The 112,711-nt window shown below is 63.4% G+C and carries 110 protein-coding genes and 1 tRNA gene (2 of these 111 only partly in view); 58 read left to right on the top strand and 53 right to left on the bottom strand.

Annotated elements, in window-relative coordinates:
- On the bottom strand, window positions 1-500 hold the 5' portion of the coding sequence (cyoA, locus tag OQE56_RS15195; protein ID WP_267225481.1) for a ubiquinol oxidase subunit II. 484 nt of this gene lie to the left of the window's left edge; 500 of the gene's 984 nt are visible here — the first part of the coding sequence; the start codon lies at window positions 498-500; its stop codon lies off the left edge, out of view.
- Window positions 501-589: 89 nt separating this feature from the next.
- Between cyoA and OQE56_RS15190 the strand changes: the two genes are divergently transcribed.
- Window positions 590-1,921 (top strand): MFS transporter, encoded by a 1,332-nt coding sequence (locus OQE56_RS15190; RefSeq protein WP_267225480.1) that lies wholly within the window; start codon window positions 590-592, stop codon window positions 1,919-1,921.
- A gap of 3 nt (window positions 1,922-1,924) precedes the next feature.
- Here OQE56_RS15190 and OQE56_RS15185 read toward each other — a convergent pair whose 3' ends face one another.
- From OQE56_RS15185 to OQE56_RS15175, 3 genes are all read right to left on the bottom strand, one after another.
- The gene (locus tag OQE56_RS15185) at window positions 1,925-4,078 is read right to left on the bottom strand and encodes a sensor domain-containing diguanylate cyclase (RefSeq protein WP_267225479.1); all 2,154 of its coding nucleotides are present in this window, start codon (window positions 4,076-4,078) and stop codon (window positions 1,925-1,927) included.
- A gap of 124 nt (window positions 4,079-4,202) precedes the next feature.
- Window positions 4,203-4,505 carry a DUF1272 domain-containing protein gene (locus OQE56_RS15180; protein WP_267225478.1) on the bottom strand — a complete coding sequence of 101 codons (303 nt, stop codon included), beginning with the start codon at window positions 4,503-4,505 and terminating at the stop codon, window positions 4,203-4,205.
- A gap of 44 nt (window positions 4,506-4,549) precedes the next feature.
- Window positions 4,550-4,942 (bottom strand): rhodanese-like domain-containing protein, encoded by a 393-nt coding sequence (locus tag OQE56_RS15175; RefSeq protein ID WP_267225477.1) that lies wholly within the window; start codon window positions 4,940-4,942, stop codon window positions 4,550-4,552.
- Window positions 4,943-5,021: 79 nt separating this feature from the next.
- On the opposite strand from OQE56_RS15175, the gene ftrA reads away from it, so the two are divergent.
- The 5 genes from ftrA (at window position 5,022) to OQE56_RS15150 (ending at window position 10,382) form a co-directional block, all read left to right on the top strand.
- Window positions 5,022-6,011, top strand: a complete 990-nt coding sequence (gene ftrA / locus OQE56_RS15170; RefSeq protein ID WP_267225476.1) for a transcriptional regulator FtrA — start codon at window positions 5,022-5,024, stop codon at window positions 6,009-6,011.
- Window positions 6,012-6,116: 105 nt separating this feature from the next.
- Window positions 6,117-6,974 (top strand): EamA/RhaT family transporter, encoded by an 858-nt coding sequence (locus tag OQE56_RS15165; protein WP_267225475.1) that lies wholly within the window; start codon window positions 6,117-6,119, stop codon window positions 6,972-6,974.
- A gap of 180 nt (window positions 6,975-7,154) precedes the next feature.
- Window positions 7,155-8,759, top strand: coding sequence for a S10 family peptidase (locus OQE56_RS15160; protein ID WP_267225474.1), 1,605 nt, complete (start codon window positions 7,155-7,157; stop codon window positions 8,757-8,759).
- 95 nt (window positions 8,760-8,854) lie between these two features.
- A complete protein-coding gene (locus OQE56_RS15155) occupies window positions 8,855-9,226 on the top strand; it encodes a nuclear transport factor 2 family protein (protein ID WP_267225473.1) in 372 nt (123 codons plus the stop codon).
- Between the two features lie 307 nt (window positions 9,227-9,533).
- A complete protein-coding gene (locus OQE56_RS15150) occupies window positions 9,534-10,382 on the top strand; it encodes a class I SAM-dependent methyltransferase (RefSeq protein WP_267225472.1) in 849 nt (282 codons plus the stop codon).
- A 144-nt stretch (window positions 10,383-10,526) separates the two neighbouring features.
- Here OQE56_RS15150 and rpoD read toward each other — a convergent pair whose 3' ends face one another.
- Window positions 10,527-12,389 (bottom strand): RNA polymerase sigma factor RpoD, encoded by a 1,863-nt coding sequence (gene rpoD / locus OQE56_RS15145; protein ID WP_267225471.1) that lies wholly within the window; start codon window positions 12,387-12,389, stop codon window positions 10,527-10,529.
- 164 nt (window positions 12,390-12,553) lie between these two features.
- Complete coding sequence (gene dtd, locus OQE56_RS15140; RefSeq protein ID WP_267225470.1) at window positions 12,554-12,994, bottom strand: D-aminoacyl-tRNA deacylase; 441 nt, start codon at window positions 12,992-12,994, stop codon at window positions 12,554-12,556.
- Between the two features lie 136 nt (window positions 12,995-13,130).
- On the opposite strand from dtd, the gene OQE56_RS15135 reads away from it, so the two are divergent.
- Complete coding sequence (locus OQE56_RS15135) at window positions 13,131-14,012, top strand: LpxL/LpxP family acyltransferase (RefSeq protein ID WP_267225469.1); 882 nt, start codon at window positions 13,131-13,133, stop codon at window positions 14,010-14,012.
- A gap of 76 nt (window positions 14,013-14,088) precedes the next feature.
- On the opposite strand, the gene OQE56_RS15130 is transcribed toward OQE56_RS15135, so the two are convergent.
- From OQE56_RS15130 to OQE56_RS15105, 6 genes are all read right to left on the bottom strand, one after another.
- Entirely contained in the window at window positions 14,089-14,412 is a 324-nt protein-coding gene (locus OQE56_RS15130) for a hypothetical protein (protein WP_267225468.1), read from the bottom strand.
- Window positions 14,409-16,115 (bottom strand): ArnT family glycosyltransferase, encoded by a 1,707-nt coding sequence (locus tag OQE56_RS15125; RefSeq protein WP_267225467.1) that lies wholly within the window; start codon window positions 16,113-16,115, stop codon window positions 14,409-14,411. Before OQE56_RS15125 ends, OQE56_RS15130 begins: the two co-directional genes overlap by 4 nt.
- A gap of 89 nt (window positions 16,116-16,204) precedes the next feature.
- A complete protein-coding gene (locus OQE56_RS15120) occupies window positions 16,205-17,254 on the bottom strand; it encodes a CDP-glycerol glycerophosphotransferase family protein (RefSeq protein WP_267225466.1) in 1,050 nt (349 codons plus the stop codon).
- Window positions 17,251-18,066 carry a glycosyltransferase family 2 protein gene (locus tag OQE56_RS15115; protein WP_267225465.1) on the bottom strand — a complete coding sequence of 272 codons (816 nt, stop codon included), beginning with the start codon at window positions 18,064-18,066 and terminating at the stop codon, window positions 17,251-17,253. Before OQE56_RS15115 ends, OQE56_RS15120 begins: the two co-directional genes overlap by 4 nt.
- 58 nt (window positions 18,067-18,124) lie before the next feature.
- Entirely contained in the window at window positions 18,125-19,102 is a 978-nt protein-coding gene (locus OQE56_RS15110) for a glycosyltransferase family protein (protein WP_267225464.1), read from the bottom strand.
- 32 nt (window positions 19,103-19,134) lie between these two features.
- Window positions 19,135-20,409, bottom strand: coding sequence for an O-antigen ligase family protein (locus tag OQE56_RS15105; protein ID WP_267225463.1), 1,275 nt, complete (start codon window positions 20,407-20,409; stop codon window positions 19,135-19,137).
- A gap of 221 nt (window positions 20,410-20,630) precedes the next feature.
- Here OQE56_RS15105 and OQE56_RS15100 point away from each other — a divergent pair, with 221 nt between their 5' ends.
- Window positions 20,631-21,752 carry a glycosyltransferase family 4 protein gene (locus OQE56_RS15100; RefSeq protein ID WP_267225462.1) on the top strand — a complete coding sequence of 374 codons (1,122 nt, stop codon included), beginning with the start codon at window positions 20,631-20,633 and terminating at the stop codon, window positions 21,750-21,752.
- Window positions 21,753-21,804: 52 nt separating this feature from the next.
- Here the strand turns inward: OQE56_RS15100 and OQE56_RS15095 are convergent, their stop codons facing one another.
- The 4 genes from OQE56_RS15095 to def form a co-directional block, all read right to left on the bottom strand.
- The gene (locus tag OQE56_RS15095; protein WP_267225461.1) at window positions 21,805-23,535 is read right to left on the bottom strand and encodes an ArnT family glycosyltransferase; all 1,731 of its coding nucleotides are present in this window, start codon (window positions 23,533-23,535) and stop codon (window positions 21,805-21,807) included.
- 81 nt (window positions 23,536-23,616) lie between these two features.
- Window positions 23,617-24,912, bottom strand: a complete 1,296-nt coding sequence (rsmB, locus tag OQE56_RS15090) for a 16S rRNA (cytosine(967)-C(5))-methyltransferase RsmB (RefSeq protein ID WP_267225460.1) — start codon at window positions 24,910-24,912, stop codon at window positions 23,617-23,619.
- An 89-nt stretch (window positions 24,913-25,001) separates the two neighbouring features.
- Window positions 25,002-25,931, bottom strand: a complete 930-nt coding sequence (fmt, locus tag OQE56_RS15085; protein WP_267225459.1) for a methionyl-tRNA formyltransferase — start codon at window positions 25,929-25,931, stop codon at window positions 25,002-25,004.
- Window positions 25,928-26,437, bottom strand: a complete 510-nt coding sequence (gene def, locus OQE56_RS15080; protein WP_267225458.1) for a peptide deformylase — start codon at window positions 26,435-26,437, stop codon at window positions 25,928-25,930. The genes fmt and def overlap by 4 nt, the downstream gene beginning before the upstream one ends.
- A gap of 189 nt (window positions 26,438-26,626) precedes the next feature.
- On the opposite strand from def, the gene OQE56_RS15075 reads away from it, so the two are divergent.
- The 6 genes from OQE56_RS15075 to purD all read left to right on the top strand — a co-directional run bounded on the left by OQE56_RS15075 (window position 26,627) and on the right by purD (window position 36,010).
- Window positions 26,627-27,754, top strand: a complete 1,128-nt coding sequence (locus tag OQE56_RS15075; RefSeq protein ID WP_267225457.1) for a LysM peptidoglycan-binding domain-containing protein — start codon at window positions 26,627-26,629, stop codon at window positions 27,752-27,754.
- Window positions 27,755-27,835: 81 nt separating this feature from the next.
- Window positions 27,836-28,960, top strand: coding sequence for a DNA-processing protein DprA (dprA, locus tag OQE56_RS15070; protein WP_267225456.1), 1,125 nt, complete (start codon window positions 27,836-27,838; stop codon window positions 28,958-28,960).
- 113 nt (window positions 28,961-29,073) lie between these two features.
- Complete coding sequence (locus OQE56_RS15065; RefSeq protein ID WP_267225455.1) at window positions 29,074-31,581, top strand: DNA topoisomerase I; 2,508 nt, start codon at window positions 29,074-29,076, stop codon at window positions 31,579-31,581.
- Entirely contained in the window at window positions 31,582-32,154 is a 573-nt protein-coding gene (gene tsaC, locus OQE56_RS15060) for an L-threonylcarbamoyladenylate synthase type 1 TsaC (RefSeq protein ID WP_267225454.1), read from the top strand.
- A 191-nt stretch (window positions 32,155-32,345) separates the two neighbouring features.
- Window positions 32,346-33,710 (top strand): AMP-binding protein, encoded by a 1,365-nt coding sequence (locus tag OQE56_RS15055; RefSeq protein WP_323748587.1) that lies wholly within the window; start codon window positions 32,346-32,348, stop codon window positions 33,708-33,710.
- A 1,016-nt stretch (window positions 33,711-34,726) separates the two neighbouring features.
- Window positions 34,727-36,010 (top strand): phosphoribosylamine--glycine ligase, encoded by a 1,284-nt coding sequence (gene purD / locus OQE56_RS15050; RefSeq protein ID WP_267225453.1) that lies wholly within the window; start codon window positions 34,727-34,729, stop codon window positions 36,008-36,010.
- A 94-nt stretch (window positions 36,011-36,104) separates the two neighbouring features.
- On the opposite strand, the gene OQE56_RS15045 is transcribed toward purD, so the two are convergent.
- The 4 genes from OQE56_RS15045 to OQE56_RS15030 form a co-directional block, all read right to left on the bottom strand.
- Window positions 36,105-36,995: a nuclear transport factor 2 family protein gene (locus tag OQE56_RS15045; RefSeq protein WP_267225452.1), complete on the bottom strand. Its 891-nt coding sequence runs from the start codon at window positions 36,993-36,995 to the stop codon at window positions 36,105-36,107.
- Window positions 36,996-37,056: 61 nt separating this feature from the next.
- The gene (locus tag OQE56_RS15040; protein ID WP_267225451.1) at window positions 37,057-37,503 is read right to left on the bottom strand and encodes an SRPBCC family protein; all 447 of its coding nucleotides are present in this window, start codon (window positions 37,501-37,503) and stop codon (window positions 37,057-37,059) included.
- A 77-nt stretch (window positions 37,504-37,580) separates the two neighbouring features.
- A complete protein-coding gene (locus OQE56_RS15035; RefSeq protein ID WP_267225450.1) occupies window positions 37,581-38,228 on the bottom strand; it encodes a dihydrofolate reductase family protein in 648 nt (215 codons plus the stop codon).
- 35 nt (window positions 38,229-38,263) lie between these two features.
- Entirely contained in the window at window positions 38,264-38,746 is a 483-nt protein-coding gene (locus OQE56_RS15030) for a GNAT family N-acetyltransferase (protein ID WP_267225449.1), read from the bottom strand.
- 177 nt (window positions 38,747-38,923) lie between these two features.
- Between OQE56_RS15030 and OQE56_RS15025 the strand changes: the two genes are divergently transcribed.
- On the top strand, window positions 38,924-40,798 hold the full coding sequence (locus OQE56_RS15025; protein WP_267225448.1) for an MFS transporter: 1,875 nt from the start codon (window positions 38,924-38,926) through the stop codon (window positions 40,796-40,798).
- A 35-nt stretch (window positions 40,799-40,833) separates the two neighbouring features.
- Here the strand turns inward: OQE56_RS15025 and OQE56_RS15020 are convergent, their stop codons facing one another.
- From OQE56_RS15020 to OQE56_RS14985, 8 genes are all read right to left on the bottom strand, one after another.
- Window positions 40,834-41,703, bottom strand: a complete 870-nt coding sequence (locus OQE56_RS15020; protein ID WP_267225447.1) for a cobalamin biosynthesis protein — start codon at window positions 41,701-41,703, stop codon at window positions 40,834-40,836.
- A 123-nt stretch (window positions 41,704-41,826) separates the two neighbouring features.
- Window positions 41,827-42,798 (bottom strand): NAD(+) diphosphatase, encoded by a 972-nt coding sequence (gene nudC / locus OQE56_RS15015; protein ID WP_267225446.1) that lies wholly within the window; start codon window positions 42,796-42,798, stop codon window positions 41,827-41,829.
- Between the two features lie 13 nt (window positions 42,799-42,811).
- Window positions 42,812-43,189 (bottom strand): iron-sulfur cluster insertion protein ErpA, encoded by a 378-nt coding sequence (gene erpA, locus OQE56_RS15010; RefSeq protein WP_267225445.1) that lies wholly within the window; start codon window positions 43,187-43,189, stop codon window positions 42,812-42,814.
- Between the two features lie 47 nt (window positions 43,190-43,236).
- Window positions 43,237-43,659 (bottom strand): bactofilin family protein, encoded by a 423-nt coding sequence (locus OQE56_RS15005; RefSeq protein WP_267225444.1) that lies wholly within the window; start codon window positions 43,657-43,659, stop codon window positions 43,237-43,239.
- A complete protein-coding gene (locus OQE56_RS15000; RefSeq protein ID WP_267225443.1) occupies window positions 43,646-44,398 on the bottom strand; it encodes a DUF6776 family protein in 753 nt (250 codons plus the stop codon). Before OQE56_RS15000 ends, OQE56_RS15005 begins: the two co-directional genes overlap by 14 nt.
- A gap of 100 nt (window positions 44,399-44,498) precedes the next feature.
- Window positions 44,499-44,969 carry a bacterioferritin gene (gene bfr / locus OQE56_RS14995; RefSeq protein ID WP_267225442.1) on the bottom strand — a complete coding sequence of 157 codons (471 nt, stop codon included), beginning with the start codon at window positions 44,967-44,969 and terminating at the stop codon, window positions 44,499-44,501.
- Between the two features lie 140 nt (window positions 44,970-45,109).
- The gene (locus OQE56_RS14990; RefSeq protein WP_267225441.1) at window positions 45,110-45,310 is read right to left on the bottom strand and encodes a (2Fe-2S)-binding protein; all 201 of its coding nucleotides are present in this window, start codon (window positions 45,308-45,310) and stop codon (window positions 45,110-45,112) included.
- 77 nt (window positions 45,311-45,387) lie between these two features.
- A complete protein-coding gene (locus tag OQE56_RS14985; protein ID WP_267225440.1) occupies window positions 45,388-45,945 on the bottom strand; it encodes an RNA pyrophosphohydrolase in 558 nt (185 codons plus the stop codon).
- A gap of 172 nt (window positions 45,946-46,117) precedes the next feature.
- On the opposite strand from OQE56_RS14985, the gene OQE56_RS14980 reads away from it, so the two are divergent.
- Window positions 46,118-46,194: transfer RNA gene (locus OQE56_RS14980), tRNA-Met, on the top strand.
- 125 nt (window positions 46,195-46,319) lie between these two features.
- Here OQE56_RS14980 and OQE56_RS14975 read toward each other — a convergent pair.
- Window positions 46,320-48,047: a SulP family inorganic anion transporter gene (locus OQE56_RS14975; RefSeq protein WP_267225439.1), complete on the bottom strand. Its 1,728-nt coding sequence runs from the start codon at window positions 48,045-48,047 to the stop codon at window positions 46,320-46,322.
- 434 nt (window positions 48,048-48,481) lie between these two features.
- Here OQE56_RS14975 and ppk2 point away from each other — a divergent pair, with 434 nt between their 5' ends.
- The 15 genes from ppk2 (at window position 48,482) to glmU (ending at window position 60,430) form a co-directional block, all read left to right on the top strand.
- Window positions 48,482-49,303 carry a polyphosphate kinase 2 gene (gene ppk2 / locus OQE56_RS14970; RefSeq protein ID WP_267225438.1) on the top strand — a complete coding sequence of 274 codons (822 nt, stop codon included), beginning with the start codon at window positions 48,482-48,484 and terminating at the stop codon, window positions 49,301-49,303.
- Between the two features lie 60 nt (window positions 49,304-49,363).
- Window positions 49,364-49,618, top strand: a complete 255-nt coding sequence (locus OQE56_RS14965; protein WP_267225437.1) for a hypothetical protein — start codon at window positions 49,364-49,366, stop codon at window positions 49,616-49,618.
- A 176-nt stretch (window positions 49,619-49,794) separates the two neighbouring features.
- Complete coding sequence (gene queD / locus OQE56_RS14960) at window positions 49,795-50,157, top strand: 6-carboxytetrahydropterin synthase QueD (protein WP_267225436.1); 363 nt, start codon at window positions 49,795-49,797, stop codon at window positions 50,155-50,157.
- Between the two features lie 153 nt (window positions 50,158-50,310).
- Entirely contained in the window at window positions 50,311-50,706 is a 396-nt protein-coding gene (locus OQE56_RS14955; protein WP_267225435.1) for a phasin family protein, read from the top strand.
- Between the two features lie 242 nt (window positions 50,707-50,948).
- Window positions 50,949-51,314: a hypothetical protein gene (locus tag OQE56_RS14950; RefSeq protein ID WP_267225434.1), complete on the top strand. Its 366-nt coding sequence runs from the start codon at window positions 50,949-50,951 to the stop codon at window positions 51,312-51,314.
- A gap of 3 nt (window positions 51,315-51,317) precedes the next feature.
- Entirely contained in the window at window positions 51,318-52,151 is an 834-nt protein-coding gene (gene atpB, locus OQE56_RS14945; protein ID WP_267225433.1) for a F0F1 ATP synthase subunit A, read from the top strand.
- Window positions 52,152-52,227: 76 nt separating this feature from the next.
- The gene (gene atpE, locus OQE56_RS14940; RefSeq protein WP_267225432.1) at window positions 52,228-52,515 is read left to right on the top strand and encodes a F0F1 ATP synthase subunit C; all 288 of its coding nucleotides are present in this window, start codon (window positions 52,228-52,230) and stop codon (window positions 52,513-52,515) included.
- Between the two features lie 83 nt (window positions 52,516-52,598).
- On the top strand, window positions 52,599-53,069 hold the full coding sequence (locus tag OQE56_RS14935; RefSeq protein WP_267225431.1) for a F0F1 ATP synthase subunit B: 471 nt from the start codon (window positions 52,599-52,601) through the stop codon (window positions 53,067-53,069).
- A gap of 3 nt (window positions 53,070-53,072) precedes the next feature.
- On the top strand, window positions 53,073-53,606 hold the full coding sequence (locus OQE56_RS14930) for a F0F1 ATP synthase subunit delta (protein ID WP_267225430.1): 534 nt from the start codon (window positions 53,073-53,075) through the stop codon (window positions 53,604-53,606).
- A 93-nt stretch (window positions 53,607-53,699) separates the two neighbouring features.
- Window positions 53,700-55,250, top strand: coding sequence for a F0F1 ATP synthase subunit alpha (gene atpA, locus OQE56_RS14925; RefSeq protein WP_267225429.1), 1,551 nt, complete (start codon window positions 53,700-53,702; stop codon window positions 55,248-55,250).
- Window positions 55,251-55,341: 91 nt separating this feature from the next.
- Window positions 55,342-56,268: a F0F1 ATP synthase subunit gamma gene (atpG, locus tag OQE56_RS14920; RefSeq protein WP_267225428.1), complete on the top strand. Its 927-nt coding sequence runs from the start codon at window positions 55,342-55,344 to the stop codon at window positions 56,266-56,268.
- A gap of 118 nt (window positions 56,269-56,386) precedes the next feature.
- On the top strand, window positions 56,387-57,799 hold the full coding sequence (gene atpD, locus OQE56_RS14915; protein ID WP_267225427.1) for a F0F1 ATP synthase subunit beta: 1,413 nt from the start codon (window positions 56,387-56,389) through the stop codon (window positions 57,797-57,799).
- Window positions 57,800-57,893: 94 nt separating this feature from the next.
- Window positions 57,894-58,319, top strand: a complete 426-nt coding sequence (locus OQE56_RS14910; RefSeq protein ID WP_267225426.1) for a F0F1 ATP synthase subunit epsilon — start codon at window positions 57,894-57,896, stop codon at window positions 58,317-58,319.
- Between the two features lie 204 nt (window positions 58,320-58,523).
- Window positions 58,524-58,976 (top strand): energy transducer TonB, encoded by a 453-nt coding sequence (locus OQE56_RS14905; protein WP_267225425.1) that lies wholly within the window; start codon window positions 58,524-58,526, stop codon window positions 58,974-58,976.
- An 80-nt stretch (window positions 58,977-59,056) separates the two neighbouring features.
- Window positions 59,057-60,430 carry a bifunctional UDP-N-acetylglucosamine diphosphorylase/glucosamine-1-phosphate N-acetyltransferase GlmU gene (gene glmU / locus OQE56_RS14900; RefSeq protein ID WP_267225424.1) on the top strand — a complete coding sequence of 458 codons (1,374 nt, stop codon included), beginning with the start codon at window positions 59,057-59,059 and terminating at the stop codon, window positions 60,428-60,430.
- A 498-nt stretch (window positions 60,431-60,928) separates the two neighbouring features.
- On the opposite strand, the gene OQE56_RS14895 is transcribed toward glmU, so the two are convergent.
- On the bottom strand, window positions 60,929-61,831 hold the full coding sequence (locus OQE56_RS14895) for a chorismate transformation FkbO/Hyg5 family protein (RefSeq protein ID WP_486599066.1): 903 nt from the start codon (window positions 61,829-61,831) through the stop codon (window positions 60,929-60,931).
- A 173-nt stretch (window positions 61,832-62,004) separates the two neighbouring features.
- Here OQE56_RS14895 and OQE56_RS14890 point away from each other — a divergent pair, with 173 nt between their 5' ends.
- The 8 genes from OQE56_RS14890 (at window position 62,005) to OQE56_RS14855 (ending at window position 68,198) form a co-directional block, all read left to right on the top strand.
- Complete coding sequence (locus tag OQE56_RS14890) at window positions 62,005-62,274, top strand: phosphopantetheine-binding protein (protein ID WP_267225554.1); 270 nt, start codon at window positions 62,005-62,007, stop codon at window positions 62,272-62,274.
- 79 nt (window positions 62,275-62,353) lie between these two features.
- Window positions 62,354-63,076 (top strand): COG4648 family protein, encoded by a 723-nt coding sequence (locus OQE56_RS14885; RefSeq protein WP_267225422.1) that lies wholly within the window; start codon window positions 62,354-62,356, stop codon window positions 63,074-63,076.
- Window positions 63,073-63,372: an ApeI family dehydratase gene (locus OQE56_RS14880; protein ID WP_267225421.1), complete on the top strand. Its 300-nt coding sequence runs from the start codon at window positions 63,073-63,075 to the stop codon at window positions 63,370-63,372. The genes OQE56_RS14885 and OQE56_RS14880 overlap by 4 nt, the downstream gene beginning before the upstream one ends.
- The gene (locus OQE56_RS14875) at window positions 63,369-64,322 is read left to right on the top strand and encodes a lysophospholipid acyltransferase family protein (protein ID WP_267225420.1); all 954 of its coding nucleotides are present in this window, start codon (window positions 63,369-63,371) and stop codon (window positions 64,320-64,322) included. Before OQE56_RS14880 ends, OQE56_RS14875 begins: the two co-directional genes overlap by 4 nt.
- Complete coding sequence (locus OQE56_RS14870; RefSeq protein WP_323748586.1) at window positions 64,246-64,893, top strand: LolA-related protein; 648 nt, start codon at window positions 64,246-64,248, stop codon at window positions 64,891-64,893. Before OQE56_RS14875 ends, OQE56_RS14870 begins: the two co-directional genes overlap by 77 nt.
- Window positions 64,894-64,895: 2 nt before the next feature.
- Window positions 64,896-67,214, top strand: coding sequence for an MMPL family transporter (locus OQE56_RS14865; protein WP_267225418.1), 2,319 nt, complete (start codon window positions 64,896-64,898; stop codon window positions 67,212-67,214).
- Window positions 67,198-67,635, top strand: coding sequence for a hotdog family protein (locus OQE56_RS14860; protein WP_267225417.1), 438 nt, complete (start codon window positions 67,198-67,200; stop codon window positions 67,633-67,635). The genes OQE56_RS14865 and OQE56_RS14860 overlap by 17 nt, the downstream gene beginning before the upstream one ends.
- A gap of 56 nt (window positions 67,636-67,691) precedes the next feature.
- Window positions 67,692-68,198 carry a hypothetical protein gene (locus OQE56_RS14855; RefSeq protein ID WP_267225416.1) on the top strand — a complete coding sequence of 169 codons (507 nt, stop codon included), beginning with the start codon at window positions 67,692-67,694 and terminating at the stop codon, window positions 68,196-68,198.
- 84 nt (window positions 68,199-68,282) lie between these two features.
- On the opposite strand, the gene OQE56_RS14850 is transcribed toward OQE56_RS14855, so the two are convergent.
- Genes OQE56_RS14850 through OQE56_RS14840 form a run of 3 tightly spaced genes read right to left on the bottom strand, consistent with a single transcriptional unit; the run spans window position 68,283 to window position 71,031 of the window.
- On the bottom strand, window positions 68,283-69,041 hold the full coding sequence (locus OQE56_RS14850; RefSeq protein WP_267225415.1) for a glycosyltransferase family 2 protein: 759 nt from the start codon (window positions 69,039-69,041) through the stop codon (window positions 68,283-68,285).
- A complete protein-coding gene (locus OQE56_RS14845) occupies window positions 69,038-69,835 on the bottom strand; it encodes a beta-ketoacyl synthase chain length factor (protein ID WP_267225414.1) in 798 nt (265 codons plus the stop codon). The genes OQE56_RS14850 and OQE56_RS14845 overlap by 4 nt, the downstream gene beginning before the upstream one ends.
- Window positions 69,832-71,031 (bottom strand): beta-ketoacyl-[acyl-carrier-protein] synthase family protein, encoded by a 1,200-nt coding sequence (locus tag OQE56_RS14840; RefSeq protein WP_267225413.1) that lies wholly within the window; start codon window positions 71,029-71,031, stop codon window positions 69,832-69,834. Before OQE56_RS14840 ends, OQE56_RS14845 begins: the two co-directional genes overlap by 4 nt.
- Before the next feature lie 103 nt (window positions 71,032-71,134).
- Here OQE56_RS14840 and OQE56_RS14835 point away from each other — a divergent pair, with 103 nt between their 5' ends.
- Window positions 71,135-71,917: a SanA/YdcF family protein gene (locus OQE56_RS14835; RefSeq protein WP_267225412.1), complete on the top strand. Its 783-nt coding sequence runs from the start codon at window positions 71,135-71,137 to the stop codon at window positions 71,915-71,917.
- A 105-nt stretch (window positions 71,918-72,022) separates the two neighbouring features.
- The gene (gene hemF / locus OQE56_RS14830) at window positions 72,023-72,925 is read left to right on the top strand and encodes an oxygen-dependent coproporphyrinogen oxidase (RefSeq protein WP_267225411.1); all 903 of its coding nucleotides are present in this window, start codon (window positions 72,023-72,025) and stop codon (window positions 72,923-72,925) included.
- Between the two features lie 80 nt (window positions 72,926-73,005).
- On the opposite strand, the gene OQE56_RS14825 is transcribed toward hemF, so the two are convergent.
- Window positions 73,006-73,662, bottom strand: coding sequence for a DUF4097 family beta strand repeat-containing protein (locus OQE56_RS14825; RefSeq protein ID WP_267225410.1), 657 nt, complete (start codon window positions 73,660-73,662; stop codon window positions 73,006-73,008).
- Between the two features lie 147 nt (window positions 73,663-73,809).
- On the opposite strand from OQE56_RS14825, the gene gpmA reads away from it, so the two are divergent.
- Window positions 73,810-74,553 (top strand): 2,3-diphosphoglycerate-dependent phosphoglycerate mutase, encoded by a 744-nt coding sequence (gene gpmA, locus OQE56_RS14820; protein ID WP_267225409.1) that lies wholly within the window; start codon window positions 73,810-73,812, stop codon window positions 74,551-74,553.
- Between the two features lie 114 nt (window positions 74,554-74,667).
- Window positions 74,668-75,189: a CcdC protein domain-containing protein gene (locus tag OQE56_RS14815; protein WP_267225408.1), complete on the top strand. Its 522-nt coding sequence runs from the start codon at window positions 74,668-74,670 to the stop codon at window positions 75,187-75,189.
- Window positions 75,190-75,196: 7 nt separating this feature from the next.
- Here the strand turns inward: OQE56_RS14815 and glnK are convergent, their stop codons facing one another.
- The gene (gene glnK / locus OQE56_RS14810) at window positions 75,197-75,535 is read right to left on the bottom strand and encodes a P-II family nitrogen regulator (protein WP_267225407.1); all 339 of its coding nucleotides are present in this window, start codon (window positions 75,533-75,535) and stop codon (window positions 75,197-75,199) included.
- Between the two features lie 188 nt (window positions 75,536-75,723).
- Here glnK and OQE56_RS14805 point away from each other — a divergent pair, with 188 nt between their 5' ends.
- The 3 genes from OQE56_RS14805 (at window position 75,724) to OQE56_RS14795 (ending at window position 79,709) form a co-directional block, all read left to right on the top strand.
- Window positions 75,724-75,972, top strand: a complete 249-nt coding sequence (locus tag OQE56_RS14805) for an accessory factor UbiK family protein (RefSeq protein ID WP_267225553.1) — start codon at window positions 75,724-75,726, stop codon at window positions 75,970-75,972.
- 162 nt (window positions 75,973-76,134) lie between these two features.
- Window positions 76,135-77,634, top strand: a complete 1,500-nt coding sequence (locus OQE56_RS14800; RefSeq protein WP_267225406.1) for a YifB family Mg chelatase-like AAA ATPase — start codon at window positions 76,135-76,137, stop codon at window positions 77,632-77,634.
- A gap of 287 nt (window positions 77,635-77,921) precedes the next feature.
- Entirely contained in the window at window positions 77,922-79,709 is a 1,788-nt protein-coding gene (locus OQE56_RS14795) for a cation:proton antiporter (RefSeq protein WP_267225405.1), read from the top strand.
- 105 nt (window positions 79,710-79,814) lie between these two features.
- On the opposite strand, the gene aceA is transcribed toward OQE56_RS14795, so the two are convergent.
- Window positions 79,815-81,119 (bottom strand): isocitrate lyase, encoded by a 1,305-nt coding sequence (gene aceA, locus OQE56_RS14790; protein WP_267225404.1) that lies wholly within the window; start codon window positions 81,117-81,119, stop codon window positions 79,815-79,817.
- Window positions 81,120-81,170: 51 nt separating this feature from the next.
- Entirely contained in the window at window positions 81,171-82,766 is a 1,596-nt protein-coding gene (gene aceB / locus OQE56_RS14785) for a malate synthase A (RefSeq protein WP_267225403.1), read from the bottom strand.
- 145 nt (window positions 82,767-82,911) lie between these two features.
- Between aceB and OQE56_RS14780 the strand changes: the two genes are divergently transcribed.
- Window positions 82,912-83,934 (top strand): LysR family transcriptional regulator, encoded by a 1,023-nt coding sequence (locus OQE56_RS14780; RefSeq protein ID WP_425601637.1) that lies wholly within the window; start codon window positions 82,912-82,914, stop codon window positions 83,932-83,934.
- A gap of 21 nt (window positions 83,935-83,955) precedes the next feature.
- Here the strand turns inward: OQE56_RS14780 and OQE56_RS14775 are convergent, their stop codons facing one another.
- The 9 genes from OQE56_RS14775 to OQE56_RS14735 all read right to left on the bottom strand — a co-directional run bounded on the left by OQE56_RS14775 (window position 83,956) and on the right by OQE56_RS14735 (window position 91,454).
- Window positions 83,956-84,591 carry a LysE family translocator gene (locus OQE56_RS14775; RefSeq protein ID WP_267225401.1) on the bottom strand — a complete coding sequence of 212 codons (636 nt, stop codon included), beginning with the start codon at window positions 84,589-84,591 and terminating at the stop codon, window positions 83,956-83,958.
- A 5-nt stretch (window positions 84,592-84,596) separates the two neighbouring features.
- Entirely contained in the window at window positions 84,597-85,193 is a 597-nt protein-coding gene (locus OQE56_RS14770) for a 1-acyl-sn-glycerol-3-phosphate acyltransferase (protein WP_267225400.1), read from the bottom strand.
- The gene (arfB, locus tag OQE56_RS14765; RefSeq protein WP_267225399.1) at window positions 85,190-85,612 is read right to left on the bottom strand and encodes an alternative ribosome rescue aminoacyl-tRNA hydrolase ArfB; all 423 of its coding nucleotides are present in this window, start codon (window positions 85,610-85,612) and stop codon (window positions 85,190-85,192) included. Before arfB ends, OQE56_RS14770 begins: the two co-directional genes overlap by 4 nt.
- Window positions 85,613-85,664: 52 nt before the next feature.
- Complete coding sequence (locus OQE56_RS14760) at window positions 85,665-86,366, bottom strand: pseudouridine synthase (protein WP_267225398.1); 702 nt, start codon at window positions 86,364-86,366, stop codon at window positions 85,665-85,667.
- A gap of 146 nt (window positions 86,367-86,512) precedes the next feature.
- Window positions 86,513-88,129 carry a ubiquinone biosynthesis regulatory protein kinase UbiB gene (gene ubiB, locus OQE56_RS14755; protein ID WP_267225552.1) on the bottom strand — a complete coding sequence of 539 codons (1,617 nt, stop codon included), beginning with the start codon at window positions 88,127-88,129 and terminating at the stop codon, window positions 86,513-86,515.
- 29 nt (window positions 88,130-88,158) lie between these two features.
- Window positions 88,159-88,812 (bottom strand): ubiquinone biosynthesis accessory factor UbiJ, encoded by a 654-nt coding sequence (locus OQE56_RS14750; protein WP_267225397.1) that lies wholly within the window; start codon window positions 88,810-88,812, stop codon window positions 88,159-88,161.
- A 42-nt stretch (window positions 88,813-88,854) separates the two neighbouring features.
- On the bottom strand, window positions 88,855-90,618 hold the full coding sequence (locus OQE56_RS14745; RefSeq protein ID WP_267225396.1) for a tetratricopeptide repeat protein: 1,764 nt from the start codon (window positions 90,616-90,618) through the stop codon (window positions 88,855-88,857).
- A gap of 113 nt (window positions 90,619-90,731) precedes the next feature.
- On the bottom strand, window positions 90,732-91,199 hold the full coding sequence (trmL, locus tag OQE56_RS14740) for a tRNA (uridine(34)/cytosine(34)/5-carboxymethylaminomethyluridine(34)-2'-O)-methyltransferase TrmL (RefSeq protein ID WP_267225395.1): 468 nt from the start codon (window positions 91,197-91,199) through the stop codon (window positions 90,732-90,734).
- Window positions 91,200-91,250: 51 nt separating this feature from the next.
- Window positions 91,251-91,454, bottom strand: coding sequence for a hypothetical protein (locus OQE56_RS14735; RefSeq protein ID WP_267225394.1), 204 nt, complete (start codon window positions 91,452-91,454; stop codon window positions 91,251-91,253).
- 286 nt (window positions 91,455-91,740) lie between these two features.
- Here OQE56_RS14735 and OQE56_RS14730 point away from each other — a divergent pair, with 286 nt between their 5' ends.
- The 7 genes from OQE56_RS14730 (at window position 91,741) to pssA (ending at window position 100,687) form a co-directional block, all read left to right on the top strand.
- Complete coding sequence (locus tag OQE56_RS14730; RefSeq protein WP_267225393.1) at window positions 91,741-94,614, top strand: M16 family metallopeptidase; 2,874 nt, start codon at window positions 91,741-91,743, stop codon at window positions 94,612-94,614.
- A 94-nt stretch (window positions 94,615-94,708) separates the two neighbouring features.
- Window positions 94,709-95,137 carry a DUF4156 domain-containing protein gene (locus OQE56_RS14725; protein ID WP_267225392.1) on the top strand — a complete coding sequence of 143 codons (429 nt, stop codon included), beginning with the start codon at window positions 94,709-94,711 and terminating at the stop codon, window positions 95,135-95,137.
- 165 nt (window positions 95,138-95,302) lie between these two features.
- Window positions 95,303-95,797 (top strand): MarR family transcriptional regulator, encoded by a 495-nt coding sequence (locus OQE56_RS14720; protein WP_267225391.1) that lies wholly within the window; start codon window positions 95,303-95,305, stop codon window positions 95,795-95,797.
- A gap of 3 nt (window positions 95,798-95,800) precedes the next feature.
- Window positions 95,801-97,942 (top strand): FUSC family protein, encoded by a 2,142-nt coding sequence (locus OQE56_RS14715; protein WP_267225390.1) that lies wholly within the window; start codon window positions 95,801-95,803, stop codon window positions 97,940-97,942.
- Window positions 97,932-98,132, top strand: a complete 201-nt coding sequence (locus OQE56_RS14710; protein ID WP_267225389.1) for a DUF1656 domain-containing protein — start codon at window positions 97,932-97,934, stop codon at window positions 98,130-98,132. The genes OQE56_RS14715 and OQE56_RS14710 overlap by 11 nt, the downstream gene beginning before the upstream one ends.
- Window positions 98,133-98,138: 6 nt before the next feature.
- On the top strand, window positions 98,139-99,170 hold the full coding sequence (locus OQE56_RS14705; protein ID WP_267225388.1) for an HlyD family secretion protein: 1,032 nt from the start codon (window positions 98,139-98,141) through the stop codon (window positions 99,168-99,170).
- Window positions 99,171-99,292: 122 nt separating this feature from the next.
- A complete protein-coding gene (pssA, locus tag OQE56_RS14700; RefSeq protein ID WP_267225387.1) occupies window positions 99,293-100,687 on the top strand; it encodes a CDP-diacylglycerol--serine O-phosphatidyltransferase in 1,395 nt (464 codons plus the stop codon).
- 218 nt (window positions 100,688-100,905) lie between these two features.
- Here pssA and OQE56_RS14695 read toward each other — a convergent pair whose 3' ends face one another.
- Together OQE56_RS14695 and OQE56_RS14690 are read right to left on the bottom strand one after the other, a co-directional pair.
- Window positions 100,906-101,502 (bottom strand): GNAT family N-acetyltransferase, encoded by a 597-nt coding sequence (locus tag OQE56_RS14695; protein ID WP_267225386.1) that lies wholly within the window; start codon window positions 101,500-101,502, stop codon window positions 100,906-100,908.
- A gap of 21 nt (window positions 101,503-101,523) precedes the next feature.
- Window positions 101,524-101,730: a YdcH family protein gene (locus OQE56_RS14690; protein ID WP_267225385.1), complete on the bottom strand. Its 207-nt coding sequence runs from the start codon at window positions 101,728-101,730 to the stop codon at window positions 101,524-101,526.
- Window positions 101,731-101,874: 144 nt separating this feature from the next.
- Here OQE56_RS14690 and ttcA point away from each other — a divergent pair, with 144 nt between their 5' ends.
- From ttcA to OQE56_RS14670, 4 genes are all read left to right on the top strand, one after another.
- Complete coding sequence (ttcA, locus tag OQE56_RS14685) at window positions 101,875-102,762, top strand: tRNA 2-thiocytidine(32) synthetase TtcA (protein ID WP_267225384.1); 888 nt, start codon at window positions 101,875-101,877, stop codon at window positions 102,760-102,762.
- A 4-nt stretch (window positions 102,763-102,766) separates the two neighbouring features.
- Window positions 102,767-103,966 carry an amino acid aminotransferase gene (locus tag OQE56_RS14680; protein WP_267225551.1) on the top strand — a complete coding sequence of 400 codons (1,200 nt, stop codon included), beginning with the start codon at window positions 102,767-102,769 and terminating at the stop codon, window positions 103,964-103,966.
- A gap of 147 nt (window positions 103,967-104,113) precedes the next feature.
- Window positions 104,114-105,031 (top strand): recombination-associated protein RdgC, encoded by a 918-nt coding sequence (locus tag OQE56_RS14675; protein WP_267225383.1) that lies wholly within the window; start codon window positions 104,114-104,116, stop codon window positions 105,029-105,031.
- Window positions 105,032-105,168: 137 nt separating this feature from the next.
- Window positions 105,169-105,939 carry a M48 family metallopeptidase gene (locus OQE56_RS14670; RefSeq protein ID WP_267225382.1) on the top strand — a complete coding sequence of 257 codons (771 nt, stop codon included), beginning with the start codon at window positions 105,169-105,171 and terminating at the stop codon, window positions 105,937-105,939.
- 230 nt (window positions 105,940-106,169) lie between these two features.
- Here the strand turns inward: OQE56_RS14670 and OQE56_RS14665 are convergent, their stop codons facing one another.
- The 5 genes from OQE56_RS14665 to OQE56_RS14645 all read right to left on the bottom strand — a co-directional run.
- Complete coding sequence (locus tag OQE56_RS14665; protein WP_267225381.1) at window positions 106,170-107,174, bottom strand: alpha/beta fold hydrolase; 1,005 nt, start codon at window positions 107,172-107,174, stop codon at window positions 106,170-106,172.
- Between the two features lie 74 nt (window positions 107,175-107,248).
- Window positions 107,249-109,102 carry a M1 family metallopeptidase gene (locus OQE56_RS14660; RefSeq protein ID WP_267225380.1) on the bottom strand — a complete coding sequence of 618 codons (1,854 nt, stop codon included), beginning with the start codon at window positions 109,100-109,102 and terminating at the stop codon, window positions 107,249-107,251.
- A gap of 146 nt (window positions 109,103-109,248) precedes the next feature.
- A complete protein-coding gene (locus tag OQE56_RS14655; protein WP_267225379.1) occupies window positions 109,249-109,566 on the bottom strand; it encodes an EF-hand domain-containing protein in 318 nt (105 codons plus the stop codon).
- 122 nt (window positions 109,567-109,688) lie between these two features.
- Window positions 109,689-111,380 carry an acid phosphatase gene (gene acpA, locus OQE56_RS14650; RefSeq protein WP_267225378.1) on the bottom strand — a complete coding sequence of 564 codons (1,692 nt, stop codon included), beginning with the start codon at window positions 111,378-111,380 and terminating at the stop codon, window positions 109,689-109,691.
- A protein-coding gene (locus tag OQE56_RS14645) for a S10 family peptidase (protein ID WP_267225377.1) crosses the window boundary here: on the bottom strand, window positions 111,377-112,711 show its 3' portion. 219 nt of this gene lie beyond the right edge of the window; 1,335 of the gene's 1,554 nt are visible here — the last part of the coding sequence; its start codon lies beyond the right edge, outside the window; the stop codon is at window positions 111,377-111,379. The genes acpA and OQE56_RS14645 overlap by 4 nt, the downstream gene beginning before the upstream one ends.

Below are 112,711 nucleotides of genomic sequence, written 5' to 3'. Positions count from 1 at the left end.
ATCTTGAAGCGAATGGGGCGATCCACCGGCGCGGCCATTTCGTTCACGGTGGCAATGCCCTGCTCGGGGTATATGAACAACCATTTCCAGTCGAGCGCCACGACGTTGACCGTCAGCGGTTTTGCTTCAGCGGGTACCGGGCGGCCGGCAGCAAGGCGATCGAGTGGGCGATACGGGTCGAGCTTGTGCGTACTTACCCAGGTGATGGCGCCGAGTGCGATGATGATCAGCAGCGGAGCAGACCAGATCAGCAGCTCCAGCACGGTGGAATGATCCCACTCGGGATCGTAAGTGGCTTTCTTGTTGGATGCGCGGTAATGCCAGGCGAACAACAGTGTCAGCGCGATCACCGGAACGATGATGAGCAGCATGAGCACAGTGGACGTAATGATGAGGTTGCGCTGCTGCAGCGCAAGGTCGCCCGAGGGCGACATGAGCACAGTCTGGCAGCCCGCAAGCAAGCCGGTGGCCGTGATGAGCAGTCCGCGGAAACCCTTCATAGACGTGTCCGACGACGCTTTTAGTGGTGGAAAACGGTACGCCGTTCGGTGCGCGGCTGGAACATCCTCCCTCTTTCCGAGTAACGACTATGTCAAGCACGTTCCCTGAGCGGGGTGGCGCGGCGGGTCCGACGCCGGAGCAACTGATCCGGATGCAGGCCCATGCGAAAGTGGCGCCGGGCGAGATTGCCGTTGGCGTCATCGTCGGGCGCATGTCGGAATACTTCGACTTTTTCGTGTTCGGTATTTCTTGCGTGCTGGTGTTTCCGTCGGTGGTGTTTCCGTTCGCCAGCCTGCTGGATGGCATTCTTTACGCTTTCACGGTCTTTTCACTGGCCTTCATCGCGCGGCCGTTCGGCACCGCGCTGTTCATGAGCTTTCAGCGCCGCTGGAGTCGCGGCACCAAGCTCACCATTGCACTATTCCTGCTGGGCACTGCCACCGCGGGCATGGCTTTTCTGCCGAGTTACCAGGTTGCCGGAACCTGGTCGATCGGGTTGCTCGTGCTGTTTCGCATCCTGCAAGGCATCGCCTTCGGTGGTTCGTGGGATGGCCTGCCTTCGCTGCTGGCGCTCAACACCCCGCCTCAGCGCCGTGGGTGGTACGCCATGTTGGGCCAGCTGAGCGCACCGATCGGGTTCATCGTGGCGGCGGCCCTCTTCCTTTTCCTGCACTCCAGCCTCAATCAGGAAGACTTCATCGACTGGGGTTGGCGCTATCCGTTCTTCGTGGCGCTTGCCATCAATGTGGTGGCTTTGTTCGCACGACTTCGCCTGGTGGTGACGGAGGAGTACACGGTGGCGATGGAGGAACGCGAGCTGGAGCCGATCGGCATCATCGAGCTGCTGCGGACGCAGGGTTACAACATCTTCATCGGCGCTTTCGCGTCGCTGGCCAGCTATGCGTTGTTCCATCTGGTCACGATCTTTCCGCTGTCGTGGATCGTGCTTGGCAGCACCGAAACGGTGTCCGACGTGCTGGTGTCGGAGATGATCGGCGCGGTGGCGTGCATTGTCGGCATGATCGTTTCGGGCCTGCTGGCCGATCGCATCGGCCGACGCACGACGCTGGGTCTGATGGCGGCCTTGATCGGCGTATTCGCGCTGATTACGCCGTGGCTGCTGGGTGGCGGCAAGCTTGGCCAGAACGCTTTCATCATTCTTGGCTTTGCCGGCCTGGGGCTGTCGTATGGGCAGGCCGCCGGCAGCGTGACCGCCAACTTTGAGATGCGGCTGCGCTACGCAGGCGCCGCACTCACGACAGACTTCGCCTGGTTGATCGGCGCCGCGTTCGCGCCGTTGGTGGCACTGAGTTTGTCGGTGCGCTTTGGGCTGGTAGCGGTCAGCGCTTATCTGCTGTCAGGTGTGCTCTGCACGCTGGTGGCGCTGCGCGTGAATCGGGCGCTGGCGGCGAGGGAATGAGCTTCAGATGCCATCGGTGGTGAGGCGGTAGCAAGCTCGCCCGGCTTCCTTGGCCTGGTAAAGCGCCTCGTCGGCGCACTGCAACAGCGCGTCGGAGGAGGCAGCGTTCCGGCATAGCGCCACGCCGATACTGAGCGACACCTGGATCTCTGTCGTGCCGATCGATACCGGCGGACGCATCGCATCGGTAATTTTCTGCGCCAGCTGGTGGGCGGTGGCGGTGTCTTCGATGTCACGGCAAAGGATGACGAACTCGTCGCCACCCAGGCGGGCAAGCAGGTCGGTTTTACGGATGCTGGCCTTGAGCCTGACCGCAACCTCGCTCAGGGCCAGGTCGCCGGCGGCGTGGCCGTAGGTATCGTTGATGTGCTTGAAGTAGTCGACATCGATCATCATCAACAACAAGGGTTCTTGTGTGACTCCTGCATGCTGTACGGCCACGCCGGCGCTCTCGCGGAACGACAGCCGGTTGGCAATGCCGGTGAGTGCGTCGTGGTGGGCAAGAAAATCCAGTTGCTGCTCCGCCAGTTTGATGGCGGTGATGTCGGTGATCAGGGTGTAGAAGCCAGTAAGCGTGCCGTCGGCAGCGGTCGCCGGTACGTAGGCGGCCTGAAAGTAGCGGCTGCGGTCTCCCGCGTGCACTTCGTACTCGAAGGTGGAGGGGGTGCCATTCAGGGCTTGCGCTATATGCGGCTTGAGTAAGGCATAAACGGTGGGTCCCCGGGCTTCTTCGACGGTGCGGCCGATGCTTGATTCTGCTTCGGCATCCATGACCTGCGAGGCAAAAGCGTTGATAAAGGTGTAGCGCTGTTCCGTGTCGACATGCGCAATGACGGCCGGAACATTGTCGGCGATGGTGCGCAAGCGCTTTTCGCTATCGGCCAGTGCCTCTTCGGCAAGCACCCGCTCCGTGACGTCGCGGCCTGAATAGATGATTTCTGTTTCGCCGGGATGGTCCGGACTCGGGGCCAGTCTGCCCAGCGATTCAATCCAGAGATAGTTGCCCGTGCGATGGCGCAGGCGGTATCGCGTGACAGCCGGCTGACCCGTTTCGCGCAAACGCGTGACGATGGCCGACACGTACTCACGGTCGTCGGGATGAATCAGCTCGCTTCCCTGCGCGGCAAATTCCTCGGGGCTCCAACCCAGCATTTCCCTGACGGACGGCGATACATAACGGCGGGTGCCATCACTGCCCATGCGCACAATGATGTCGCTCGCATACTCCGCCAGCAGACGATAAAGGTTTTCGCTCTCGGCCACCCGCCGGCCAAGCCGTTGCCGGTCGGCGAGCGCCAGCGCCACCGGTACGGCCACCAGGCACACAACGCCCAGAAAAGCCTGTGCGATCATCGCCCGTTCCGCTGGATTGCTGGTGGGGATGAGTGTGAAGGGCCCCAGGTTGATGGTGGTGCATACGTTGGTCACCAGCGCCACGATGGCCACACCCAGGACCAGCCCCGGAAGGCGGTACTGGAATATCAGGTACAGCAAAGGCGCAAAGATCACGAACAGCAGCGGGTAGCGCGTCCACGCGAATACCGCGATGGTGATGGCGACCAGTAACAGCACGTCGCGCAGCATGCGCCATCGCTGCCCTCGCTCGCCGAGCATGCGGCCGCGTTCGCGAAAGGCCACCAGGGTGAGCATGCCGGTGATCACCATGCCGAGCAGATGGGCGCGGAACCAGTCGCTGGGAGTACCGAGGGAGGCGCCGCCCGTGGGCAGCCGCTGCACGAAACTGGCCAACAGGGTGGCTACGCTGCAGCCGGCTAGCGCCGCGCAGATGGTTACGCGGCCGAACCGCAGGTATCCGCTCTGCTGCCCGGTGATGACCGGGAAGTAGTGATGAATGATGGCCGTCACGATGACGATCTCAGTCAGCTCCACCGGCACCATCAGCAGACTGATGGTGAACAACGTGCCAAACGCGATGGCCAGCCCGGCCACCAGAGCGGCCAACGTGACGGTGATGAGCGTGGGCCAGTAACGACGTGGCGTCGACAGCAACACACCGGTCGCGATGCCGTTGGCGGTCCAGATCGAGACCATGGTGCCGGCGTGCTGCGCCAGCAGCAGCGACGTGGCAACCGAGGCAAGAAGCACGACGAACAATGCCGTTGACCCGCCCAGCAGGCGTAGTCGTTGGCGACGCATTTGGCGTGGGTCTTGAGTGGCCATGCTCCGGAGCGCTGCGGCCAATGGCGGTAGGGGAGGCGCCATGTTTAAGACGGCGTACGTCAAAGCGCCGTCGTGATGATGGTGGGCGCCCCCCGACCGGTCAGCGCTGCTCCGGTGGCCGTCCTCCCACCAGTGCGACGAAAGCGGCATGGTCGGCCAGATTCACGGGCTTATGGGTGACCTGCTGCGTGGCCGGATGGGTGCCCAGCCATACACGCTTCCACATATGCGCCGGCCGGATCGGTCGTGGTGTAAAACCGCCGCCGCAGTTGGGGCAGACGTTCTCAAGGAGCGCCACGCAATCGCTGCAGAACGTGCATTCGTACGTACAGATCATGGCCTCGGTAGAGGCCGGCGGCAGTGCCTTGTTGCAATGCTCGCAGGTGGGGCGAAGTTCCAGCATGAAACCTCCGGGGGTGGGTGGGCGCCATGATCGCATCGCCCACCTCAGCGCTCCAGACCGAATCCTTCGTCCAGCCAGCCGGTGAGGCCGCCGATCATTTCTTTCACCGGGCGGCCAAGCTGGGCGAGCTTCACCGCCGCCTTGTTGGCGCCATTGCAGTGCGGGCCGGCGCAATAGACGACGAACAGCGTGTCTGCCGGGTATTCGGTAAGCCGCTGCTCGCTGATGGTGCGGGTGGGCATATTGATCGCACCGGGCACATGCCCGGCGGCGTAGAGCGTCGGCGTGCGCACATCGAGCAGCACGAAGTCCTTGGCCTCGTGATTCGTTGCGTAGTACACGTCCGCGCAATCGGTCTCGAAGCCGAGACGGGCCTGGAAGTGTGCGAGGGCATCGGTGCTGGCGGCGGCGGAAAAACGCTGGACGACACTGCTCATGGAAGGCTCCATATGTGGATGACGGCGCCAGTATCGGCACTGGCGTCCGGCACCGACATTGGCAAGAATGACAGTCACCATGAAAAATCCGCCAAAACGATCCAGACGTCCATCCGGACCGGCCAACCGCAACGTGGCGGTGCTGGTGTACGACGGGCTATGTACCTTCGAGCTCGGTATCGCGGTGGAAATGTTTGGCCTGCCACGGCCGGAGCTCGCGGACTGGTACCGGTTTGGCTTGAGCGCCGTGGATGCCGGCCCGATGCGTGCCGCTGGCGGCATGCGCGTGCTGGCGGATGGCGGCCTGGAGCAACTTACCGGCGCCGGCACGGTGATCGTGCCCGGCTGGCGCGGGGTGGATGCTCCACCACCGGAGGCTTTGCTCGACGCACTGCGCCTGGCACATGCCCGCGGGGCGCGGTTGCTGTCGTTCTGTTCCGGTGTATTCGTGCTGGCGGCAACCGGCTTGCTGGATGGTCACCGCGCCACCACCCATTGGCGCTACGTGGACGCGCTGGCCGAACGCTATCCGCGCATCCATATCGAACCCGATGTGCTGTATGTCGATGAAGGCAGCCTGCTGACCTCGGCGGGCAGTGCGGCAGCGCTGGATCTTTCGCTGCACCTGATCCGTCGCGACTATGGCCCTGAGGTCGCCAACAGCGTGGCGCGCCGCGCGGTCGTGCCCGCGCATCGCGATGGCGGGCAGGCGCAGTTCATCCAGTCACCGTTGCCTGAGCAGGGCGCCACACTCGGCAAGCTGCTGGAATGGATGCGGCGGCATCTGGATCAGCCGCTACCCCTGCCCCAGCTGGCGGAGCGCGCGCGCATGAGCGAACGCACGCTACTGCGACGGTTCGAAGAGGCGACCGGCTGTTCGCCCAAGCAGTGGTTGACGCAAGAAAGGCTTGGCCGCGCCCGCGAGTTGCTCGAGGGCAGCGACATGGGCGTTGAGCGCGTGGCGGAAGTGTGTGGCTTCGGCAGTGCGGATACGCTGCGCCATCACTTTCGGCACCATCTCAAGCTCAGCCCTGCCCGCTACCGTGAGCGTTTCACGCACTCGACATAGTTTCCGTGGACTCTCCGCATACCGGCTGCCGCCGGGAGCCGTGCATGGGAACGCTAAACCACTCTGGGTGACGGGCAGCTCCGCTGCACTCGAAAAGGATGCTTCATGATCTACGTGTTGATGGCTGTGGCGTGCAGCGTGCTGGTTTCTGTGCTGCTGAAGCTGGCGCGCAGGCTTTCCGTCGATATCGGGCAGGCTGTCGCGTGGAACTATGTGGCGACCAGCGTGCTGACCTATGCAGTGTTCCATCCATCGTTGGATGTGCTGCGTAGCCAGCAGGCGCCATGGCTGAGTTTCGTTGGCCTGGGGCTCTTGCTGCCGCTGATTTTCCTGGCGCTCGGCGCATCGGTACGCAGCGCTGGCATCGTGCGCACGGATGCGGCACAACGACTGTCGCTGCTGATCTCCCTGCTCGCGGCGTTCCTGCTGTTTGGCGAGACGTTGAGTGTCTTCAAAGGCTCAGGCGTCGCGCTGGGACTGTTGGCGTTGGTGTGCATGGTGTGGCGCGTGGATTCGCGAGGCACCGAGGATGGCGAGCATGCGTGGCTGTGGCCTCTGCTGGTGTTTGCCGGCTTTGGCGCCATCGATATTCTGTTCAAACGCGTGGCGCAGGCGGGCACGCCGTTCGCCGCCTCGCTGCAGGCGATGTTTGCGCTCGCCTTGATCGTGTCGGTGGCATTGCTGCTGTGGCGCCGCTGGCATGACCGGACCTTCTTTACCCTGCGCGATGCCGTGGCGGGTCTGCTGTTGGGCCTGGCCAACTTCGGAAACATCGTGTTTTACGTACGGGGGCACCAGGCCTTGCCCGATCACCCTTCGCTGGTGTTCGCCAGCATGAATCTCGGTGTGGTCGCGCTGGGCGCGTTAGTGGGCACGGTGGCCTTTCGTGAGCGGCTCAGTGGAGTGAATGTGCTTGGTCTGCTGTTGGCGCTGGGGGCTATCGGGTTGATTGCGTGGGGTTAGCGGTTCTCCATCCCGGCCATCTCCTCGCTCCCCGGAGCCACGGGCATCCATGGCCGTTTCCAACGTACCCCGAAGGGAAAATAACGGGGTGTAGTGACTTCTGGCGTATGAAACCCGCCCATCGCGCTACCTAAGCTGGATGCTTCACGCCCACCGCGTCCACTCAGAGGTTTGACCGCTATGCGCAAGCTCCCGCTGGCTTTGGCCCTTGCTGCTCTGATGCTAGGCACCGGCGCCTACGCCGCCGACAAGAACGACAAGGATCAAAAGCCAGAAGATCGCCCTGACGCCGCACTGCTCAAACCGCAGACTTCCGAAACGACCGGTACGGTGAAAGTCGAGGGCAAGAGCATCGACTATAAGGCGGTGGCAGGAACGCTCGTGCTGCATGGCGATGGCGACAAGGAGGGCGAGCCGCAGGTCAGCATGTTCTACACCGCTTACCTCAAGAAGGGCGTCGAGCCGGGCAAGCGGCCCATTACGTTCATCTATAACGGCGGCCCGGGCTCGGCCACGGTGTGGTTGCACATGGGGGCGTTCGGGCCCAGACGCGTGGTGACCAGCGACGATTCGCACACGCCCGCCGCGCCGTATGTTCTTGTCAACAACGACTACAGCCTGCTCGATGCCTCTGACCTGGTATTTATCGACGCACCCGGTGCGGGTTTCAGCCGTCTGATTGCCGACGACGCCGACAAAGGCAAGCGCGAAGAGCTGATGAAGGAGCGCAAGAAGCAGATCTTTGCCGTCGACGGCGATGGCCATGCCTTTGCGAAATTCATTACGCAGTTCCTGTCCAGGTACAACCGCTGGAATTCGCCCAAGTACCTCTTCGGCGAAAGCTACGGCACCACGCGTTCCGCCGTGGTGGCCAACATTCTGGAGAACGAGCACGCCGTCGACCTCAACGGCGTGATTCTGCTGTCGCAGATTCTCAATTTCGACACCAGCATCGACGGGCCCACCAATAATCCTGGCGTGGATCTCCCCTACGTCGTGGGCTTGCCCACCTTTGCCGCCACCGCTTACTACCATCACAAGCTGCCGCAGCAGCCGGCAGCGTTGGAGCCGTTCCTGCGCGAGGTGGAACGGTACGCCATCAACGAGTACGCCTCGGCATTGATGCAAGGCTCGCAGCTCGACGACGCGCGTCGCCAGGCCGTCGCGCAGAAGTTGCATGAGTACACCGGGCTACCGGTCGCGTATCTGCTCAAGGCCAACCTTCGCGTCGACGGCGGCATGTTCGAGCACCAGCTGCAGGCCGACGGCGACGTGACCACCGGCCGCCTGGATACCCGTTTCTCCGGGCCGTCGCTCGATCCGTTGAGCAAGGATTCCGAGTACGACCCGCAATCGTCGGCTATCAGCTCTGCCTACGTGGCGGCCTTTAACGACTATGTGCGGCGTCAACTGAAGTTCGGTGATGGCCAGACCTATCGTCTGTTCGCCGACATCGACAACTGGGACTTCGCGCACAAGGCGCCAGGCAGCAAAGAAGCGCTGCAGCAGTCGACCAACGTGATGCCGGATCTCGCCACCGCCATGAAGACCAACCCGAATCTGCGGGTGTCGCTGCACGGTGGCTACTACGATCTCGCCACGCCGTATTACGCGGCCGACTACGAGATGCACCACATGCCGATTCCGGGCGCGTTGCAGAAGAACATCTCGTACGCGTGGTATCCCTCCGGCCACATGGTTTACGCGCACGAAGATTCGCTGAAACGCCTGCATGACAACGTGGCGCGCTTCATCGAAGAAACCGACAACGTCAGCAAGCACTGACGACGGCTGGCGCAGCGGCCATCCGCTGCGCCTTCACGTGGGCCTCCGGTAGCTGGCGCTAGCCTCGATAAACCCATTTCCACCGGAGTTGCCTCATGAGTACCGAAGCTGTCGCGAAGCGTCTGGTTGCCATGTGCCGCCACGGTCAGTTCGAAGAAGCCCAGCACGAGTTGTATGCCAAGGATGCGGTGAGCATCGAGCCTGAAGCGGCGGCCAATGGGCCGCTTGGCAATGTCGAAGGCCTGGCAGCGATACTGGAGAAAGGCAAACGCTTTCAGGCAAACGTGGTGCAGGTCCACAGCATCGATGTCAGTGAGCCGCTGATTGCCGGCAACTGGTTCACCGTGGTGATGACGATGGACGTGACCATGAAGGAGTACGGGCGCATCACCATGACCGAGGTTTGCGTGTATCACGTGAAGAACGACAAGATCGTGCAGGAGCAGTTCTTCTACGACATGGGCTGAGCCTATGTCATCAATGCGATATGAGTGCCTTCTGCAAAGTGATGGCTCGGCAACGTTGATGCAGACGCCAGACATACGGCACGACTATTGAACAGCAAGTATCACGCTATGAATGAGGCCGCGTCCTTCATTGGGTGGCGAGTCGTCCCGATAATATGCGAGCCTGCAATGGCCATTCAGGGCAATATCGACGATGATTCAGATAGGAGCGTGCTTGCATTACCAGCAGAGCGATTGCGTGGTATAGGGCGTTTCTGTTTGTCAGATTGGTAATCTAGAATTCATCATTTGCATATCGGGAACATGTATGCCGGAGCTTGTTGAGAACAATCTGTTTTCCTTGATGAAGGAATTTCTGGCTTACGCGGATGGGATGCCGTTGCTGGGTGATGTCCCTGACGAGATTGCTGCGCATCTTCCCCAGGCGCACGAGCTCGTCGAAAAGGTCGCTGATGAAATCGGCGCTGGGACACATGGCCCGTATTTTGAGGTGTCGAAGAATCGCTACGCGCATTACTTCGCCGCTGGAATGGCGGTCCTCACTCCGGGCGCAAAAATTCTGGACATTGGTAATGCTCCGGGGCACGTGGGTATTGGCTTCACGCTAATGGGGCATCGTGTTCAAGGGCTGAACCTGAATTCCAATTGGCGTAGCACCTATCCAAGCGAAGCGTGGTTCAACCGATTCCAGATCGTTGAGAGCGATATCGAAGCGGCCAGCCTGCCGTTCGAAGACGAGTCGTTCGACGCTATCTTGTTTACAGAAGTACTTGAACATATTGGGATCAAGCATCCTCTCGATATTGTCAGGGATATGCGTCGTGTCCTGAAGCCAGGCGGTGTACTCATATTCTCAACGCCCAACGTTTGCAATGTTTCCAACTTGTATGCGCTGTTGAAGGGCCAGAATATCTTCTGGGCGCCGGAGATCTTCTACGGCAGTCTTGATCGGCATAATCGCGAGTATGCGCCGCAGGAAGTCGATCAGCTCATGGTGAATGCAGGCTTTGACAGGTTGGCGTCGTGGGGGCTGAACGATTATTCGAACTGGCGTGCGGGAGGGGCTGCCTTTGCCAGTGAGTTCGTCTCCACTTTTGGTGCGGATAATCCGCTATGCCGGAACACGATTGCGGGCGTTTATAAGAGAGGCGACTGAGTCAGGTGCTTGATGAGCTTGTTTTGTTGCATCTTGGTGTGCGTGTCACGACGTAGTGTTTCCTTCGGTGCATCGAGTTGATCGGAAAAACAAAAAAAAGCCCCGCAGAAGCGGGGCTTTTTTGATTGTGTAGCTGAGTAGCGCTTAGTCGATATCGAGGAACGAACGCAGCTGTTCCGAACGGCTCGGATGACGCAGCTTGCGCAGTGCCTTGGCTTCGATCTGGCGGATACGCTCGCGGGTGACGTCAAACTGCTTGCCGACTTCTTCCAGCGTGTGATCCGTGTTCATGTCGATGCCGAAGCGCATGCGCAGCACCTTGGCCTCGCGCGGGGTGAGGCCGGCGAGCACATCGCGCACCGTTTCCATCAGGCCCGTTTCCGTGGCCGATTCGATCGGCGAGGCCGCGTTGGAATCCTCGATGAAGTCGCCAAGATGCGAATCTTCGTCGTCGCCGATGGGGGTTTCCATCGAGATCGGTTCCTTCGCGATCTTCAGCACCTTGCGGATCTTGTCCTCGGGCATGTCCATTTCCTTGGCCAGCTCTTCCGGCGTCGGCTCGCGGCCGAACTGCTGAAGCATCTGGCGGGAAATGCGGTTCAACTTGTTGATCGTCTCGATCATGTGCACCGGAATACGGATGGTGCGCGCCTGGTCGGCGATCGAGCGGGTGATGGCCTGGCGGATCCACCACGTGGCGTACGTGGAGAACTTGTAGCCGCGGCGGTATTCGAACTTGTCCACCGCCTTCATCAGGCCGATGTTGCCTTCCTGGATCAGGTCGAGGAACTGCAGGCCGCGGTTGGTGTACTTCTTGGCGATGGAGATGACGAGACGCAGGTTGGCCTCGACCATTTCCTTCTTCGCGCGGCGGGCCTTGGCCTCACCGATCGACATCGTGCGGTTGATTTCCTTGATGTCGGTCAGCGGCAGGAACAGCTGGCGCTCGATGCTGGCGAGTTTTTCCTGTTCGCCATCGATCGCTTCTTTATAAGGCTTGATGTTGGGCGACCACTTCTGGCGCTTGCGGCCCAGTTCGTTGGCCCACTCGAGGTTGCCCTCGTTGCTCGGGAACGCCTTGAGGAACTCCGCTTTGGGCATCTTCACGTGCTTGACGAAGATGTCCATCAGCACGCGCTCGTGATGACGAATGTCGTTGACCACGTCGCGCAGCTTGCGCACGAAGCCGTCGATCAGCGCAGACGGCAGCTTGAGCTTGAGGAACTCCTCAGCCATCTGGTCACGCAGCTTCACGACCTTCTTGTCGTTGATGTCGGCCGCCTTGGGGGCCGCCTTCTGGAACTTGCTGTAGTAGTCGCGCAGCAGTTCCATGCGGCGCTTGACCTCTTCCGGGTCCGGGCCAGTCGGGCCGGCCTCTTCGTCTTCGGTAGCGCCCTCGACGCCTTCGTCCTCGTCGGTTTCGGCGTCGGAATCATCCACCTCGGCATCGGCCAGGGCGGCCTGGGCTGCGTCGGCAGCTTCTTCAAGGTCGGCAAAGCCGGCCAGGATTTCGCTCAGGCGGCGCTTGCCGTCCAGGTGCTGGTCGTATTCCTCGAGCAGCAACTGGATAGTCAGCGGGAAGCTGGCCAAGGCGGTCTGCACCTGGCCCAGGCCTTCCTCGATGCGCTTGGCGATGGCGATTTCGCCTTCGCGGGTCAGCAGCTCGACCGTACCCATTTCGCGCATATACATGCGCACCGGGTCGGTGGTGCGGCCCACTTCGGAGTCGACGGCCGACAGCAGGGCCACGGCTTCTTCAGCGGCAGCCTCGTCGTCGGTGGACGCGCCCGGAGCGTTGTCCGACAGCGGGTCGGAGTCGGGGGCGGCGTCGTGCACCTCGATGCCGACGCCCTTGAGCACCGCCATGATGTCTTCGATCTGCTCCGGATCGACGATGTCGTCGGGCAGGTGATCGTTGATCTCGGCGTAAGTCAGGTAGCCCTGCTCCAGACCCTTGGAGATGAGCGCCTTGATTTCAGACTGTTGCTCAGGAGCTTTGCTATTCATACTTGCCGCCGCGGATGCAGGAACCGATCAGTATACCTATGTGATGCTTTTTTGACCAGTTTTCAAGGAAGAAAATTGGCATGGCTGACACGCAAAAATCGCGCCAAATAGGCATCTTTAGGTGGTTTTGTCGTAGAAAAGAGGGCTCGTCGTGGCAAAGATGCTCATGGCGTCTCCAGCCAGAAGGTGACCGGTCCATCGTTGACCAGGTGCACCTGCATATGGGCACCGAACCGGCCAATTTCCACCCTCGGGTGGGTAGCGCGGGCCAATTCCACCAGCCGGTCAAACCAGCGCCGGCCTTCCTCAGGCGTCGCCGCGCTGGTGAAGCTGGGACGCATGCCGGAACGGGTGTCGGCGGCCAGGGTGAACTGGCTGACCAGCAGCAGCTCGCCACCGGTATCGGCCAGCGAGCGGTTCATGCGGCCCTGGTCGTCTGCGAATACGCGGTAGCCGAGCAGGCGCTCCAGCATGCGCCTGGTGCGGGGTTCGTCGTCGCCGGGCTGCACGGCCACCAGCGCCAGCAGTCCGGGCCCGATCGCGCCTACGGCATGGTTTTCGACTTCGACACGGGCGGACAGGACGCGCTGGATCAGAGCAATCATGAGTAAAGAGGTGGCGGAAGACAGCCGAAGCTTAGGGCGTGGCCATGCCAGCCGGTAGCTTCGAAAGCACAAACGTCGCAGCCGATGTGTCGTTTACCCGTGAACTGGTAAGGCAGACAGGTACACTTCGTCGCCCATGCGACCTGACATTGCCCTTCTCTATTTCCTCCTGCGCCTGCTCGGAAAGCTGCCATTGCGCACGCTGCATGCCATGGGCGCCGGTATCGGCCGCTTCTCGCTGTGGTGCCGGAGCGGCACGGCGCACAACACTTCGGTGAACCTGGGTATTGCCCGCCCCGGGCTGGATCCTGCGGCCCACGCCGCTTTGCTTCGCGAAGTGATGATGGACAGCGGCAAGTCGGCCACCGAGATCGCCAAGATCTGGGGCAACGATGCCGAACGCGCGCTGGATCTGGTACGAGAGGTGCGTGGCGAGGCGCTGTTCGACGCCGCACTGGCGTCCGGCAAGGGCGTCATCATCGCCGCCCCCCATCTGGGCTGCTGGGAGTTGCTCAACTACTGGCTCTGCCGCAAGACACCGATGGCGATCCTGTACCGGCCTCCGCGCATTGCCGCCGTGGAAGGCCTACTGCGCAAAGTGCGCGGCGCGCTGGCGCCCGAACAGGTGCGCGCCGAAGGCGCGGGCGTGCGAACGCTGTACAAGCGGCTGGCGGCCGGCGGCACGGTAGGCATCCTGCCGGACCAAAAGCCGCGCGCAGGCGAAGGTGAAGTGGCGCCGTTCTTCGGCCGCGACGCATTGACCATGGTGCTGTTGCCGCGACTGGCTGCCCGCACGGGAGCGACCGTGCTGTTCGCCTTTGCCGAGCGCCTGCCCAGGGGCGAGGGTTACCGCATCCATCTGCTGCCGGCGCCGGAAGGTCTGGCCGATGCGGATATCGCCGTGGGTTGCCGCGCCCTCAATCGAGGCGTGGAGAACTGCGTGAACCTGGCCTTCAGCCAATACCAGTGGCACTACAAGCGGTATTCGGCGGACATCTGGACCAGCCCTTACGATTGAAGAGCGAGAAGTGAGTGAAGAGGAGTGAGAAGTGAGAGAGCAGACCGCCGTTCTCTCACTTCTCACTCCTCTCAACTCACTCCTGCTTTTCCGCCCTGCGCAAGAACACCGTCATCTCTTTCTCGGCCTGCTTGTCGCCGCGGGCCTGCGCCACGTCGATGCCCTGGCGCCACGCGTCGGCGGCGCCGGCTTTGTCATCCAGTGCCAGACACGCCTTGCCCAGCAGCTTCCACGCAGCGGAATAGTGAGGATCGAACGTCACGGCCTGGCGGAACTCCACCGCCGCTGCCGCCGCATCGCCCGAGGTCAGCAGCGCGTTGCCCAGCGAAAACCGCAGCAGCGCCCCATCGCGGGGACCGCCGCATTGGGCGCGCAGATTGGCGATGAGGGTTTCGTTCATTGCAGGGCGCGGAAGCGCCACTCGTCGACCTGATAGACCCGGGTCGGGTGCGGCGGTTCGGCAGGTACGCGGCCCGCACGCAGATCCGCCAGCGACTTGGCCGGCCAGATCACTACCCACGTCGAGCGGAACGGCTGCACCAGCAACGGATAGCGCAGGTCGGCGGGTTCCAGTTTCTCCGGTCGTGCCACGATCAGGCCGTCCGGATGTTCCAGCGCGAACTGCTGCAATGCATCGCCTTCGGACAGACGCTGGATCGGATGGGTGAGCCGTCCCTCGAAATGAAACTGCCCTTCGTAATTGCCCAGGTAGCCAATCGCCCGCCCGTCACGGTCAGCCGCGCCCAGCAGATGCGCGGAGGGGCGCATGTCGAAGTTCTGCCACATGGTCAGCGTGAACAGCGTATTGAGCGCGAGCGTGCCGAGCAGTCCGGCAAATGCCAGTCGGCGCATTTCACCGCGTCCGCGCAGCAACAGCAGTGCGCCCAGCAGTACAAACACCACGCTGAAGAAGCGGCTGTAGCGCTGCGTATTGTCGAACCATTCGCCATGTATGTCGTTGTGCGCCACCAGCATGGGCAAAACGAACAGGAACACGCCGAACAGAATGCCGCCAACGCCCAATGGCCAGGTGCCAAGCCAGGGGTTGCTGGCCAGCTGTGGACGCTGGTCGCGCAGCACGGCGATGGCACCGGCAATCAGCAGCGCGCCGCCGGCATACTCCGGCAGCGGGTAATACAGCTGTTTGCCACTGATGAAGGAGAACGCGACCATCACCGGAATCAGCCAGCACAGCGCAAAACGCAGGCCGGTATCCAGCGGCCGGCGCAGTGTGATCAGCGCAGCCCAGGCACGCGGCCAGCCACTGAACGGGAACAGCAGTCCCGGAATCACCGGCAGGTACCACCAGAACGGGCGGGCGTGGTCGAACGCATCCACCACGCGGCCGGCCGTCTGCGTGAAGAACAGGCGCTGGCGGTAGGCCTCGCCGCCGCTGAAACCTGCCGGCAGCGCCCACGCAAGCAGCATGGCGCCGCCGAGCAACATGGCGAGTACGCCGCGGCCATACCAGCGGGCGCGGTTGTCGCGTGCCCAGTCGTTCCAAAGCGGGCCCAGCAGCCACGGGAAGGCGACGTGCAGAAACATCACCGGCCCCTTGGTGAGCAGGCCCAGGCCGATGCAGATGCCGAACAGCCACCAGCGCGGTTCAACGCGATCCGCCCTGGGCGTCAGCGCCAGCAGCGCCGCCAGTACCCATACGGCCAGCAGCACCTCGTACATGATCTGCAGGCCGAACAGGAACGCGTAACCCAGCGCCAGCAATATCCACGGTGCGCCCTTGGCCACCCACGGGCGGTTCGGAAAAAGGCGGCGTGCCAGCAGCGACACCATCACCAGCTGGGTGCCGCCGAAGATCACCTCGAGCACGCGCGGCCAAACGTCGTTGACGCCGAACACGAACCAGCCGGCGTGGATCAGCCAGAACAGCAGCGGCACCTTTTCGCTGTACGGCGTGCCGTTGATATGCGGCACCAGCCAGTGGTTGTGGTTCCACATTTCCCACGCCACTGCGAGGGTACGTGTGGAGTACAGCGGCATCGGACCATGCGAGAAAATCGCCAGCAAGGCGGCGAGTGCCCACAGTGGCAGCCAGGGCCAGAGGGAGCGCAGGTGTTCGGAGCGGCTGTAGCTGCTGGATGCCACGGGCAGTCTTCTTGATGTCGGTGAGACGATTCTAGCCCGACCCAGCCTTGCTCCACGCTTACCCGGCGGCGATTGCCGCCGGCTGCCGGTCAGACCCGGGCTGGGCCCCAATACCCGATGCGGCGGCGAATCTTCAGTTTTCGCCAGAAATTCCAAGGCTTGCGCTTGCGGTTGCGTCCACCGGCGGCAATGAAGTCGTCCACCGCCTGAAGGATGCGCTCGCTGGATTGCCCATCGCGGTAGGGGTGAATGGCGTCGCCGTACTCACGGATGGCTTGCATCAGGTCCGGCGGGCGTGACAGCGCGCGCTCGATCGCCGGCTCGAACTGCGCCGCCTCGTGGATATCGATCAGCTGCGGACCCGGGCGGCGATTCTTGAACGTCACCACCGGCTTGCCGGTGAGCAGAAACTCGTTGAGCGCGGACGAGGTGTCCGAGCACATCATGTCCACCTGCGGGAACAGTTCGAGGATGTTGTCGTTCTCGGCGAACGTCAGGTACTCGTTCTGCAGCGCCTTGTACTTCGCGGTGGTTTCCGGGTTCATCTTCGGATGGAAGGTGACAATCCAGCGCCAGCGTCCATCGCGCGAAAGGCGCTTCACGTCTTCGTACAGCGTTTCGGCGGCGCTCCACGAGGGCGAGAAGGTGGAGTGGTAAAGAATCACCGGGGGTTGGCGCACCGGCGGCAGCGGGCCGGTGATCTGCTTCATGAAGGGGTCGAGCTTGGGAAAGCCCGTTTCCGTCACCGTGAAATGACCCACGCGGTCGGCGATTTCCCTGAACTTGGCGGTGTCGCGCGGACCGGTGGTGCAGTAGAGATCGAAGAAGCCGCGCACGTAAATGTGGCGCGGCTTGCCTGCGTCGAAACCGTGAAACGTTTCCACCTTCACGCCGGGAAAGAAATGCGGCACCGCGTTGCTGGAGGTGATCACCGCACGCGGGTTCCATGCGCGCACTTCTTCCACGGTGAGCAGGCGTTCGCCTTCCACCAGATCTTCCGCGCCCGGGCCGTCGAAGAACCACGCAGCTTCATCGCCGCGCGCGCGAATCGCGTCCTGTACCGGACGAAGAATGGCGAGCGCGTAGCGCTCCGAGCCGTAGAGGAGGTAGTGCTCTTTTCGAGCGGACTGTTTACTCATCGATCAATGCCGTGGCGAATCAGGGCGTCCGTTGCATGTTCCAGCGACGCGGGATTGCGGCGCATCTCGTAATAACGCATGCGCTTGTAGGCGGCATACGAAGCACCCGTCTGGGCAATGATGAACCCGCGCCAGCCATCCAGAAAGCCCAGGCGAAAAAAATAATCCTTGATAAAGGCCAGCCAGAATACGAAGGGCGTCTGCCACATGCGCTCAGGCTTACCCTTTTCCAGCCAGTCGCGGCATTTCAGTTCCGCGTAGCGCAGTACCTTGATTTGCTTCTGCGGCAGGCTGGGGTTGTTCTCATGGTTGAACGCCGCCTTCAGCGTCACGGAAGGGCCGTCAAAACGCAGCGACTCATGCACGCGTACGTCCGCCCAGCGCGCCCGGTCGCGATGGAACAGGCGTGCCATCTTCTCGCCCACCGACGGCAGATACCAGCGCATGGGCGCGCCCATGAAAATGGTGGCGCGGCGCAGGATGGCCGCGCAGATGTTGCTGGCCATCAATTCGGGCAGGCGCTGTTCCAGCTCGGCCACCAGCTCCGGCGAAAGATATTCATCGGCATCCAGCGCAAGAATCCAGTCATGGCTGCACTGGGTGGTCGCGAAATTGCGCTGCGGCCCGAACCCCAGCCAGGACTGATGCACGACGCGGGCGCCGTGTGCCTGTGCAATGGCCACGGTGTCGTCCGTGCTGCCACTGTCGATTACCAGCTTTTCGGTGGCAAACGGCACGCTGTCGAGACAGCGCGCAATACAGTGCGCCTCGTTGTAGGTGATGACGACGAGGGTGAGGGGCATGGTAGGCATGGCGGGATTCTAGAGTGTGTGGTTAGGCCAAGACCACCAAGGCGCGTGGTCCGCCTCGCTAAAGCAGCTGCTGCAGCGCCGCTGCCAGCCGCGCGGCGAAACCCTGCTGATTGTCGAGATACCAGCTGCGTGCACTGTCGCCCAGGCGTTCCCACTCCGGGCGCTCCATGCGCATGCAGCGCTCGACGGCTGCCTCCAGCGCCTCCTCGTTGAACAGGTAGCGGGTGGCCAGATTCAGCGGCCCGTCTTCCGTGGCCGCGACGGTGATGCCGTGATCCGGGCTTACCAGCTCGTTCATCGGTGGCGCATCACAGGTCAGCACCACGGCGCGGCAGCTCAGCGCCTCGGCAATGTAATGGCCCCAGCCTTCGGCTTCCGAAAGGCAGCACTGGAAGACGTGCGTGTTCTGCAGCTGGCGTATCTCGGCGATATCGGCCACGTACTCGCGGCGATGCACGATGTTGGGTGCGGGCGTGTCCGTGCCCGGGTTCGACCCTGGCGCCTGCAGCACGTGCAGCGTGGGCCACTCAGGGTGTTTCTTCCAGACGGCGAGCAATCGCTCGGTGCCCTTCATGCGGCTGGCGCCGGCCAGATGCAAAAAAGTCGGCTGGCGCGTGCGCTCTGGCAAATGGCAATCGGTACTCAGAAAACCGATATGCAGTGCGCGCACGCCCAGTGCCGTGAAGCCTTCGGTGGCCGAGCGTGTCTTGGTGAGTACGGCATCGTAACGGTCGAGATAGCGGTGGTCTCGCCGCGAAAACCATTCCGGATTCGGTACAAAGGCGTTGCGGCGCGCCAGCCACAGATGATCGGGGCTGGCGTGCTCAAGGGTGATATTGAGGTCGTATCGAGGCGCCCGGTGACGCAGGCGCTGCCAACGCGCCGCCAGCGACTTCCACCACCGCCGCTGCCGTGGCGCATCGACGGGCGTAAAGCTCACCTCGTGGCCAAGACTCCGCAGCGCGTCGCTGAGCAGGCGGATGTCGTGACTGAGGCCACGCCCGTTGTCCCAGGCGATCAGGTTGATGCTGGCCATGGCGTCAGCTCACCGAATGCATGGCGCGCGCCTCAGTGTGCCGCGGCATCGCGCGGCGCCGGTTCGCGTTGCAGGCGGCTGATCCATACCGCCAGGCCCAATGTCAGGAAGAAGAACAGCGAATGCGGCATGGCGCGATAGAACACGTTGTCGGTCAGTCCGCACAAGGCGTACATCGTCACGGTGAGCAGGCCGGCCGTGGCGGCGGTGGCTACGCCGTCCTCCGGATCGAGCACGCGGCGACCGAAAAACACCAGTGGCGTGCCGAGAACGAAGAGCAGCATCAGCAGACCCGGTACACCACCGGCCACTGCGGCTTCGAAGTACTCACTGTGCGGGTGCTGGTACTTGGCGATGGCATCACTGGCCGTGCCGGCCATCACCTGCGATTGCGCGTACTTGCCGAACTGATCGATGCCGACGCCGGTCACGGGGTGTTCCATGAAGGCATGGCTGGCAACGCGCCACATCTCCAGGCGCTCGCGCACAGCGCCGCGCGAGTCGTTGGCATCGTACGTGCTCACTTCCTGGCCGATGGCGTTGAAGCGTTCGAGGATTTCGCTGCGTACGAAGACCATCGAAATCAGGGCGATGACCGCGGCACCTGCCAGCACGAGCAACGTTTGCCGCCACTTTTTTGTGCGCATCGCGTGGAGGCCAACCACCAACAGAAACACCGGCACGCAGGCCAGCAAGGGCCCACGGCTTTGCGTCAGCAAAGCGCCGTACATGCCGAGCACGGCGCATACCCCGTGGATGATGCGCTCCATCCGGGGCAGCCCTTCGCGTAGCAACTGCACTACAGCACTGAGGGCCAGTACCAGCATGAACATGCCCAACTCGATGACGCCCCAGTCGCCGCCATCCAGCCCATAGGCGCGCGGAGCGCCTTCGATGTGGTGTTGATAGATGCACACCACGCCGAGCAAGGCGGTGGTGAGGCTGAGGGCCAACCAGAACCAGCGTATGCGGATGGGCTGGGTGAAAGCGGCAGCGACGAACAGGAATAGCAGGATGTGCGAGGGCAGATCGAACTCGTTCCATCGCAGATGATGCCCGGCAATATTCGCTGCGGCGTACAGCATGCTCAGCGCAAAAACCGTTGCCACCGATCTGGCGCCGCCATAGATCGCGCGGGCTTCGCGGTTGAACGCCAGAAGATAAATCCCGTACAGCATCAGGATGCCCGGAATGGCAGCCTTGGCACGAATCGACACAGCGAACAGGAGCGGCATCAAGGCCAGAAGCAGCGTGACGACGGTAGGTATCGCACGCGAGGCCGAGGTGGCATGGGGAACTGCTTTCATTCAATCCTCTTCGTTGTCGGGCGGCGCAAGACCGATCCTTGTCTTGCGGGCATGCCACTCGCCGCCGTTGCATGGTCCTGGCCATAGGCCAGGCATGTCGGCGCGCGATCTATGGCATTCTATGGGGAAAACAGGGCTTACGCTGCTACTCGCAGCAAGGCCTGCCGTTCCCTACATCACCCTTTCGTGAAAGGTTGCTGTCGTCCATTTGAGGTTTGGGCGTGAAGCTTTTGTTCACCAATTTTCATGCCGGTGACGGTGGCGGCCATACGACGTATATCCGTGCCCTTGCGGCCGCGCTGGCATCGCGCCACGAGGTGCATGTAGCCGCCCCTCCGGGCAGTCGCCTCAATCGGGAAGCCCGGGCATGGCCCGGCGTGTTCGTGCTGGACCAGCCCTTTCCCAACGGCCTGAACAAGTGGCGTGCGAGAAGCCGTGCGCGTGCGCAGCTGGCCGACTATCTGCAGCGCCAGGCATTTGATGTGATCCACGTGAACGGTTCGGCCGATCACCGCCTGGTGTTGTCGGCCATGCCGGCGAGGCGTCCGGCACTGGTGTGGACCAAGCACAACTCCAAGCCGGTTCGTGGCATAGGTCACTGGTTCCGCGCACGGCATACCGACCTGGTGATTGCCGTCTGCGAGTACACCCGTCGTGAACTGGCGAACACGGCCTACCGGCATCACCCGCTCGTCACCATCCCTAATGGTGTCGACACCGTTCACTGGGTGCCGTGGGATGCCGGCGACATGGCCGCCGAGCGGCAGCGCTGGAACCGCGGTGACGAAGGCCTGCTGTTGTTTGGCAGCAACGCCGGTACCGCGGACTACAAGGGCTGGATGGATCTGCTCGAAGCGTTGGCGCAGCTACCCGCCGGGGCGCGCCAGCGCATCCGGGTGCTGATTGCCGGTGTGCCGCCCAAGCCCGCTGACCTGCAGAAGGTCGCGGCACTTGGCCTGGGTGAGCAGGTCGTGTTTCCGGGCGTGTTGTCCGATCCGCGGCCGATGGTCGCCGCGCTCGACGCTGGCTTCGTGCTTTCCTACGACGTCGAAACCATCTCGTTCGCCTGCCGCGAAATGATGGCCATGGGTAAGCCGGTGTTGCTTACCGACTACGCCGGTTTGCCGGAGAACATCGAGCCGGGTGTCGATGGCTGGCTGGTGCCCGTGCGCGATCGCACGGCGATAGCAGCGGCGGTAACGAGGCTGCTGGAAAAGCGCGATGCGTTGCCTTCGATGGGCGAGGCGGCGCGGCAGCGCGCGGAGCGTGAGTTTGGGCTACCGCTGTTTGTGGAACGGACAGAAGCGGCGTATCAAGACTTGCTTCGTTCGCGGCAGGGCTAAGGGTCGTCATCCCGATCTGGAGCGGTATGACGAGTAGAAGCACGGAGCGGACTCAGTCCTCCAGCGCTGCCTGAGGCACGCGGTCGACACTCTGGTCGGGCACGCAGCCCGGCACGACGGCATCGGCCTTGAACATCCACCATTCGCGGCGATTGGCGTGGCCCAGGCTCACGGCCTTGCTGCGATCCACGCACTGTCCCATCACCGGATCCAGTGCGAACAGCCAGCGATGAGCGGGATCCTGTGCCTGCCACGTCACTGCGGCGGCGTACTGGTCGTGCCACGGCTGGGTGAAGCCGAAGTCGGTGGCCGGGCGGTCAAGCATCAGCAGGTTTTGCTCCTTCCACGCCACCATGCCCAGCTCGTCGCCGGGGGCGAGGTGTTCACGCACTTCCTGCATCAGGCCGGCGGCCGAGCTGGAGTCGTTGAGAATGGGATAAGCCCACAAACTCCACACCAGCCACATCGCTGCCATGCCACCCGCCACGGCGGTGACGGCGTGGCGCACCCGCAGCGTGGCGATCAACAGCAGCTGGATGGCGCCGATGGTGACGAACATCCACCACAGCGCGTGACCACCATCGTCGAAGCCGCGTGCGGTAGCGAACTCACTGGCAAACTTCGGGTGTGCCATCAGGGCCGCGCTGCCAACGCCCAGCATGGCCGTACCCATCACACCGATAAAGAGCAGGCCGGCGACGCGCAGCCAGCGCTTCTGCAGCAGTTCGCCGAGATACGGCGCGGACACCAACGCCAACATCGGCAGCGCCGGCATGATGTAGACGTCGCGCTTGCCTTTGGGAATCGAGAAGAACACCAGCAGCAACGCAATCCAGACCAGCGGCAACAGCACGCGGGCGTCCTTTGCCTTCAACGCGCGCCACCAGTGCGGCAGCGTGCCTGGATAGGTCAGCGACAACGGCAGCCAGGTGAACAGCACGATGGGGACATAGAACAGCGCGGAATGATGGTGATCCCACGACTTGCCATAACGTCCGGCGGTCTGATGGAACAGGATGTCGCTAACGTAGGTCGCGTAGGCCGGATCGCTGGCATGCGCTTTCGCACCAAGCAACATCGGCACCAGCCACAGCGCCATCGCGGAAAGCAGGGCCACCAGGCCCAGCGACCAGCGCCACCATGCGCCGGCGCCCATGCGAGCCACGCCATCCCATTGCCAACGCACAGCAAACACATAAGGGATGAGCAGCAGCAGCGAGAGAATGCCGACGCCCTTGGTGATGATCCCCAGGCCCGCGCAGAAACAACCGAACCAGAAGGCCCGCCAGCACGGTCCTTTCAACAGATGTATCAGCAGGCCCCAGTTCGCGGCGGTGATGTAGAACATCACCAGCGGATCGATCTGCGCGCGCTTGGTCTGGTAGATGAACTGGAACGTGATCAACAGCGCGGAAGCGGCATACAGGCCCGTTTGCCGGTTCCACAGGCGCCGCCCAAGGTCGTAAACCAGCACCAGACAACCCAGCGCCGCCAGCAGCGACGGCAGCAGGAAAGCGATGCGCCAGCTGCCGATCACGGTGTAGCTGGCGGCCTCCAGCCAGAACAGCATCGGCGGTTTGTCCGAATACAACTCGCTGCCGCGATGCGGGAACAGCCAGTCGCCGCTCTCCACCATCTGCTTTGCCGCCAATGCAAAGCGCGGCTCGTCCGATGGCCACGGATCGCGCAGACCCATACCCGCACCGATCACCACCAGGGCGATCAGGAGCAGCAACCAGAAGGTACGGCGTTCCTGCGGAGTGGCTTGGGATGAAGCGAACATACGTGATTCCGGCGCGGCAACGCCGCTTACAAACGAAAGGTGTCGGGCCGGCGCGCTTGTGCCGTGCGTGAGGCGGAGGCGTCAGGCCTTTTCGAGAACGGCATAGTACATGCCGTCCAGGTCACCATCGCCCGGCAACACTTGCCAGCCCACCGCAGCGGGCCGGCCGATGGGCAGCTCGATCGCCACGGCGCGTGCGTCGGCATGGTGTTCCAGCCACGCGTTCACCACCGCTTCGTTCTCGGCCCTCAGCAGCGAGCAGGTGATGTAGATCATGCGACCGCCGGGCGCGAGCAATGGCCACAGCCCTTCAAGGATGCGGCGCTGCTGCGCTACGAGTGGTGCGATGTCGCTGTCACGGCGGTGCAGGCGCACGTCAGGGCGGCGGCGCAACACGCCGGTGGCCGAGCACGGTGCGTCGATCAGAATACGGTCGAACGGTTTGCCATCCCACCATGCGGCCGGTTCGCCGGCATCGCCCATCACCACGTTGGCCTGCAAGCCAAGACGCTCGAGGTTCTGCGTGATGCGCTGCGCGCGTTTGGCGTCGAACTCCAGTGCTGTCAGCGCGATGTCGGCGCGTTCCAGCAGATGGCAGGCCTTGCCGCCGGGTGCGGCACAGGCGTCCAGCACGCGCTGGCCGTCACGCACATCGGCGAGGTCTGCAGCGATCTGCGCAGCGCCATCCTGTACTGCGAACTCGCCGGTGGCGAAGCCGGGCATGCGGGTCACATCCGCGCTGTGCGGCAGCACGATGGCGTCGGCCAGCCACGCATGTGCATCAACGGTATAGCCGTCCGAACGCAGGCGCTCGATCAGGTTGTCGCGTTCGGTGCGCCGGCGATTGGCGCGCAGCATCAGCGGTGGCTCGACGTTGTCGGCGGCCATCACGGCGTCGGCCTGATCGGGCCAGTCGCGGGCCATGGTTTTCGCCAGCCAGGCGGGATGGGCATGCCGCGTCTGCGGTTTCGCATCGAGCGCTGCCAGCAGTTCGGTGCGTTCGCGTTGCCAGCGGCGCAGCACGGCGTTCACCAGGCCAGCCAGCCGGGGGCGCTGAAGTGAACGCGCTGCCTGCACGGTGGCCGCGACGGCGGCGTAGTCCGGCAACTCAAGAATCTCCAGCTGGACCAGACCCAGCACCAGCAGTGCATGGATGGCCGGCTCCTTCTGACGGAGCGGCTTCTCCAGCAGGCGATCGAGCGCGGCGTCGAACCGCAGCCACCAGCGCGAGCCGTCGCTTAGCAACGCCATCAGCAGTGCACGGTCGCGTGAGTCACCCAGCTTGGGGGCGTAGCGCTCCATGGCGTCGCGAAGCGAAGCGCCGCGAAGCGCGACGTCGGCGAGGGCCTGAGCGGCGATGGCGCGGGTGTCGGTCATAGGGCGAGAAAATAGTGGAGAGGAGTGAGAAGCGAGAGTTAAAGACTGTGCGCGCTTGCTCGTCACTCCGGCCTGCGCCGGAATGACGACTATGATGCGCTGCGGGTCTTCGTGGCGTTGACGTAATCGGCGGCACTGATGCGCTTGCCGCCGGCACGCTGTAGTGCAGTGACGCGCAAGGCGCCTTCACCGCAGGCGACATCGATACCATCGCGGGTCATGGTCAGCACGGTGCCCGGCGCGGTGCCAGGCTGGCCTTCGATGGCGTGCGCAGCCCAGACACGCAAGGTTTCATCGTGGATGTCGCCCTCGGCCACCGGCCACGGATCGAACGCGCGCACCTGGCGTTCCAGCGCCTGGGCCGGCCGGGAGAAGTCCAGTCGCGCCTCGGCTTTGTCCAGCTTGTGGGCGTAGGTGACGCCCTCTTCCGGCTGCGGTCGCGGCAGCAGCGTTTCTCCCGCCATCACACGCGACAGGCCTTCCGCCAACACCTCGGCGCCCAGCGCAGCAAGGCGGTCGTGCAACGAGCCGCCGGTATCGTCGCGGCCGATCGGCGTGCGTCGTTCCAGCAGGACGGGGCCGGTATCGAGCCCGGCCTCCATCTGCATCAGATCCACGCCGCTTTCGGCATCGCCGGCGAGAATGGCGCGCTGGATGGGCGCCGCGCCGCGCCAGCGCGGCAGCAGGCTGGCATGGACGTTCCAGCAGCCCAGCCGGGGAATGGCCAACACCTTGCGCGGCAGGATCAGGCCATACGCCACCACGATCATCAGATCCGGCGCGTAGGCCGCCAGCGTGGCGCGTGCGTCTTCCGATTTCAGCGATTCGGGCTGTTCGACGGGAATGCCGGCGGCCAGCGCGGCCTGCTTGACCGGGCTGGGCGTCAGCTTGCGGCCACGGCCGGCGGGGCGGTCTGGCTGGGTATAGACGGCCACCACCTCGGCGCCGCTGGCGCGGCACGCTTCAAGGCAGGGTACGGAAAAGTCGGGGGTGCCCGCGAAGACAACGCGGAGCTTCAAGCGCTGGCCGCCTGCTTGCGCTGCTTATCCATGCGCTTGAGCAGCATGGAACGCTTGAGCGGCGACAGGTAGTCCACGAACACCTTGCCGGCCAGATGGTCCATCTCATGCTGGATGCACACGGCGAGCGGGCCTTCAAAATCCATCACGACCTCGTTGCCGTCCACGTCATGCGCCTTCACCTTCACTTTCAGGGCGCGGGCAACGTCGGCATAGATGCCCGGGAACGACAGGCAGCCTTCCTGATACACCTGCGCCCCGTCCTTTTCGAGGATCTGCGCGTTGATGAGCACCAGCGGCTGGTTGCGCTCGTCGCTCATGTCGGCCACCAGCACTTGCTGGTGCACGTTGACCTGGGTGGCGGCCAGGCCCACGCCATTGGCCGCATACATGGTCTCGAACATGTCGGCCACGAACTGCTTGAGTTCGGCGTCGAATACGCGCACGGGCTCGGCCTTGGTGCGCAGGCGGGGGTCGGGGAATTCGAGAATGGTCAACACGGACATGGCTTTTACCTCAGCGCCAAAAGTGCGGGCGAGTCGGTGAAAACCAAGCCGCGGCGCGATCTAGAATGGGCCTCATTGTACGCCGCCAAGCCCCCGTCTGGCATGCCGTTTTGCCAACTGGACACGGTTGCGTGAACAAGTTGTTCGGTTACACTCGCCCGAGCGTCGGGGGATGGGGGATTCCCGTTTATGATCAGAAAGTCCATTGGGCTGCTGGCCGGCATGCTGGTCACAGTCGCTGTTTATGCTGCGGGTGCGCAATTGCGTGCCGATCACCCCGATACCTATACGGTGAAAAAGGGCGATACGCTCTGGGCGATTTCCGCACGTTTCCTTTCCAAGCCGTGGCTGTGGCCGGAGATCTGGCAGGCGAACCCGCAGGTGCAGAATCCGCACCTGATTTACCCGGGTGACGTGCTCAATCTTTCCTTCGTCAACGGTCCGCGCCTTGGCTTGCAGCCGCGCGTACGCACGGAGGGTGAGGCTGTTCCGGCGATTCCGCTGGCGAAGCTGCAGACCTTCCTGAAGGAAATGCGCGTACTCGACTCCAACGAGGTCTCCGCGTTGCCCTATGTGGTGGGCTTCGAAGAGGCGGACCTGCGTGGTACGCCCGGCAAGAACGTCTATGTGCGTCATCTCGATGCGCAGCCGGGTCAGCGCTTCGTGATCGTGCGTCCGACCCAGGTGTTCCGTAACTTCAACGAGAGCAAGGGCCGGGATAATGGCGCTGACCTGGTCGGGCATCCGCTCGACAGCGATGTGTCCATGATCCAGACGCCGTGGAAGGAAGACTTCCGCGCTGACGGCCATTACGGGCGCGGCAAGGAAATCGGCACGGAAGTGAGCGTCATCGGCACCGCCGAGGTGCTTCGTACCGGCGATCCTTCCACCCTGCTCCTGCTGGATTCCACCATGGAAATCCGCAAGGGCGATCGCATCATGCCGATCGACGACAAGCCGTACGATCCCTACTACTACCCCCATGCGCCGAAGTCGGTGCCCGGCAATGCTCGCGTGATTGCCTTCACCGATGCCTACGATGCCGTGGGTCCGCACCAGGTAGTGGCGCTGAATATCGGCGCGCAGGATGGCGTCGAGAATGGCCAGACCTACTCGATCTACCAGCCGGGCGAAGACATTCCCGATGACGTCGCGCATAACAGCTGGAACCGCGGTACCGGCACCACGGTGACGCTGCCGCAGGAGTTCGTGGGCCACGTGATGGTGTTCCGCACCTTCGACCGCGTGAGCTACGGCCTGATCATGGACGGCCTGCGCCCGGTGCATAAGCACGACAAGCTCGAACTGCCGGAATAATCACACGGCGGCAGAGGACGACAGAACGGCGCGGTGATCACCGCGCCGTTTCTTTTTGGGCCCCGCCTAGGCTTGGCGGCCATGAACGAACTGGAACGTTATCGCCCCTGGCTGATCCTCCTGCGCACGCCGGGCATGGGCCCCGGTGGCTTGCGCGAACAGCTGGCGGCGCATGGAGGAGACATCCATGCCGTACTGGCCGCGTTGCAGGCACGCGCCCAGACACTTCGCGACCCCGCGCGCCGATGGCTGCGGCAGCCCGACGAACGGCGCCTGGCTGACGACATGGCCTGGCTGGCCGCGCCCGGTCACCGGTTACTGCTGTGTACGGACGAGGACTTCCCGCCGCTGCTGGAGGCGATCCCTCAGCCTCCGGCGGCCTTGTTCGTGGCAGGCGACGCCAGCCTGCTGCTCCACCCCCAGGTGGCCATCGTGGGCGCCCGTGCGGCCACGCTGAGCGGATGCACCCACGCGCGAGCATTTGCGCAGGCGCTGGGCATGGCCGGTTTCACCATCACCAGCGGTATGGCCGACGGCATCGATGGCGCCGCGCATGTGGCTGCTCTGGATGCCGACCTGCCCACCGTCGCGGTGATCGGTACCGGGCCGGATCGGGTCTACCCCAGCAAGCACCATGCGCTGGCGCGCAGGCTGGCATCGCATGGGGCGATGGTGAGCGAGTTTCCCCCGGGCACGGCTGCCCGTGCGGACCACTTTCCGCGCCGCAACCGCATCATCTCGGGCCTCTCTCTGGGCACCCTGGTGGTCGAGGCGGGGCTGGAGTCCGGCTCGTTGATTACGGCCCGGCTTGCCGCCGAGCAGGGACGCGAGGTGTTCGCCTTGCCCGGTTCCATTCATAATCCGCTTGCCCAAGGCTGCCACCGGCTGATTCGCGATGGCGCACGGCTGGTTGAGACGGCAGGCGAAATGGTTGAGATACTGGCGCCTGCGGCCGTCTCACTCGGACGTGAGCTGGCCAGCCGGCTGGAGCTGGCGGGGTCTGTAGCGGGTGATCCGCCCCCTATGGCTGACCCGGAAAGCCAAGACCTGCTCAATGCGCTCGGCCATGGGCCGATAGCGCTCGATGAGCTGGCGGCATCGACCGGGCGGGCTGTCGCAGACCTGACATCGGCCTTGTTGATGCTGGAGCTGGAGGGCCGGGTCGAAGCATTGCCTGGCAATCGTTATCAGCGCCTTCCGGGTTGACCGGGAGCGCGTTTTCACATGGTCCAGCTTGACGCCGTCCAGCCGCCATGCCTTTAACTAAATAAGAAGCCGGCCCGGACGGGCATGGCCACAGATGGCGGATACCGAGTTTCATGGCAAAAAACCTGCTTATCGTCGAGTCACCGGCCAAGGCCAAGACGATCAACAAATACCTCGGCAAGGATTTCCAGGTCCTGGCCTCCTACGGTCACGTGCGTGACCTGAAGCCGAAGGAAGGGGCGGTGGATCCCGATAACGGCTTTGCCATGGCCTACGAGGTGATCGATCGCAACGAGAAGCACGTCGATGCCATCGCCAAGGCGGCCAAGGTGGCCGACGACATCTATCTCGCGACCGACTTGGATCGCGAAGGTGAGGCGATCTCCTGGCATATCAGCGAGATCCTGAAAGAGCGCGGGCTCACCAAGGGCAAGCAGCTCCATCGCGTGGTGTTCTCCGAGATCACCCCGAAGGCGATCAAGGCCGCCGTAGCCAGTCCGCGCCAGCTCTCGCTGGACATGGTCGATGCGCAGCAGGCGCGTCGTGCGCTGGATTACCTGGTGGGCTTCAACCTGTCGCCGGTGCTGTGGCGCAAGGTGCAGCGCGGCCTTTCCGCCGGCCGCGTGCAGTCGCCGGCGCTGCGCATGATCGTGGAGCGCGAGGAAGAGATCGAAGCCTTCAAGGCACGCGAGTACTGGACCATCGAGGCCTCGCTGCGCCATCCCGAGGGTGACTTCACCGCCCGGCTCACCAAGCTCAACGGCAAGAAGTTCGAGCAGTTCGACCTCACCAACGAGCACGACGCGCTGGCGGCCCGTCACGCCCTGAGCCAGGCGGCGCGTGGCCACCTCACGGTCAGCGAGGTCGGCAGCAAGGAGCGCAAGCGCCGTCCGGCGCCGCCCTTCACCACGTCCACGCTGCAACAGGAAGCCGCGCGCAAGCTCGGCTTCTCCACCAGCCGCACGATGAAGGTGGCCCAGGGCCTGTACGAAGGCGTGTCGCTCGGCAGCGAAGGCAACGTCGGTCTGATTACCTACATGCGTACCGACTCGGTCGCCCTTTCCGAGGACGCCGTGGGTGAGCTGCGCCAGCTCATCACGCGCGATTTCGGCGCCAAGGCGCTGCCGGATCACGCACAGGTCTACAAATCCAAGTCCAAGAACGCCCAGGAAGCGCACGAAGCGATTCGTCCCACCTCGGCCATGCGCTCGCCGCGCGAGGTGGCATCGTTCCTCAACGACGAGCAGCGCAAGCTGTACGAGTTGATCTGGAAGCGCACGGTCGCCTGCCAGATGATCCACGCCACGCTCAACACCGTGTCGGTGGACTTCGCCGTGCCGCACGTGCATGGCGGTGACGCGTCGTTCCGCTCTACCGGTACCACCGTGGTCGATCCGGGCTTCCTTGCCGTGTACGAAGAAGGCCGCGACCAGAAGACGGCGGAAGACGAAGACGAAGGCCGTCGCCTGCCCAAGCTGGACGTGGGCGAGCGCGTGGCGTTGCAAGACATTCTGGCCGACCAGCACTTCACCGAACCGCCGCCGCGCTATTCCGAAGCGAGTCTGGTGAAGACGCTGGAGGAATATGGCATCGGCCGTCCGTCGACCTACGCCAGCATCATCCAGGTGCTGCTGAACCGCGAGTACGTGTTCCTCGACAGCCGCCGCTTCAAGCCCACCGACGTGGGCCGTGCGGTGAGTAAATTCCTCACCTCGCACTTCACCCGCTACGTCGACTACGACTTCACCGCCAAGCTCGAAGACGAGCTCGACGCGGTGAGCCGTGGCGAGGAAGCGTGGGTACCGCTGATGGAGCGCTTCTGGCAGCCGTTCAAGCAGCAGGTGGACGAGAAGACCGAATCGGTCGACCGCAGCGAAGCCACCGGCGCGCGCGAGCTGGGCAGCGATCCGAAAACCGGCAAGCCCATATCGGTGCGTCTCGGCCGCTACGGGCCGTATGCGCAGATCGGCGACAAGGACACGGACGAAAAGCTGCAGTTCGCCAGCCTGCGCCCTGGCCAGAGCATGCACACCATCACGCTGGAAGAGGCGCTGGAGCTGTTCAAGCTGCCGCGCAAGCTCGGCCAGACGGAGAACGGTGACGAAGTCTCGGTGGGTGTCGGCCGCTTCGGTCCGTTCGTGAAGCAGGGCAGCACCTATGCCTCGCTCAAGGCGGAAGACGATCCGTACACCATCGAGCTGCCGCGTGCCCTGCAGATCGTGCAGGAAAAGCTGGAGATGATTGCCAACCGCACCATCAAGGATTTCGGCAACGGCGTGCAGGTGCTTAACGGCCGCTTCGGTCCGTACATCACCGATGGCGAAAAGAACGCGCGCATTCCCAAGGACCAGGAGCCGAAAGACCTGACCGAGGCGCAGTGCATCGAACTGCTCGCGGCGGCTCCGGTCAAGAAGGGTCGCGGTGCGTTCAAGAAGGCAGCGGCCAAGAAAGCCCCGGCGGCCAAGAAGGCGACCGCCAAGACCGCCACCAAGAAAGCCGCAGTGAAAAAGACCGCGGCCAAGAAGGCGCCGGCAAAGAAGGCCGCTGCGAAGAAAGCTACGGCCAAGACCGCGACGAAGAAAGCGACCGCCAAGAAGGCCCCGGCCAAGGCCGCCACCTGAGTGGCTAAGCGCTTCACGCTGGCCGAGCTCGACGCCGCCGCAGCGCTATTGCGCCAGGGCGGCGTGCTGGCTTATCCCACCGAGGCCGTCTTCGGTCTTGGTTGCGACCCGCACGACCGCGTGGCGTTTGAGCGGCTGTTTGCGCTCAAGCAGCGCCCGCCCACGCAGGGCGTGTTGCTGATCGCGGCGGATTTCGCACAAGTGGAGCGCTACATCGACCTCGCTGCCGTGCCGGCCGAGGTGCTGACGCAGGTTCAGGCCAGCTGGCCCGGGCCCTACACCTGGATCTTTCCCCGCTCCTCCGACGTGCCTGCCTGGGTGGCTGGCGCGCATGCGGGGATCGCCCTGCGCGTGACTGCTCACGAGCCGGCAGCCGCACTGTGCCGGGCCTTCGGCGGTGCCCTCGTATCCACCAGCGCCAATCCGCATGGCGAGCCGTCCGCGCGCTCGGCGGCGACGGTCGAGAGCTACTTCGGCGCCGCGCTGGATGGCCTGCTCGACGCCCCGCTGGGCGACCAGCAGCGCCCCTCGGTCATACGCGACGCCCTTTCCGGCGCTATTATTCGCGGCTGACAGGGGCCAGACGCCCTGCCCGGCGTAACGGGCAGGATGAATGGTTTCAGCACGCCACGAAGCCCCGGTAGGGGCCGATTCAGTGGCTACCCCGAGGATAAGTGGGGATCCTCGCGGGCCCTCTTCATCGTCCGCAAGCCGACCCAGCGCGAGCTGGATCGACAGACTGATTGCAGTTGCCGGAGAACACCTTGGCCATTGTTTTTGAAAACTACCAGCTCAACCGGGAGGCCCAGGGCCTGCCGCTGCTGGTGGCGGGCGATCCGCAGCGCACGCTGGCGTGGCGCAACGGCGAGCCGGTGAGTGCTGCGCGCTTTCTTGCCCATGTGCAGGAGATCGCCGCGCAGCTGCCGCCGGCGATGACGGCCGTGAACCTGTGCGAAGACCGTTACGCCTTTCTGGTCGCCTTCTGCGCGATCGCGTTGCGCGGCCAGGCCAACCTGCTACCTCCCTCGCGCGCGCCGCAGGCCGTGGCAGAAGTGATGGCAACGCATCCGGGTTGCTACGCCGTCGGCGAGCTGCCGCTGGATCCATCGCCGCCGCACTACCACCATTTGCCAGCGCTGCTGGACACGCCACCGACCGGCGCCGTGTTCGACGCCCCGGCCATTCCGGCGGATCAGGTGGTGGCGATTGGCTATACCTCCGGGTCCACCGGTGTGCCCAAGGGCAACCTGAAGACCTGGGGCAGCTTCAACGCCAGCAATGCGGGCAATCTGCGCATGCTGCATGCGGCGGTGGGCAGCGATTTCCACGTAGTCGCCACCGTGCCGCCCCAGCACATGTTCGGCATGGAAATGTCGGTGCTGCTGCCGCTGCTCGACAACGTGAGCGTGCATGCAGGGCGCCCGTTCTTCCCGGCCGACGTGGCCACGGCGCTGGCTGATGTGCCCGCGCCTCGCGTACTGGTGACGACACCGGTGCATCTGCGGGCGTTGATCGAATCGGGGGTCGCTTTGCCGCCAATGGCTGCGATGGTGTCGGCCACCGCGCCGATGCCCGTGGAGCTGGCGCAGGCAGCCGAGGCTCGCTACGGCGCGCCCATGCTGGAAGTGTTTGGCTCAACCGAAACCTGCGTTTTCGCCAGTCGCCGCACCGCCACCGACGAGGCATGGGCCTTGTACGACGACGTGCAACTGCATCCGCAGCCTGATGGCACCCAGGTGCGGGCGCCACAACTGGACCAGCCCATGACGCTGGCGGATATCGTGACCCTGCACGACGGTGGCCGCAGCTTCCGCTTGTGCGGGCGTCATGCGGACATGCTGGAGATTGCCGGCAAGCGCGCTTCGCTGGGCGATCTCACTCGCCGCCTGCTGGCGATTCCGGGCGTGAAGGATGGCGTGGTGTTTCAGCTCAATGGTGGCGATGCGCTTGGCGTACACCGCATCGCGGCGCTGGCCGTGGCGCCGGGGCTGGACGAGCACGCAATTCTCGATGGACTGCGTGCGTCGGTGGATCCGGTGTTTTTGCCGCGTCCGCTTAAGTTAGTGAATCGCTTGCCGCGCAACGAAACGGGCAAGTTGCCTCGCGCGGCGATGCTGGCGCTGCTATAGCCCGCTTTTTCTCCCTCTCCCCTCCGGGGAGAGGGTTGGGGTGAGGGGTGGGTGCTCGCGGGAACGTTCATTCCCCTCACCGTCATCCCGGCGCAGGCCGGGATCCAGAGCCTCGGTGTTTGGTTTTAGCGATACCGCCAGCGTGCCGCCTACGCAGCGGGCGTTTCGACCTCCTGCCGGAGGCCGAGTCACTTTTCTTTTGCTGGCCCAAAAGAAAAGTAACCCAAAGAAAATGGCCTGAAGAGCTGGCAGCATTGCGCAGGGATAAGCCCGAACGCGCGAGGCGCGTTGTTGCTTGGGAACCTCCGCCGCTACACAGCGGGTACTTCCAAGCGCTTCGCAACGCGCCGATGCGAAGAGGACTTAAAGCAGGTATTCGCTACGCTTCCCGACCGAAAAGGCGAGGAAAAGGGGACGCTACGCTTCCCGACCGTCGTGGAGAACTCGCTGCATAACGGTGCGCCCGGTTGCACTGATCCAGGCGCAACGCGACCTGCCGCGACGCGATGTGCAGCGCAGCTGCACGAGCCGTGCGCTTGGGGCTTTTGACCTTCGGGCCCCCTGTGCGGCGGTGAGGGGTGGACGATCAGGCCCCGTAGGGGTGCCTGGCAGGACGCCAGGCACTTTTCGTCGGGGCAGGAGCCCCGTCGAAAAGCCCGGCCGCCCCTCACGGACTGGCCCGCTTCACCGGCCAGCGCCAAGCGGGGGTGCCGTTTCTTTTGGTTACTTTTCTTTGGGCAAGCAAAGAAAAGTGACCCGGCGATCGGCAGATCGTCGGAAGCCCGCCGCAGGCGAGCCAGATCGCCGTATCGCAAAAACCAAACACCGATGCTCTGGACCCCGGCCTGCGCCGGGGTGACGGTCCAAACGGTGAGGCGAGCACCCGCCAAACCGCACACCAAACCCGCCGTCAGCCTGAAGCACCCCCGCCATGCTGCGCTGCGAAATCCCCGTACGCCCCTTACAATGCCCCATTGCGCCAGCCCCGGCGCACCTCATCGGCAGTTGGAGTCCCCATGAAAGTCCTGGTCATTGGCAGCGGCGGGCGTGAACACGCGCTGGCGTGGAAGCTCAAGCAATCCCCCCGCGTCAGCGAAGTGATCGTGGCTCCCGGCAACGCCGGCACGGCGCGCGAGAAAGGCCTGCGCAACGCCAATGTGGCGGTTACCGATCTGGACGGCCTGCTGAAGCTGGCCAGGGACGAGAAGATCGAACTCACCGTGGTGGGACCCGAAGTGCCGCTGGTAGCCGGCCTGGTCGACAAGTTCCGTGCCGCCGGCCTGCGCTGCTTCGGTCCGCGCGCCATCGCCGCGCAGTTGGAAGGCTCCAAGGCGTTTGCCAAGGACTTCCTGCAGCGCCACAACATCCCCACCGCGCGCTACGCGGTGTTCACCGAGCTCAACCCTGCGCTGGCCTATGTGCGCAAACACGGCGCGCCCATCGTCATCAAGGCGGACGGCCTGGCGGCGGGCAAGGGCGTGGTAGTGGCGTTGACGCTGGCGGATGCCGAACAGGCGCTGCATGACATGTTGGGTGCGCACCAGTTTGGCGATGCATCGGCCCGTGTCGTCATCGAAGAATTCCTCGACGGCGAAGAAGCCAGCTACATCGTGATGAGCGATGGCCAGCACGCGCTGCCCATGGCGAGCAGCCAGGACCACAAGCGCCGCGACGAAGGTGACATGGGTCCCAACACCGGTGGCATGGGCGCTTATTCGCCCGCGCCGGTCGTTACGCCCGAGGTCGAGAAGCGCATTCTCAAGGAAGTGATCGAACCTACCCTGCATGGCATGGCCATGGAGGGCGCGCCCTTCATTGGTTTCCTCTACGCGGGCCTGATGATCGACAAGAGCGGCGCCCCCAAGGTCATCGAGTTCAACGTGCGCTTTGGCGATCCGGAAACGCAGCCCATCATGCTGCGCCTGAAGTCCGATCTGGTTGATCTCATCGAAGCAGCGCTCGACGGCGAATTGCATCACACCCACGTGCAGTGGGATGCGCGTCCGTCACTGGGCGTGGTGATGGCGGCTGGCGGTTATCCGGGCAAGGTGCGCAACGGTGATGTCATCACCGGCCTGGATGGCGATTTCGGACCCGACGTGAAGGTGTTCCACGCAGGCACCCAGCTCGATGCGCAAGGTGATGTCGTGACCGCCGGCGGTCGCGTACTCACCGTATGCGCGCTCGGCAAGGACATTACCGCCGCCCGTGAGCATGCCTATGCCGCGGTCGGCAAGATTCACTACGAGGGCGCCTTCTGCCGTCGTGATATCGCTCATCGCGCCCTGCATCGCGGCTGAGCCTGTTGACCCCGCGCCCTAGGGGCGCGGGTAAGCCATCTAAGGGTGGTAAAGGGCGTGTGTTCGCGAAACCGTATCAAAGAAGCGAGGCTGCTTAGCCTCGCTCCGCCATTTCCTTCAACGCGCGCAAGACATCCCCAAAGTCACCGGTCACCATGGGGCCGATCTCTTCCGCATCCGGTCCAGTGATACGCGTGCTGTAGACCACGCGCGATTGTCCGGAAGCCTGCGACTCGATCCGGTGCTCCACGATGACGCGCGTGTCATCGACGACCGTCTCATCCGTGAAACCCGTGTGCTCCTGCACGTCGATCAGGGTGCTGACGAATGCGTCCATACCCGGTGGCTGCATCGTGAAGGTGGCACCTGTCGTAAACGGTCCATGCAGTTCGATACGCTCGATACCTGCATTCCATGACTTCCAGCCCGGCACATCCGCAAACAGCCGCCAAATGCGCGCAGGCGTGGCGGTGATGTCGATGCTCTCCTCATGTGTCCACATGACGGCTCCTTGTGTCTGAGTGGATAGGTGTGGTGTCGAACACTTTGTGGCGTCCTTGTAGTGAATCTCGGCTTTCAGCGTGGACGGATCCACCGGCGCCGATGTGTGCTCATGCACGATCCGCCAGGTTCCTTGAGAACGCTTCAAGGTCATGGTCAGCCGGTTGCTGAGCGAGCGCAGCGGTGTCCCTTCTGGCGAGAACGCCGCATAGGTCACGATGGCATGCCCGACGGCAAGCTCGTCACTGGCCAGCGAGCTTGCATCCCTGAAGCTGACAACCACCTGCTCCGAGCCGACCGAGGAAAACCATTCGCCGATTGCGTGTCGCCATGAAGCGACACCGCGCATGGCCCACGTGCCCCACAGGTCGAAGACGACCACGTTGTCGTCATACAGGGAGACAAAGGCATTGACGTCTTTCGCGAGCACCGCTGCCTTGTAGGCATCGATGACTTGCGCAAAGGGATCCATCTGAGTGCTCACGCGCTCTCTCCGTTTGAATGCGTTTCGGATAACTGGCCAGGTAACCGGCGCTGGATGTGCATCAATCCTTGATGTCTGGCTCGACCAGCTGCGCCAGGTGAACCAGCGACTCCTGCCAGCCCATGTAACAGGCTTCGGTGGGAATGACGGCAGGAATACCTTCCTGCACGATCGTCAGCTCTGTGCCGCAGAACACCTGCTTCAAGGTGACGGTGGTCTGCATGTCACCGGGTAGGTTCGGATCGTCGAAAGTGCAGGAGTACCGAATGCGCTCATACGGTTGCAGCTCAAGGTAGGTACCGCCGAACGTGTGGCCATGGCTGGTGGTGAAGTTGGTGAACGACATGCGGTAGGTCCCGCCCACCGTGGGTTCCAGGTGGTGCACCTTGCCGGTGAATCCGTTGGGCGGAAGCCAGCGCGCCATGGCATCGGGGTCCAGGAACGCTTTGTAGATTTTCTCGGGCGACGTGCGGAGTACGCGGTGCAGGTTGACAGTATTGGTAGTCACAAGATGGCCCTCATGCGCAAAGTGAACGTGTTGCCTTTATCCGACGATGGGACCATAACGAATTCGACATGCCCGAATCAGAGGCGTTTGCGGAGAAAAGCGTGCGTCGCTCGCTCGCCGGGCACCCAGTCAAAGCACTCATAGCCGAGCGCGTGTAAATCAAGGCCCTGCATCAGATGCTCGCCTTTGCCTAGCAGAACGGGCTGGATGGCCAGGTGCAGTTCGTCGATCAATCCGTCGCGCAAGTATTGGCGGATCGTGGATACGCCACCGCCAAGTCGAACGTCGAGGCCACCCGCCGCGGCCTTGGCTTGTTCGAGCGCCACGTGAATACCTTCCGTGACAAAGTGAAAGACGGTGCCGCCAGCCATCGTCAATGACGGCCTCGGGTGATGTGTAAGCACGAAGACCGGCACGTGATACGGCGGCTCGTCGCCCCACCAGCCTTGCCAGCTTTCATCCGGCCATGGGCCCCGCACCGGACCAAACATATTGCGCCCGATGATCCACGCGCCGATGTTGGCAAAACCCTGGGTCACCATGTCGTTGTCGACACCGGTTTCTCCACCATCGCCACCCTGCATTTGCTGCCACAGGCGAGTGGCGAAGAACCACTGCATCAACTCCGGCCCGCGAATTCCCAGCGGGTTCTGCAGGTCCTGATCGGGACCCGCACCGTAGCCATCGAGTGAAACCGCAAAACTCTGGACGCGAAGCTTGGACATATTGACCTCGTCATGACGTGGCCCTGGATGAATGTTCAGGCCGCTAGCGGTAGGGAATAAAAGCGCGTACCGGGTAAATGCCGCGTGTTGTACGGCGGGATTTCAACAAAACCCAGCCGTTGATAGAGCCCTTGTGCCGCGGACATGCTTGCCAGCGTGTCCAGTCGCAATTCCCGGTATCCCGCCGCACGGGACGCCTCAATCACCGACTCAACAAGCCGCTGGCCCAGGCCGAAGCTGCGATAGGCAGGGCGGACATACAGGCGTTTCATCTCGGCTGCATGGTCATCGAGCGGCCGCATGGCAACGCAACCCGCCACCTCCTCGTCGATAAGGGCAACGAGCAGCGCGCCGAAGGGTGGCTTGTAGGGTCCGGGTAGCGCATGCAGTTCAGCGGAGAATCCCTGGTACTCGAGATCCGTGCCGATCATCTCGGCATATTCAAGAAACAGTTCACGGGCCGTGGCGCAAAGCGTGGGGTCTGCCACTTGTTTCAATACAATGCGGGCGGTGGTCACAGCGGCCATTCCTCGTTATCGATCGAGTTGCGGCGGCAAGCACAGAGTGTGCATGGGTTGGGGGCCGCGGCATGCTTCCACGCTGGTCCGGGGCCTGCAAGTGGCATAGGTAGGGGCCCTCATGTGACGGTGCCGTTTTCGCGTTAGGCTTGGCCCGACCTCCCATCAAGACCGCGCATGAGCCAGTTCAAGCTGCTTGGAAGCCGCCGCTTCGCCCCGTTCTTCTGGACCCAGGCGCTCGGTGCGTTCAATGACAACGCATTCCGCAATGCGCTGGTCATGCTGGTGGCCTTCCAGATGGGGCTGAATGACAGAGCGGTGTCGCTCTATACCAATCTCGCGCCGGCATTGTTCATCCTTCCCTATTTCCTGTTCTCGGCCACTGCCGGGCAGCTGGCAGAGAAGTATGAGAAGTCGCGCATCATCCGTTACGTGAAGCTGTTTGAGATCGCGGCCATGGTAATTGCGGCGATCGGCTTCTACACGCACCACACCACGCTGCTGCTGGTGGTGCTGTTTCTGATGGGCTTGCACTCGACCACGTTCGGGCCGATCAAGTACGCGATCCTGCCGCAAGCATTGAAGCCGGAGGAGCTGGTCGGCGGCAACGGCCTGGTGGAGATGGGGACACAGCTGGCCATGCTGATCGGCATGATCGCCGGCAACTCATTGATGCTGATCGCCGGCTACGGTCCGGTGGCGGCATCTGGGGTGACTATATTCATCGCGGTACTCGGTTATCTCGCCAGCCGCCGCATTCCACCTGCGCCCGCAACGGCGCCCGACCTCGTGTTCAACTGGAACCCGCTCACCGAGACGGCACGTGTGCTCGGCATTACGCGTGAGGATCGCCGCGTCTTCAACGCGGTGCTCGGTATTTCCTGGTTCTGGTTTTTCGGCACGGTGCTGGTGGCGCAACTACCCAACTACACACGCATGAATCTGGGCGGTGATGGTTCGGTCAATACACTCGTACTGACGCTGTTTTCCATCGGCACCGGCGTGGGCGCGCTGCTGTGCGAGCGCATGTCGGGCCGGCGCGTCGAAGTGGGGCTGGTGCCGCTGGGTGCCTTCGGACTGACGGCCTTTGGCGTCGACCTGTACTTCGCCCATCCCGGGCTGGCTACGGTGCACGGTCTGGACTGGCTGGGCTTCCTGCGCAGTGCTGGCACATGGCGCGTAGTGCTCGACCTCACGCTGATCGGAGTTTTCAGCGGCTTCTACGTGGTGCCGTTGTTTGCCTATGTGCAGTCGCGCACGCCGCGTGATCGCCTGTCGCGTGTCATCGCCGGCAACAACATCCTCAATGCGCTGTTTATCTGCCTCGCTTCGGGTTTCGGCCTGGCGCTCGGCATGGCGGGTCTCACCGCGGTGCAGATTTTCCTGGCGGCGGCAGTGCTCAACGTGGTGGTGGCGGTTTACATCTTCACGCTGGTGCCCGAATTCCTGATGCGATTCATCACCTGGGTGCTGGTGAATACCTTGTATCGCGTACGCGTGGATGGATTGGAGCAGATTCCGCAGGAGGGTCCGGCGCTGCTGGTATGCAACCACGTGAGCTTCATGGATCCGTTGGTGCTGATGGCGAATTTGCGCCGGCCCGCGCGTTTCGTCATGTACTACAAGATCTTCAACATCCCGGTGTTGAAGTTCGTGTTCCACACGGCCAAGGCCATCCCCATCGCCGGGCAGAAGGAAGACCCTGCCGTATTGCAGCGTGCGTATGAAGACGTGGATGCGGCACTCGCCGATGGCGAGCTCGTGTGCATTTTTCCGGAAGGCGGACTGACGCGCGATGGCGACATCGCTCCTTTCCGGCCCGGCGTGGCGCGCATTCTTGAACGTCGTCCGGTGCCGGTGGTGCCGCTGGCGTTGCGTGGCTTGTGGGGTAGCGTGTGGAGCCGTCGCGACTCGATGCTGCATCGTGCGCGTTTGCCGCGACGCTTTCGTGCACGCGTCGAGCTGGTGGCAGGCGCACCTATGGCGCCGACGGATGCGCGTATGCCGGCGTTGGAGGCGCGGGTGCGCGAGTTGCGCGGGGATTTCGCCTGAACCTCGCGAGAGACGCGATGTTCAGGCCGTGATGCTCAGGACATCCAGCCTGCCAGCACGATGACGGCGACCACGCTCAGCCACGCGAGCAGGGCACGCAACAGCGCGCTGCGCAGGCGAATCAGTTCGGCGAGCGTGTCGATACGTTCTTCGGCGTAGCCGTCACCCGCTTCGATATCTACCTGCACGTCGGCGCGCGCAGCGGCACCCAGAAAGCCCGGGCCTTCCACATACCAGCTGTTGGGTGACTGCTGCTGGTGCCAGCGCTTCCAGGCACCGATCACGGCATCCCAATGGCCGACCAGAGCCAGGGTGAACACCATCAGTTGCGCGGGCAGCCAGTCGGCAACGTTGGCGAATGCGTGTGCCGCGTTACGCGCCTGCGGATCCAGGCGCAGGCTGGGGTCGCGTCCCAGCGTTTGCGCAAGGCGGTAAAGCAGGGCGCCAGCGGGGCCCAGCACGAAGAACCACAGCAGCACGCCGAAGCGACGGCGCAGCGCGGCATAGGCCGTGGCTTCGCCAAGCGCGACGGCATTCCAGGCGACCGCGTCGCCATCGTCCGACAGCGCTTGTGCGGCGGTTTCGCGGGAAGGCTGGTCCGGTGCCTTGAGGATGGCTTCGAGATCGGCCTCGAACGCATGCGGGCCGAAGCAGTACAGCAGCACCACCAGCGAGAAGATCAGCCGGAACAGATCATGGCCGGGCAGCAGGGTGATCAGCCAGATCGCAACCAGGCACAGCACCACCGGTACGCCCAGCGTCACCGCCACGCGGGCGGGCCCGCTGGTATCGCCGAGCTGCGCCACCCAGCGGCGAAAGCCACCATCGCCACGCCAATGCGCGAGTTGCGGCATCACGTGGAGCAGGCCAAGAGCGATAAGGGCAGTGAGCAAACTGACAGCCATGGACGCGGTTCTCCTGTCGATGGCTGCATTGTAGGGCAAGGGCTGTGACGGCTTGCGTTGGAATGCCTTCCGTTTTGCAACAGCGCGGTTTGCTCTTTCCCCGGAATGACAGGGGGTGACGGCTTAGCGCTTGTACTGCGCTACCAGCGCATCGAGATCCAGCCCTGCACGCTGCTTCAGCCAGTGCTCCAGCAGGCGGTAGGACACGGACAGCGGCAGCGAGGGCAGGAAGCTACCGTCGGCGAGGCCATTGACGATGTCCTGCGGGGTGAACCAGCGTGCCTCTTCGAGCTCGCGGTCACGCAGGCGAATGGTGCGTGACACCGCCGTGGCAGTGAAGCCGACCATCAACGATTGCGGCAGTGGCCATGGCTGCGACGAGTGGTAGTGCACGTCGCCCACGATGACGCCCGACTCTTCGGCCACCTCGCGGCGCACGGCGTCTTCCAGCGCTTCGCCGGGCTCGACAAAGCCGGCCAGGGTCGAATAGCGGCCCTTGGGCCAACCCGTCTGCCGGCCCAGCAGGCAGGCGCCTTCGTGCTCCACGATGACGATGACAGCCGCGTCGGTGCGCGGGAAATGCATGCGGCCACACGCGTTGTTGCTGCATTGCGCGCGGTGGCCCGAGGCCACCAATACCACGGGCGATCCGCAGAAGGCGCAGAAGCGCGTTTCACGCTGCCAGTGGGCCAGGCCTTTGGCGTAGGCAAACAGGCCCGCCTCATCGGCGGCCAGCAGCAGGCCGACATCGCGCAGCCCTGCCCGGCGCGCACCCAGCGAGTGCTCCAGGTCGGCGGCACGCTGGCTGTCTTCGAGCGCCAGCAGGAAATGCGGATGCTCGCCGGCAAAGCCGAGGAAGGTGGCCTTGAGTTCGCCCAGCAGTTGCTCGCGTTCGCCGCTGTCGAGCCAGCGCAGCGTGTCGCTACCGGGGAGCAGATAGGTTTGACCCAGGCCATCAAGCAGCAAATAACGCGCGTGCTGGGAGGCCGCTTGTTCGTTGACCCACATGGACTCGTCGCGCCGCTCGGCGACCCGGTCGAGGATCAGGCTCAGTCCCGCGAAGGTGTTGGGTCGCGGCAAGGGGGTGCGTTCCATGCCGTGATGGCGCTCAGGTAGAGAAGGAGGAGCCGCAGCCGCAGGTGGTCTTGGCGTTGGGGTTGCGGATGACGAACTGCGAACCGCTCAGGCTTTCCGAGTAGTCGATCTCGGCGCCCGTGAGGTACTGCAGCGACAGCGGATCCACCAGCAGCGTGACGCCTTCGCGGTCGAGCGCGAAGTCGTCTTCGGCCTGCGCTTCATCGAACGTGAAGCCGTACTGGAAGCCCGAGCAGCCACCGCCGGAGATGTACACCCGCAGCTTCAGCTCCGGGTTGCCTTCCTCCTGGATCAGTTCGTGCACCTTGCGGGCGGCAGCCTCGGTGAACACCAGCGGCGCGCCGGCGCTGCGGTAGTCGGGAACGATGGGGAGGGGGACGACGGTATCCATTGATGCTCAAGTGGGGGTGCAGCGGCTAGGACGCAAGGATACCGCGATCAGGCGGGTACGGCTTCTGCGTCCATCATCGAGGGGGAAGGCAGCTCCCGCGCAGCCTCGACCGCCCGGTGGCTCATACGGCCGTTCACCTGGGCGCCCGCGGCCATCTCGAGCGACTGGTAGTGCACGTCGCCCGTAATGCGCGCTTCGGCAGCCAGCTCCAGGCGCTCCGCTGCGTGAATATCGCCCCGCACCTGGCCGTTGATGATCGCGTGCGGCACGCGAATCTCGCCCTCGACCATACCGCTTTCGCTCAGCGTGAAGACCGCCCCCTGCTCTTCCGCGTGGATGGAACCCGCGATCCGGCCTTCCAGATGCAGCGCGCCACTGAAGCGGACGTCCCCCTGAATGAAGGTGCCGCGCGCAATCAAGCTGGTGTCGCGGCTGGCGGGTGCGCGCTCATGGCGCTTACGGTTGAGCATCTTGTTCCCCTTGCGTCGGTGTGAGATGGCCGGACAGCGCATCGCTCCAGGCCACTGCGCGAGTGATGGCATCGTCCCCCGTCGCCTGGGCTTTGATCAGCAGGCGCGTGGGCCGGAAATCGGCGGGCAGCACGATGGTGCTGTGCAACTGTTGGAAGTATTTGAAGCGGAACGGCATGCCGTTGCTCTGTGAGGTGCCGCCCAACGATGTCCAGTCGAGCTGAACCACCTTGTCGCCGCGCAGGCCTTGCACGCTGACGGAGGCATTGCCGGTCACGTCCTCACCGCGCTTGGCATTTTGCGTGAGGCTCAGTGTGAGATCCCACGCGTGCGAATTTGCTACCGGCTGCAGGCGTACTTCCTGCACCTTCAGGCCTTCGCGCTGGGCGTCGCCACCGGTCAGGCGCGAATAGAAGCCCAGGTCGGCACGCAGGCCGCTGATTTCTTCCTCACGCTCGGCCAGCGTCTTGCGCAGCGAGCTGGTCGCGATATCGGCCACCTGAGTCGCGCGCTGCAGGTTAGCCACCTGCTGCTGGAGGTCGGTGTTCTGCTGAGTGAGTGCCTTGACCTGGCGTTGCTCAACGGCCGCCGGCGTGGAGCGGCGGGCAAGTCCGCCCGCGATAAGCGCCACCAGCACCACGCTGACCACCCACGCAACGGCCACCCACAACGCGCGACGGCGCGAGCCGACAGCATCGTGCGCGCGTACCACGAAGCGCGGTGGTGGACGTGAAGCCATGCGTGGTTTTCCCAGCGAAAACCAAGGTATAGCCGTGCCGTGGCGAGAGCGTCAAGGAACGGCGGCACGCTTTGTGCCGCCCGTTCCGGAGCCGTCAAGGTTAGCTGTCGATCTTGGACTGCAGGTAGCGCTCGGCGCTCAGGTCCTTGATCAGGCTGAATTGCGTTTCCAGCCAATCGATGTGCCCTTCCTCGTCGTGGAGGATGGTCTTGAACAGGTCGCGGCTGACGAAATCGGCAATGCTTTCGCTGTGTGCGATCGCTGCGCGCAGATCCTTTACCGCAGCCATTTCCAGGTCCAGATCGCCTTGCAGGCATTCCACCGGGTTTTCGCCGATACGCAGCTTGCCCAGGTGTTGCAGGTTGGGCAGGCCCTCGAGGAACAGGATGCGCTCGATCAGGTGATCGGCGTGCTTCATCTCCTCGATGGATTCCTTCTGTTCATGCTCGGCGAGCTCGTTGTAGCCCCAATCCTTGTACATGCGGTAATGCAGCCAGTACTGGTTGATCGCAGTCAGCTCGTTGTAGAGCACCTTGTTGAGGAACTCGATGACCTTGGCGTCGCCCTTCATGGGAAGTCTCCTTGCAGCTACAGCAGCCGACTATACGTCGTACACATGCGGCATGACGTAACGAGAATGACTTAGGAATGGCCCAACGAAAAACGCGCAGCCAGGGCTGCGCGTTCAGGGCAATTCGGAGCTGGAGATGCTCAGGCGATGGCGACTACGGGCAAGTTCACCAGTGTCTGCTGGATGGCCTTGTCGAGCGTGGCGCGAGCTTCCTCCTCGCAACAACCACAGCAGTCGGAACAGCCGGTACGTGCCTGCAGATCGGCGAACTGATGAACACCCTCGGCCACGGCGCGGCGGATGTCGCTATCGGTAACGGCGTTGCACATGCAGATATACATGGCTGCATATGGGAACGCAAATGCGAATGATTGTCAACTCAGAATTTGGCCGACCTGGCCGCCCTGTCGGAGGCCGTTCAGGCGGCGGCGCGGCCTTTGCGGGGCGTGTCGCCGGCATCCTGGCCGCTGCGCTGGGGCAAATTGCCTAGCTGGACGCTGAGCAGCGACTCCACCAGCGGTGCAAAGTGGCGCAGCGCCCGCTCGTACACCTGACGCTTGAAGTTGACCACGTGCGCGGCCGGATACCAGAAATCCACCCAGCGCCAATGATCAAACTCGGGCTTTTCGCTGGCGTCGAGGCGCAGTGCGTCTTCGCTGCTGACCAGGCGCAACAGAAACCAGACCTGCTTCTGGCCGATGCATGTCGGGCGCTGGTTATGACGGACATAGCGGCTGGGCAAGCGGTAGCGCAGCCACCCGCGGGTGGCCCCGATCACTTCCACATGGTGCGGCGCCAGGCCGGTTTCCTCTTCCAGCTCGCGATACATCGCTTCCAGCGGCGTCTCATCACTGTGCATGCCGCCCTGGGGAAACTGCCAGCCATCACGATTGACGCGGCGCGCCCAGAACAGTCGGCCATCTGCATTCAGCAGCACGATGCCCACATTTGGACGATAGCCATCGACGTCGATCATGTTGCCTCCTGAGGCTGGCCTCTGTGCGGCGGAAACCCTGCCCTGGACCGATTCAATCACAGCGCAGGAAGGCGCGGCAAGCAAAACACTTGAACGTAGAAGCAGAGACGACTAAACTGCCGCGCCCCGCCTGATCGACACCACGTCGACACCCGCGGCGGGCGGCACCCAAGGCTATGTAGCTCAGCCGGTTAGAGCACAGCACTCATAATGCTGGGGTCGGTGGTTCGAGTCCACCCATAGCCACCATGCGTCTCCAGGTCTCTGGGACGGCAAGCCTACCCTCCATTTCCGCACCGTTTGGCCGCAGCGCTACCGCGCTTGGCGCGTCTCGGGCTGAAAATCCCGCGGGATAGCGCAGCCCTCAATAGCCGTCAGGATTTCTGCAGATAGTTATCCACGGCGGCGCCCACGGTCGGATGAAAGCTCTCGTCGCCGATGATGTCCGTCAGCTCGAAGCGTCTTAGCTTGTCGCGTACCGGATCCTTCATTTCGGCGAAATGAAGGGCAATGCCGCGATCGCGCAGGGTCTGGCTCAGGTCACGCAGCATGTCGGCAGACGTGACATCAATACTGGTGACGGGTTCGGCCGCCACGACCACGCGTTGCACGGCCGTCGGCGCCGAATCGGTGGCCTCGAGCAAGCGTTGCTGGAAGAGCTCGGCGTTGGCGAAGAAGAGAGGCGCATCCCAACGAAACAGCACCAGGCCCGGAATCCGTGTGGCGTGCGGATAGCGTTTGGTATCGTGGTATCCGCGCAGGCCCTCCACGCGGCCGAGCACGGCGAAATGCGGCCGCCATCCATCCCACAGGAACTCGATGACGGCCATCGCCACTGCCAGGCAGATGCCCGGGATGGTGCCGAATACCGCCACGCCGACGAAGCAGGCCATAGAGAGCCAGAACTCCCACTGCTGGACCCGGAATATCCGCTTGAGGTCCGCGAATTCGAACAAACTGATCGCCGCGGCGATGACAACGGCGGCGAGTGCGCTATTTGGCAAGTAGCGCATCAGGTTCGGCGCCACCATCAGCAACAGCGCCACGACCACTGCGCCAACGACCGCGGTCATCTGGGTTTTCGCGCCAGCCGCTTCGGCCACGGGTGTACGCGACGAGCTGCTGCTGATCGGAAAGCCCTGGAAAAATCCAGCCGCGAGGTTGGCCACACCCAGTCCGACCATCTCCTGATTGGGATCGACGCGGGTATGCAGACGCGCGGCATAGGTGCGAGACAGCACGCTGGTATCCGCGAACGCAATCAGCCCTACCGCGCAGCCGCCAAGGATGATCTCCACCAGATCAGCACCGTTCGCCCAGGGGATCGCAAACCGCGGCAACCCCTGCGGAATCTTGCCGAGAACTTTGACGCCGAGGCTGTCTAGCTTGAATGCGATGACGCACAGCATGGCCAGGACCACGGCGATAAGAATGCCCGGCAGCCGCTCGTAGCGTTTAAGAAACAGGATGAGAACGAGGGTGCCTGCGCCGACGGCAAAGGTGTACCCATTGGCTTGCCCGGCGGCTATCGCTTTTCCCAGGCTCCATAGCTCGCGCAGCGGACCCTGGTCTTCGACGGAAATGGCAAAGAGCTTGGGCAACTGGCTAACCAGCACCGTCAGCGCAATGCCATTCATGTAGCCGTATCGAATCGGCTTGGAAAGCAGCTCGGTGATGAAACCCAGTCGCGCCAATCCCAGCACGATGCAGAGTAGGCCTGACACGACCGCCATCATGCCGGCGACGGTAACGGCGCGCGAAGGATCGCCTGCAGCGACGGAAACCACGACAGCGAGAATCGGCGCCGCCAGTGCAGAGTCGGGACCAAGCACCAGAATGCGGCTAGGGCCGAAGATGGCATACGCCAACAGCGGCACGATCGTGGCGTAAAGGCCGTAGACACCAGGGACGCCTGAGGCCTCGGCGTAAGCGATACCGACAGGCACCAGCATGGTCGTCACGACCAGCCCGGCGACCACGTCTTTCGGCAGCCAGCTGGCCTGATAACTTCGCAGCGTCACCAGGCCCGGCAGCCAGCGTAACCAGGCCTGCGTCTTGTTCGTCGCAGGCTCAACACGAGAAGTGGGTCCGTCGGAAAGCATGATGACATCACACCCTGGCGAGCCGGGACAGCCCGATCATAGTTTGGCCACGTCTCTGCATCCAGTAGCGGCGGCCTGTGCTGCGACTGGCAAGAGCACCGCTCCCGCCGATGCCTTCAAGCCCAGTCTGGTCACCATCGTCTCGGGGCAGCTTCACTTTGGGATCGGTTCGGATCGATGGGCTAAAACCCTCCTGCTTGATACGGATGGGCGTCTGGACACCTCGCGAGTCACCCGCCCCGACAAGGTCGTCGTTTGACGAAGGCTTGATGACCTTGCTGTCACGCTGCATTCCGTTGGGTATGGACTGACCGGCTGTCGTGGCAGCCGAGGCGATGCCGTGCACAGGGCGTCGCCTTTGTACGTGTTCTTTCGCCGGGTGGTTTACCGGAGTCGTTGCAGGTGAACTCTCTAACCGTGGGAGGCGCGATGCCATGGCAAAGGGCAAGAAGCAGGCGGAGCAGGCCGCCCCAGTCGAAGACGCCCGGCTGACGGGCAAGGAGTACGCCAAGGAACTGGAGAAGCTCCACATCGAGCTGGTGAAGCTGCAACTGTGGGTGCAGAAGACGGGTGCGAAGATTTGCATCGTCTTCGAGGGGCGCGATGGTGCTGGCAAGGGCGGCGCCATCAAGGCCATCACCGAGCGCGTCAGTCCGCGCGTGTTTCGCGTGATGGCGTTACCGGCGCCCACCGACCGGGAAAAGAGTCAGATGTACGTCCAGCGCTACCTGCCGCTTCTGCCGGCGGCTGGCGAAATCGTGATCTTCGACCGCAGCTGGTACAACCGCGCGGGCGTGGAGCGGGTGATGGGCTTTTGCACGGAAGAGCAGGTCGAAAGCTTCCTGCGCGTGGCGCCGCTGGTGGAGCGAGGCATCGTGACCTCCGGCATCACCCTCCTGAAATACTGGCTGGAGGTGAGCGAGGAAGAGCAGACCCGCCGGCTGAAGGGGCGCATTCACGACGGACGAAAGATATGGAAACTGTCGCCCATGGACCTCAAGTCGTACAGCCGCTGGTATGACTACTCGCGTGCCCGCGATGACATGTTTAAGGCGACCGACACTCAGTTCGCGCCATGGTCGGTGGTGGATTCCAACGACAAGCGCCGCGCCCGCCTCAACATCATTGCCGACCTGCTCAGCCGCATTCCGTATGAGGAGCTGGATCGACCCAAGGTCGTGCTGCCCAAGCGGCAGAAGAGGGGCGACTACCGCGAGCCGGATTACCCCTTCCGGTTCATCCCGCAGAAGTACTGACGATCGACAGGGCTGCCGCCGACAGTGATGCTGTTCGGTGCCATGGCTGGAGAAACGACCATGTTGCGTCTATTGCTGGGCAACATCGAGCCGGGAACCTCGGATGAAGAAATCGGAGAGTTTCTGGCCAAGTATGGCTTCCCGGCGTGGGAAGCCATCGAGCACGTCCCTGGGGATGGATCGCGGCCCGCCGTGATGCTCAGCTTCGGTGGCATCAGTTCAAATGCACTGGAGAAGCTCAGCGAACGGATACATCACATGTTTTGGAAGGGGCGCGAGCTCAACGCCATGATCATCGGGCAGTACATGCCTTGACCCTGGGGTGCTCCCGTTTGGGAGCCGAATGGGTGATGTCATGTTGCGAGGCGCCGTGTGATTGCCTCCGCCGGTTGAGTGAGCGGCGGGCCCTTGCCACTCGCCGGTGCGCGTCACGTGTCATTCCTTTCGCCGCCCTCGGGAAGCGGTTCACCCCAAGGCGGTAGAATGTCGTCATGCATATCTTCAAAGTCTTCCATATCGAAGCGGCGCACCGCCTGCCCAACGTGCCGCCGGGCCACAAGTGCGCGCGCCTGCACGGGCATTCCTTCAAGATTGAGATCCACGTGGCCGGCGAGCCTGATCCCGCCATGGGCTGGGTGATGGATTTTGCTGACGTGAAATCCGCCTTCGCTCCGCTGTTCGACCAGCTGGATCATCACTACCTCAATGACATCGAAGGCCTGGAGAACCCGACCAGCGAAATGCTGGCCCGTTGGATCTTCCGTCGCCTCGAGCCGGCCCTGCCGGGGCTGGACAAGGTGGTGGTGCACGAAACCTGTACGTCGGGTGCCAGTTGTAGCCGCGACAGCTTTTGACGCGTCGCAAAAATTCATGGCCCTGCCGTAATCCCTCGAGAATCTTGAATTTTTTGTGACACGGCGGCTTGTTCAGGAAAAATATATTGCAGCGCACAAAATGGCTTGGTAGAGTGCATGCCACTACCCCTACTCCCGTCGAGGGATCAAGCCATGACGCAGCAACTGAACACCCAGGTTTTCGCCTACGCCAAGCAGCTGGCCGATAGCGCCTTCAAGGCTCAGTCGGTGGCCCTGAAGGGTCTGGAAAAGATCGCCGAGCTGCAGATCAAGGCGCTCGAGAAGCAGGCGGAATCCAGCGCCGCGTTCATCAGCGAAGCCTTCGAAACCCGCGATATCGATGGTCTGCGTACGCTGTGGGAAAAGGGTACTGCTGCCAGCCGTGAAAACGCTGAGCGCGCCGTGGCCGTGACCCAGGAAATCATCGCCGTCACCCAGAAGACCGCCGAGTCGCTGGGTGCTCTGGTGCAGGAACAGCAGCAGGCTGCGAACGACGCCGTTGCCGCCCCGGTGGCCGCCGTCAAGAAAGCCGCTACGGGCGCCAAGTAATACCGCTTACCGACGCAGCGCCTCACTTCCCCCTGTTGCGTCAAAGGGCCGGATGGATATCCGGCCCTTTTTCTATGCGTGAAATCTCACGCCCGAAGTGTGAACGAATCAGCTTCTGACAAGATGTCGCAGCAAGTGCGGCTTGTCGCTGTAAATGCCTCGCTGATATACTTTTTGAGATTGGACCGTGGCCCGTAGCTGGTTCGGTGCCGCTTCAGAGCGAAACCGAGCGGGAACGTCACGTGCTTAACAGTCTTGCTTCCGGTCGTCGCCTGGCGCTGCGCATTATCTTGCTGCAGCTGGCCGTGGCGGTGATCGTAGGTCTCACCTTCCTTACGCTGGGGCTCCGCGATGCATTGGCGGCAGCTTCGGGTGCCACTGTCGTGGCACTGGGTACGGCGCTTCTGGCGTGGCGTGCTTTTGCTGGGTTGGGTGGTGGCGGCATGACCATGTGGCGCGTAATGTCAGGCATGGTTTTGAAGTGGATCGTGATCTTCGGAGGGTTGGTCGCGATCCTGGGTCAATGGAAATTACCGCCGCTAGCCGCCATCACGGGGCTGGTGGCTGCTTACGCAATAAATTTGCTGGCATTCAGATTCAAGGGCTAACACATGGCAAGCGAGCCGCAGGGCGGACTAACTGAATACATCCAGCATCACCTGCATCACAACACGGTGAGCCTGGGTGACAGCCCGTTCATGCAGATCCACCTCGACTCGATCCTGGTGGCCTTCCTGCTGGGCGCGCTGTTCTGCCTGTGGTTCTGGCTCAAGGCCCGCAAGGCCACCTCGGGCGTGCCGTCCAAGGGTCAGGCGTTCGTCGAGCTGATCGTTGAATTTGTCGACACCCAGGTGAAGGACACCTTCCACGGCGACCGCCGCACGGTAACCCCGTTGGCGTTGTCCATTTTCATGTGGGTGACCTTCCTCAACGCGATGGACTTGTTGCCGCTGGACGCCCCGAGCTGGGCGGTGAAGACCACCGCCGGCGCCGAAGTGGCCCATCACACCTTCTTCCGCTGGGTGCCGACCGCCGATATCAACACGACGGTGGGTCTGGCGCTGGCTGTGTTCTTCATCGTGCTGGGTCACGGCATGAAGGCCAAGGGCGCGCTCGGTTTCGGCAAGGAACTGATGACCTCGCCGTTCCATGCGCATAACCCGGTCGTCGTCGCCATCCTGGTGCCGTTCAATTTCTTGCTCAACGTCGTGGAATACCTGTCCAAGCCGGTGTCGCTCGCCATGCGACTGTTCGGCAACATGTACGGTGGCGAGCTGGTGTTCATGCTGATTGCTGGCCTGTTCGCAGGTTGGATCAGCTTCCTGCCGGGTGTGATCTTCAACACCGCATGGGCGATCTTTCACATCCTGATCATCCTGCTGCAGGCCTTCATCTTCATGATGCTGACGATCGTGTATATCGCCACGGCGCGTGAGCATCACTGAGGTTTTGTTTCATCCGGTTTCGCTTTAATCCGCTTCGCTTCAATCACTCTTTTAGAAAGATTCACAGGAGAATTCCATGAACCTCGTCGAACTCGTCGCTCACGTCCAGGGCCTCACCGCCATCGCGATCGGCGTCATCATCGGTCTCGGCGCTCTGGGCGCTTGCTTGGGTATCGCCATCATGGGTTCCAAGTTCCTCGAGTCCGCTGCTCGTCAGCCGGAACTGGTTCCGCTGCTGCAGGGCCGTATGTTCCTGCTCGCCGGCCTGATCGACGCTGCGTTCATTATCGGTCTGGCTGTGGCGCTGCTGTTCGCGTTCTCCAACCCGCTCATCTCGGCCCTCAAGGCTGCTGTCGGCGGCTAATCGTCGCGACTTGAGTCGTCGCAGCGTGAAAGCGCTGCGGCGATTGGCGGTTTAACGCGTTACCGGAGTTAATTGGAAAGCTCATGGATATCAATCTGACTTTCCTGGGCCAGATGGTTTCTTTCGCCATCCTGGTCTGGTTCACCACCAAGTTCATCTGGCCGCAGCTCAATCACGCGATTGAAGAGCGTCAGAAAAAGGTTGCCGATGGTCTGGCTGCCGCCGAAAAGGCGCGCGCCGAACTGAAGGATGCCGACGCCAAAGTCGCCAACGAGATCAAGCAGGCCCGTCAGCAGGCCAACGAGATCATCGAACGCGCACAGCAGCAGGCCAACCAGATCGTGGACAAGGCTCGCGCCGAAGCTACGACCGAGGCGAATCGCCTGAAGGCTGCCGCTGCCGATGAAATCGTCAGCATGCAGCAGCGTGCGCGTGAAGAACTGCGTGGCTGGGTCGGCCGTCTGGCCGTCCAGGGCGCGGAAAAGATCGTGCAGCGCGAAGTCGACGCCAACGCCCACAAGGCGATGCTCGACCAGCTCGTAGCCGAGATCTAAGTCATGGCGCAGGCAATCACTCTCGCCCGCCCCTACGCACGTGCAGCTTTCGAGCTGGCCCATGGGGCCGGCTCGCTTGGCGTATGGTCGCAGGCGCTGGCTTTCGCTGCTGAAGTGGCGAAGGACCCGCGCGTGGCTAGCTTCTGCAACGATCCGCGCGTACAGCCGGAGCAGCTGGTGGCACTCCATCTGCCACAGGGCATGGCCGCCGATACGCCGTTCGCGAAGTTCCTTGGCGAGCTGGCTGACAATCGCCGTCTGCCGCTGTTGCCGGAAATCGCTGCGCTGTACGAGCAGTACAAGCGCGAATCGGAGTCGCAGTTGCTGGTGAAGGTGACCAGTGCATTCGCACTGGATGCCGCGCAGGCCGAACAACTCAAGGCGTCGTTGAAGCGCCGCTTCAAGCGCGAGATCGAGCTGGATACCCAGGTTGATCCGTCGCTGCTTGGCGGGGTGGTGATCGACACCGGCAACGAAGTGATCGACGGCTCCGCCCGTGGACGTCTGGCGCGCATGACCCGCGCGCTGACGATTTAAGTATTTAAGCGAAGTCCATTTCGCGAAGAGCAGAAATCAGCCATCCATGGCTGAACTCTTCAAAAAAGGCTCAAATTTCAGGATATCGACCCCATGTCCAGTACCAACCTGAACCCGTCCGAGATCAGCGAACTGATCAAGAGCCGCATCGAGCAATTCAAGCTCGGCGCTGAAGCCCGCAACGAAGGCACGATCATCAGCGTGTCCGACGGCATCGTGCGCATTCACGGTCTGGCCGACGTGATGCAGGGCGAAATGATCGAGCTGCCGGGCAACGCCTATGCGCTCGCGCTGAACCTTGAGCGCGACTCGGTCGGCGCCGTGGTGCTGGGTGAGTACCAGCACCTGCGTGAAGGCGACACCGCCAAGACCACCGGCCGCATCCTCGAAGTGCCGGTTGGCCCGCAGCTGCTCGGCCGCGTGGTCGACTCGCTTGGCAATCCGATCGACGGCAAGGGCCCGATCAACGCTGCGCTTACCTCGCCGATCGAGAAGGTTGCGCCGGGCGTGATCTGGCGTCAGTCGGTCGACCAGCCGGTGCAGACCGGTTACAAGTCCGTCGACTCGATGATTCCGATCGGCCGTGGCCAGCGCGAGCTGATCATCGGCGACCGCCAGACCGGCAAGACCGCGCTGGCCATCGATACGATCATCAACCAGAAAAATTCCGGCATTAAGTGCATCTACGTCGCGATTGGCCAGAAGCGCTCGTCGATCGCCAACGTGGTGCGCAAGCTCGAAGAGCACGGCGCGCTGGCCAACACCATCATCGTGGTGGCTTCCGCTTCCGAGTCGGCTGCGCTGCAGTACATCGCACCGTACTCCGGTTGCACCATGGGCGAGTACTTCCTCGACCGTGGCGAAGACGCGCTGATCATTTATGACGATCTGTCGAAGCACGCGGTGGCCTACCGCCAGATCTCGCTGCTGCTGAAGCGCCCGCCGGGTCGCGAAGCTTATCCGGGTGACGTGTTCTACCTGCACTCGCGCCTGCTCGAGCGCGCTGCGCGCGTCTCCGCCGACTACGTCGAGAAGTTCACCAACGGCGCAGTGACAGGCAAGACCGGTTCGCTGACCGCGCTGCCGATCATTGAGACCCAGGCTGGCGACGTGTCTGCGTTCGTGCCGACCAACGTGATCTCGATCACCGATGGCCAGATCTTCCTGGAAACCGATCTGTTCAACGCCGGCATCCGTCCGGCTGTGAACGCCGGTATCTCGGTGTCGCGTGTGGGTGGTGCTGCTCAGACCAAGATCGTCAAGAAGCTTTCGGGCGGCGTGAAGCTGGCCCTGGCGCAGTACCGCGAGCTGGCTGCGTTCGCGCAGTTCGCCTCGGATCTCGACCCGGCCACCCGCGCCCAGCTGGATCGCGGCCTGCGCGTGACCGAGCTGATGAAGCAGTCTCAGTACGCCCCGCTGTCGATCGCCGAGCTCGCGCTGTCGGTGTACGCCGCTGAGAAGGGCTACCTCGACGATCTGCCGAACAACAAGGTGCTGCCGTTCGAGAAGGGCCTGCACGCGTTCATGCACCAGAACCATGGCGATCTGATGAAGAAGATCGTTGCCACCGGTGACTGGAACAATGACATCGAAGCCATCTTCAAGTCCTCGCTCGACGAGTACAAGAAGACCGGTAGCTGGTAAGTAGTAACAGGGTGTACGGCCGTCCATACGGCCGTACCGCACTCCGGCCGAGGCGGCCGGGATCGCAATAACCCATCAGGTTGAGGCAAACGTGGCAAGCGGACGCGAAATCAAAACCAAGATCAAGAGCACGCAGAACATGCGCAAGGTGACGCGCGCGCTCGAAATGGTCTCGGCCTCGAAGATCCGCAAAGCGCAGGATCTGATGAAGGCGTCGCGTCCCTATGCGCGCTCCATGCGCAAGGTGATCGCGCACATCGCCCAGGCCAGCACCGACCTCAACCATCCGTTCCTGCAGGAGCGCGAATCGGTCAAGCGCGTCGGCTACGTGATCATCTCCACCGATCGCGGCCTGTGCGGCGGCCTCAATGCCAACCTGTTCCGCCGTCTGTTGCCGGCGATCCAGGCGTGGACCGAGCAGGGCGTGGAAGTGGACGTGGTGGCGATCGGTCAGAAGGCCACCCAGTTCTTCCGCCGCATCAAGGGCATCAACCTGGTCGGTACCGTGGGCCACCTTGGCGAGCGTCCGAAGCTGGAAGATTTGATCGGCGTACTTAAGGTCGCGCTGGACTCCTACATGGGCGGCCGTCTTGATCGCGTGTTTATCGCGCACAACGACTTCGTCAACACCATGACGCAGACGCCAGCCGTGCGTGCACTGCTGCCGCTTCCGGTCGTGGCCGAAGAGCTGGCTGCGGCCCAGGGTGGTCCGACCTCGCCGGATTACCCGGTGGCAGGCCTGAAGCTCGAGCAGAAGCACGACTGGGATTACATCTACGAACCGGATGCGGCGACTGTGCTCGAGCACGTGCTGTCGCGTTACATCGAATCGGTGGTGTACCAGGGTGTGCTGGAAAACCTCGCCAGTGAACATGCCGCGCGCATGGTCGCGATGAAGAGCGCGTCGGACAACGCGACCAAGGTGATCGGCGAACTGACGCTGGTCTACAACAAGGCGCGTCAGGCGGCGATCACCCAGGAAATCTCGGAAATCGTCGGCGGCGCCGCCGCGGTGTAAGTGCGATCGTCGCTGATCGCTAGAGTCAAAAAGCAACCATCGATGGTTGCACTAATCAAAAGAGCGACGCCTTGGCGGCGCTGTAAACGAACCTAAAAGATCCATCCGGAGCATATCCATGAGCCAGGGCAAAGTTGTACAGATCATCGGCGCGGTCATCGACGTGGAGTTCGCACGCGATCAGGTGCCGCAGGTTTACGACGCGCTGAAGATCGACGGCACCAACATCACGCTGGAAGTTCAGCAGGTGCTGGGTGACGGCGTGGTCCGCACCATTGCCCTCGGTTCCACCGACGGCCTGAAGCGTGGCCTGCTGGCGCGCAACACCGGCGAAGCGATCAAGGTGCCGGTCGGCAAGGCCACCCTGGGCCGCATCATGGACGTGCTGGGCAATCCCATCGACGAGGCCGGCCCGATCGGCGAGCAGACGCAGTGGGAAATCCACCGCGAAGCCCCGAGCTACGCCGACCAGGCCGCGGCCAGCGACCTGCTGGAAACGGGCATCAAGGTGATCGATCTGATCTGCCCGTTCGCCAAGGGCGGCAAGGTGGGCCTGTTCGGCGGCGCCGGCGTGGGCAAGACCGTGAACATGATGGAGCTCATCAACAACATTGCGAAGGCGCACGCGGGTCTGTCCGTGTTCGCCGGCGTGGGCGAGCGTACCCGTGAGGGCAACGACTTCTACCACGAGATGAAGGACTCCAACGTGCTCGACAAGGTGGCCATGGTGTACGGCCAGATGAACGAGCCGCCGGGCAACCGTCTGCGCGTGGCGCTGACCGGCCTGACCATGGCCGAGTACTTCCGCGACGAGAAGGACGAGCACGGCAAGGGTAAGGACGTGCTGCTGTTCGTGGACAACATCTACCGCTACACGCTGGCCGGTACCGAAGTGTCCGCACTGCTCGGCCGTATGCCGTCGGCCGTGGGCTACCAGCCGACCCTGGCTGAGGAAATGGGCGTGCTGCAGGAGCGCATCACCTCCACCAAGACCGGTTCGATCACCTCGATCCAGGCCGTGTACGTGCCCGCGGACGACCTGACCGACCCGTCGCCGGCCACCACCTTCGCTCACTTGGATGCGACTGTGGTGCTCTCGCGCAACATCGCCGCGCTTGGCATCTATCCGGCCATCGACCCGCTGGACTCCACCAGCCGCCAGCTCGATCCGGGCGTCGTGGGCGCCGAGCACTACGAAGTGGCGCGCCGCGTGCAGGGCATGCTGCAGCACTACAAGGAGCTCAAGGACATCATCGCGATCCTGGGCATGGACGAGCTGTCGGAAGAAGACAAGCTGACCGTGGCCCGCGCCCGCAAGATCGAGCGCTTCTTCTCGCAGCCGTTCCACGTGGCCGAAGTGTTTACTGGTTCGCCGGGCAAGTACGTGACGCTGAAGGAAACCATCCGCGGCTTCAAGATGATCGTGGAAGGCGAAGTGGACCACCTGCCGGAGCAGGCGTTCTACATGGTCGGCGGCATCGACGAGGCCATCAAGAAGGCCGAGGAAATGGGCGCCAAGAAGGCGGCCTGATCGGTGTGAGGCATCGCGGTGAAGCGCGTCCCTCGCGCCTCACCGCTTCCACACAGCATCGTCTGCTTTTTACCGAACGCACCGGAATACCGTCATGACTCATACCCTCCGTGTCGACATCGTCAGCGCCGAAGCCGAGATCTTCTCGGGTGATGCGCAGCTGGTGGTGGCCACCGGCGAGATGGGCGAGCTGGGCATCGCGCCCCGCCACGCGCCGCTCATCACCCGCCTGAAGGCAGGCCACGTAGACGTGGTGCTGAGCAACGGCGAGCGCCAGCAGTTCTGGGTGTCCGGCGGCATCCTGGAAGTGCAGCCGCAGGTCGTCACCGTGCTGGCCGATACGGCCGCGCGCGCCGCCGACCTGGACGAGGCCGCCGCCCAGCGCGCCAAGCAGGAAGCCGAGGACGCCCTGGCCAACCGCACCGACGCCGTTGAGATCGCCGAGGCCCAGGCCAAGCTGGCGCAGGCCATCACCCAGCTGCAGGCGCTGGAGCGACTGCGCAAGACGCTCAAGCACTAAGTGCAGCTTCGGGTACGCCCTCAAAACGCCGGCCTTCAGGCCGGCGTTTTTGTTTATGCTGATCTGGCGTCACCCATCCGTGGTCCGGATGCATTACAGAGAACTCCCAAAGCCGATATGGACGCGCTGCGTCATCGCCATGGGTGCCAGCACAGGCTTCTCCTGTGCGCCATCGTCTGTACCTTGTTGGCTGCCTGCGCCAGCGTGTCACCGGGAGTCGCCGATTACCGCCCGGTGACCCGAGGCCCCTTGCAGCATTACCCATTGGCCCTGGGCGAGATCACCACGGGCGCCACGCCACGTACGCAACCCATGCCGATCTACCCGCCGGCTTTGCTGCAAGGGAGGTTGGCGCCGCAGGAGGTGGCGGCGCGACTCATCGTTGATACCGAAGGTAAGGTCAGCGAGGTGCTTATCGAAGGCGAGGACCAGGCAGCTCCGCAACAGCGCCAGTTTGACGAGGCGGTTCGCGCTGCAGCGATGCAATGGACCTTCGAGCCATTGCGCGTAAGCCAATGGGCGGCCGACGCCAATGGCAACACGCATGACGTGGGAAGCCAGGCTCGCGCATTCAGCCTTGAATACGTCTTCCGCTTTGCGTGGAAGGACGGCAAACCGGTGACAGGGGCGCGCGCATCGGCCGCCACAGAGCACTAGCCCGCGTTCGGTCACCGCGCTTCCCGCGGGGTGCCTTCGGGCGCTGCTATGCTGCGTCGCTAGTCTGAAAAGGCCCGCTTATGACCAAGAACGCTCCCTTGCACGTGATTGTCCTCGCCGCCGGTGAAGGCAAACGCATGAAATCGAGAAAGGCCAAGGTGCTGATGCCGCTGGCCGGCCGGCCATTGCTTGCGCATGTGCTGGAAGCAGCGCGAGCGCTGCAGCCCCAGAAGATCCATCTGGTCTATGGTCATTGCGGTGAGCAGGTCCGCGCGGCGTTCGAAGGACAGGCTGATCTGAACTGGGTGCTTCAGTCCCAGCGCCTGGGCACCGGTCACGCGGTACGCGAAGCATTGCTTGATGTGCCGGATGACGCGACTGTACTGGTGCTCTACGGCGATGTGCCGCTCACCCGTGCGCAGACCTTGCAGCGGCTGGTATCCGCGGAAGGTACGGTCAGCCTGCTGGCGACGCGGGTTACCGATCCGCTTGGCTACGGCCGTGTGCTGCGCGATGGCAACGGTTTGGTGCGCGAGGTGGTGGAGGAGAAGGACGCGGACGACGCGCAACGCACGATCAATCTCATCAATACCGGCATCGTTGCTGCTGACGCAGTGGCGCTTAAGCGTTGGACGTCCAAACTCGACCGCAACAATGTGCAGGGTGAGTACTACCTCACCGATATCTTCGCCATGGCAGCGGGGGAAAATCGTGCCGCTACATGCGTGGAGTGCGACGACGAATACGAAGCGGCCGGCGCCAACAATCCCTGGCAGCTTGCTGAACTGGAGGCGCAGTACCGTCTGCGTGCGGCCAAGGCACTAGCGCTGGAGGGCGTGCGCATCGCCGATCCGTCACGCATCGACGTGCGTGGCAAGGTGAGCGCTGGCATGGATGTAGAAATCGACATTAGTGTCATCTTCGAAGGCGAGGTCACGCTTGGTGATGACGTGCGCGTGGGTGCCTTCACTCGCTTGAAGGATGTACAGCTTGCCACGGGAACGGTGGTGCATCCGCATTGCGATCTGGAAGGTGTGATCACGCATGGCCCCTGCATCATCGGCCCATTTGCGCGTCTTCGCCCCGGCACGGAACTGGCCACCGGCGTGCATATCGGCAACTTTGTCGAGACCAAGAAAGCGCGCATCGGCCAGGGTAGCAAGGCCAATCACTTGAGCTATCTCGGCGATACCGTTATCGGTAGTGGCGTGAACATCGGTGCCGGCACCATCACGTGCAACTACGACGGCGTCAACAAACACCTGACGACCATCGGTGACGGTGCTTTCATTGGTTCGAACAGTGCGCTCGTTGCACCGGTCACGATTGGCGAAAAGGCCACCATTGGCGCAGGTTCGGTGATTGGCAAGGACGCGCCTGCAGGCGAGCTGACGCTCGCGCGCGCTCGCCAGGTGACGCTCAACGGATGGCAGCGCCCGGAGAAAAAGGCGTAGTACCCTCCGAAACCAGGTCATCACGCCAATGCGTGGATCAAGCGTCATCCTGGTTCATGGCCATGGATAGTCGCCTGAAGCAGTTCTCTTTGGTCTGACGCGGTACCTTCAGGAATCTCGCTGTGTTGAGCGGATGCGTGAATCAGGCGTGCAGATTGGCTGGCTTTCTCCTTGATCCGCAGAGAACGCGCTATGCCAGCCTCCTGACAGAGGCGCTTATAGAGTCGTTCGCGAAGTGGAGAGGGGAGCTCGGAGATAGCCAGGCAACTCACGTGACACCATGCGTGTAGATGCCAAGCAAGGCGCGTATCCGGCGGCTTCCCTAGGCATAGAAAAAAGATTCCGGCAGGCGTCGATACGCGAGCTCGTTACACGCGATCGCGTGTCCGTGAACGTCCACGTCCCGGGAATGGACCGCCACAGTAGGCCACGGAGGCGCCAGGCAACATCAGAGAGTTCTTAATTTTCGCGTGCCCCGCATGGGCGCCGATCCTGCGCTTACGCGTAACGCCAGCCGTCGATCTCGACGAGCAGTTCCTGGCGGCAGATGTCACCGTGCAGCAGTAGCACCGGAACGCCGGGCAGGCGGCGCTGCATGAAGTCGCGCACGATGGGCGCGTCGGTGGGATGCCTCACGTACGCCTTGAGCGGCGACTGCGTGTCGAATCCCGCGGCCATGCCGGCGTTCGCCAGCAACGCTTCGAGGTTCACCAGGGTTTCGTCCAGCTGAGCCAGCAGGTCGTCCTCATGGGTCGAGGCGTGGCCGACCACGGCGGCTGTGCCTGAGATGGCCAGCGCGTCCTGTCCGGGCAGGGCCATCGCGCGCGCAAAGCTGGGTGGCGTCCGGCCGTACTGGCGTGGGTAGCGCCACGCGCTGACCTGGCGGGGATTCTCCACACGCACGCCGGGTTCATCGCAAGCCAGCACGTAGACCTGCAGGCGCGGTTCGGATGCGTGGTGTCCGATGGCGGTAGCGGCCGGAAAGCCGTCGGCGAAGAAGTTGCCCATGCCCTCGGCACGGCCCTCGCAGAACTGCTTGTAGCGCTCGATGTCGCCTTCGCCCCGGTTAATGTCACCCAGGTAATTCCAGATGCGCTGCACGTAGCGTTCATGCCGGGTCGCGAGGAACTCGCGCAACTGGGCGTAGACCGAGGCGGCGGTGTTGCCGGGCCCGCCATGCACCTCTTCGTTAAGGGTCATGGCCGCAAACAGCCAACCCTCGCCCGCTGACCACTGCAGGTCGCCCACCCTTCCGTGAGTCACTGGCCCGTCGACCTGCCAGAGCTCCAGCGTTGCAGGGGCGTCGAAGCTCTCCAGGTCCACCCTCAGCCAGCGTGGATCGTCGCTGAGGACCGCGCCGGTGCCAAACCCGAACACGGCGAGGGTGCCAGGTTCCTTCAATACCGATTCCGGAGCACCGTGCCGGTAGGACACCTGAGGGGCCCGGCGCTCCGCCAGCCTGACGTTTTCACAACCCAGAACCATGGCATTAGAAATGGGGGTAGGGGTCGCTATGTTACACTTGTAGGCCGTCGCCTCTGGGGGAGAGGGGCATGTATCAGGTATGGACCAGCATGGTCGAGCAGAGCACCGCACAACACGAACTGGCCACTTTGATCGTGGAAAGCCTCAATCTGGAAACGGTGACGGCCGACCAGATCGACCCCGATGCCCCCTTGTTCGGCGGCGATCTCGGCCTGGATTCCATTGATGCGCTGGAAGTCGCGCTGGCCGTGTCCAAGCGGTACGGGTTCCAGCTGCGGTCGGACAATCCTGAGAACCGCAAGATCTTCAATAGCCTGCGCACGTTGTCCGAGCACATCGAACGGCATCGTGCCGTTTAAGCAAGATCGGGCATGATGCGGCTCGCACACGGCAGACTTTCGCCGCGTCCCGTTCGAGACCAGGCAGGCTGAGCCACCTATGTCGCAATCACCCGTCTCCCCACTGCGATCGGTATCACGGCGCTGGCTGCCGTTGATGTTCGCCTATCCGGTGCTGGCGATGGCCGGTGTGCTCACCCATCGCGAGGGTTTCTCGCTTGCCGCCTGTGTGCTGCTGCTTACCTTGCTGATGCTGCCGGGTCTTGCCGCGCGCCGGCCGCGGTCCTGGATTGGCTGGACGCTCACCCTGGCCGTGGTGGCGGTGTTGTGGCTGCATGGCATGGTGGGTTTGCTGCTCGAGTGCGTGCCTATTGCGATCAACGTGCTGCTGGCTTCGCTGTTCGGGCGCAGTCTGCGCGCCGGATCGACGCCTTTGATCGCGCGCTTCATCGCGGCGGTGGAAGGCGCCGGCCAGCTGCAGGTTCCGGGCGTGGCGCGCTATGCCCGCCAGCTCACATGGTTCTGGACGCTGCTTACCGCCGCGCAGGCAGGGGTGCTTGCCGTGCTGTTGCTGTGCGCCGAGCCGGGCGGCTTGCTGTATGCGCTAGGCATCGCCTCGCCGTGGCCGGTGCCTGCGGCACTGGCGCAGTCGTACATGCATCTGGGCGGCTATGGGTTGATTGCCGCGGCGTTTCTGCTGGAAAACGTGTTCCGTCGTTGGCATCTGCGACACATCGAGCACCCCCGCCTGCATGCGCTGGCACTGGGCGTTGCGGCGCGCTGGCCGCAACTGGTGCGTGGCGAAGATCCCGCTTCGAAATGACCTCGGCGAGCTTTCATCACGCGTTCCAGGTAGCGGGCGACCATCCTTGCCTGCCTGGCCATTTCCCCGGCTCGCCGCTGGTGCCCGGCGTGCTGTTGCTGGAGCACGTGGCAAACGCGTTGCGTCTGTGGCGAGGCGAGCGTCTGGCGCGCATCGTGGAAGCAAAGTTTGTGGCGCCGCTGTTGCCGCAGCAGGTCGCCGAAGTCGTGTTGACCGATGTGAACGGGCGTGTGCGTTTCGAGATTCGCCGGAACGATGTCGCGATTGCGCGAGGCACGGTCGAGGGCGCCGCATGAGCGAGCACTGGCAGAGCCGGCCCGAAGGCGGTGGGCATTTTGCGCTGTGGCTGATCCGCACCATCGCGCTGGTGGGCGGCCGCCCGTTGGGACGGCTGGTGCTGTATCCGGTCACGCTCTACTTCTACTTGCGTCGACGCCCGGAGCGTACGGCCTCGCGCCGCTTCCTCGAGCGCGTGCTCGGCAAGCCGGCGACGACACGGCAGGTGATGAAGCACATCTACAGTTTTGCTGCGATCACGCTGGACCGCATTTTTCTGCTGGCCCATGGTGAGAAGGGCTTCGACATCACCGTAGAAGGCCTCGACGAACTCGAAGCCTCCCTCGATCAAGGACGTGGCCTGCTCTTGCTGGGTTCGCACCAGGGCAGTTTTGAAGCGCTGCGCGCCATCAGTTCGCGCCGTCCGGATATTCCCCTGCGCGTGGTGCTGGACAAGCAGAAGACCCCGGCCATGACAGAGCTGCTCGAAGCGCTGGCGCCCGACATCGGCGCCGCGGTGATCGATGCCTCGATGGGCGGCGCGTCCATCACGCTGGCCATGTCCGAGGCGTGTGAACAGGGCGCGATGGTGGCCCTGCTCGCCGATCGCGGCCGTGAGCACGAAGTGCTTCGCCGCACGCCTTTCCTGGGCGAGCCTGCCCCGTTCCCGGTGGGCCCCTGGCTGCTCGCGCATTCGCTGCGCGTACCGGTGATGCTGTGCTTTGGGCTGTACGAGGGCGGCAACCGGTACCGCCTGATCTTCGAACCGTTCGCCGACCGTGTGGAAATCCCACGCAACGAGCGTGCGCAAGCACTGGATGATGTGCTCGCCCGCTTTGCCCGCCGCATGGAACACTACGTCCACGTGGCCCCCTACAACTGGTTCAATTTCTATGATTTCTGGCAGCAAGACGTGGATGCTCCTGGGCGGGTTGATCCTGTCGCTGTGCGCGAACGCGTCGGCGCCTGAAGACGCGGTCACAGCGCGCGCATTGGTGAGCTCGCTGGGGCGCCCGGCGCCCGCGCGCACGCCGTTTGCGGAAGCGCGTTTCATGAAAATGTTGGATGAGCCGCTGGTGGTTTCCGGTCAGCTTGCCTGGCTTGGGGACGATCGGCTGGAGCGACGGGTCGAGCACCCCAATCGCGAAGTGTCGACCATTGCCAATGGCGAAGTGACACAGCAACGCGAAGGACGTGAGCCACGGACCTTCTCGCTCAAGCGCGCACCGCAGTTGCAGATACTTCTGGATAGTTTTGTCGCCTTGCTGGGCGGCGATGCTTCGCGGCTGGAGCAGGCATTCACCGTGCAACACAGCGCCAACAATGCGAAGCGTTGGACACTGACGCTCACGCCGCGCGATGCGAAGCTCGCGCGCTCGGTCAGTCACATCGAGATCGACGGTAGTGGCAACGAGCCTCGTTGTATGCGCATGCAAGAAGCGGATGGCGATTTGTCTATCGACCTGTTGGGCGAGCTGGCGGCGAAGATGCCTGCAGCGCCCACCCGAGAGGCGCTGGTAGCGCTCTGTCAGGGCGGTTGAGCATGCAGCGCGGCGGTCGTCTGACGCTGCTGGTGCTGTGGCTGGCGACGCTGGCGCTGCTCGCTGTGTTCGTGCTCCAGAACCTGCGCGTCAGCACGGATCTGCGCAGCTTCATGCCCGCGCCCACGACGCCGGATCAGCAGCTGTTGATGGAGCAAGTGGGCGAAGGCCCTGGCTCGCGCCTGCTGTTGCTCGCCATCTCAGGCAAGCCGGATGAACAGCTGGCATCGCTCAGCCAGCAACTGGCGGCGTCGCTTCGCAAGGACGACAGTTATACGCAGGTACTCAACGGCAGCTTCGATATCACGGCATTGGATAGCAGCTTGCTGCCGTACCGATACCTGCTTTCGCCGACGCTGGATCACCAGCGCCTGGATGCGCCCTATTTGCGCGACGAGCTACAGCAGCGACTGGAGGATCTCTCTTCGCCTGCCGGCAGTCTGCTGAAGGGGCTGTTGCCGCGAGATCCCACCCTCGAGGTGCTGAAACTGGCTGAGCGTTGGGCGCCGGCCAGGTCACCCGAATTGATCGAAGGCGTGTGGTTTTCCAAGAATCACGAAGCTTTGTTGCTGGTCATGACGCGTGCGCCAGGCTTTGATCCCGATGCGCAGAACGCAGCGATCAGTGGCATCCAGCGCATGTTCGACGCCTTGCCGGGGCACGAGGGAGCGACGCTGGCCTTCAGTGGTCCCGGTTACTTCAGTGTCGTGGCGAACGCGCAGACGCGTGGGCAGGCGGAATGGATCGGTCGCATCTCCACGATCGGCTTTGTTGTGCTGTTGTTGCTGGCCTACCGCAGCATCGGATCGTTGCTGCTTTCCGCTTTGCCCATCGCCAGCTCGGCACTCGCCGGTATTGCAGCGCTGGTGATGCTGTTTCCGCAGGTGCATGGCATCACGCTCGCGTTTGGCTTCACCTTGCTGGGTGTCGCACAGGAATACCCTATTCGCGTACTCAGCCATCGGCGCGCAGGCGAAGACGCCGTGCAGAGCGTTCGCGACCTCTGGCCACTGCTACTCACCGCCATTGCCTCGGCGTGCATCGCCTATCTGGCGTTCTATGCCTCCGGCGTGAACGGGCTGAAGCAGCTGGCAGTCTTCACCGTGACGGGCCTTCTGGTTGCAGGCTTTAGTACGCGCTACCTCCTGCCGTACCTGTTACCCGTGCGTGTGCACGATGTCGCCGACATGCGCTGGCTGATTCGTGCCCGGCAGTGGGTGGATGCATTGCCCCGGCCACGGTGGATTCCAATGGTCGTTGCGGTCGCCACTGTGGTGATGCTCGCTTTCGCACAAGGCCCGTTCTGGCAAAACGACCTGTCGGCGCTGACGCCGCTGCCGAAGGATTTGCTGCAGCGTGACGCGAGCTTGCGAGAGGCACTCGGCGCACCGGATGTGCGCTACCTGCTCGTGCTGGACGCCCCCAGCGAACAGGGTGTACTGGAGCTGTCAGAGCGCCTGGAGCCCGCCGTGGATGCATTGGTGGCCCGACATGCAGCAGACGCCATTGAGCTGCCTTCGCGCTATCTCCCGAGCGCGTCCGTGCAGCGTGCGCGGCAGGAGCGCCTGCCGGAACCTGCAGCCCTCAACAAAGCGCTGGCGCAAGCGCAACAGGACATGCCGTTCCAGCACGATCTGTTTGTTCCATTCCTGGACGATGTGGAGAGGGCGCGCACGCTGCCATTGCTCACGCCGGCGCGCTTCGCCGTGTCGCCACTGGGACAGCGCCTGTCCGCCATGCTGGTGCAGCGCGACACTCATTGGCTCGGCCTGGGCACGCTGAGTGGTGTGCATGACGTGGCGGCATTGCAATCGCTTGCACAGCAGAGCGGTGGCGCCGTCCGCCTGCTCGACCTGAAGGGGGCGGCCGAGTCGCTGGTGGTCGATTACCGAGCACGCATCCTGCATGCCTTGCTCGCGGCGACGCTCTTGCTGGTGGTGGCCATTACGGTCGCATTGCGCAGCCTGCGCCGTGCCTGGCACGTGTTGGCACCGATGACGCTGGCAACGTTTCTGGTGCTGGCCGTGGAGCGAGTTGCCGGAGTGGAAGTCTCACTGTTCCATCTGGTGGCATTGATTCTGGCGGCCGGCCTCGGGCTGCATTACGCGCTGTTTTTTGAGCGCGATACGGGCGATGCCGCCGAACAACGGCGCACGCTACACGCAACGCTGGTGTGCGTGCTTTCGGCGCTGCTTGTGTTCGGCATGCTGGCCTGGAGTTCGATTCCGGTACTTCGGGCCATTGGCCTCACGGTGAGCCTGGGTGTCGCTTTCCATTTCTGTCTTTCCATCCTGATGGCTCCGCATGCTCGCCAAGACTGACTGGGCTCACCTCATTCCCCATCAGGGTGCCATGGCACTGCTGGATGCCGTGGTGACGTGGGACGATGCAACCATTCATGCCATTACCGACGTGAGCACACTGCGCAATCACCCGCTGCGCTCGGAGAACGGCTTGCATGCCGTGCATTTGGCCGAGCACGGTGCGCAGGCCATTGCGGTGCACGGCGCTCTGCTGGCGCGTCTTCAAGGCATCGACGTTGAGCGGTCGGGAGGGCGTTTGGTAAGCCTTCGGGATGTACAGATCGATGTCGAATACATCGATGACTCACGGGGCCGGTTGGACGTTTATGCGGAACGTCTCTATGCAGATGACAGCGGGGCGCAATATGCGTTTCGTATTCTGCAGGCAGCGCGTTTGCTGGTCAGCGGGCGAGCGGCGGTGCTCTACACGCAGGACTGACTTTGCTACATACTCGCGACCGGAAACCGTTCGGTCCGTATCTTAGGGAGCAAGATATGCGCAAGTTGTTGTACGTGGCCGTTGCCACGCTTGGTCTGTGGCAGTCGGCTTACGCCGCGGATGTCGTCACCATCCAACAAAAGATTCCGTTCAACGAAGACGCGGAAGTCGCCGGAGCGGTGAAGCGCGAATGTCAGTTGGAGGAGCATCTTTCCGAATACGTGGCCAAGTTCGGCAACGATGGCGGACTCAAGATTGAAACCGCGGCAGATGTTTCTCCCAGCAGCGCCAACCGCGTGCTGGTGATGGAAATTACCGGCGCTGTTTCGGATGGCAACGCCTTCATGGGCCACCATAAGTCGATGTCGGTGAAAGGCAAGCTGTACGACGGTGGTCAGCTGGTCGCGAGTTTCAAAGCCAAGCGCAATTCCATGGGTGGTGCATTTGCCGGCTTTAAGGGCAACTGCTCCGTGCTCGATCGCACGTCCAAGGAACTTGGCGAAGACATTGCCAAGTGGTTGGGACAGCCGAAAATGGACGCCATGCTGGGCGATCTCGATTAAGAGACGCTCTTAGCGCCTGTTCACGAACAACGCGGGCTACGCGGAGATCGTGAACAGGCTCTCAGGCACACGCATCATCAAGGGTTACGTCGTGGCGGTGTCGAAGACCACGGGGCGGCTCGCACGCGAACGCCGGTAGCTCGCCATGACGTCGCCATGGTGGATGATCTGCCTGACGGTGTACGTGGTGATGCGCGTGACATCGCGCACGGGGCTGAAATGGCTGATGCGGAACTCGCCGTGGTATCGCGAGGCAATCGGCACCGAAACCACGCCCAAACCCTTGTCGCGCGAGGCGGCGATCAAGATCGCCGCTTCAAAGACGAAGTTTTCGGCCGGCAGGTCCACCAGATCCAGCGCGGCGCGTGGATACCAGCGCTGTCCGCTCTGGGTGTCGATCACCGGTTGAGCGCAAGCCCAGGAAATGCCCCAGTCCGCCACAGCGTTGGCGCGGCGCCGGGCCTTGGGCTGCTGCTCGCGGTCGAGCAGGCGGGCGCCGATTACGATGTGGTTGGGATAACGCTGCGCTGCCGCGGCGATGCGCGGGATATCGCTGGCCAGATGTTGGCCGTCGCCATCCATGGTGAGCACGGCGTCGAAACCCTGGCGCAGCGCTTCGCGGAAGCCGGTGCGCAGGCCTTCGCCCTTGCCGCGGCGCTGCGGGTGGCGAAGCAGGGTGACCGGCAGCGCGCTGACAATGTCGGGCGTGCGGTCGTCCGAGCCGTCGTCCACCACAATCACGGGGACGCCGAGCGCGAGCACGGACTGCACCACCTCGCCGATCGCCGCTTCCTCATTGAGGCAGGGGATCAAAACACACCAGCGGGTATCGGACGTATTCAAACAGGCGTCTCCAGGACGGCGCACAGAGCCAGGGTTTCAGCGGCGGCAAGGATGCACTTTCCCTGGCCTCTTGCAAGATTTTGCATCAGCGGCCAGGCGGATGCGGCAATGGGATTGGTTTCGTACCACGTGTCACCGGTCAATGCGGGCCGCAGCGACTTGTCGGCGTGAGGCATCAGGGTGAGCTCGAGGCGGCCGAGGCTGCCGGTTTCGGCCTGGGGCGACAGGACCAGGGCGCATCCGAACGAGGCATGCGTGCCGCTCATCTCGCCCAGCGGGCCGCTGCCGGCGATGTCGCTGCAAACCAGCAGCACCGGGCGTTCTTCCGCGACGCAAAGCGTGGCCGCTTCCAGCAGGCCGGCGCCGAAGCTCGCATGGCCGGCGCTGATGGCGCTGGAGGCCGCGTGGCAGCCGGTGGCCATGGTCCAGTAACCCGCTGGCGCGTTGTGTACGGAATTGTGGAAGCGCGTGGGCGAAAGCTCCGCAGGCGCCAGGGCGAGCGTCGCGCACATGTAATCGGAGATCAGCTGATCGCCATAGGCGGAGCTGAACACGCACAGCATTTCGCTCGCAGCGTGGCCGCTCATCGCCACCGCCTGACCCGCCACTTCCACGGCCAGCAACACACTTTCCGGTACACGGCGGCGTTCGTTGGCCGGCAGCGTCGCCGCGGGTGGGCGCGCGGCCGGCGCCGGTACGGACTCGCCCCGCTCCTGCGCCTGAAATGCAGCGAAGTCGCCGAGCGTGGCCGACCACAAGCCGATGCCTTGCAGATGGACCTGCAACGTCGTCATGCCGGCGCCCTCCCGAAAGCGAGACAGGCGTTATTGCCGCCGAAACCGAAGGAATTGCTCAGCGCGATATCGACGCGCCGCTGTTCGCTCTGCAGGGCGAGTTGGGGGCCACAGGCCGCGTCCGGCGACGTGCAGCCGAGATTGCCCGGCACCAGGCCGTGGCGGATCGCCTCCAGCGCGACGACCGCTTCGAGAATGCCGGCGGCGCCCAGCGTGTGGCCGGTGAATCCCTTGGTCGAACTGGCACGCGTGCTGGCGGGGAAGGCACGCGCGATCAGCGCCGCTTCCACTTCGTCATTCTTGAGGCTCGCGGTGCCGTGCAGGTTGATGTAGTCCACCTGCTCCGGACGAAGGCCGGCCCTCGTCAACGCATCGTGCAGCGCGAGCTCGGCGCCCAGGCCTTCCGGATGCGGGGTCGACATATGGTGCGCATCGCTCGATTCGCCATAACCCAACAGCCGCGGCGCATGCGGTGCCGCGTCGGCGCGCTCCAGCAACGCAAAGCCGGCCGCCTCGCCAATGGAGATGCCGTGACGCGTCTGATCGAACGGGCGGCAAGGATCGGGCGACACCAGCTCCAGCGCGTTAAAGCCAAACAGCACGCTGTCGCACAGGGTGTCCACGCCACCGACCACGGCGGCATCGGCTAGTCCAAGGCGGATCAACCGCTCGGCATTCGCAAAAACCTTGGCGCTGGAGGAGCAAGCGGTGGAAACCGTCAGGCAGGGGCCTTCCAGACCCAGCGCTTCTGCAACGAAGCCGGCCAGCGAATGGGGGGCGTGAATCAGCGGGCGCCGCAATTCCGGTGGCATCAGGCCTGCGCTATCGAGATGGCGGTAAGCCTCCTCGGTGGCGCCGATACTTGCCGTGGACGTACCCAGTATTAACGCGACGCGCGCGGCGCCGTAGCGCTGGCGTGCATCCAGCGCCTGATCCAGGAACTGGTCTTGATGCAGGCCCAGCCAGGCCAGGCGGTTGTTGCGGCATTCCCACACGGCGTGGGCAGCCGGCAGCGAGGCATCTTCGACGCCCGCGACGCGGCCAATCCAGCACGCCAGCGGGGCGCTGCTGAAGTCGTTTTCGCGTAGGCCGCCGCGGTGGCTCGAAAGGGCGGCAAAGTGACTTGCGAGACCTTGGCCGAGCGCCGATGTGGCCGTGTACGCGCGGACGGCAAGGGGTTGAATCGGTACGGGCATCACGCCAGCGTAACCACCCCCCGTGACATTGCCTAGTCTGGACAACCTGGGCGGGAGGTGGCGTTCATCTTTGTCAAAGTTCGCCAGCTGGCGGATTGCGCCCATGCCAGCGCCTGCGCACACTGGGAAGCCAGCCAGCCAGCCAGCCAACCTACCTGCCCTGCTCCGCGTCGTGCCTCCGATCACTGCCCCGCTCAAACGTGGTCCCTGGCGCTATCTGAGCGATCGCGACGTGCTGCATGCCGCACTGGTGACCGTTGTCGCACTGGCGCTGAGCCTGGGACTGTTGTGGGTGGCCTATCTGGTTCACGTGTGGCGCGTGGCGGCGCGTAGTCCCCTGGCGCCGGCCCGGCCCATGACGGTGTTGGTATTCGGCCGCCGGCTGGTTCACGACCAACCGGAAAAGGATTACCAACAGCGCCTGCAACGCGCCCTGGCGCTGATGCGCGCCAACCATACCGAGCACGTGTTGCTGCTGGGCGGCCGCAGCAACAGTAGTGGCCTCAGCGAGGCGGCGGCCGGGCGACGCTGGCTGTTGAACCACGAGCTGCCGCCGGGCGTGATCTTGCAGCTGGAACAGGCGTCGGTCGATTCGCTGGAGAATCTCCGCCACGCGCGCAGCTTGTTGCAGGAAGACGGGCCGGTCGCGCGTGTGTTGCCTCCGGTAGCGCTGGTGTCCAGCCGCTATCACCTGGCGCGTTGCCAGCTGCTGGCCCGCCGTTTGGGTTTCGACAGCGTGCCGGTGGCAGCCGAGCCCACGTTGGTGCTCAGTCGCCGCTATCTGGCGCGCTTACTGACCGAGTCGGGTTATCTGATGTGGATCGATGTGGGCTTGCGTTGGGCGGCCTTCATTGGTCATCGACGCATGACTGCCCGCGTCAGCTGAGCAAGCATCGCGTATCCCCGAAGCGGCGCGCGACGCGCCGCCACATCGGTCGAACCCTCTGCACTTGCTAAGCTTGCGGCATTTCGAACGACCGCGAGCAACGGAATGAGCCAGCAAGCCGATCAAGCCGAAACCTTTCTGCGCGAATTGCAGGACCGCATCTGCGGCGCGATCGAGCAGCTCGATGGCCAGGCACGTTTCGAGGAGGACGCCTGGACACGCCCCGCCGGTGGCGGTGGACGCACGCGCGTGCTGCGTGATGGCGCGGTGTTCGAACAGGCCGGCGTGAACTTCTCGCGCGTCTACGGCCACCAGTTGCCACCCAGCGCGACGGCACATCGCCCCGACCTGGCGGGCGGCAGTTTCGTCGCCACCGGCGTGTCGCTGGTGCTTCATCCGCGCAACCCGCACATCCCCACCACGCACGCCAACGTGCGCTACTTCGAAGCGAGCAAGGAGGGCGTGGATCCGGTGTGGTGGTTCGGTGGCGGCTTCGACCTCACGCCGTTCTATCCGCACGACGAAGACGTGGTGCATTGGCACACAGTGGCACGCAAGGTGTGCGAGCCGTACGGCGCCGATGTCTATCCGCGCTACAAGAAGTGGTGCGATGAGTATTTCTATCTCAAGCATCGCAGCGAAACACGCGGCGTGGGCGGCCTGTTCTACGATGATCTGAACGAGGGCGGCTTCGAGCGCTGCTTTGCTTTCACGCGCGACGTAGGGCAGGGCTTTCTGGATGCCTACGTGCCCATCGTCGAGCGACGCAAAGACGCACCTTATGGCGAACGTGAGCGGGAATTTCAGCTCTACCGCCGAGGACGTTACGTCGAGTTCAATCTGGTCTACGACCGTGGCACGTTATTTGGGCTGCAGTCCGGCGGGCGCACCGAATCCATTCTGATGAGCCTGCCGCCACGCGTACGCTTCGAATACGCCTATCAGCCGGAGCCCGACTCGGCCGAAGCGCGGCTTGCCGATTACCTCAAGCCGCGCGACTGGGTCTGAAAGGCGAGGAGTGAAGAGTCAGATGTGAGAAGTGAGAGAAAGCAGTAGCGGCTCTTCTCTCACTCCTCTTCACTCATTTCTCATTCCGTCGGCGCGTCGCCACTGAACTTCACCGGCGTCGCGCCCTTCACGGGGCCGATCTGCGCGGAATCGCTGACCTGCAGCACCACTTCGCGGCGGAACTCCAGCGTGCCCTGCACCACGGCGTGCGGACCGATCACCACATGCGGCAGGCGGCTGTTGCTGTTGAAGTTGAACCAGCCGCCGGGCTTGTCGACCAGGATGCCGCCTTCGACGCGGGAATTGGCGCCCACATGGATATCGCCGTTGGTCGTGTGCAGACCACCGCCGACGTGGGCGGCGTCCATGAAGATGCTGCCATTGACGTTGCCAGCCTTGCCGCTGACGTCCGCACCCTTGCCCAGGCGAATGGTGCCGTTGGTGCTATCGATGCCACCGGTCACGCGGCCGCCCTGTCCGACCGTCACGCCACCGTTGGTGGTGTCGATCGTGCCGACCTGCGCGTGATCTCCCATGTCCACCGAGCCGTTGACCGTGCTTGCCTTCTCGGCCACGGCGTTGTCACCGATATGAATCGCGCCGTTGACGGTACTGACCTTGCCGGCATGCTGGCCGGCCTCCAGGCGCACGGCGCCGTTGACCTTGCTGAGGTCGTCGGCCTGCGCAGCCAGCGGCAGAATCAGGGCAAGGGTGAAGGCGAGGTGGTGTAGACGCATGACGAGCTCCATTGGCGTTGTTTGACCTCTCTAGGATGCACGGATGGGCTCAGGGGTTTAGCGTGACCTTTGACAGGGGCGGCACCGGATTTGACGCGCCCGGGGCGGAGCCTCACCATTTCAGGTTTCCCGCCGCGAATTCCAGCCATGTACAAGCTCGTTCTCATCCGTCACGGCCAGTCCCAGTGGAACCTCGATAACCGCTTCAGCGGCTGGGCCGATGTGGACCTCACCGAACAGGGCAAGGCCGAAGCCGCCGAGGCGGGTCGCCTGCTCAAGGCCGAGGGCTACGCTTTCGACGTTGCGCACACGTCCGTGCTCAAGCGCGCCGTGCGCACCCTGTGGGGCGTGCTCGATGGCGTGGACCAGATGTGGCTGCCCGTGGTCACCGACTGGCGCCTCAATGAGCGCCACTACGGCGGCCTCACCGGCCTCAACAAGGCCGAGACCGCGGCCAAGTACGGCGAGGACCAGGTCAAGGTCTGGCGCCGCAGCTACGACATTCCGCCGCCGCCGCTCGACCGCGCCAGCAATGAGTCGGTGAATGACCCGCGCTACGCCAACCTCGACCCGTCCATGATCCCGGATACGGAGTGCCTGAAGGACACGGTCGACCGCGTAATGCCCTACTGGCACGACGTGCTGGCCCCGGCCATTCGTTCCGGTCAGCGCGTGGTGGTGGCTGCCCACGGCAACTCGCTGCGCGCGTTGGTGAAGTACCTGGACAACATCTCCGATGAGGAGATCACCGAGCTCAACATCCCCAACGGTGTGCCGCTGGTGTATGAGTTCGATGCCAATCTCAAGCCGATCCGCCACTACTACCTGGGCGATGCCGACGCCATTGCCGCGAAGATGGCTGCGGTAGCCAATCAAGGCAAAGCCAAGTAATCGTGTTTGACCATGGCGGGTGACAACCGTCACCTGCCATGGTTGTTCCGAGTCAATCGCGAACGTCATGGACGGGCACTAAGCTGCCGCTATCTCTCCACGCAAGGGACTGCCATGACTCCGAACATGATGTACGCCATCATGATTCCGCTGATGGTTTTTATGGTGTGGCGCCGTGTGCGTCGCAGCTTCGGGCGGCAACCGATACGCCGCAAGCAGATGATGGTGCGCATGGTCACTTTCACCTTGCTTGGTGCCCTGGTTGTGTGGGGCAGTCTGCACAACCTGCGACTGTTGGAAGGCTTGCTCGGTGGAGCCCTCACCGGGGCCGCACTGGGCACCGTCGGGCTGCGGTTGACCCGGTTCGAACGTGACGCCAGCGGCGCCGACCGCTATATCCCCAACGCCTGGATCGGCGGCGTGCTGACGACGGTGCTGGTCGCCCGGTTGGCGTGGCGATTCCTGGTGGTGATGCCCCAACTGCAGGACCCTACCATGGCGCACTCCGCGCCGGCCATGGGGAATAGCCCTCTGACCATGGCCATCCTGGGGCTGATGATCGGCTACTACATCTGCTACTACGCCGGTCTGCTGGTGCATCACCGGCGTTTTGAACGGACGCAGGCGGCGGCCTGAGCGCTGTTCAGAGCGCGTCGCCGTCCAGCTCACCGGTGCGGATGCGGATCACCTGTTCGAGCGGGGTGACAAAGATCTTGCCGTCGCCAATCTTGCCCGTGCGGGCCGACTGCTGAATGGCCTCCACCACGCGGTCCAGCTGATCGTCAGCCACCGCGACTTCCAACTTGATCTTGGGCAGAAAGTCGACCACGTACTCCGCGCCCCTGTAGAGTTCGGTATGGCCTTTCTGCCGGCCAAAGCCCTTGACCTCGGTGACGGTGATGCCCTGCACGCCCACCTCGGCAAGCGCCTCGCGCACATCGTCCAGCTTGAACGGCTTGATGACCGCAACCACCAGCTTCATGGGTAATCCTCGAAAATGACCTGTCGGGCAGGGTCGCCGCCCGGCGGCATTTTGCCTGTGGGCACCGCAGCTGTCGCCTGTTTAACTACTCTGTAGGAAAATCCCTACAAGTTGTAGTGGAGCAAACTGATAGTGGTAACCAAAGCCATGAATTTACACTTTCTTACGACGAGCTCGAGGTGCTATCCATGATGGATAGGCAAGACATCGATCAACTTGCCCAGCGTCTAGTTTCGTTGGTTCCATCAGGATTGGCTCAGGCGCATCAGGATTTGCGCACCAACTTCGGCGATGTCTTGGCGCAGGGATTGCGCCGCCTTGATCTAGTCACCCGCGAGGAGTTTGAGGTCCAGAGCCAGCTGTTGGCGCGCACCCGCGCCAAGGTCGAGGCTCTGGAGAAGCGAATCGCAGATCTCGAGGCTGGCGCCGCCAACTAAGTATTGGGGGCGCGGGCCCATGTCCCGGGAGCCGCCCCCGATCCGTCACCCTCACCCCGAGAACGATCGGGGGCGGCTATTTTCTCTTTAAGCCGCGTGTGGGAGTCGCTCCGTGTTTCAACCTGGCAGCCACTCCCCGGCCCGACGTCTCTCGCCGACTTCATGAGTCTTGCCGTTACGCTCAGCCGTGCCCAGGAAGGCGTGGCGGCGCCGCAGGTCATGGTGGAAGTCCACCTTTCCGGTGGGCTGCCCGGCACCAATATCGTGGGTTTGCCTGAGGCGGCCGTGCGCGAGGCGCGTGATCGGGTTCGCGTGGCGATCCAGAACACCGCCTTTGAATATCCCAACCGCAAGGTCACGGTGAATCTGGCTCCGGCAGAGCTCCCTAAGGATGGTGGCCGTTTCGATCTGGCCATCGCCTTGGGCATCCTCGCTGCGGGTGGGCAGGTGCCAAGGGAGAAGCTGGACGATTGCGAGTTTCTGGGCGAGCTGGCGCTGTCAGGTGCGCTGCGCGGGGTGTCGGGGGTGTTGCCTGCGCTGCTGCGCGCACGGGCCCGCGGGCGCCGGGTGGTAGTGCCCCGGGCCAACGCGGCGGAGGCTGCCCTGGTATCGGATGCCGATGTGCTGGTGGCAGACACCCTGGCCGAGGTTTGTGGGTGGCTGCGCGGTGCGCAGGAGTTGGGACTGCCGGCGGAGGCGCCGGGCGTTTCCGCCGATGCCAACGGGCCCGATCTCGCCGATGTGCGCGGCCAGCTTCAAGCGCGTCGTGCGCTCGAAATTGCCGCCACCGGCGGTCATCACCTGTTGTTTGTCGGTCCCCCGGGTACCGGTAAAACGATGCTGGCCGAACGCCTGCCCGGCATTTTGCCGCCGATGACCGAGTCGGAGGCGCTGGAAACCTGTGCGGTGCTATCGGTGGCCGGTCAGACGGTGGACCCGATGCATTGGCGGCGGCGACCGTTCCGCGCGCCGCACCACACCAGCTCAGCGGTGGCACTGGTAGGCGGGGGTGCCGTGCCTCGGCCCGGAGAAATCTCCCTGGCCCACAATGGCGTACTGTTCCTGGACGAACTGCCGGAATTCGGCCGGCACGTGCTGGATGTGCTGCGCGAACCGCTGGAGTCGGGTCACATCGTGATCTCGCGCGCCGCCCGGCAGTCGACGTTTCCCGCCCAGTTCCAGCTGGCCGCGGCCATGAATCCGTGCCCCTGTGGCTACGCGGGCGATCCCCGGCAGCGGTGCCAGTGCACACCCGATCAGATACAACGTTATCGCTCTCGCATTTCCGGGCCGCTGCTCGACCGCATCGACCTCAGCGTGGAAGTACCCCGGGTACCGCTGGGCGAGCTCGGGGCACCACGAGGTGTCCATGACGAAGATTCGGCCACCGTGCGTGCGCGCGTGATCAAGGCGCGTCATCACGCGCTGATGCGAGCAGGGCGGCCCAACGCCGAAATCAGCACGCGGGAACTGGAGCGTGATTGCGCCCTCGGCCCCGCGGAGCGGCGCTGGTTCGACGCCGCGCTCGAGCGGCTAGGCCTGTCAGCCCGTGCGTATCACCGCACCCTGAGGGTTGCCCGCACCATCGCCGACCTCGATGGCGGCACGGCACTGCTGGACCGCTCGCACCTGGCTGAAGCATTGACCTACCGGCGTTTCTGACCCCTCCGGGCGGCTGGCGTGGCTTGGGGGAAATCCGCTGCGACTAATTTTTGAACTGACGGGTATTGACTTGCCTCGGCGCAGGCGTATTATCTGTACCCGCTAGTTCTCTAAAGAACTCAGCCCGCCACCCCGGTATCGGTACCCCCTCCCCCCTCCCCCGTCCGATACCGGGGCTTGGCTTTCTCTTCTGCCTTTCCTTTCAGTGTTTGAGTCCGTCAGCCGATGGACGGCGTTGTCACGAGCGTGTTCCGATACTTTTATCGACCACGCTCGAAGGACCGTGCATGACGCTCGATCTCGGACTGTTGCTGGTGCTCGTGCTGGGCATCGGTTTTCTGGCGCAGTGGCTGGCCTGGCGGGTGAAGTTGCCCGCAATACTTTTCTTGTTGCTGGCGGGCATTGCGCTGGGCCCGGTGAGCAGCTGGGTGGTTCCCGACAAGCTGCTCGGTAAGCTCGAGATCCCAGTGGTCTCGCTGTCGGTCGCGTTGATCTTGTTCGAAGGCAGCCTGACGCTGCGCTTCAGCGAGTTGCGTGGCATCGGACGGGTTGTGCGCGGCCTGGTGACTTACGGTGCGGTGATTGCCGTGCTGTTGCTGGGCGTCGCTGCGCATTACCTCGCAGGACTCAGCTGGGAAGTCGCCTTGCTGTTCGGCGCACTCACCTGTGTCACTGGGCCGACCGTGATCGCGCCGATGTTGCGTACCGTGCGTCCGAATGCGCGCATTGCCAACACACTGCGTTGGGAAGGCATCGTGATCGATCCGCTCGGCGCATTGTTCGGTGTGCTGGTGTACGAGGCGGTGGTGTCGCACCACCAGGGGCGCACCATCGGCGTGTTCCTCGCCATCGTTGCGTGCGGCACTGCCGTGGGTTTGCTTGCAGCGTGGTTGCTCGCATCTCTGCTGCGGCGGCAGATGATTCCCGAGTACCTGCAGAATTACGGCTCATTGGTGGCGGTGCTGGCGGCGTTCACGCTGTCCAACACCATGGCGCACGAATCGGGTCTGCTGGCGGTGACGGTGATGGGTATCGCGCTGGGCAATATGCGTGGCGTACACATCGACGACATTCTCGACTTCAAGGAGAACCTCACCACGCTGCTGGTGTCGGTGTTGTTCATTCTGCTGGCGGCGCGCCTCACGTGGCCGCTGCCAGATGGCGTGTTGTGGTCGGGTGTGGCGATCTTCATCGCCGCGCAACTGGTGGTGCGGCCGGTGACGGTGGCAGTAGCCACCATGAGCAGCGCCCTGAGCTGGCGCGAACGCGCGCTGATTGCATGGGTGGCACCGCGTGGCATCGTGGCGGCGGCCGTTTCTGCGCTGTTTGCGTTGAAGCTGGATGCGTTGGGCATGCCGGGCGCGCAAGAGCTGGTGCCGTTGGTGTTCATCCTGATTATTGGCACCGTGGTGTTGCAGAGTGCTACCGCGCGCCCGCTGGCGCTATGGCTGAAAGTGGCCGAACCCGACGCGACCGGTGTGCTGATTTATGGTTCGGATGCCGTAGCGCGCGCGGTGGCGCGTGCGCTCGCCGATGCCGGCTTTCGTGTCATTGTGGCGGACGAGCAGTGGGACGGTATCCGGCTGGCGCGCATGGAAGGTCTAACGACCTTCTACGGGTTTCCTGCCACGGCCTACGCTGAGCGTCATCTCGACCTCACCGGTATCGGCCGCCTGCTGGCCATGTCGTTCAATCGCGAACGCAATGCTCTGGCCTGTGTGTATTACCTGCAGGAATTTGGCCGCACCAAGATCTATCGATTGCCAACCGAGGCTCCTAATGAGGCGGGTGGCCGCTCACAACTCGGTGAGCCGTTGCAGGCGCCGCGGCTGTTCGATGCCGAGATGACGCATGAACGTTTTGCGGAGCGTCTGGCAGAAGGCTGGCGCATCAAGTCGACGCGATTGACCGCCACCTACGACTGGCCCCACTTCATTGAGCAGTACGGTTCGATGACGGTGCTGTTGTTTGGCGTCGAGGAAAAAGGCGCGTTGCGCGTGGCATCGGTGAAGCGCGAGCTGGAGCCGAGGCCGGGCTGGATGATTATTACGCTGGTGCCGCCTGAAAGCCTGTAACCAGGCGGCCGACTCCCTGCGTGGCGCACGCGGAGAGCGCAGGACAGGGCCGCGCTCCCCGCGCACGCGCCGGCGTCCTTGCCGGCCTACGCCAGGATCACTTCGTCAGGCCGCGCTGGCCTGACGGGAGGCGTGGAACTGTGCCTCTTCAGTGGAACCCTTGAGCGCGGTGGTGGATGACTGGCCCTGCTGAATGGCCTGCGTCACGGCATCGAAGTAGCCCGTACCCACTTCACGCTGGTGCTTCACCGCGGTGAAGCCGCGTTCGGCGGCGGCGAACTCCTTCTCCTGCAGCTCCACGAAGGCGCTCATCTGTCGGCGAGCATACCCGTAAGCGAGGTCGAACATGCCGTAATTGAGGCTGTGGAAGCCGGCCAGGGTGATGAACTGGAACTTGTAACCCATGGCGCCCAGCTCCTTCTGGAACCTGGCGATGGTGGCGTCGTCGAGATTCTTCTTCCAGTTGAAGCTGGGCGAGCAGTTGTAAGCCAGCAGCTTGCCCGGATACTTCGCATGGATCGCCTCGGCGAACTTGCGCGCTTCTTCCAGATTAGGCTTACTGGTCTCGCACCACACGAGATCGGCATAGGGCGCGTAGGCAAGACCGCGACTGATGGCCTGGTCCAGGCCCGGGCGAACACGGAAGAAGCCCTCGACGGTGCGCTCGCCGGTGACGAACGGTTGGTCGTTTTCGTCGATGTCGGAGGTCAACAGGTCCGCTGCATCGGCATCGGTGCGGGCCACGATCAGTGTTGGCACACCCAGCACGTCAGCGGCGAGACGCGCAGCGTTGAGCTTGTCGACAGCTTCGCGCGTTGGCACCAACACCTTGCCGCCCATGTGGCCGCACTTCTTCACCGATGCCAGCTGGTCTTCGAAATGCACCGCGGCGGCACCCGCTTCAATCATCGCCTTCATCAGCTCGAACGCGTTGAGCACGCCGCCGAAACCGGCTTCGGCATCCGCCACGATCGGCACCATCCAGTCGATGTCATCGGCACCTTCGGCGTGATGCAGCTGGTCGGCGCGCAATAACGTGTTGTTGATGCGCTTGACCACCTGCGGCACCGAGTTGGCCGGATATAGCGATTGGTCGGGATACATCTCGCCGGCGAGGTTAGCGTCAGCCGCCACCTGCCAACCGCTGAGATAGATGGCCTGCAATCCGGCCTTCACCTGCTGCATCGCCTGATTGCCGGTGAGCGCGCCCAGCGCGTTGACGAACTCTTCTTTGTGCAGCGATTTCCACAAGCGTTCGGCGCCGCGGCGCGCGAGCGAGTGTTCCACCGCCACGGTGCCGCGAAGGCGTGCAACGTCATCGGCGCTGTAGTTGCGCTGGATACCCGTCCAGCGCGGGTTGTTGGTCCAGTCGAGCGCAATCTGTTCGGCAGTGGGCAGCGTGGTCTTCATGGTGAGTCTCCTGCGTATCCGTGTAATGCGTGATGGCAAAACTGGTGAGGCTTAGAGCTGCTCGTAGGCCGCCAGGGTGAGAAAATCGCCGAGTTCATCGGCATGAGTGAGTTGCCTGAGCAGTGCCGCGGCTTCGTCGGCGCGCTTGGCATAAGGCAGGTCGGTATGCCGCAAGCGATGCACTTGCGTAGCGAGCGAGTGATCGAACAGCGCAAAGTCGATCGGCGCGTGATCAGTGAATTCCAGCGGCCCCAGATGCAGCCACTGCCATAGCTGCGCGCGTGCGATTTCGGCGGTGGCGGCGTCCTCCATCAGATGATGGATCGGCACGCAGCCCTGCCCGTCCAACCACGAGGCCGTGTAGCGCAGCGCTACTTCCACGTTGTTGTTGAAACCTTCGCGGGTGATGGTGCCGCTGCACGGTGCAATGAGCTGGTTGCGCGTCACGTTTACATCGGCGCGAACCACGCTGAGCTGGTTCGGTGATGGCATGTACTGATCGAAGATTTCCTGTGCCACTGGCACCAGCGCAGGATGTGCCACCCAGGTGCCGTCATGGCCGGCCTGCACTTCGCGCAGTTTGTCGGCGCGTACCTTGGCCAGCGCGGCGTCGTTGGCCGTTTCGTCGCCCTTGATCGGAATCTGCGCGGCCATGCCGCCCATCGCGAAGGCGCCGCGTCGATGGCAGGTCTGGATGAGCAGTTCCGAGTACGCCTTGAGGAACGGCACGGTCATCTGCACCTGGCCGCGAACCGGCAACAGGCGATCGCGATGCGCGCGGAAGGTCTTCAGGTAGGAAAAGATGTAATCCCAGCGGCCGCAATTGAGGCCGACGATGCGGCCACGCAGCGCGTGCAGGATCTCGTGCATCTGGAACACTGCCGGCAGCGTTTCGATCAGCACGGTGGCCTTCATGCAATTGACCGGCAGATCCAACGCCACTTCGGCAGCCGCCATGACCTCATCCCACAGCGCGGCTTCTTCCATCGCCTGCAGCTTGGGCAGGTAGAAATAGGGGCCGCGATCGCGTGCCTGCAGCGCGCGGGCGTTGTGGAAAGCGAACAGGCCGAAATCGACCAGGGCACCGGCCATCGGCTCGCCATCGACGGTGATGTGGCGCTCCGGCAGGTGCCAGCCGCGCGGGCGCACCACCAGCACGGCCGGGTTGGCGTTCACGCGGTAGTGCTTGCCCTCCGGCGAGGTGTAGTCGATCGAGCCGTTCACCGCATCGCGCAGGTTGATCTGGCCATCGATCTGGTTGGCGAACGTGGGGGCGGAGGAGTCCTCGAAGTCCGCCATGAACACCTTCGCGCCGGAATTGAGCGCGTTGATGATCATCTTGCGCTCGACCGGGCCGGTGATCTCCACGCGGCGGTCGCGCAGCGCGGCCGGTATCGGGGCAACGGTCCAGTTGCCCTCGCGGATGGCGAGGGTATCCGGGCGGAAGTCGGGCAGGACGCCGGCGTCGTAGCGGGCCTGGCGGTCGTGGCGGGCGGTCAGCAGTTCACGGCGGCGGGCATCGAACAGGCGATGCAGGCTGGCCAGAAAGGCCAGGGCCTCGACGGTGAGGATGGCGTCGTGGACCGGCATGGTGGCGCCGTGGACCTGTGCCGGCGAGAGAACAACGCGTTCCTTGGGGACGGCCATGGGGGCAAACCTCGGTGATGACGATGGGATGACACTAGGTCACCGAGATTTGCTTTGACAAAGCAAATGTTTCAATTTTTGATATTGTCTTTATCAATACATCCGGCAACTCATTGAGTAAAAAGCCATGAAAGACCCTGAAAAAATGCTGCAGGTGCGAAAAAAAGGCCGATCCAAGGCTTTGAGGCGGCGAAAAGGGGATCGGACGGCGGCGGACGAGGTGGGCCGGTTCTATTACAAGGGGAACCGCCAGAAGCAGATGCGAGCGTTCGTGTACACGGTGAAGCTGGGCACGCTGACGCGTGCCGCCGAGGCGCTTTTTCTGTCTCAGCCCACGGTGAGCCTGCAGCTACAGGCGCTCGAGCGGGAGCTCGGGATCAGCCTGCTCGAGCGCCGCCGGCGACGGATCAACCTTACCGATGCGGGCGAGGCGCTTTACGAGCTGGCCCGGCCGCTGGTCGAGGGGTGGGAAAACCTGGACCGGGATTTCCAGGCCAAGGTCAAAGGACTACAGGGCGGGCGCCTGACCATTGCCGCCGGCAGTTCCACCATCCAGTACCTGTTGCCCGAGCTGGTGCGGCGCTACCGCGAGCAGTTCCCTGAGGTGCAGCTTCAGCTGGCCAACGTCACTGGCAAGGATGGTCTGGCGTTGTTGCGTGCCGACGAGGCGGATTTCGCGGTGGGCTCCATGCTCGACGTGCCCAACGACATCGCCTGGGCGCCCGTGTACCACTACGACCCGATGCTGATCATGCCGTTGAATCATCCGCTGGCCTCGATGACCACGGTGACCTTGCAGGATCTGTCACCCTACGGATTGATCCTGCCGCCGCAGCGCTTATCCACGTATCGGTTAGTGGACATGGTGTTCCAGCAACGCCAGGTGCCTTACCGCGTTGCGATCGAAGTGGGCGGATGGGATGTGATCAAGGAATACGTGGCGATGGGGATGGGTATTTCCATCGTCACCGGCATCTGCATTACCGAGGCCGACCGTTCGCGTTTGGCCGTCCGGAACATGAAGCAGTACTTCCCGCAGCGCAGTTACGGGGTGGTGATGCGCAAGGGCAAATTCCTTACCGCGGAAGCGCGTGCGTTTGTGGATCTGGTGAGGCCGGGATTGCTGACGCATCGTGATTACGACGAGTCGGGACATTCTGAGCGCTGACTGTGGCCTGCTGTGGGAGCGTCAGGACTGGCGCTGCAGTGCGAGTTTCACGCCGAAACCAAGCAACACCGTGCCGCACACGCGATCCATCCATTGCCCGAAACGCGGGCGTGTGTTGAGCAGGTGGTGAACGTGCCCACCGAGCAGCGCCAACACCATGGACCACGTGGTGCCGGTGCCGATGAAACTCAGCCCCAGCACCAGCAGACCCAGCTGCGGGTGCTCCGCCTGCATGGACACGAACTGCGGCAGAAAGGCGAGAAAGAACAACGCGACTTTCGGATTGAGCACATTGGTCAGCATGCCCTGCCGGAAAGCTGCCGCGAGCCCGCGGCCACGCGTTACCGTGGGCTGGCGTGCGCCGCCGCGCGTCAGCAGCATGCGCAGGCCGATCCACACCAGATAAGCCGCGCCCAGATACTTGAGCACGCTGAAAGCCATGGCTGAAGTCATCAGAATGGCCGAAATGCCTAGCACGGCCGCGAGCGTGTGCACGATGCAGCCGGCATTGATGCCCAGCGCCGCCATGACACCCACCGCGCGGCCTTCGCGGCCACTGCGCGTGAGGATGTAGAACGTATCCAGCCCCGGCGTCAGGTTGAGCGCAATGCAGGCGAGCAGGAACGCGCCGAAGTGCTGGATACCTAGTGAGGTCATGGCCGTCAGTCGTTGGCGTTGCGGTGCTTGCCGCGATACGGCGTGAACAGCTCGCGGATTTTCACCATGTCGGCATCATGGTCTGTCGTGGCGTGCACCACTGGACCAAACGTGAATGTCTTGGTCGGGTAATCGATAAAGATCGTCTGGATCGGCACGTTGGCTTCCAGTGCGATACGCAGGAAGCCGGATTTCCAGTGCCTGACCTTTTTACGCGTGCCTTCGGGCGTGATGCCCAGCCACATGCGTTCGCTCTCGGTGAATCGCTTCACCATCTGGCCGACGACGTTGAGCGCCGCGCTGCGGTTGATGGGGATCATGCCGATGGGGCGAAGAATGATGCCCAGCGGGCCATCGACCACCTCTCGCTTGATCATGACCTTGATGTCGGCCCCCAGGCCGATCTTCATCAGCAAGCCCCACACGCCGTCCCAGTAGGACGAATGTGGCGCGCCAATCAGGATCAGCTTGGGCACGTTCGGCAGTTCGCCGAGCAGGCGCCAACCGGAAAGACGCAATATGAAGCGTGCCGCCCACGGCCAAAAGCGGCTGTTGAGTTTGGGAGCTTCAGGCGGTGTAGGGGGGAGCAACGGCGTGCTCATTCACGACTCCAGTCACGCGAACGCGTTTGCTTGATCTTGCCTCGCTGCTGCTTGCCGACGAGGCGGCGCTCTTTCGAGGCACGGGTGGGTTTGGTGGCAATCCGTGCCTTGGGAGCGACCAGCGCGCCTCGAATGATCTCGACCAATCGCTCGCGTGCATCCTCGCGGTTGCGGCCCTGATCGCGAAAGCGCCGTGCCTGGATCACCAGCACACCGTCATCGGTCAGGCGCCGGTCGCGGCGGGCGAGCAGGCGTGCGCGCACCGGTTCGGGCAGCGAAGGCGAGTTCGCTACGTCGAAACGCAGTTCCACCGCACTTTCGGTGCGGTTGACGTGCTGGCCGCCGGGACCGTCCGCACGCAGAAAGCGCTCGGTCAGCTCGGCCTCGGGCAGGGTGATGGATCGGCTGACAGTGAGCATGGCGCGAAGTTTAGCGGGGGCGCATGACACGCTGCCATGGCGCACCGCCACATCAGCGGATGGGCAACGTCCAGCCGAAGCGGTCGAGCAGGGCACGGTAGGCGGCATCCAGCGGGGCTTCAAGACGCATGGGCTCGCCGGTCACCGGATGCCTGAAACTCAGGCGCCAGGCGTGCAGCAGCATGCGATGGCAGCTGAAGTACTGCTTGTACAGACGATTGTGATCGCCGCGGCCGTGCTGGCAGTCGCCGATGATCGGGTGGTGGATATGCGCCATGTGCTTGCGAATCTGGCGAAAGCGGCCGGTATGCGGCTCGGCCAGCACCAGGGCATAGCGTTGCTGCGGGTAGCGGCCGAGGGCAATCGGTACTTCCACCGTGGCAAGGCGTTGGTAACTGGTGCTCGCATCACGGCGCGGCCCGGTTTCGCGCGAGCCGGGCAGGGGATAGTCGATCACCGCCTGTTCGGGCTCCGGCCAGCCACGCACCACGGCGAGGTACTGCTTGTGCACGTCGCGGCCCATGAATTGCTCGCCCAGGGCGGCAGCGATCTCGCTGGACCGGGCGATCAGCAGCACGCCGCTGGTGGCGCGATCAAGACGGTGCGCAAGGTAGGTGGTGCCGCCTACCTGCTCGCGCAGCACGTCGATCAGAAACTCCTCGGCGTTGCCGACCATCTTGGAGCGGTGCACGGCAAGGCCCGCGGGTTTGTTTACCGCGATGAGGGCGTCGTCTTGGTAGAGGATTTCCAGCATAAAAAAGCTCTGGGAGATGCGGGCCCGCAGTGCGCGGCATAAACGTAGTCATCCCAGTGAAAGTTGGGATCCAGTGCCTCTGACGTGCTTGGCAAGAACGAAAGTCGCTGGATCCCAGCTTTCGCTGGGATGACGGTGAGAGGCGATCAACGACGAGGCCAGCCCGCCGCAAAGGCAATGAGTCCAGCCACGCCAACAACCGCGGCATGCCAAGCACCATGGTTCGGTGCCTGCGTCCACAACACCGCGCTACCAATCAGCAAACTGCCGCCCAGCAATCCAAACGACATCGCCCGGCGCGTGCGCTGTGCTTCTTCGCGCTGCTGCGCCAACGCTTGCGGGTCGCTCACCTCGCGTCGCTCGCCCTGCGCCACCTGCCGCAATGCATCGCGAATCAGCTCCGGGAATTCCGGCGCGGCGTGCAGCCACTCGGGCAAGTGGCGACGCACCGTGCGCAAGGTGCGCAACGGGCTATAGCGCTCGCGCAGGATGCGCTTGAGCACCGGGTGCGCCACGGCCCAGATGTCGATCTGCGGATCGAGCATGCGGCCGACACCTTCGATGTTCAGCAGCGTCTTCTGCAGCAGGATAAGTTGCGGCTGCAGGGTCAGCTCGTAGCGGCGTGCGGTCTGGAACAGCTTCACCACCAGCTCGGCCAGCGAAATCTGCGACAGCGGGCGGGTGAAGTACGGCTCGCAAACCGTGCGCACGGCGGCGGTGAGCTCGTCGATGCGTACGGTGGAAGGCATCCAGCCTGCGTCCACATGCAACTGCGCAATGCGTGCGTAGTCGCGTTCGAACAGGGCGATGAAGTTCTGCGCAAGCCAGTACTGATCTTCTTCCGGCAGCGAACCCATGATGCCGAAATCCAGCGCGATGAAGCGCGGTTCGCCCGGGCGGGCGGTATCTACCCAGATGTTGCCGGGGTGAGCGTCAGCATGGAAAAAGTTGTCGCGAAATACCTGTTCGTAGAACAGACGTACGCCCTTGATGGCGAGCGCCTTGCGATCCACGCCAGCCGCATCGAGGGCGGCGATGTCGTCGCAGCTCACGCCGTAAACGCGCTCCAGCGTGAGCACGCGGGCGGCGGTCAGGTCCCAGTGCACGGCCGGCACGTACATGTCCACGCCGCTTTCGAAGTTGCGGCGGAGCAGGCTGGCGCTGGCGCCTTCGCGCTGCAGATCCAGCTCGTTCTCCAGCATCTTCTCGACTTCGGCGACGACGTCGAGCGGGCGGATCTTGTCGGCGTTGGGGTGCCAGCGTTGGGCGAGTTCGCCCAGTGAGCGCAGCAGCTTGATGTCGCGTTCGATCTGCTTGTCGATGCCCGGGCGCAGCACTTTCACCACCACGGCGCTGCCGTCATGCAGCGTGGCGGCGTGAACCTGCGCAATGGACGCCGATGCGAGCGGCGTTTCGTCGAAGCTCGCGTAGTGCGTGGTTACCGGCGCTTTCAGTTCCTGCTCAACGATGGCGCGTGCTTCTTTGCCGGGGAAAGGCGGCACCTGATCCTGCAACTGAGCGAGTTCGTCGGCGATATCGGCGGGCACCAGATCGCGGCGCGTGGACAGCACCTGACCGGCTTTGACGAAGATCGGGCCAAGCGCGGTGAGCGCCAGACGCAGGCGCGCGCCGCGCGATAGTGCACGGACGTCTTCACGCGGCCTCGCCACAAACGGGCGGATCAGCTTGAGCGGGCGAAACAGATGCGCGGCGTCGACCAGTTCGTCGAGCCGGTAAGCGAGCAGCACGGAGGCAACGCGCATTACACGCGGTACGACCTTCAAAGGAGTCCTCACGCGGCGGGTCCTTTCTTCAGGCGCTGCTCCAGGCGGGCGAGGCGTGCTTCAAGGCGCTCGCTGCGTTCGCGCAATTCGTCCACGCCATCGAGGAAGCCCTCCACTTCGCCGGGCGCGATGGCAAGGCGTGCTTCGTCGCGCAGCCAGTCGGCGGTATCGGTGGTGAGATGGCTGGCGGTTTCCTTCGCATGGGCCAGCCCCTGGCGCACGGCCTTGGCCAGCGGCACGCCCAACACGTCGCCAAAGGTGCGTGCAAACGCTTCCTCGAAATCGGGAGCGAACTTGCTGGCGAGTTTTTCGAGGCGGCGTGCAAGATCGGCGTCGCCGGCAATCTCTACCTTGCCCGGCGCCACGCCTTCGTCATCGCGCTTCACCAGCATCGCCAGCAGGCTGCCCGGCGTGGCTGCGACGCGCAGATGGCTGTCTTCCTGGGCGGGGCCGACTTTCAGGCGTTCGCCTTCCACGGTGACCGACAACGCCAGCTCCGGGCCGCGCAGATGCAGCTGCACGCTGCGGCCATCGAGTGCGGACAGTCGCGCTACCGTTTCCGGATCGAGCGACAAGGTGTGATTCAGTGCGGTTTCCAGCGCGCGGCCGGCGAGGGCGCGCAGCGGGCGCGGGAGCAGGGAGAGGGGCGAGGCGGCAGTCATGCCGTTGATTGTAACGGTTGCAACGCGCCTGCCGCCCGGGCTCTATGCCGCGCGATCCTGGCAAAACCGGCGCAGTGCCTCGGCGACCTCACCGATGGTGGGAGCCCAGTCGTCCAGATGGGACTGGCGGAAGAGACGTGTCGTTCCTGGATACCACGGTGAATCGGTGCCCTCGTCCAGCCAACGCCAGTCCGTATCGACGGATGGCAGCAAGATCCAGCAAGGCTTGCCCAGTGCGCCGGCAAGGTGAGCGATGGCCGTATCGACACTGATCACCAGATCAAGCTGCGCAATGATGGCGGCGTCGTCGGCGAAGCTTTCGACATCAGATCCCAGATGCGTGAGCGGCTGATCGGGCGGTGGGGTGGCTCCCTCGTCTTCTCCCTGCCCCTTTTGCAGGCTCACAAAGTGCGTGCCGGGAACGTCCCAAAGCGGGGCGAGTTCCTTGAGGCTTGTCAGGGAGCGGTTTCGGTCGTTTGCGTAGGCGGTGCCACCTTTCCAGGCCAGACCGATGCGCGGCCGCGCGGTGGGCAGTCGCGATTCCCACGTGTAGAGGCGTTCCGCCGTGGGCCGCAGGTAGGGGATCCTGGTCGGGACGGTATCGAGGGTGGTCCCCAGGTGCAGCGGAAGGCTGAGCATAAAAGCCCAGACATCGTGGGCGGGCGCATTCGCGGCCTCGTCGGTCGTGAGCACGGCGTCGGCACCATCGATGCCTTCAAAAAGCGATCGAAGGCGCGGGCTGCAGACCAGGGTGACGTGGCGGGCGCCCCTCGCCTTCAGATCGGAAAGGTAGCGCACGAACTGGATCTGATCGCCGAGACCTTGTTCCCAATGGACGAGGATGGATCGGCCTTCGAGGGATTCGCCCTGCCACTGCGGATACGCAAATGTGGGCTGGATCAGGTGTGCGCCGGATCGGTTTTCCCCTTGGTGGCGCGCTTCGTACAACGGCCAGCCTTCTGGCCAGCGGCCCGTGTACAACAACAGCAGCCCAAGGCTCCAGCGGGCCTCGGCGTAATCGGGCCGAATGGCGAGTGCTTGCCGATAGGCGGCCTCGGCCTCGGCAAAGCGATTCATCTTCCGCAGCAGATAGCCAAGATTGTTGTGGGCCTCGGCATAGTCGGGCCGCAAGGCCAGCGCCTGCTGGTAGGACGCCTCGGCTTCAGGAAAGCGCTTCAATTCCTGCAGCAGATGGCCCAGATGGTTATGGGCCTCGGCATAGTCAGGGCGGATCGTCAGAGCTCGCCGGTAGGCCGCTTCGGCCTCGAAGAGGCGATCAGCGTCCCGGAGCAGGATGCCCAGGTTGTGGTGGACTTCCGCGTGATCGGGCCGGATCGCCAGCGCTTGCCGATAGGCTGTTTCGGCCGCTGAATAGCGCTTTGCCACCCGCAGCAGGTTGCCCAGGTTGTTGTGGGCATTGGCATGGTCAGGACGAATCGCGATGGCCTGCCGGTAAGCCGCCTCGGCCTCGCCAGGGCGCTCCATCTCCTGCAGCAAAACGCCCAGGTTATTTTGGGCCTCGGCGTGGTCGGGCTGGATGGCCAGGGCGCGCCGATAGCGCTCTTCGGCCTCAGGAAAGCGCCTGGTGACCCGAAGCAGGTTACCCAGATTGCTATGCACATCAGCAAAGTCGGGGTCTTCCTTCAGTGCACGACGCCAGTACGCTTCGGCGGCATCCAATTGCCCGAGCCGGCGAGCGCAAGCGCCGGCGATATTCAGCGCATCGGCATTTGCGGGTTCTCGCTCGAGCAACGCAGCCACGATCGCCAACGCCTCCCGAGGTTGTCCACGGGAGAACAGCAGCATGGCGTGGTCGAGAGCGTCAGGATGCGGAGACATGAAGAGCGGCGTTTCCGGATGAAATCAGGGCCATAGTGATGCAACGGCGGGACAAGCGTCCCCACTCGTCACAAAGCAAGCTAAACAGCCGCGCCATCAAAGCCAAACTGACGCCACGCCTCATACACCGCCACCGCGACGGTGTTGGAAAGATTGAGGCTGCGGCTGTTAGGACGCATCGGCAATCGCAGGCGCTGCGCTTCGGGAATGGCATCCAGCACGTCCCCTGGCAGACCAGCGGTTTCACAGCCAAACAAAAGGGCATCGCCTTTGGAGTACTGGGCGTCGACGTGCGCTATGCGGCCACGGGTCGAAAACGCGAACACGCGTGGCTGGCCGATGCCCTGCAGACAGCTGGCGAGGTCGTCGTGCACGGCCAGCTGGGCATATTCGTGATAGTCCAGGCCTGCGCGGCGCAGGCGGGCATCGTCCAGCTCGAACCCCAAGGGCCGGATCAGGTGCAACGTGGCGCCCGTGTTGGCGCACAACCTGATCACATTGCCAGTGTTGGGGGGTATTTCCGGTCGGTAGAGAATGACATGCAACATCCCACCATTATCGGGCCTCTCCGTGGCCCGCGAAACGTTGAGCGTCCTTGCTCAGCCGTTTGAAGCGCGCGGGCAGACCACGCCATCCGGCGGGAGCGCGCAAGCGATGGGGGTGGCAATCAGTTGACCGGCGCTACCGGCAGCGGCGAGGCGAATGGCATCCGGCGAAGCATTCACCATGGCACCCAGCACGAGTCCACAAACCAGCAGGCAGGCGACGAACAGGCCGCGCAGCATCAAGGCTTCGAATTTCATGATCATGTCTCCGATGAAGTTGGGTAGGTCCTGCACGGTAGATATGGCAAGGGCCGTGCCAAGTGCCTCTTCACCTTTAAGTGACTGTCATTGTTGGAAATTCTTTGGTGCATGCAGGCGCATTAGGGTGTCCGCGGACAGCGCCCGGGCGCTGTCGGACAGCCGGGCGGACAGTCGCTCTGACGAAGGTGTGGGCACTAACGCCCCTGCCGTTGGTCATTTGCCAAGGTCTCGGGGCGTCGATAGCCTCGGGCGGTTCATTCGTAAAACAATCAGGAGTGTCGTGATGGCAAGAAAGCCCCTCGCCCTGCTCGTCGCAGGTTTGCTCAGCATGTCGGCCGGCTTGCCCGCCGTCGCGGCACCGGAAGTCGCTTCGAGTGAAGCCACCCAGGCCGTGCCGGACATCGCGTACACCCGCTTCACCCTGCCCAACGGCCTCACCGTGGTGGTGCATGAAGACCACAAGGCGCCGGTGGTGGCGGTCAGCATCTGGTACCACGTCGGTTCCGCGGATGAGCCCAAGGGCAAGACCGGCTTTGCGCATCTGTTCGAACACTTGATGTTCTCCGGTTCGGAGAACCACAAGGGCACCTACTTCCAGCCGTTCGAACTGGCCGGTGCCACGGACATGAACGGCACCACCTGGTTCGATCGCACCAACTACTTCGAAACCGTGCCGACCACCGCGCTCGATATGGCGCTGTGGATGGAATCGGATCGCATGGGCCACCTGCTGGGCGCCATTGGCCAGAAGGAACTCGATACGCAGCGCGGCGTGGTGCAGAACGAAAAGCGCCAGGGTGAAAACCGCCCGTACGGCCGCGTGGACCAGAACATCCTGTCCAACACCTATCCGGGCAACCACCCGTACCAGCACGACACCATCGGCTCGATGGACGATCTCAACGCGGCCTCGCTGGCGGACGTGAAGCAGTGGTTCCACGATTACTACGGCGCCGCCAACACCACGCTGGTGCTGGCAGGCGACATTACCGTGGCCGAGGCCAAGGCCAAGGCCGAGAAGTACTTCGGTGATATTCCGGCCGGCCCGCCGGTGCCGCGTCAGCAGGCGTGGATCACGCCGCTGGGCAAATCCACGCGTGGCGTGCAGCACGATCACGTGGCGCAGCCGCGCATCTACCGCACATGGGTGGTGCCGCAGCTGGGTACCGACGACATCGTCCAGCTCGACCTCGCCTCCACGGTGCTCGGCGGCGGCAAGACCTCGCGTCTGTATCAGCGTCTCGTCTATCAGGACAAGCTGGTCGACGATGTGTCCGCAAGCATCGCGCCGTTTGCGCTGGCCAGTCAGTTCCAGATCCAGGCCGATGTGAAGGATGGCGTGGATCCGGCCAGGGTCGAGGCTGTGATCAACGAGGAGCTGAAGAAATTCCTCGCCGAAGGTCCGACGCAGGACGAGCTGGAGCGCGCCAAGATCGGCAACCGCGCGGGCTTTGTGCGTGGGCTGGAAAAGGTCGGCGGCATGGGCGGCAAGGCGGTGATTCTTGCCGAGGGTCAGGTCTATCGCGGTGATCCGGGTGCCTACAAGAAAGATCTGGAGCGCGCCGATGCGGCCACGCAGGCCAGCGTCAAGGCAGCGTCCGACAAGTGGCTCAGCCACGGCGACTATCTGCTGACCGTGCTGCCGGCGGGTGACAAGTTCAATCCGGAAGCGGAGGACGCCAAAGTCGCTGCGCTTGCGGTCGCCGAAGGCAAGCCGACGCCCAAAATGCCTGGCGCGCACGACTACAGCGTGGCCAAGAGCCAGGTCGATCGCAGCAAGGGCGTACCCAAGGTCGACAACTTCCCTGATCTGAGCTTTCCCACGCTGGAGCGCGGCAAGCTCAAGAACGGCATTGAAGTGATTCTCGCCCAGCGCCACACCATTCCGGTGACGCATGTGCAGCTGATGTTCGACGCCGGTTATGCCGCCGATCAGGGCCGCAAGCTCGGCACGGCCAGCTTCACCACCACGCTGATGAACGAGAGCACCAAGGATCTCGATTCGGTGGAAGTGGCCAAGCGCAAGCAGCGTCTGGGTGCCATCACCCGCCTGGGTTGTGGCCTTGATGCATGCTCGGCGTCGCTCAATGCGTTGAATGATCAGTTGCAGCCGTCGCTGGCACTGTTTGCGGACATTGTGCGCAACCCCGCATTCAAGGCCGACGATATCGAGCGTGTGCGCGGCCAGTGGCTGGCCGGTATTGCGCAGGAAAAGACGCAGCCCACTGCGCTGGCGCTGCGCACGCTGCCGCCGCTGCTGTATGGCGCCCATCACGCCTATGGCATTCCGTTCACCGGCACCGGCACCGAGGACGCGGTGAAGTCCATGCAGGCGTCCGACCTGATGGCCTTCCAGCGTGACTGGCTGCGGCCGGATAACGTGAAGATCATGGTCGCCGGCGACACCACGCTGCAGCAGATCATTCCGCAGCTGGATGCCGCGTTTGGCGACTGGAAGGCCCCATCCAGCGCGCTGCCGAAAAAGAACATCGCCACCGTGGCGGCACAGACCAAGCCGCGCGTGTTCCTGATCGACAAGCCGGATGCGCCGCAGTCGCTGATCCTCGCCGGCCTGCTGGCGCCGTCCAGCAAGGCGCCGAACGAACTGGCCATCGATGTGGCTAACGGCGCATTCGGTGGCAGCTTCACCTCGCGTCTCAACATGAATCTGCGTGAGGACAAACGCTGGGCGTATGGCGCTTTCAGCTTCATGCGTGATGCGATCGGCCAGCGTCCGTTCTTGATGTACGCGCCGGTGCAGACCGACAAGACGGCCGAGTCTGCGCATGAGGTGTTCAAGGAGGCCACCGAAGTAGTGGGCACGCGTCCGCTGACCGGGCAGGAAGTGGACAAGATCAAGGACTCCAACGTCCGTGGCCTGCCGGGCAGTTTCGAAACGGCTGCGGAAGTGCTGGGCGCGATGAGCGAGATCGTGCAGTACGGTCGTCCGGACAACTACGTGCAGACATTGAAGGCCCGCACCGAGGCCGTGACCCAGCCGGATGCGCAGGGCGCAATCAAGGAGATCATCAAACCCACCGCGCTGACCTGGGTGATCGTGGGCGATCTCAAGAAGATTGAGCAGCCCGTGCGCGCGCTGAAGCTGGGCGAGGTCGAGGTGATCGACGGCGACGGTAAGACGAAGCCGTCGAAATAATCCGTCTGATGTGTGGGGACCTGTTCACGTCCCCGGGTTAGGATGGAGGCCGGGCGGATAGCCGCCCGGCCTTTTTCATGTCGCGGAGTTACTCATGCGTAAGTCACTGCTGTTGCTCGTTCCCATCGCGTTGCTCGGCGCCTGCACCTACGGCATCACGCTGGACGATGCCGGCAAGAACGTCCGCACGGCCTGGAGTGGCGATATGTCCTCCTGTCACGATCTGGGCAAGGTCACGGTATCGGTGATGGATCACGTCGGTCCCGTGAACCGCAATGACATCAAGGTGCGCGACGAACTGGAAGTGATGGCCCGCAACGAAGCCGCCAAGATGCATGCCGACACCATCAAGCCGCTGTCCGATCCGAAGGACGGCTCGCAACCGTGGGGTGCCTATCAGTGCGGTACCGCACAGCTGGCGCCGGCCCATCGTCCGGCCACTGCGCCCACCAATCCGGCTGCTCAGCCCAACCCGCAGACCGCACCGGGTGCGTTCGAAACCTATCCGGCCAAGGGCAACTGACCGGCGGTCGACCGGGCGATGCGATACCGGTAAAAACGTTCAAGAAAAAGGCGCCCTCGTGGCGCCTTTTTCACATGCGTAGGCCGACGCTGTTGCGTGAACGTCGTGGCAGGCATAAAATTTACATGTATATATTACATATATGTACTATCTGGGCCGCGTGCCATGAGCAGCTTTCTTCCCACCGAACAACGACTGACGATCACTCGTCAGCGCCATCCCGCGTTTCCGCGGGAGCCGGCGGTGTTGGTGCGTCTGATCAAGCACATCTACAAACACGTGCATGACGACGCCAATGCCATGCTGCGGCCTTATGGCATCAATCACCCGGAGTACAACCTGTTGATGATGCTCTACGGCACCGAGGGTTACACCTTGCATGCCACCGAGCTGGCTGACGCGGCCGGTGAAAAGTCGGCCAATATCACCCGGCTCACCAATGAACTTTGCGACAAAGGGCTGCTTGCGCGCAGCGCCAGCGACGAAGACCGCCGCAAGATCGCGCTCACGCTGACGAAAGAAGGGACGGCGTTGATCGAAAGTTTTCTGCCCGATGTCTGCGCCCTGCTGGAACGGCAGGTGGGCGATATGCAGCCACGCGAGATGATTCAGCTGGAGCGTTTGCTCAAGCGGTTCCTCACCCAGCTGGAACGGGACTGAGCAATGTCGGCAGCACCATCCGAACTTTCGATCCAGCAACGCTGGCCGTGGCTGCGCGAGTTTCTCGTGGGCGAGCGCCAGGCATGGATCTTTGTCTTCAAGTGCATGCTGGCGTTCTATCTCGCCGCATGGCTGACCATGGTGTTCCAGCTGGAGCAGCCTTCCACCACCATGATCACGGTGTCGATCGTGATGCATCCGCAAAGCGGCATGGTGCTGGCCAAGAGCTTTTACCGCGCCATCGGCACCTGCACCGGCAGTCTGTTCGCGTTGGTGTTGATGTCGGCCTTTCCGCAGCAGCGTGAACTCTTCCTGTTCTGCCTGTCGTTGTGGGTAGGCTTGTGCGCGGGCGGCGCCGTGCTTTATCGCAACTTCATGTCCTACGGCTTCGTGCTCGCGGGTTACACCGCGGTGATCGTGATCTTGCCGGCCATCGATAACCCTTACGCCGTATTCAACTCGGCCGTGCAGCGCGTGAGCGAGGTGATGCTGGGCATCATCGTGGCGGGTCTGGTCAGCGATATGGTGCTGCCGGAACGTCTGCGCCAGGTGCTGCGGCGTAAAGCACGGGAACACTACGGGCACTTCATCGATTTCGCGCGCGGCAGCCTGGGTGGTGCCATTCCACGCGACGAGATGGAGCAGGCGCATCTGCATTTCGTGCGCGCGGCCGTGGAGATCGAAGACCTGCGTTCCACGGTGATCTTCGAAGACCCCGAAGCCCGTGCGCGCAGCAGTCGCATGCAGTTGCTCAATGTGCGCTACATGGCGGCGGCCACCAGCTTTCAGTCGCTGCATCATCTGATCAACCGCCTCAAGCGAAACCAGCATCCGCGAACGGCCGGCGCGCTGATCAAGCTCTATGCGCCCGTAGGCGAGGCGCTGTCGCCGCCTGCCGACCAACAGTACGTGCCCAGGTTGATAGCCACGCGCCTTGAAGCATGCGAACCCAAGCTGCCAGCACTCGCCGCCAGGTTGCGCGAAGAGCTGCGCCAGGATCCCGATCTGCTGCTGGAGTTCGATAGCGGCGCCGCGCTGCTCTACCGCTTCGTCAGGGAACTGCACGATTTCGCTGCGCTGGAAGCCGCACTACGCGAAACGCAGGGTTCGCTGGGCGGCACGGTAGAGCGGATCAGCTTCAGGCGCGCCAACGAGTTCGTCGCTCCCGCCATCGCGGTGGTCCGTACCTTCCTCACCCTGGCTGCGCTCAGCACGTTCTGGATTGCGATGAACTGGCCCTCGGGAACCACGGCGATGCTGCTGGCCACCGTCTTCAGCGGGCTGCTCGCGACCTCGCCGCGACCGATCCCTGCAACGGTCAATATGTGGATCGGCGTCGCGCTCGGCATGCTCGCAGCATTCATCGTCGTGCTGTGGCTGCTGCCCGGCAGCGATGGTTTCCTGATGCTGATGCTTACCAGCGGACCCTTGCTGATGATCGGCCCGTACCTGACCACGCGCAATGCGACGTTGCCGGGCATCGGTTCGGGCTACATGCTGGGTTTCGCCACCATTCTGGCGTTGAAAAACCCGATGGTTTACGCGCCGGAGCGGCTTTTCAACGATGCTATCGCCTCGCTGTTCGGTCTGATCATGTGCGGCGTGGCATTCATGATCATCCCTACCGTGATCGGCACGGAATGGCTGCGCCGGCGTCAGCTGCAGCAATTGCGCCGCCAGGTAACGATGGCCGCCACTGCGCCGCTGGAAGGTCTGGTGTATCGATTCGAGAGCGAGAATCGCGACCTGCTTCATCAGATCGTGCAGTTCACCAAACCGGGCAGCGCCGAGTCGCGCGGCCAGATCGCATGGGCATTGGCCGTGCATGACAGCGGCCGCGCGGTGATTGAACTGCGTCAGGACATGCTGCATGCCGAGCTGCCACCACCGATCATGGAAGCGATGCAGCGCGCCGTGCAATCGCTGGCGCGGCTCTACGATGAGCCCGACCAGGCGCGCTGGCAGGCGGCCGACCGCGACGTTGACCATGCCCTCACACTCACCCGGCAAACACTGCCGCAGGCGCGCGCAAGCTGCCAGCCGGCGCTGGCGCATCTTCTGCAATTGCGCACAGCGTTGCGCGACGACGAGTCGGCGCTCGCCCCTTACATCGTCAAGGCACCGGAGAACTCGCATGCCTCTTGAAATCGCACTCGGCGACGCACTGGTGCCCGGCATGCTGTTGGTGTACCTGGGTTGCCTGCTGGTGCTGTGGGCGGTCGACACCATCGTCGGCCGCTATGGCCTGTATCGCTATGTCTGGCATCCATCCCTGTTTCGCGTGGCCGTGTTTTTCGTGCTGTTTGGCGCGGCTGGCCTGTTGTTGTATCCCTGAGCCCCTATGAAAATTCAGCCTCAAGCACTGCTTCGCTTTTCCATCACCGCAGTCGTCGTCATCGTGGCGCTTGTGCTCGGCCACGCGCTGTGGCGGCACTACATGTATTCGCCGTGGACGCGCGATGGCCGCATTCGCGCGGAAGTGATCCGCATCGCGCCGGATATCTCCGGCCTGGTGACGCGAGTGCCAGCGCTCGACAACCAGGAAGTGAAGAAGGGCGACGTGTTGTTCGAGATCGACCCAGAGCGCTTCCGCATCGCCTTGCAACAGGCAGAGGCCAACCTCGCTGCCGCCAAGGCGAGTGCGAAGGCCGCCGGCGCCAATGTCGACGCCGTGCTGGCCAGCGCCAATGCGCGCAGGGCCGAATACGACATGCGTCAGGACCAGGCCAAGCGCCGGCAGGAGCTGGCCGACGTGGTGCCGAAGGAAGAACGCACCGATGCCAAATCCTCCGCGGATACGGCACTGGCCATCTGGCAGCAGGCTCAGGCGAGCGGGCATCAGGCCGGCGCCGCCCGCGAGCAGGCTGAAGCGGCCGTGGTGCAGGCGCAGGTCGCCGTGGACCGTGCCAAGCTGGATCTGGAACGCACCGAAGTGCGCGCGCCGGTGGATGGCTATGTGACCAATCTCGATGTGCGTGTCGGTGATTACGCTGCCACCGGCAGCCCGCGTCTGGCGCTGATCGATCGCCATAGCTACTACATTTACGGCTATTTCGAGGAAACCAAACTGCCGCATCTGCGCGTGGGGGACCCGGTGCAGATCCGTCTGATGAGCGGCGGCACCGAGCTCAAGGGGCGCATCACCGGCGTGGCGCGTGGCATTACCGATCGCGACAACCCGACGGGCCGCGACCTGCTGGCCGACGTCAACCCGACCTTCAACTGGGTACGACTGGCGCAGCGTGTGCCGGTGCGCATCCAGATCGATGAGGACAGCGTGCCCAAGGGAGTGATCCTCGCTGCTGGCATGACCGCCAGCATCGACGTGCAGCCGCGCCGCGTGCTCGACAAGGAACGCGAGCAGCCGCAATGAAAAAATGATTGTAGAAGCGCACTGGTGCGCGACCATCTGGCGGCGCACCAGCAGTCATGTCCGGGTCGCGCACCAGTGCGCTCCTACAATTAGCCGGTGGCGGGTTGATACCATGGCGCCCTATGAATCGACCGTTGCCCTCGCCGCGTAGTCTTGCCCGCCGACTGCTGTCACTGCGTCGCCGCCGCGAGCTGGATCTTTCCGGCTTCCTGAATCTCGCGGTGCCCGCCGATGCCATCGATACGCTGGCGGGCCCGGCGGCGTTCCGCGAAACGCTGCTGTCGCTGATTGCCAACGCACGCCACCGCATTGTGCTGGTGGCGCTCTACCTGCAGGACGACGACGCCGGCCGCGAAGTGCTCGATGCCTTGTACGCCGCACGCGCGGTGCGCCCGGGATTGAGCGTGGAGGTTTATGTCGACTGGCATCGTGCGCGTCGCGGGCTGATCGGCAAAGGCCACAGCGCAGGCAACGCTGCGATGTACCGGGAGTACACCGAGCGCTACGGCGAAGGCGTAGTGGTCCGCGGCGTGCCCGTGCAGAACCGCGAGCTGTTCGGCGTGCTGCATCTGAAGGGTTTCATCATCGACGATGCGGTGCTGTACAGCGGTGCCAGCCTCAACGATGTCTACCTGGACAGGCATGGCCGTTATCGCCTGGACCGCTACCACCTCATTCGCCATGGCGGCCTTGCCGATAGCATGGCCGATTTCGTCTATGCCCAGTTTCGCGACAACGACGCCGTTCCGCGCTTCGATCGCCTGCCGTTGCCGCGTCTGCGCGAATTGCAGGAGCCGATCCGGCGCTTACGCCAGTCATTGCAGCAAGCCCAGTACACCGGAACGAACGAGCCGGTAGCCGAAGGCCAGGTGGCGGTGATTCCGTTGGTGGGCTTCGGTCGCGGTGACAATGCCCTGAACGAAGCGCTGATGGACTTGCTGCGCGGCGCGCGCCAGCGGGTGATCCTGCTCACGCCTTACTTCAACCTGCCGCGTCCCGTACGTACCGCGATTGGCCATCTGCTGCGCCGCGGTTGCCAGCTCGACATCATGGTGGGCGACAAGACAGCCAACGATTTCTACATTCCGCCGGATCAGCCTTTCACGCGAATCGGTTTGCTGCCGTATCTGTATGAGGCCAATTTGCGCCGGTTTGCGCGCGCGCATCAGGGTGCCATCGAAACCGGTCAGCTCAACCTGTGGTTGTGGCGCGATGGCGACAACAGCTATCACCTCAAGGGTCTGTTTGTGGATAACGAGGTGGCCGTGCTTACCGGCAACAACCTCAATCCGCGCGCTTGGGCGCTGGATCTGGAGAACGGGTTGTTGTTGCGTGATCCGTCAGGTCTGCTCGCCGCGCAACATGCAGCCGAGTGGGAGGCCTTGCGCAAGCACGCGACGAGGCTTGGCCACTACCGTGAGTTGCAGGGAGCGCGCAGTTATCCACCCGAGGTGCGCAAGCTGCTGAAGCGGTTGCGGCGCGTGCGGCTCGATCGACTGATTGGGCGGTTGCTCTAAAAGGCCAGGTTCAAGATTTCTGTACCGCCACGTTATTACCTCACCGTCATCCCCGCGAAAGCGGGGATCCAGCGACTTTCGCCTTTCCGCACCGTTTAAAGGCACTGGATGACCAGCCTTCGGCTGTTGTGAAGCGCCTCCCGCTTTCGCGGGGATGACGGTGAGGGTAGTGGTAACGCTATGCGTGGATCTTGAGTAGGCGCTAACGCAGCGGGCTATCAGCCCGCCAATCTTTCCAACCGCAGCGCCAGCCAGCGCGAAACATCCGGCCATTCGCTGTCGATCACACTGAAGCACACCGTATCGCGCAGCGTGCCATCCGGACGGCGCTTGTGGTTGCGCAGCACGCCTTCGCGGCGTGCGCCCAGTCGTTCAATCGCGCGCTGTGAATCGAGGTTGCGGTGGTCGGTGTGGAATTCCACCGCCACACAGCCCAGCGTTTCGAACGCATGCTGCAGTAGCAGGCGCTTGCAGGCGGTGTTGACGTAACTCTTCTGCCAGCGCTTCGCGTACCACGTGTAACCGATGGCCACGCGGCGCGGGTCGGCGACGATGTCGTAAAAGCGCGTGGTGCCAATGATCTCGCCGGTGCTCTTTTCTCGCACCGCGAACGGCAGCATCAGCCCGGCCTTGTGGCCATCCAGTGCCTTGGTGATGTAAGCCGCCGCTTCACCCGGCGCCGGCGCGCTGGTGAACCACAGCTTCCACAGCTCGCCATCGGCGGCGGCGGCTTCCAGCGATGGGGCGTGTTCCAGGGTGAGCGGTTCAAGCGCGACAAAGGCGTCTTGCAGCACGACAGGCGGCAGCACAGGCATGGGGCTCCGGTGAACGAACGCTCAGGCGTCCAGGTCGGGAATCAGCTTACTTTCCAGACGGGCGATATGGTCCTTCAGCAGCAGCTTGCGCTTCTTGAGCCGGGTGAGCTGAAGCTCGTCGCGGCTGAGCGACGTGGCCAGATGCTCGATGGCCACGTCCAGGTCGCGGTGTTCGATGCGCAATTCGGCCAGCAGATGGGCGATGTCGGCTTGGTCCTGAACCTGCATGACGGTGGCTGGCGGCAAGGGGAATGCCGGAAAGTGTACCGCCGGCGGGCCATGGATGCCCTGACTCGTTCAGCAAGGGCATCCCCAGGGCACCCCTGGCGGTCAGGCCGTTACAATGGGAGGCCGTCCCGCCCGATCCTGTCCATGTCCGCCCAGCCCGACGCCACCCGCAAGCAGCATCACGAGGCCACCAAGCTGGCCAAGCGCCTGCGTCATCAGGTAGGCCAGGCCATTGCCGACTTCAACATGATCGAAGACGGCGACAAGGTGATGGTGTGCCTGTCCGGCGGCAAGGATTCCTACACCTTGCTGGATATTCTGCTGTCGTTGCAGGCCAGGGCGCCGGTGCGTTTCGAGCTGGTGGCCGTGAACCTGGACCAGAAACAGCCGGGCTTTCCCGAGCATGTCCTGCCGGACTACCTCAGCGGGCGCGGCGTGCCGTTCCACATCATCGAGCAGGACACCTACAGCACGGTCACCCGGGTCATTCCCGAGGGCAAGACCATGTGCAGCCTGTGTTCGCGCCTGCGGCGCGGCGCGCTGTACCACTGGGCGGCAGCCAATGGCGTCACCAAGATCGCGCTGGGGCATCATCGCGACGACATCCTGGGCACGTTCTTCCTGAACCTGTTCTATCAGGGGCAGCTGAAGGCCATGCCGCCCAAGCTGCGCTCGGACGATGGCCGTCACGTGGTGATTCGTCCGCTGGCGTACTGCAAGGAAAGCGATATCGCCGACTATGCAGAACAACACCAGTTTCCGATCATTCCGTGCAATCTCTGCGGCTCGCAGGAAAACCTGCAACGCAAGGCGGTTAAGCGCATGATGGAGGATTGGGAGAAGACCCAGCCCGGCCGCGCCGAGACTATTTTCCGCGCGCTGGGTAACGTGGCTCCCTCCCAGCTCGCCGATCGCAATCTGTTCGACTTCGCCGCGCTGGGCGCGCGCGAAGGTACTGCACGCGCCGATGCGCATCAGTGGCTTGCCGGGTCGCCCGATGAGCTGTCACTCCAACAAGAATCAGTCGAGTAACGCCGTGTCTCACTTTGCATCCGTTGAAATGACCCCGGGCGATCCGATCCTGGGACTCACCGAGGCCTATCTGGCCGATCCGCGTCCGGGCAAGGTCAATCTGGGCGTGGGTATCTATTACGACGAGCAGGGCCGCATTCCGCTCATGCGCGCCGTGCGCGAGGTGGAGCAGGCGCTGGCGCTGGAAGCCAAGCCGCGCGGTTATCTGCCGATCGACGGTCTGGCCACTTACAACGTCGCCACCCAGAAACTGGTGTTCGGTGAGGATTCGCCGCTGCTGGCCGCCGGCCGCGTGGCTACCTCGCAGACCATTGGCGGCAGCGGCGCGCTGCGTATTGGCGCCGACTTGCTGAAGAAAGTACTGCCGAACGCCAAGGTCGCCATCAGCAGCCCGAGCTGGGAAAACCATCGCGTGGTGTTCAGCGCGGCGGGTTTCGAGGTGGTGGAGTACGCCTACTACGACCCGCAGACCCACGGCCTGAATTTCGCCGGCATGCTGGCCGACCTCGGCAAGCTGGAGCCGGGTACGGTGGTGCTGCTGCACGCGTGCTGCCATAACCCGACCGGTGTCGATCTCAACGCCGGGCAGTGGCAGCAGGTGGTGGATCTGGTGAAGGAGCGCAAGCTGATGCCCTTCATCGACATGGCTTACCAGGGCTTCGACGAGGGCATCGACGCCGATGCCACGGCGGTGCGCCTGTTCGCTGCGTCGGGCATCGACGCATTCGTGGTGGCCAACTCGTATTCCAAGTCGTTCTCGCTGTATGGCGAGCGCGTGGGTGCGTTGTCCGTGGTGGGCAAGGATCGCGACGAAGCGCTGCGCGTGCAGTCGCTGGTCAAGCGCACCATCCGTTCCAACTACTCCAGCCCGGCCACTCACGGTGGTGCGCTGGTGTCCGGCGTGCTCAACAGCGTCGAACTGAAGGCGATGTGGGAGCAGGAGCTGGGCGAGATGCGCGAACGCATCCACGCCATGCGTGCCGGCATGGTGGAGAAGCTGGCTTCCGACGGCGCTCCGCAGTTCAGCTTCATCCAGGAGCAGGCGGGTATGTTCTCCTACTCGGGTCTGAGCAAGGCTCAGGTCGACCGCCTGCGCGAGGAATACGCCATCTACGCCATCGGCACCGGCCGCATCTGCGTCGCCGCACTCAACCGCGCCAACCTCGATACGGTGGTGAGTGCGGTGGCTGCGGTCAGCCGCTGATCTAGCCTCGACCCAACACGCTCGTCATCCCGGTGCAGGCCGGGATCCAGTGCCCCAGTGCATGAAGACGCGGAATGGCATCACCCATATGCCCCGCGACTGGATCCCGGCCTGCGCCGGGATGACGGCCAAAAGCACGGATACCGAATGTTCTTCCGCAATCTCACGCTGTTCCGCTTTTCCCCCGCCGTTTCCGAAGACCTGAGCCGCCTCGACGAGGTGCTGGGTGACTATCGGTTGCGCCCCTGCGGCCCGATGGAAATGGGCACCAAGGGTTTCGTGCCGCCCGTGGGCAAGGGCGAGGAAGCCTCGCTGACCCATGCCGTGAACGCCTGCACCATGGTCACCGTCGGCAGCGAAGACAAGTTGCTGCCCGGCGCGGTCGTTAACGACGAACTTCATCGCCGTGTGCAGAAGATCGCCGAAGAAGAAGGCCGCAAAGTCGGTGGCCGCGAGCGCAAGCGCCTGAAGGAGGACGTGCTGACCGAGCTGGTGCCGCGCGCCTTTATCCGCAGCTCGCGCCAGCGCGCCTACGTGGACAAGAAGAACGGCTGGCTGGTGCTGGATACCTCCAGTCGCAAGTCGGCTGAGAACACGCTCACCCAGATGCGCGAGGCACTGGGCAGTTTCCCTGCTGTCCCGCTGGCCCCGGAAGAGGGCCCCCGCGTGCTGATGACCGACTGGCTGGCCAACGGCAATCTGCCGGCCGGCCTCGCCTTCGGCGACGAAGTGGAGCTGCGCGACCCCGCCTCGGCCACCGGCGCCATCGCCAAGTGCCGCCGCCAGGATCTGGACGGTGAGGAAGTGAAAGAGCATCTGCGCAACGGCAAGCAGGTGTTTCAGCTCGGTCTCACCTTCGATGAGCGCATGAGCTTCGTGCTCGGCGAAGACCTGATCGTGCGCAAGCTGAAGTTCCTCGACGTGGTCGTCGACGAACTGGGCGACAGCCACCCCGACGCCGCCGCCGAGGCCGATGCCACCTTTGCCCTGCTGACCCTCGAGGTCGAGCGCCTGTTGGGCAAGCTGGAGGAATGGTTCGGCCTGCCGCGTCCCGCCGAGGCCTGAGATTCTCAGCCCCGCCCTGGCCATTCGGCAGGGTGGGGCTGGTCACAGGCTCGTCTTGCGAAGCCTGCATGCTCCCCCCACATATCCTCTGGGACACTAGTGGGCCTGGACGCCACGCAGTCGAAGCAGGCGGGGACATGACGCAGCACCTAGAAGGCGATTGGCTCGAACTGGCCACCGCAAGCGGCAGCACGATTCGTGTGCTGAAGACCGCGCATCCGCGCGCGCGCCGACTGCGCCTTACCGTCACGCCCAAGGGCGCGCGCGTGTCGTATCCGCACGGCACGCATCCGGCACAGGTGAGCGCGTTCCTTCGACACCATGCCGATTGGCTGGAGCGCAAGCTCGACGAGCTGCATCTCATCGTCAATCCGCTGCCGCCGTTACGCGTGGGCTCGCCTACTGAATTTCCGCTGCGCGGTGAAACCGTGCAACTTGACTGGGCAGAAGGCCCGTATCCCCGCGTCGATGCCGGCGAAGGCACGGTGACGTTGGTGATTCCTCGCCCCCACACTCGCGCGTTACCCGTGGCGCGTGGCCTGCTCGCGTCGTATTTCGAATCGCAGATACGCCGCGATGTGTCCCGTTGGCTTGCCAGCTATGTGCCGATGCTCGGACTGGCGCCCACCGCACTGCGCGTGCGTCCCATGAAGAGCCTGTGGGGCAGCCTCGACACGCGCGATCGCATCAATCTCGACCTCGCGCTGGCACTCGCGCCATCCAATGCGCTGCGATACGTGCTTGCCCATGAGTTATGCCACCTGAAAGTGCGCAGCCACGCACCGCGATTCTGGGCGCAGGTGGAAGTGCTCTTTCCCGAGTGGCGCGAGCAGCGCGACTGGCTACGCATGAACGGCGCGTGGTTGAAGACTGAACTGGATCGGCTGGTTGCCGACGTAGCGGACTAAAAGCTACCGAACAGAAGCTCATCTCTCCGGTAGCCGTCAAAGGTGCCGAGACGCTTTTCTTGCTCGTCATTCCGGCGCAGGCCGGAATCCAGTGACAGTAGAGCAGGGTTATCACCCAGCGTAAGGCAATCTGGCATATACGTCTTGCCGAAACGCGGCAACCTAACGATACCGCCACTGGATTCCGGCCTGCGCCGGAATGACGAGCGAAAGCGAGGCGCTTGAGCGCCTCAGTGCGACAGCGCAAACGACGTCAGTATGCGCACCGTCTCTTCCGGCTTCTCGAGTATCGGCATGTGATTGCAGCCGGTCATGGTGCTGGTGCTGATGGCGCTGGCGGTCTTCAGGCCGTTGCGCAAACTGTCGAGTGCCGAGATGTCGGTGATCTTGTCGTCATGACACCACAGGCCGAGCACCGGCATGCCGAGCTTGTCGAGACGGTTCTGCACGGACAGATACTGCGACGGATCGCGCAGCTCGTTGAACGTGTGCTCGATAAAGGCGCGGTTCTCCTGGTTGTGCTTGATCAACACATCCTGAAAACGGCCGGGGATATCCAGCGGCTTGGCAAAGGCCCACGCGGTGGCCTGCGCAAACTGCGCGCGATTGTCGAACACAAACACGTTCTTGCCGGCCTTGGCCTGGCGGGAGAAGTCATTCTCGTCGGCTTTCAGGCCAAACGAATCCAATAGCGCCAGTTCGGCGACATGCTCAGGGTGTTCAGCGGCGTAGACGCCGGCGATAGCGCCGCCCATCGAATGGCCAATGAGCACGAAGCGCTGCAGATTGAGTGCGCTGACAAAACCCTGCAGTCGCCCCACCTGCGCATCGATGTTGTAGCTGGCGCCGTCGACGCGGCTGGATTCGCCCCAACCCGGCAGATCGGGCGCAATCACGTGGAAGTGCGGCGTCAGCAGTTCGAGCTGTTTCAGCCAGACTTCCTTGCTGGCGGCAAAGCCGTGCAGCAGCACCAGGGTCGGACCCTGGCCGCCTTCGAAATACACCCATTTGGTGTCGCCGACCTGCACGGAGTGCTCGTCGACATGCGCGGCCATAGCCTGACGCTTCACATCGGCCTGCATGAGCCATTGCGGAGCGAACAGATAGGAGCCGCCCAGCACAACGATCAATAGCGCGGCGGTGTAGCCAAGGAACTTGAGGCGGCGTATGGCCAGCCGCTGCCACAACGGGCGGGTGGAAACGGTTGGCTTGGGCGTCGTCGATGTCGAAGTCATGGGGATATAAGAAACTCAGGGCGAACAATCGATGGCGGCGCGCCCCGCCTTTTGCAAGGAGGGGCGCAGCCGGCTTACTTGCCGTTTTTCTTTGCCTTGGCGAACAGCGCTTCCACCGCATCCTGCGTCAGCGGGTGGTAGCCGCTCTTGGCCTTGGCGTAAACCTGTTCGGCATAGGCGAGACCTTCCGGCGTTTTCACGAACGCCTTGTACAGCGGCATGGTGAGGTACAGACGGCCGATGCGGGTCATGTGCTCGGCAGCCGCGCTCCATACATCCTTGTCGCCGGCGGCGATCGCATGGCTATACCAGCGCATGCCGATCTCGGCATTGGGCGTGCCGGTGAGGTGCCATGCGGCATCGATCTGCTTGATCTTTTCCAGCGGCGTCACATCCGGCAGGCCGTCGAGGAAGTACATCCACTCCTGCGTGTTCCAGCTCTTCGCATTGAGCTTGTCGGCCGCGAGCGAGCCGGCGAGGAACGATGCGCGCTCCTTGTCGATGGCGTTGAAGCGCGGTGAATCCGGCAGCGGCGCGTTCTTGGGAACGCCCGGCTCGTACACCCACTGCTTCACTTCGTCCCAGCTCATCTTGCCGGGGTTCTTGTCGAACAGGTTGGCCTTCAGGTAGTCGAGCATCTGCTCGGTGGTGATGCTCTGGAACGCAAAGTGCGCGAAGTAACCTTTGAGGTAGGCGTCGAACGTCTCGCGGCCGAAGCGCTCTTCCAGCGTGCGCAGGAACCAGCTGCCCTTGTCGTAAGGCACTTCAGAAATCGAATCGTCCGCGCCGATGCCAGGCTTTGGCGCGAGTCGCTGCGCATTCTCCGGCATGTCCTTGATGCTCTTCTGCAGGCCGCGCGCGGAGATCAGCGCTTCCTCGTCCGCCAGCGCCTTGCCATAGACAGCTTCGGTGATGCGCCCCTGCACATACGTGGTGAAACCCTCGTTGAGCCAGATATCGCGCCAGGCAGCGCTGGTAACGAGGTTGCCCGACCACGAGTGGGCCAGCTCATGGGAAATCACCGAGACCAGGCTCTTGTCGCCGACCAGCAGGGTCGGCGTGGCAAAGGTCATGTTGGGGTTTTCCATGCCGCCGAACGGGAACGATGGCGGCAGCACCAGCAGATCGTAGCGGCCCCACGCATACGGGCCGTACAGCGATTCGGCCGCCTTGATCAGCTTCTCGGTGTCTTCAAACTCTTTCGCGGCCTTGCCTGCGATGCTCGGCTCGGCATAGACGGCCGAACGCGGACCGGTTTCCTTCGCCGCGATGTCGCCAGCGGCGATGGCGAGCAGGTACGACGGGATCGGATGCGGCTGGCTGAAGCTGAAGTCGCCGTCGAGCGGGTGGTTAGCGTCGTTCAGTGCGCTCATCACCACGCGCACATCCTTCGGTGCGGTGACGTGGGCGTTGTAGGTGAATCGAATGGCCGGCGAATCCTGCAGCGGCACCCACGAACGCGCATGGATGGATTCCGATTGCGAGAACATGAACGGCAACTTCTTGTCGGCGGTCTGCTCCGGCGTCAGCCACTGCAGGCCCGATGCGGTGGGCACGGTCGAGTAGACAATGCGCACCTGCGCCGGATGCTGCGGCGTAGCGATGGTGAGCTTGCTGCCCAGCTCCTTGTCGCGCGGCGCGAGTGCGTACTTCAGCGCGTTGGCCTTGCCGGCCGCGTCGATGCCTTCGATGCGGGCGATCTTCAGGTCGCGCGTGTCGAGCACCAGCGACTGGGCCTTCGGGTCCTTCCAGTCCAGCTTCAGCGTGGCCTGGCCATCGAGCTGCTTGCGCGGAAAGTCGACCTTCAGATCCAGATCGAGGTGGGTGACGCGGACCTGGTCGGGCTGGGCGTACGAGTGCGGGTCGGCAGCGAAGGCGCTCAGCGGCAGCACAAGGGCGCCGAAGGCGAGGGCATGGAACGGGCGCATCGGGGGAAACTCCATCAGCAGGAGCGCCGAGTATGCCACTGGCGGGCAGGTGGCCGCGGGTGCGGATGGTCACCCCGGAGGGGCAGCCGGCTGCTTCGGTGGGAGCGCACCCTGTGCGCTCCCACGGGGAGGGCGATCAGCGCAACTTAATGGGTCGAACTTGCCGCTGCCGGGGCGCTATGTCCCTGCTGCAGCGACTTGATGTAGTCCACCACATCCTGCTTGGACACTACGCCGCGATGGGTCTTGTCGATCTCATCGAAATGCGCGCGAATGAACGGCACAGGACCCTTCTCGGCTTCTTCCTTGGTCAGCAGCCCGTCTTTGTTCTTGTCAGCGATGTCGAAGTTCTTCGTCGCGTTCTTGTACTGGTTGGCAATGGGGCCAAGGCCCGTCTGCGCATGGGCAGCGGTGGTGGCAGCGATCGCGATGAGGGCGGTGAGCATCAGGCGGGTGTGGCGCATGGCGGAGCTCTCGGCTTGGAATGGCGGTGGAGTATGCCATCCGGGATGTGAGAGGTGCGTTCTGGCGACGCCCGCTACGTTGTAGGAGCGCACAAGTGCGCTCCTACAAGAGGCGCGAGGTGTTACGCCCTAAAATCCAGCGCGTTGGTGAGGTCGCCGGGTGGCGGTCCGCCAGCCGCTGTCATTGCCTGTTCGCGCAATGCAAGGCCGGGAAGCTTCTCCAGTCCGAAGCGGCGCGTGAGGAAACGGGCGATGGAGCCGGTGTCGTAGATCGTGTGATCGACATGGCCCTTCTTGGCGAATGGCGACACGATGATGGCCGGAATGCGAGAGCCCGGTCCCCAGCGATCGCCTTTGGGCGGCGCCACGTGATCCCACCAGCCACCGTTCTCGTCGACGGTGATGATCACCAGCGTGTGCTTCCAGGCAGGCGATTTCTGCAAGCTGTCCACAATGCGCATGATGTGCCGATCGCCCGCATCCACATCCGAATAGCCGGCGTGCATGTTGAGATCGCCTTGCGGCTTATAGAAGCTCACTGTCGGCAGACGACCGGCTTCAATGTCGGCGAGGAAACGGTTGGTTTGCGACGTTTCGCCGGTACCCCCGTCGCGCAGATGCCGGGCGCGTGCTTCGGTACCAGGCGCGAAACTCTTGAAATAATTCAACGGCTGATGGTGCATCTGAAAGTTGGGCCGCTGCGGGAACTGCTTCTCGTCGCCATCGCCCTTGCCATCCAGTGCCATCTGCCACGCACCGGCGTACCACGCCCAGTCCACGCCGGCTTTGGACAGCACGTCGCCGATGGTCGGGTGCGACTGTGGCGGCAAAGTGTTGGGGCTATCCGGATCGGCCAGATTCGGATGGCTGCCCGACTCTGTCGCACTGGGCGCATAAGGCGGCGACATGGTGTTGACCGCGAAGAAATCCGGCGTCAGCGCACTGCGCGAAGCGAACTTGGGCCGGCCATCCATCGCACTGCGCGGTGAATCCTCGGCCAGCTTCAGGCGTGTGTCGGTGGGCTTGCCGCTTTCGGTCACGGCGATGTTGAAGCGGGCAGGGCTCTGGTCTGCGGCGGGGTAGAACGGTGGTTGCGCCGCCACCAGATATTGGTGGTTGAGAAACGAGCCGCCGAACGCGCCCATGAAGAAGTTGTCGCACAGCGTGTACTGGCGAGCGAGTTGCCACAGGCGCAGATGAGCGGCGCTGTCGCCGTAGTAGCCCATCACCATCGCGCCGGTATCGCTCCAGGCCACGAAGCCGTCGTTCTTGCCCTCGTTGATCTGTTGCTGGTTCTCGTAGAAGCGATGCACCAGATCGCGCGTCACGACGCCATGCGGCAGCGGCTCGCCAGCGCCCGTGCGCAGCGCCCACGGCGCATTGGGCAGGCCCGTGAGGTCGTCCTGCATCACCTGATACGTACGATGGTTCACCGTCTGCTTGTGTGGCGCGAGGCCGTGCCACACCGGCGGCAGGGTCTTCAGCAGCGAACCGTCGCGGTCGCGTTGCTGGTACTGCTCGGGCTTCAATGCGCTGAGTGGCTTCTCCACTCCGGGGAAGTCGGCAAACAGATTGTTGAAGCTGCGGTTCTCCGCATAGATCACCACCACCTGCTGGATGTGCTCGCGCAACGCGGCATCGAGCGGTGTGGATGCCGCCTGCACGGTCAACGGCGTACTGGCGAGCGCTTCGCGCCCGCCGACGGCGAGTGACGCGCCGGTCAGCGCAAGGCCGCCAAGCAGGCGGCGTCGCGATGGGTCGAGCGGCTGCTCGCTGGTGTCGTCAGTGGTGTTCGAGGTGGGGCGTTTGTTCACGGTGCAGCATCGTCATAGAAGTGGCTCAGATCGGCTTTGCTCTGTTCCAGCGAGCGCTGATCGAGATAAATCATATGGCCAGAGGCATAGAAGCCATACGAAATGTTCTTGCGCTGCGCCGGTTCGAGGCCGAGATGGCCGAGGTCGAACTCGGTGGCGTAGAACGGCGTGGCCAGATCGTAATAGCCATTGGCCGAGAACACCTTCAAGTGCGGGTTGCGCCGCATGGCGTCGCCAAGGTCGTCCGCCACATAGGTGGCCTGCAACCAGCCGCCGTTCTTTTTGCGCTTCCAGTCCCAGGTCTTGCCGACATTGGCGTAGTTGTTGGGCAGATAGGACTGATCGGTGGTGAACTTCAGTTCGTTTGCGGCGTACTGGTTGAACATCGCCACATAGGCCCCGGTAATGGCATCGCTCGCGGTATCGCCATCGGGCACCTCCCCGGCCGCATCGGGGTCGATGCCATGGAAACGGCCGTCCAGACGTCCGACGGTCAGGCGCTGGTCGCGCATCAGCTCCTTGCGGAAGCGGCTGGGACCCACACGCAGATTGGCCTCCTTGATGTACTGCGGCGACAGGCCCAGGTAGCGGCTCATCTGATTGGCGATGCGGTCGGCCTCAGCCGGCTCGATGGCGTCACCCTTGGCCAGCGCCAGCGTGTAGTCGCTGGACGCAAAGCGCCGCACTTCGGCGAGAAACGCGCCAATGTCGGCGGGCTTGTTGGGCACCCTGTTGTGATACCAGGCAATCGCCGCCTCGGTGGGCAGGTTCATGACGTAGCCGTGATCGATGCCAGGCGCGGCGACGGCAAAGTCGAGAATCGACGACATCAGAATGACGCCGTTGAACTCCATGCCCTTTTCCTGCAACGACTTCACCAGCACCGCCGAGCGGGTCGTGCCGTAGCTTTCGCCGAACAGGAACTTCGGCGAGTTCCAGCGATTGTTGGTGCTGACGTAGCGGGAGATGAGGCGGGTGAAGGCGTCGGCATCCTGGTCTACGCCCCACACGTCCTTGCCCTCGGTCTTGCCTACCAGTTGCGAATAACCGGTGCCCGGCGCATCGATGAACACCAGGTCGCTCTTGTCGAGCAGGCTGCTCTCGTTCGGCACCCAGTGATACGGCGCGGGCGGAATCGGCTTGTCGCCGTCGTTGGCCACGCGCACCGGACCGTACGAGCCCATGTGCAGCCACATCGACGACGAACCCGGGCCGCCGTTATAGAAGAACGTCACCGGCCGCTTGCTGTTCTTGCCGCCGTCCACCGTGTAAGCGACGTAGAAGAAACTTACCGTCGGCTTGCCCTTGTCGTCGCGGATCAGCAAGGTGCC

The organism is Dyella silvae, from assembly GCF_026421305.1.
Lineage (GTDB): Bacteria > Pseudomonadota > Gammaproteobacteria > Xanthomonadales > Rhodanobacteraceae > Dyella > Dyella silvae.
This window is presented reverse-complemented; position numbering and strand designations above follow the sequence as displayed.

Bases quoted from the DNA above. Each gene is read 5' to 3' on its own strand.
- OQE56_RS15190 (WP_267225480.1), top strand. From the start codon at position 590: ATGTCAAGCACGTTCCCTGAGCGGGGTGGCGCGGCGGGTCCGACGCCG.
- OQE56_RS15185 (WP_267225479.1), bottom strand. From the start codon at position 4,078: ATGCGTCGCCAACGACTACGCCTGCTGGGCGGGTCAACGGCATTGTTC.
- OQE56_RS15180 (WP_267225478.1), bottom strand. From the start codon at position 4,505: ATGCTGGAACTTCGCCCCACCTGCGAGCATTGCAACAAGGCACTGCCG.
- OQE56_RS15175 (WP_267225477.1), bottom strand. From the start codon at position 4,942: ATGAGCAGTGTCGTCCAGCGTTTTTCCGCCGCCGCCAGCACCGATGCC.
- ftrA (WP_267225476.1), top strand. From the start codon at position 5,022: ATGAAAAATCCGCCAAAACGATCCAGACGTCCATCCGGACCGGCCAAC.
- OQE56_RS15165 (WP_267225475.1), top strand. From the start codon at position 6,117: ATGATCTACGTGTTGATGGCTGTGGCGTGCAGCGTGCTGGTTTCTGTG.
- OQE56_RS15160 (WP_267225474.1), top strand. From the start codon at position 7,155: ATGCGCAAGCTCCCGCTGGCTTTGGCCCTTGCTGCTCTGATGCTAGGC.
- OQE56_RS15155 (WP_267225473.1), top strand. From the start codon at position 8,855: ATGAGTACCGAAGCTGTCGCGAAGCGTCTGGTTGCCATGTGCCGCCAC.
- OQE56_RS15150 (WP_267225472.1), top strand. From the start codon at position 9,534: ATGCCGGAGCTTGTTGAGAACAATCTGTTTTCCTTGATGAAGGAATTT.
- rpoD (WP_267225471.1), bottom strand. From the start codon at position 12,389: ATGAATAGCAAAGCTCCTGAGCAACAGTCTGAAATCAAGGCGCTCATC.
- dtd (WP_267225470.1), bottom strand. From the start codon at position 12,994: ATGATTGCTCTGATCCAGCGCGTCCTGTCCGCCCGTGTCGAAGTCGAA.
- OQE56_RS15135 (WP_267225469.1), top strand. From the start codon at position 13,131: ATGCGACCTGACATTGCCCTTCTCTATTTCCTCCTGCGCCTGCTCGGA.
- OQE56_RS15130 (WP_267225468.1), bottom strand. From the start codon at position 14,412: ATGAACGAAACCCTCATCGCCAATCTGCGCGCCCAATGCGGCGGTCCC.
- OQE56_RS15120 (WP_267225466.1), bottom strand. From the start codon at position 17,254: ATGAGTAAACAGTCCGCTCGAAAAGAGCACTACCTCCTCTACGGCTCG.
- OQE56_RS15115 (WP_267225465.1), bottom strand. From the start codon at position 18,066: ATGCCTACCATGCCCCTCACCCTCGTCGTCATCACCTACAACGAGGCG.
- OQE56_RS15110 (WP_267225464.1), bottom strand. From the start codon at position 19,102: ATGGCCAGCATCAACCTGATCGCCTGGGACAACGGGCGTGGCCTCAGT.
- OQE56_RS15105 (WP_267225463.1), bottom strand. From the start codon at position 20,409: ATGAAAGCAGTTCCCCATGCCACCTCGGCCTCGCGTGCGATACCTACC.
- OQE56_RS15095 (WP_267225461.1), bottom strand. From the start codon at position 23,535: ATGTTCGCTTCATCCCAAGCCACTCCGCAGGAACGCCGTACCTTCTGG.
- rsmB (WP_267225460.1), bottom strand. From the start codon at position 24,912: ATGACCGACACCCGCGCCATCGCCGCTCAGGCCCTCGCCGACGTCGCG.
- def (WP_267225458.1), bottom strand. From the start codon at position 26,437: ATGTCCGTGTTGACCATTCTCGAATTCCCCGACCCCCGCCTGCGCACC.
- OQE56_RS15075 (WP_267225457.1), top strand. From the start codon at position 26,627: ATGATCAGAAAGTCCATTGGGCTGCTGGCCGGCATGCTGGTCACAGTC.
- dprA (WP_267225456.1), top strand. From the start codon at position 27,836: ATGAACGAACTGGAACGTTATCGCCCCTGGCTGATCCTCCTGCGCACG.
- OQE56_RS15065 (WP_267225455.1), top strand. From the start codon at position 29,074: ATGGCAAAAAACCTGCTTATCGTCGAGTCACCGGCCAAGGCCAAGACG.
- purD (WP_267225453.1), top strand. From the start codon at position 34,727: ATGAAAGTCCTGGTCATTGGCAGCGGCGGGCGTGAACACGCGCTGGCG.
- OQE56_RS15035 (WP_267225450.1), bottom strand. From the start codon at position 38,228: ATGTCCAAGCTTCGCGTCCAGAGTTTTGCGGTTTCACTCGATGGCTAC.
- OQE56_RS15025 (WP_267225448.1), top strand. From the start codon at position 38,924: ATGAGCCAGTTCAAGCTGCTTGGAAGCCGCCGCTTCGCCCCGTTCTTC.
- OQE56_RS15020 (WP_267225447.1), bottom strand. From the start codon at position 41,703: ATGGCTGTCAGTTTGCTCACTGCCCTTATCGCTCTTGGCCTGCTCCAC.
- nudC (WP_267225446.1), bottom strand. From the start codon at position 42,798: ATGGAACGCACCCCCTTGCCGCGACCCAACACCTTCGCGGGACTGAGC.
- erpA (WP_267225445.1), bottom strand. From the start codon at position 43,189: ATGGATACCGTCGTCCCCCTCCCCATCGTTCCCGACTACCGCAGCGCC.
- OQE56_RS15005 (WP_267225444.1), bottom strand. From the start codon at position 43,659: ATGCTCAACCGTAAGCGCCATGAGCGCGCACCCGCCAGCCGCGACACC.
- OQE56_RS15000 (WP_267225443.1), bottom strand. From the start codon at position 44,398: ATGGCTTCACGTCCACCACCGCGCTTCGTGGTACGCGCGCACGATGCT.
- bfr (WP_267225442.1), bottom strand. From the start codon at position 44,969: ATGAAGGGCGACGCCAAGGTCATCGAGTTCCTCAACAAGGTGCTCTAC.
- OQE56_RS14990 (WP_267225441.1), bottom strand. From the start codon at position 45,310: ATGTATATCTGCATGTGCAACGCCGTTACCGATAGCGACATCCGCCGC.
- OQE56_RS14985 (WP_267225440.1), bottom strand. From the start codon at position 45,945: ATGATCGACGTCGATGGCTATCGTCCAAATGTGGGCATCGTGCTGCTG.
- OQE56_RS14975 (WP_267225439.1), bottom strand. From the start codon at position 48,047: ATGCTTTCCGACGGACCCACTTCTCGTGTTGAGCCTGCGACGAACAAG.
- ppk2 (WP_267225438.1), top strand. From the start codon at position 48,482: ATGGCAAAGGGCAAGAAGCAGGCGGAGCAGGCCGCCCCAGTCGAAGAC.
- OQE56_RS14965 (WP_267225437.1), top strand. From the start codon at position 49,364: ATGTTGCGTCTATTGCTGGGCAACATCGAGCCGGGAACCTCGGATGAA.
- queD (WP_267225436.1), top strand. From the start codon at position 49,795: ATGCATATCTTCAAAGTCTTCCATATCGAAGCGGCGCACCGCCTGCCC.
- OQE56_RS14955 (WP_267225435.1), top strand. From the start codon at position 50,311: ATGACGCAGCAACTGAACACCCAGGTTTTCGCCTACGCCAAGCAGCTG.
- atpB (WP_267225433.1), top strand. From the start codon at position 51,318: ATGGCAAGCGAGCCGCAGGGCGGACTAACTGAATACATCCAGCATCAC.
- atpE (WP_267225432.1), top strand. From the start codon at position 52,228: ATGAACCTCGTCGAACTCGTCGCTCACGTCCAGGGCCTCACCGCCATC.
- OQE56_RS14935 (WP_267225431.1), top strand. From the start codon at position 52,599: ATGGATATCAATCTGACTTTCCTGGGCCAGATGGTTTCTTTCGCCATC.
- OQE56_RS14930 (WP_267225430.1), top strand. From the start codon at position 53,073: ATGGCGCAGGCAATCACTCTCGCCCGCCCCTACGCACGTGCAGCTTTC.
- atpA (WP_267225429.1), top strand. From the start codon at position 53,700: ATGTCCAGTACCAACCTGAACCCGTCCGAGATCAGCGAACTGATCAAG.
- atpD (WP_267225427.1), top strand. From the start codon at position 56,387: ATGAGCCAGGGCAAAGTTGTACAGATCATCGGCGCGGTCATCGACGTG.
- OQE56_RS14910 (WP_267225426.1), top strand. From the start codon at position 57,894: ATGACTCATACCCTCCGTGTCGACATCGTCAGCGCCGAAGCCGAGATC.
- glmU (WP_267225424.1), top strand. From the start codon at position 59,057: ATGACCAAGAACGCTCCCTTGCACGTGATTGTCCTCGCCGCCGGTGAA.
- OQE56_RS14890 (WP_267225554.1), top strand. From the start codon at position 62,005: ATGGTCGAGCAGAGCACCGCACAACACGAACTGGCCACTTTGATCGTG.
- OQE56_RS14885 (WP_267225422.1), top strand. From the start codon at position 62,354: ATGTCGCAATCACCCGTCTCCCCACTGCGATCGGTATCACGGCGCTGG.
- OQE56_RS14880 (WP_267225421.1), top strand. From the start codon at position 63,073: ATGACCTCGGCGAGCTTTCATCACGCGTTCCAGGTAGCGGGCGACCAT.
- OQE56_RS14875 (WP_267225420.1), top strand. From the start codon at position 63,369: ATGAGCGAGCACTGGCAGAGCCGGCCCGAAGGCGGTGGGCATTTTGCG.
- OQE56_RS14870 (WP_323748586.1), top strand. From the start codon at position 64,246: ATGATTTCTGGCAGCAAGACGTGGATGCTCCTGGGCGGGTTGATCCTG.
- OQE56_RS14865 (WP_267225418.1), top strand. From the start codon at position 64,896: ATGCAGCGCGGCGGTCGTCTGACGCTGCTGGTGCTGTGGCTGGCGACG.
- OQE56_RS14860 (WP_267225417.1), top strand. From the start codon at position 67,198: ATGCTCGCCAAGACTGACTGGGCTCACCTCATTCCCCATCAGGGTGCC.
- OQE56_RS14855 (WP_267225416.1), top strand. From the start codon at position 67,692: ATGCGCAAGTTGTTGTACGTGGCCGTTGCCACGCTTGGTCTGTGGCAG.
- OQE56_RS14845 (WP_267225414.1), bottom strand. From the start codon at position 69,835: ATGACGACGTTGCAGGTCCATCTGCAAGGCATCGGCTTGTGGTCGGCC.
- OQE56_RS14840 (WP_267225413.1), bottom strand. From the start codon at position 71,031: ATGCCCGTACCGATTCAACCCCTTGCCGTCCGCGCGTACACGGCCACA.
- OQE56_RS14835 (WP_267225412.1), top strand. From the start codon at position 71,135: ATGCCAGCGCCTGCGCACACTGGGAAGCCAGCCAGCCAGCCAGCCAAC.
- hemF (WP_267225411.1), top strand. From the start codon at position 72,023: ATGAGCCAGCAAGCCGATCAAGCCGAAACCTTTCTGCGCGAATTGCAG.
- OQE56_RS14825 (WP_267225410.1), bottom strand. From the start codon at position 73,662: ATGCGTCTACACCACCTCGCCTTCACCCTTGCCCTGATTCTGCCGCTG.
- gpmA (WP_267225409.1), top strand. From the start codon at position 73,810: ATGTACAAGCTCGTTCTCATCCGTCACGGCCAGTCCCAGTGGAACCTC.
- OQE56_RS14815 (WP_267225408.1), top strand. From the start codon at position 74,668: ATGACTCCGAACATGATGTACGCCATCATGATTCCGCTGATGGTTTTT.
- glnK (WP_267225407.1), bottom strand. From the start codon at position 75,535: ATGAAGCTGGTGGTTGCGGTCATCAAGCCGTTCAAGCTGGACGATGTG.
- OQE56_RS14805 (WP_267225553.1), top strand. From the start codon at position 75,724: ATGATGGATAGGCAAGACATCGATCAACTTGCCCAGCGTCTAGTTTCG.
- OQE56_RS14800 (WP_267225406.1), top strand. From the start codon at position 76,135: ATGAGTCTTGCCGTTACGCTCAGCCGTGCCCAGGAAGGCGTGGCGGCG.
- OQE56_RS14795 (WP_267225405.1), top strand. From the start codon at position 77,922: ATGACGCTCGATCTCGGACTGTTGCTGGTGCTCGTGCTGGGCATCGGT.
- aceA (WP_267225404.1), bottom strand. From the start codon at position 81,119: ATGAAGACCACGCTGCCCACTGCCGAACAGATTGCGCTCGACTGGACC.
- aceB (WP_267225403.1), bottom strand. From the start codon at position 82,766: ATGGCCGTCCCCAAGGAACGCGTTGTTCTCTCGCCGGCACAGGTCCAC.
- OQE56_RS14780 (WP_425601637.1), top strand. From the start codon at position 82,912: ATGCTGCAGGTGCGAAAAAAAGGCCGATCCAAGGCTTTGAGGCGGCGA.
- OQE56_RS14775 (WP_267225401.1), bottom strand. From the start codon at position 84,591: ATGACCTCACTAGGTATCCAGCACTTCGGCGCGTTCCTGCTCGCCTGC.
- OQE56_RS14770 (WP_267225400.1), bottom strand. From the start codon at position 85,193: ATGAGCACGCCGTTGCTCCCCCCTACACCGCCTGAAGCTCCCAAACTC.
- arfB (WP_267225399.1), bottom strand. From the start codon at position 85,612: ATGCTCACTGTCAGCCGATCCATCACCCTGCCCGAGGCCGAGCTGACC.
- OQE56_RS14760 (WP_267225398.1), bottom strand. From the start codon at position 86,366: ATGCTGGAAATCCTCTACCAAGACGACGCCCTCATCGCGGTAAACAAA.
- ubiB (WP_267225552.1), bottom strand. From the start codon at position 88,129: ATGCGCGTTGCCTCCGTGCTGCTCGCTTACCGGCTCGACGAACTGGTC.
- OQE56_RS14750 (WP_267225397.1), bottom strand. From the start codon at position 88,812: ATGACTGCCGCCTCGCCCCTCTCCCTGCTCCCGCGCCCGCTGCGCGCC.
- OQE56_RS14745 (WP_267225396.1), bottom strand. From the start codon at position 90,618: ATGCTGCTGTTCTCCCGTGGACAACCTCGGGAGGCGTTGGCGATCGTG.
- trmL (WP_267225395.1), bottom strand. From the start codon at position 91,199: ATGTTGCATGTCATTCTCTACCGACCGGAAATACCCCCCAACACTGGC.
- OQE56_RS14735 (WP_267225394.1), bottom strand. From the start codon at position 91,454: ATGAAATTCGAAGCCTTGATGCTGCGCGGCCTGTTCGTCGCCTGCCTG.
- OQE56_RS14730 (WP_267225393.1), top strand. From the start codon at position 91,741: ATGGCAAGAAAGCCCCTCGCCCTGCTCGTCGCAGGTTTGCTCAGCATG.
- OQE56_RS14725 (WP_267225392.1), top strand. From the start codon at position 94,709: ATGCGTAAGTCACTGCTGTTGCTCGTTCCCATCGCGTTGCTCGGCGCC.
- OQE56_RS14720 (WP_267225391.1), top strand. From the start codon at position 95,303: ATGAGCAGCTTTCTTCCCACCGAACAACGACTGACGATCACTCGTCAG.
- OQE56_RS14715 (WP_267225390.1), top strand. From the start codon at position 95,801: ATGTCGGCAGCACCATCCGAACTTTCGATCCAGCAACGCTGGCCGTGG.
- OQE56_RS14710 (WP_267225389.1), top strand. From the start codon at position 97,932: ATGCCTCTTGAAATCGCACTCGGCGACGCACTGGTGCCCGGCATGCTG.
- OQE56_RS14705 (WP_267225388.1), top strand. From the start codon at position 98,139: ATGAAAATTCAGCCTCAAGCACTGCTTCGCTTTTCCATCACCGCAGTC.
- pssA (WP_267225387.1), top strand. From the start codon at position 99,293: ATGAATCGACCGTTGCCCTCGCCGCGTAGTCTTGCCCGCCGACTGCTG.
- OQE56_RS14695 (WP_267225386.1), bottom strand. From the start codon at position 101,502: ATGCCTGTGCTGCCGCCTGTCGTGCTGCAAGACGCCTTTGTCGCGCTT.
- OQE56_RS14690 (WP_267225385.1), bottom strand. From the start codon at position 101,730: ATGCAGGTTCAGGACCAAGCCGACATCGCCCATCTGCTGGCCGAATTG.
- ttcA (WP_267225384.1), top strand. From the start codon at position 101,875: ATGTCCGCCCAGCCCGACGCCACCCGCAAGCAGCATCACGAGGCCACC.
- OQE56_RS14675 (WP_267225383.1), top strand. From the start codon at position 104,114: ATGTTCTTCCGCAATCTCACGCTGTTCCGCTTTTCCCCCGCCGTTTCC.
- OQE56_RS14670 (WP_267225382.1), top strand. From the start codon at position 105,169: ATGACGCAGCACCTAGAAGGCGATTGGCTCGAACTGGCCACCGCAAGC.
- OQE56_RS14665 (WP_267225381.1), bottom strand. From the start codon at position 107,174: ATGACTTCGACATCGACGACGCCCAAGCCAACCGTTTCCACCCGCCCG.
- OQE56_RS14660 (WP_267225380.1), bottom strand. From the start codon at position 109,102: ATGCGCCCGTTCCATGCCCTCGCCTTCGGCGCCCTTGTGCTGCCGCTG.
- OQE56_RS14655 (WP_267225379.1), bottom strand. From the start codon at position 109,566: ATGCGCCACACCCGCCTGATGCTCACCGCCCTCATCGCGATCGCTGCC.